The sequence below is a fragment of the Mesorhizobium sp. M0664 genome, assembly GCF_040320565.1.
Taxonomy (GTDB): Bacteria; Pseudomonadota; Alphaproteobacteria; order Rhizobiales; family Rhizobiaceae; genus Mesorhizobium.
The window spans coordinates 1-111,414 of sequence record NZ_JAMYPW010000016.1 but is presented as its reverse complement, the minus strand read 5'-3'; the positions used below and the strand labels follow the sequence as shown (position 1 = coordinate 111,414).

Sequence of the window (111,414 nt, the reverse complement as noted above, 5' to 3'; positions counted from 1 at the left end):
GGCGAGGAGGTCGCGTCGACCTTAATCAAGACGCTTCGGTGCGAGTGGATCCACGGCTTCATCGCCGACTTCTTCAACACTATCGGTCGTTTCCCGCCGTTCCCAGCGGATACCAAAGCGTCAGATACCCACTAAAACGCACTGACATAGAGGCCGCCGTCGACCGGTATGTTCTGACCGGTCAGGTAACCGGCATGGACCGAGCAGAGGAAGGCGCAGATCTGGCCGAATTCCTCCGGTGTACCGAGCCGTTTGGCCGGAACGTTGGCTGCTGCTTGCGCTTTGCGCGCGGCGGCCGCTGCCGGATCTTCGGGCGTGCCGGCCTCCTTCGGATCACGCAGCCGGTCGGTGTCGAGCTTGCCTGGCAGCATGTTGTTGATCGTCACGTTGCGGTCGGCCACCGTGCGCGCGACGCCGGCGAGGAACGAGGTGAGGCCGGCGCGGGCGCCGGACGACAGGTCGAGGCCGGGGATAGGCACATAGACCGACAGCGAGGTGATGTTGACGATGCGGCCGAAGCCGCGCGCCGCCATGCCGTCGATCACGGCCTGAACCAGCTCGACAGGGGTCACCATGTTGTGGGTGACGCCCTCGAGGATCTTTTCGCGGTCGAGCGCGCGGAAATCGCGAAACGGCGGACCGCCATTGTTGTTGACGAGGATGTCGGGATCGGGGCAGGCGGCAAGCAGCGCCTTCTGGACATCGGGCTTGGATACGTCGCCGACGATTTCGGTCACCTTGACGCCGAATTTCTCGCGCAGTTCAGCGGCGGTTTTGGCCAGCACGTCGGCGTTGCGGCCATTGATCACCAGATCGCAACCTGCCTCTGCCAGTGCCATGGCGCAGCCGCGTCCCAAGCCTTTGCTCGAAGCGCAGACGATGGCCTTCTTGCCGCGAATGCCGAGATCCATGGTGATTTTCTCCTCTGATTGCCGCGGCAACCTATCCGGATGGCTGGACCAATCGCAACCGTCATACGGTTGTTGCATGAATCGGGGCATAGGCTCAGGCGAAAGCAACGGTGACAAATGATGTCCGGCGCAGAGCCTCGCACTTTCCGCAGCATGTTCATCTCCGACGTCCATCTCGGATCGAAGGCGGCGAAGGCCGAATTCCTGATCGATTTCCTGCGCCATCACGATGCCGATATCATCTATCTCGTCGGCGACATCGTCGACGGCTGGCGCCTGAGACGAAGCTGGCATTGGCCGCAAAGCCATAACGACGTGATCCAGAAATTGCTGCGCAAGGCGCGCAAGGGCGCCAGCATCACCTACATCGCCGGCAACCATGACGAGTTCGCGCGACAGTTCCAGGGCGTTCATTTCGGCGGCATTGTCGTCGCCGACCGCGCCATCCACGAGACCGCCGACGGCAAACGCCTTCTTGTCATCCATGGCGACCAGTTCGACACCGTCGTCCATAATGCGCGCTGGCTGGCCTATCTCGGCGACTATGCCTACGACGCGGCGATGCTGCTCAACCGCATCATCACACGTCTGCGCCAGGTGCTCGGCCTGCCTTACTGGTCGTTCTCGTCCTGGGCCAAGGTCAAGGTCAAGAAGGCGGTGAATTTCATCGGCTCGTTCCAGACCGTGCTGACCGAGGAGGCGCGCCGCTCGCATGTCGACGGCGTGATCTGCGGGCACATCCACCATGCCGCGATCGAAAGCTATGAGGACGTGCAATACATCAACACGGGCGACTGGGTGGAGAGCTGCACGGCGGTGGTCGAGCATTTTGACGGCAGGATGGAGATCCTGCACTGGGCGCATGTCCTGCCGGAGACTCCGGTCGGCAGCGAGGTGCTCGTGCCGATCGACATCAAGGGCAGGGCAGTCCAGGCGGCTTGACCAAATCCGGCCGCATCTCGCTTCAATCGGTTAGTCCAGCGGTTTCATCGACTTTTTCGCCGTGTTAAGCAGCGGCAGGTGTGGCGGGCCGACCCGGCTGAATGCCGTGCCGACGGATCGCCTGTCAATGTCCTCGCTGCCGCCGCTTTCGCCCGAACAGCTCGTCAAGCCACGCCATTTCGAACTGCGCATGAGCTTGATCTTCTTTACGCTCTTCGTTCCGCTCGGGACGCATGTGCCGTATTTCCCGCTGTGGCTGCAGGCGAAGGGGTTCCATGCCGAACAGATAGCCGTGATCCTCGCCGCGCCGATGTTCCTGCGCGTGGCGACGACGCCTTTTCTTACTGCGCTGGCCGACAAAGCGAGCGACCGCGCCAATGTCTATGTTGCGCTGGTCGCCGCATCGCTGATCCTGTCCGCCGGCTACCTCCTGCCGCCGACCTACGCAACGGTACTTGCCGTGTCGCTGGCCCTGACGGTCGTCTGGACGCCGCATTCGCCGATTGCCGATTCGCTCGCCCTTTCAGGTGTTCGCCGCTTCGGCTCGAATTACGCAAGCATGCGCAAATGGGGCTCGATCTCCTATCTCTGTGCCAATCTCGCCGGCGGTTTCATCCTGTCGGCGAGCGGTGCCCAGGCTGTCCCGGTGATCATCTTCGCGGCGCTGTGTGCCGCGCTAGCCGCCGGACTGATTGCGCCGCGCCTTGGTCGTCCACGCCGCGCCTCGCCGCTTTCGGCCGCCGATATCCAGCAATCGGCACCGAAACTCCTCAACCGGTACTTCCTCTATTTTTCGACAGGCGTCGGCGTCATCACCGCCAGCCACGCATTTCTCTACGGTTTCGTGTCGATCTACTGGAAGTCGATCGGCATCAGCGATTCGGTTGTCGGGCTTCTGTGGGGGTGGGGCGTCGTCGCCGAGATATGCATGTTCGTCGTTTTCACCCGCGCTTTCGCCTCCTTCTCGGTCGTCTCGATCATGCTGATTGCCGGGATCGGCGCGATCGTGCGCTGGTTCGCCTTTCCGCTGATCTGGCCGCTTGGGCTTGGCGTTGGCGGGTTTTTCGCGATCCAGACGCTGCACGCGGTTTCGGTGGCGCTGGTGCTGATCGGCCTGCAAAAGATGATCGGTGAGACGGTCGCGGAAGAACGCACCGGGGCGGCGCAAGGCATCGCCTACTTCTCCAATGGCTTCTTCATGGCGGCGGCGACGCTGATTTCCGGTCCTCTTTACGACCGCTTCGGCGCGAATGGCTTCTTTGCGATGATCCCGATCGCCCTGACGGGCCTGGCTCTGATCGGGCTTGCCGCGCGTTCAGCCCCACAGCGCCCGCTCGGGCGGTGACACCAGCGAACCTTGGTAGACGAGACCGGGAACGCGGTCGCGGGCCAGCAGCAGCGGACCGTCGAGATCGACGAAATCGGCATCCTGCGCCAACAGCACGGCCGGCGCCATCGCAAGCGATGTGCCGACCATACAGCCGACCATGACACCAAGAGCCAGTTCGCGGGCGCGGTCGCGAAGCACGAGTGCAGCGGTCAGGCCACCCGATTTGTCGAGCTTGATGTTGACGGCGTCGTAAAGGCCGACAAGTGCTTCAAGGTCCTTCGCCTCGTGCACGCTTTCGTCGGCACAGATCGGTACCGGATGCGCGATGTGGCGAAGAATACTGTCATGTCCCGCCGGCAGCGGCTGTTCGATCAAGGCGATACCGTGCTCGGCGGCAAAGGCGAGGTTTGCGACGATGTTGTCGTTATTCCAGCCCTCGTTGGCGTCGAGAATGATTCGGCTGTCGGGTGCTGCCGCCGTCACTGCACGGATGCGCGCGATGTCGTTGTCGCCGCCGATCTTGACCTTGAGTAGCGGGCGCTGGGCGTTGGCGCGGGCCTGCGCCGCCATCGCCTCCGGCTCGGCGAGCGACAATGTATACGCAGTCTCGAGCGGTCGTAACGGAACGGTTCGTATCGTATGCGCCACCGGTGTTCCGCTGATCTTCGCTTCCAGGTCCCAGAGCGCGCAATCGATGGCGTTGCGTGCCGCGCCGGCAGGCATGGCATCGAGCAGGGCGATGCGGCTGATGCCGCGCGCGATCTCGCTGCGCATCGCCTCGATCGCGTCGCGCACACCCTCCATGGTTTCGCCATAGCGCTTGTAAGGGACGCATTCGCCGCGTCCTGTACGGCCGTTTTCGGTGATGGCGCAGGAAATCACCTCCGCTTCGGTCTTCGAGCCGCGCGAAATGGTAAAGGTCCCGGCTATCGGAAAGCGCTCGGCCTCGACCGAAATGACACGCGCCATATTTTTCTGCTCCGGCTGTGCAACAAGGAGGATGTCGGCAAATCGACAGGTCGGCCCCGTCAGGCTAAACAGGACGCCATGTTGACCATCCGCAAACGCGACGCAAGCGGCCCTGCCAAGGAGCCCGACCACCAGCCGCGCATCGCGATCGGCGAGGAGGGCGACGTTCTCGGCTGCGCTTTCTCGGGAACCTGGACGACACGTACCGTGGCGCTGGTCGATGCCGAGATGCGCAAGATCGAGAAGCGCGGCGGCTTCAAGACGCTGGCGCTCGACCTTTCACAAATCGAGAAGATGGACACTGCCGGGGCGTGGCTGATCGACCGCCTGGTCAGCAGCTTCGAAAAAAAGGGCGTCGAGATCACGATGCAGGGGCAGAGCGAGATCGCCTCGATCCTGCTTGGCGCCGTCGGGGACGCCGTTCGTCGCGAGCCCGAATCAGGTCCGGCAAAGCCGCCCAACTTCATCATTCGCGGGCTCGAGGCGGTAGGTCGGCGCGTTTATGAGATGCGCGACGATTTCCTGGCCGCAATGAATATCCTCGGCGCCACGATACGCGGCTCGCAGATGAAGCTTGGCCGTGGCCATGCCGTCAACATGGCGGCGATCTTCAACCAGATCGATCGCATGGGTGTCGGCGCCATACCGGTAGTCGTGCTGATGTCGGCCATCGTCGGTGCGATCGTCGCCCAGCAAGGCGCTTATCAGCTCAGCTATTTCGGCGCCGACATCTTCGTCGTCGACCTGGTCGGGGTGCTGATCCTGCGCGAGCTCGGCGTGCTGATGACGGCGATCATGATCGCCGGCCGCTCCGGCAGTGCGATCACCGCCGAGATCGGCTCGATGAAGATGCGCGAGGAGGTCGATGCGCTGAAGGTGATCGGTCTTAACCCAATCGGCGTGCTGGTGTTTCCGCGGCTGGTCGCGCTGGTCATCGCGCTGCCTTGCCTGACGATCGTCGCCAACTTTGCCGCGTTGGGCGGCGGCATTTTGGCTGCATGGCTCTACTCCGATATTGCACCGGCAGCGTTCATCGACCGGCTGCGTGTCGCAATCGACCTCAGCACCATCTTTGCCGGCCTGATCAAGGCGCCGTTCATGGCCATGATCATCGGTATAATTGCCTCGGTCGAGGGCATGAAGGTTGGCGGCAGCGCCGAATCGCTTGGCCAGCATGTGACCGCCTCAGTGGTGAAGTCGATCTTCGTGGTCATTATCCTCGACGGGCTTTTCGCCATGTTCTATGCAGCGATCGAGTTCTGAGATGGCGCTGCCGGGCACAAACACGACCAAGGTGGCGGCGAAAGCCAAAGAAGACGAGATCGTGCTGTCGGCGCACGACGTCACGGTGTCGTTCGCCGATCAGGTCGTTCTCGACAAATTATCGCTCGATATCTGGCGCGGGGAGATTCTCGGCTTCGTCGGTGCCTCCGGTGCCGGCAAATCTGTTCTCTTGCGCACCATCCTTGGCTTGACGCGTAAGCAATCGGGAACAATCAAACTGTTCGGGGTCGACGTCGAGAGGGCAACCGAAAGGGAGCGCCTTCGCATCGACATGCGGCTTGGCGTGCTGTTCCAGCATGGTGCGCTGTTTTCGGCGCTGACCGTCCTCGAAAACGTCCAGGTGCCGATGCGCGAATATCTCGATTTGCCGAAGAAGCTGATGGACGAACTTGCCATGCTCAAGGTCGAGTTGGTGGGATTGCCGCCGGATGCGGCGCAGAAATTCCCCTCCGAGCTCTCCGGCGGCATGATTAAGCGTGCTGCGCTGGCGCGCGCTCTGGCGCTCGATCCGGATATCGTCTTCCTCGACGAACCGACTTCCGGGCTCGATCCGATCAGCGCGGCTGAGTTCGACGAATTGGTCGTCAAACTGCGCGATACGATGGATTTGACCGTGTATATGGTCACGCACGATCTCGACACGCTGTTTACCGCGTGCGACCGCGTGGCGGTGCTCGGCAACAAGAAAGTGCTGGTCGAGGGCACGATCGACGACATGCTCAGGAGCGAGGAACCCTGGGTAAAATCCTATTTCCGCGGAAAACGCGCCCGGCAACTTGATCTTGCGGCGCGCGCATAGCCATAAGTGAGCAATGGAAACCAGGGCCAACTACGTCATTGTCGGCATTTTCACGCTGGCCGCGATCCTCGCGGCTTTCGCTTTCGTCTATTGGACGGCGGCAATCGGCGAAAAGGGTGAGACGACGGTGCTGCGCGTGCGCATTCCAGGCTCCGCTTCGGGGCTCGGCCGTGGCAGTTTCGTGCTGTTCAATGGCGTCAAAGTCGGCGACGTGCGCCGTGTCTATATCGACGTCGACAATCCGACCGCTGCTATCGCCGACACCGAAATAGACCGGAATACGCCTATCACCAAGTCGACACAGGCCGATATCGGGCTTGCCGGCCTCACCGGCCAGGCCAACATCGAGCTCAAGGGCGCCGACCCCAAAGAGCCAAAACTTCTCGACGAGGCGGAAAAGGAAGGCCGTGTCGCCGAGATCGTTGCCAACCCGTCGGCGGTCACCAATCTGCTACAGACAGCGCAGAACATCTTCACCCGCGCCGACAAGGTCCTTTCGGAGCTCGAAGGCTTCACCAAGGATGTTCGCGGGCCGCTGACGCAGACCGTCAACAATGTCCAGACCTTCTCCGATGCACTGGCCAGGAATGCGGACGGCGTCGACAAGTTCCTGGCCAGCGTCAGCTCGCTGGCGGACGAACTGAAGGGTGTTTCGGGCAAACTCGACGGCACCCTGAAGGCGGCGGAAGGGCTACTCAACGCCGTCGACAAGGACCAGATCAAGAGCATCGTCGCCAATGTCGACACGGTCACTTCCAACCTCAAGGAAACCAGCAAGCAGTTCGACACGGTCATCAAGAACGTGGACACCGCGGTCGGCTCGATCAACGACTTCGCCCAGAAGACGCAAGGCACACTGGCCAAGGTCGACGGCGTTCTCGACGGCATCGATCCGGCTGAGGTTCGCACCGCGCTGGCCAATATCCAGAAGGCCAGCGAAAACGCCAACGAGGCTGCCGCCGACATCGCCAAGGTGACCAACAAGTTCGCCAACCGGGCCGACGACATCGACGAAACCATCAAAGACGCGCACCAACTCGCAGGACGCCTCAACGATGCCTCGGTGCGAGTCGACGGTATCCTTGCCAAGGTCGACAAACTGCTCGGCTCCGGTCAGGCCGACGGCGTCATGGCCGATGCCAGGGCGACGCTCAAATCGTTCAAGCAGGTCGCCGACACGCTGAACGCCCGCCTCGGCACCATCACCGACAATCTGGCGCGGTTCTCGGGACAGGGGCTGCAAAACGTCGAATCGCTGGTCCAGGACAGCCGTCGTTCGATCAACCGCATCGAAGAGGCGGTGACCGACCTCAGCCGCAATCCACAGCGGATCCTGTCCGGCGGCGAGGGTGAGGTCCGGCAGTTCGACGGCAGGGTGCGCCGTTGACTTCGGCCTGCGCCCACCGCAAGAACATAGCTTGCGGATGCGCATTGTTTCCACGATCCGGGGGGGATCGCGTTTGAAGTCGATCAGTTCAGGCAGCGTCAGATCGAGTGGGTTCAAGGCCGGAGTGGCACTGCTGGCGCTTTCGCTCGCCGGCTGCGCGGCGCTGGGCGGCAAGCCGGCGCCGCTGGATACATTCGAGCTTTCGGCGCCGTCGCTGGAAGCGCGTGCCCACAGCCGTCGCCAGATCCTCATCGCCCAGCCATCGGCGCTCAAGGCGCTGGACAGCCAGAACATCGTCATTAAGCCATCGCCGCGATCGATCCAGTATCTCAAGGGCGCGCAATGGGCCGACCGGCTGCCGATGATCGTACAGGCGCGGCTGGCAGAGACGTTCCAGCGCTCGGGCAGCTTCACCGGCGTTGGCAAGCCAGGCGAGGGGCTGGCGATCGACTATCAGGTGATCGTTGAGATCCGCTCGTTTGAGGTGCGTGTCGATGGCGGCGAACATGCCGAGGTCGAGCTGTTCGTGCGCCTATTGAATGACCGCAACGGTGAAGTGCGCGCTTCGAAGACGTTTAGCGCCATCGCGCCCGTTTCGGGCAACGGCAACCAGGCCTATGTCGGCGCGCTCGATGCCGCGTTCGGCGATGCGGCCGGGCAAATCGTCCGCTGGACGGACACCGTGATCTGAACCGGGCTAGCTGCTGTGAGGCGGCTGGAGACCGAAGCAGCTCACGGAGCGTATTCGACAAGCGTATGATCTTCGCCCGCGAGTTCATCGTTGATGATTGAGGCTATGGTTTCCCAATCACCTCCAGCCAGCCCTGCGCCAATTTTCGGGTAGCCGATTCTTTTGCCCGCGAATTTACCTTTGACGGCCTGCATGACTTTTCGAATTGCCTGGTAGTCGGCTTTCACGCCTTTGCCCTGCCAATGGAACTGAGTGTAGCCGTTGACAACATGGAAAATGCGGCTGCCTCGCTTGATTTCGGCAACGGATATGCTTCCCAGCTTGGCTGGGTCACCCTTCAATGTCGCGCAATCCGCAGCATATGCTTCGGGAAAACGCTGCTTTATGGAAAGAGCAATTCCTTTGCCCATCTGGCACTGGCAGTTGCATCCATGCACAATGACATCGAACGTTCCGTCGAGCGCAAGCTGAAGCAGATCACCGCGAATTGTCTGCATTGCCACGAGATACCGGCCTCTGCTCTGGGCGCAAACATCCGACCAAATCAGGAGATTTGCGGACTATCTTTTTCAGTATCGGGTCTAAGCAGAAAGGGCAGAGTGCACTTTCTGTTTTCCTGTCCCGCCGCTTAGTGCAGACGGCCGCTGGCATGGGCAAGCATGGTGTAGACCTTGCCGGTGTCCGACGTCAGGTAGGTCTGCGCCATGATGTTGTCGCGGTCGTTGCGCGACACGTCCTTGAGCAGCTTTTCGAAATCGTCGCAGTAACGATCGACAGCAGCGCGGAACTCCGCCTCTGACTGATATTTGCGGCGGATCTCGTCGAACGTCTGCTGGCCCTTCAGCGTGTAAAGTCGGCGCGTGAAGACGTCGCGCTCGCCGCGCCGGTAGCGGTTCCACAACTCGATCGAGGCGTCGTGATCGATGGCGCGTGCGATATCGACCGAGAGCGAGTTCAGCGATTCCACGACATGAAGCGGCGAACGCGCAGCGGGAGCCGGGCGCGGCGCTTCGGCAGGCGCTGCCGGCTTGGCGTCGTCTTCGCGCGATGCACCGGTCAGGAGGTCGCGCACCCAACCGCCCTGCGGCGTGCGGCCGTTGGGGTCGCGTTGGCGCGGCGCTTGGTCTGCGGGACGTTCGAGGTCGAGCGTGCCGCGCAGCGCCGTCTCGCCCGAAGGCGCCTGCGGTGCACGGCGCTGTTCGGGAGCCGGAGCCGGGCGACGTGGCGGTTCGGCGGGGCGTGCGGCAGGCGCTTGCGGCGCCGGACGCAGGTTGCGCTGTTCCGAACTGTCGGCGCTGCGGCCAGATTTCGCAACGATTTCAGAAAGTTCCTTCAGCGCGTTGATCTGCTCTGAAACGGCACGGCGGATAGCCGTGGTTGATTCCTTTGCCTCTTCCGGCATCTCGATGACGCCTTTCTTAAGCTCGGCCCGGGTGAGGTCGAGCTCGCTCTTGATCGAGCCGGCGGTACGCCGCATCTCCTCGGTCGCATCGGCAAAGCGCTTGGTTGCCGAATCGACCACTTCGGAAATCGCGGTACGGATCTTGTCGGCGGATTCCAGCGTCTTGCCCTCGGCGTTCTGCAGCGTCTGGCCGACCAAATTCTCGAACGAGCGCATGACCCTTTCGAGATCTTCCGACTTCTTGACAAGGCCGACGGCGAGGTCCTCCAGCGACGATTGCCTTTCGAGCGTGTGCTCAAGATTGCTCTGGGCCGAGCTCAACAGGTCCGAGGCACTGGAAAGCAACCGGCTGTGCTCGTCGAACTTGGTGGCGATTGAAGCAACCTCGCGTAAGGTCGACGACGACAGCTCGGTGAGCCGCGTCGTGTTCGAATCGACCAGACGCGCCGAACTGGCGAAGGTCTGCGCGGTCTTTTCCGTGGTCGCCGCGAAGCTTTGCGTGCTCCCGGTCAGGCGTTCGTCGACCTGGCCGAGATTGGTCGCCGCCTGCTCGATCAATTGACCGAGCTGCGAGCTGGAGGTGGTCATGCGGCCGATGAGGTCGGCAACGCTGTCGGCAAGCGTCGAGCGCGCGCCTTCGACGGCCGACAGGGTTTCGGCCGTGCGGCTGGCGATGGCGTCGACGAGGGCGGCGTTTTGATTGCGCAGCTTCTCGGTCGCACGTTCGGTGACCTCTTCCATGCTCTTTTGCAGCTCGGAGCCGCCCTGGGCGAAGCGCTCGACCAGAGGCCGCGCCGTCTCGTCCAGGATTTTCGATATTTCTGCCGAACGGGCCGCAAGCATCGTACTGAGCTCGCGAGTATTGGCACCGATGGTCTTTGCAGCGTCATTGGTGCTCTGACCGATATGCTGGCCGACCGCGGTGAAGGTTTCGGCGATGGTGTTGGCACGCGAGACCAGTTGCGCTTCGGCACCCGAGACTTGTTCGTTGAGCTTTTGGCCCATTGTCTCGGCGGAGTAAGCGAGGCGGTTCTCGACGCTGGCGACCTGCTCCTCGACGCGGGCCGCAGTGGCGGCAGCACTCGATGCCAGGCGTTCGTCGGCACCGGCAAGCAGTTGCTCGATTTCACGGGCATGGACTGCGAGTTCCTGGCCAGTCTGCCTGGCGCGTTCGGCAACCCGCTGCTCGGTGCTGGTGAAGGCACCGACAATGGTGTCGGCATGTTCGCCGATTGCGGTGCTGCTGTCAGCGATACGGGACACCAGGCGATGATCGGCCTCCTCGAAGATGCGGCCGATCTCGGACGCACGGGCCGAAAGTGCTTCGGAGCCCTCGGCAATGCGCGAAATAAGTTGCTGGTCGGCGGCATCGAAAATGCGGCCGAGATCCGACGCACGTGCCGCGAGCGCTTCGGCGGATTCGCCGATGCGCACGCCCAGCCGCTCGTCGGCTGTTTCGAAATTGCGCAGGATGTCGCCGGCACGTGCCGCCAGCGACTGGGCCGTTTCGATGGCGCGAGAGACCAGCCTGTGGTCCGCCGCGTCGAAGGTGCCGGCAATCTCACTTGCTCTGGCTGCCAGCTGATCGGCCGTTTCCTGGGCACGCGCGAGCAAGCTGTTCGACGTGTCGTCGACGCGGGCAATCAGTGCGCTCGACGTATCCTCGGCGCGGGCGGCGAGGCGACGATCCGCCTCTTCAAAGGTGCGGGCGATGTCCTCCGCCCTGGCGAGCAGGGCGGCCGAGGTCTGCTCGGCGCGCTCGGCGATCTTGCGGTCGGCATCGCTGAATGCCGCGCCCGCCTGCTCATGCAGCGCGCTGGTAACTTCCATGACCTTCTCGCGCAGCGCGCCGGCGACGAAGACCGCGCTTCTTTCGAGCACACTGCGCACATTGTCGACACCCGTCGACAGCGCCCGCTCCATTGTGCTGGCGCGCTCTTCAATGATGCCTGTCTGCCGGCTGAACGCCTGCTCGATCTTTTCTACGTCCGCAGCGATCGCATCAGAGATGTCGGTGCTCCTGGCGGCGATCTGATCGATATGGCCGGACAGCGAACGGTCGACATCCTTGCGCGTCTCGGCGAGCCTGGAGAGATCGTCCTGCAATGCGCGGGTCAGCATGTCGCGGCCCTCGCTCAGCTTGCCGACATGACCGGCGACAATCTCGTCGACCTCGCTGCGGCTCATTGCAAGCCTCTCCAGGTCGGCTTCCAACGCGCGCCTGAGGATGTCGCGGCCTTCCGCCAGTTTCTCGACCTGGCCGGCGACCAGCCCATCGATGCTCGAGCGGCTTTCGGCCAGCTTGGCGAGATCGTCCTCGAGCGCCTTCGACAGGGTCGAGCGGTCCTGGACGAGCTTCTCTGCGTGGGTTGCGACAAGGCTGTTGACGTTGCCGAGATCGGCTTCCAGCGCACGCGAAAACTGCGCGCGATTATCGGTCAATAGCTGCGACTGATCGGCGATGGCGCCCCTGATCGTGTTGAGATCGGCCTCCAAGGCGCGCTTGAGGATATCGCGGCCTTCGGCCAGTTTCTCGACCTGGCCGGAAACCAGTCCGTCGATGCTCGAGCGGCTTTCGGCCAGCTTGGCAAGATCGTCTTCCAAGGCGCGCTTGAGGATGTCGCGACCCTCAGCCAGCTTCTCGACCTGGCCGGCGACCAGCCCGTCGATGCTCGAACGGCTCTCTGCCAGCCTGGCAAGATCGTCCTCGAGCGCTTTCGACAGGGCCGAACGGTCTTCGGCAAGCTTGTTCATATGTTCGGAGACGACGCCCCGCACGGTCTCGAGATCGGTCTCCAGTGCCCGCGACAGCTGACCACGGTCTTCCGCCAGCTTTTCGGACTGGCTGGCGATGACGCCCTTGACGGTGCTCAGATCGGCTTCGAGCGCACGCTTGAGGATGTCGCGGCCCTCTGCCAGCTTTTCGACCTGGCCGGCAACCATCACATCGATGCTCGAGCGGCTTTCGGCCAACTTAGCGAGATCGTCTTCGAGCGCCTTCGAAAGGGTCGAACGGTCTTCGGCGAGCTTGTTCATGTGATCGGAGACAACGCCCCGCACGGCCTGCAGGTCGCTCTCCAGTGCCCGCGACAACTGGCCACGGTCTTCCGCCAGCTTTTCGGACTGGCCGGCGATGACGCCCTTGATAGCGTTCAGGTCCGATTCCAGCGCGCGCTTGAGGATGTCGCGGCCTTCGGCCAGCTTCTCGACCTGGCCGGCAACCAGCCCGTCGATGCTCGACCGACTTTCGGCCAGCTTGGCAAGATCGTCTTCAAGCGTCTTCGAAAGCAGGCTGCGATCATCGGCGAGCCTGCCCGAATGATCGGCGATCAGGCTCCTGATGTCGGACAGGTCGTTATCGAGTGACTGGGAAAGCCCGCTGCGGTCTTGCGCCAATTTCGCCGAATGGGCCTCGATGAGGCCATTGATGCCGGCAATGTCGGCTTCCAGCGCACTGGCGAGTATGGCGCGGCCCTCGGCGATCTTTTCGACCTGACCGGCGACGAGGCCGTCGACGCTGGCGCGACTCTCTGCCAGTTTGCCGAGGTCGGCCTCGAGCGCGCGCGAAAGGATGCTGCGGCCTTCGGCGAGCTTGCCGACATGCCCGGCAACCATTTCATCAATTATCGTGCGGGCTTGCACGAGTTTTCCAGAGTCTTCGTTCAAGGCCTGGGCAAGCCTGTTGCGACCCTCTTCAAGGCTTTCGAGATGGCTGCCCAGCGAAGCGTCGATCGCTGCGCGCGATTCATTGACCTTGCGCAGATCCTCTTCAAGGGCGCGCGAGATCAGGCCGCGGCCTTCGGCTAGCTTCTGCACCTGGTTAGCCACCGCTGCGTCGATTTCGGCGCGACCTTCGGCGAACTTCGCCAGATCGGCCTGCATTGCCGCCGCCATCCGGTCGCGGCTTTCGGAAAGCTTGCGGCTGTGGTTCTCGACGGCTTCCTCGATGCCGGCGCGAGCATCGGCAAGCCGCTCGATGTCCGTATCGAACGAACGCGATACGACATGGCGCGCCGCTTCCATGCGCCCGGCGAAATCGCCGGCGCGGGCTTCAAGCATGGTCGAGGTCGATGAAATGATATCGGCCATGTCGGCGCCGATCTGGGTCTTGCCCTGATCGATCATCGCCGACAGCGTCTCCTTGCTATCCTGGAAGGTGTGGGCGATTTCGCGCGCGCGCTCGACCAGCGTCTCGTTGATCTGGCGTGCGCGAGCCTCCAGCGCGGCGTTGAGCTTCTGCGTGCCGGTGTCGAGCGCCTCGGCGCGGGTCTGGAACTCGCTGATCAGCGCCTGGCCACGTTCAGCAAGCGTCCGTTCGATGCCGTTGAGACTGGCTTCGAATTCCGAATTGAGTGTGCGAGCGGCACCGCCGAGCAGCGACACCATGCCGCTCGTGCGGTCGTCGAGCAGGTCGGTCAGTGACCGCGTCAGGCCGTCGGTGGTGTCCGTCAGCTTGGCGATCCGGGTGTCGAGCAGGCTGGCGAAGGCCTCGCCCGACGTCGACAGCCGATCGGTGATCGATTCGAGCCGGCCTTCCACCGAATCGAAGATCGACATCGAGCTTCCGTTGATCCTGTCGATCAGCGTGTCGCCGGATTCGTTGATCGTCATCGACAGCTTGGTCGAGGCGTTGAGAATGCTGTCGCGAATGATATCGCTGGCGGCGTTGATCTCGTCTTTCAGTGTCTCGTGGGCGCCGGTGATCGAGGCGCGCACGCGCTCGGCATGGGTGACGACCGCTTCGCGCTCGCTGCCCAGCCCATCGACCAGCGAGCGGATGCGGGACTCGTTCTCTGAATAGGAGCGCTCGATCTGGTTCACCTCGCTGTGGACCAGCGTTTCGAGCTCGACGGCACGCGCAAGCGTGCGTTCGATGCCTTCGCCCATGGCTGCCACCTCGCGGCGAACCGCTTGGCCGATCATCATGACGCGATCCTGGGCAAGATTTTCCGGCTCGGCCAGACGGAAGGCCACCTCGGTCATCGACTGCGCGGCAAGGCGCATCTCCTGAGCGCGGCGAATCATCACTGCGAATGCCCAGAACAGGATGACGGGCACGATTGCCGCGACCGCCAGGCCGATCAGCTCGGGACGGGCGAAAAACTGATCGAAGGTGCGGATGTTCCAGATGCCAGGTCCGAACAACAGGTTCGCAAGGCCGCCAGCGCCGGCGATCCAGGCCAGCGAAACGAGAGCCACGACCCAGTAGATCGTGTTCGAGGCGCGCCGATTGAGGGTGTGCAGGAGCGTCTTATAGTCTTTTTGACGATCGTCGTTGGCCGGCGAGAAAGCTGCCGGCTGGGAGCCATTGCGCGTTGCGACAGGACGCAACTCAGCCGGCTTGGTCTTTGGCGCGGGATTTGCGATCTGGCCTTGATTGGCGGCAGGTGCCGCGTTCTGGGTCTGGTCCGGGGCAGGCGCTTCGTTCTGGCTGCGACCTTCGCGCGCCAGCTCGTCGGCGGCTTGCGATATTTGCGCTTCGAGATCTTCCATGGATGCAGCCATGTCGAAGTCGCCGCCGGCATCGCCGCTCAGATCGATATCAAGTGCCTTTTCAAGTTCCCTGGCTACGTCGCTGTCGAGCGTTCTTGTCGTCGTTGGTTTCTTCGCCATGCCTTCGCTACCCTGTACAAGCTGCCGCGGGACCTATGGTTGTGCTTATTGATTCTGCCTAGCGTGTCCCGCGCAGGAGGCTGAAAATGGACCTGTCGTATCGTAATGACACAGCCGGGTAAAGAAAACATGCATTCCGCCCGATACGTAAAACTTTAAATATAAGGTTAACACAGCCGTGATTCCGGCGCCGTTATCGCGACATTTTTCCGGGCCAATCATTAACCCGTTGTCCACCGGATACGCCTAGTTTTTGCGGCGGTCGAAGAACGGAGTCTCAAAGTGATACGTGGCGAAAACGGCATTGCCTTCTCGATGCCCGGCGGCGACGTGTCGGGGACAGCCGGGGCGCGGCCGATCGACCTGGCGCATCTTGCGCGCCAGACGATGGGCGATCGGAGCCTCGAGCAGGAGGTGCTGGCTCTGTTCGTGCAGCAGGCGCTGTCGGTGCGCGACAAGATCGTCGATGCGGATGTCAGGCAGCGGCTGCTATTGGCACACGGGCTCAAAGGCTCGGCGCGCGGGGTCGGCGCCTTCGCCATTGCCGATTGCGCCAGCGCGATCGAATGCCGGCCCGAAGACGCCAGCACGCTGAAGCGGCTTGGCTCGCTGATCGAAGAAGTGCGCGACTTCGTCGCCGCCATCAGCCGATAGCGCTTATTCCCAAAACGCCACACAGCGGCGCTTTGGCGCCGCAGTTGACTTGTCCGGCAGAGTGATTATGTCGGCTCAGACTCCCTTCAGGTGACAAATGACCAAACTGACCTTCATCGCCCATGACGGCACGCATTTTGACGTGGATGCCGAAAACGGCTCGACCGTCATGGAAAATGCGATCCGCAATGCGGTGCCGGGAATAGAAGCGGAATGCGGCGGCGCCTGCGCCTGCGCGACCTGCCATGTTTATGTCGACGAAGCCTGGACGGCGGAGGTCGGCGAGCCGGAAGCCATGGAAGAGGACATGCTGGATTTCGCCTACGAGGTCCAGCCGAACTCGCGGCTGTCATGCCAGATCAAGGTGCGCGACGCCCTCGACGGGCTGGTCGTGCGCGTGCCGGCCCGCCAGGGGTGAAGCCGATTTTTGCCGCTGCCGCTTGGCAGCGGGCGAATGGTCATGCAGTGTCGCGCGTTTTCCCATAAAGGCGCATGCTTCATGACGGCTATCAACAAGACAGACGTACTCATTGTCGGGGCAGGGCCTGTCGGCCTGTTTGCGGTGTTCGAGCTCGGCCTCTTCGACATGAAGTGCCATCTGATCGACATACTCGACCGGCCCGGCGGGCAGTGTGCCGAACTCTACCCGGAAAAGCCGATCTACGACATTCCGGGCTGGCCCTCGATCTCGGCACAAGGTCTGGTCGACAAGCTGCTTGAGCAGATCGCGCCGTTCAAGCCCGAATTCACCTATAACCGCATGGTTTCGGGCCTGGAAAGGCTGGACGACGGCAGCTTCCGCGTCACCACCGACGAAAACGAGGTGTTCGAAGCCAAAATTGTGGTGATCGCCGCCGGCGGCGGCTCTTTCCAGCCGAAGCGGCCGCCGATCCCAGGCATCGAACCTTATGAAGGCAAGAGCGTGTTCTACTCGGTGCGCCGGATGGAGGACTTTCGCGGCCATGACCTCGTCATCGTCGGCGGCGGCGATTCGGCGCTCGACTGGACGCTGAACCTGCAGCCGGTGGCCAAGAGCGTGACACTGGTGCACCGGCGGCCCGAATTCCGTGCAGCACCCGACAGCGTCAACAAGATGTATGCCATGCAGGAGATGAAGCAACTGGAATTCCAGGTCGGACAGGTGACTGGCCTGGCCGGCGCCGACGGCCGGCTCGCCTCCGCCACCATCAAGGGGCCGGAGGGCGATATCGAAGTGCCGTGTACGCGGATGCTGCCGTTCTTCGGCCTGACGATGAAGCTCGGCCCAGTCGCCGAATGGGGCCTCAACCTCCACGAGAACCTGATCCCGGTCGACACCGAAAAATTCCAGACGTCGGTGCCCGGCATCTTCGCCGTCGGCGACATCAACTGGTACCCCGGCAAGCTGAAGCTGATCCTGTCGGGCTTCCACGAGGTCGCCTTGATGGCGCAAGCGGCCAAGCGCATCGTCAGCCCCGGCGAGCGCATCGTTTTTCAGTATACGACCTCGTCAACCAGTCTGCAGAAGAAGCTCGGCGTGGTCGACTGAACCTCGCCATATTTTTGTCGGGCCGGTCTACTCCGCCAGGGCTGGAGCCACAGCCTCGGCATGGCCGCGAAGCGTTTTCTCCGGCATCAGCCAGAGCGTGATGAGCGACAACAGCAAGATCGCGGCCGCGGCAAGAAAGATCATCACGAACGGCATGGCCGAGGCGATATGGCCGGCCGGCTGCGTGCCTTCGCTGGCCAGCGGCAGCCCGTAACCAAGGGCGACGGCACCGAGCATGGCGACGCCAAGCGCGCTGCCCAGCGAGCGGAGGAAGGTGAGAACGCCGGTCGCCACGCCAAGGTGCATACGATCGACGGCGTTCTGGACCGAGACGGTGGCAACCGGAAAGGTCGTGCCTGTGCCCAGGCCTACGCAGGTCGTCAACACCTCGACGAGCAACAGTGAGGCATGCCCGGCGACCAGGCTGAGCACGCCGAGGCACAGGATCGAGAAAACAGTTCCGATCATGGCAATGCGTTTATAGTGAAAAAAGCGCGGAATCATTCGCGCGCTAAAGGTCGCACCGGCCACCGTGCCGAGCATCAGCCCAAGCAATGCGGTGCCCGATTGACTGACCGACAGGCCGACGACCGACTGCAGGTAGACCGGCAGATAGACCGACAAGCCGACATTGGCGGCCTGCAGCAGGAACATCGACAATGTGCCGGCGAGAACGATCGGATTGCCGAGCACTTCGAGCGAGATCAGCGGTTCGGCCGCGCGCATGAGCCGCAGCGCGAACGCGCTCCAGAACACCGCCGAGCAGGCGAGCAGTCCAAGGATTTCAGGCGACAGCCACGGATACTCGCTGCCGCCCCAGTTCAAGGCAAGCAGCAGCAGCGAGGTGGCCGCGACCAGAAGCAGCGCGCCGAGGCCGTCGATGCGGTGATGTTTTGCGGCGATCGGCAGCTTCTTGAGCGGGTTGTTGATGATCGCCATGGCCAGCAGGCCCAGCGGAATGTTGATCCAGAAGATCAGCGACCAATGCAGATGTTCGGCGAAGGTGCCGCCGAGCAGCGGCCCGGCGATGCTGGCGACGGCCCATGTGCCCGAGATCCAGGCGGCGTATCGGGCCCGCTCGCGCGGCGGCACGAGGTCGCCGATCACGGTCTGCGTCAGGGCGAACAGACCGCCGCCGCCGGCGCCCTGGATCGCCCGGCCGACAACCAGGACCAGCATGTTGGGGGCCGTGGCGCTGACCAGCGAGCCGGCGAGAAAGATCAGGATTGCAGCATAGACGGTCGGCCGGCGACCATAAATATCGGAGATCTTGCCGTAGAGCGGCGCCACGGCGGTCGCGGTCAGAAGATAGCCGGTCACGATCCATGGCAGATATTCGGCATGCCCGAGCAGACGTGCCATCGTCGGCATCGCCGGCGCGACGATGGTCTGGTCGAGCGCCGCCAGCAGCATCGACAAAAGCACGCCGCCGATGATGGCGTTTTTCTCGGTTTCGGTCAGCGGCGCGCTGGTTTCCACCATCGTTTGCTTGTCGACAGTCTGGTCCATATCCGTTCATCCATTATGCCTGCGTGCACGTCCGCGACGGGCTGGGAAGCATCTAGTACGCCGATTGGCGTTGCCGGAGGCTGATCCCTGCGAACCTGGCATATGTCGTTCGCTATAGGCCGATTTCGACAGCGGCTCGAAAGTTTTCCGAAGCTGGCACTATGTTTCGGCAAAATTGGCTTTGTCCGACGACGCGGAGTTCAGCCGGGAGCGAGCCGGCCGTTCTCAATGCGCTCGATGCGATAGTGCAAAAGCCGCAGGATGCGGCTTTGGAAATTGGCGCTTTCGACACGATCGAAGCGCATCTGGTCCTGGTCGTGTTTGGCAAGCATGGCCGCAGTGATTTTTGCGGCCTTGGCCTTTGCCAGTTCGCAGGTCTTTTCCGGGTAGCTCGCCTTCAAGGCGTCTTCTAGTTCGCGGCCGTGGTTCTTGGCAATCTCGACGTGGCGTTCCTCATGGCGCTTGATGTCGGCGGACAACGTATCCCAGAACAGCCTGACGCCGGCATCGGCTTTGCGCGGGCGGCGCCACTCAGGAAGGATGACCTTGACCTTGACGGTGACGACAGCGTCGGCAATCCAGCACGAGCCCGGCTTTTGCGCATAGCTGACGCGGGTGGTGAACGCCATCTGGGTAGCTCCCGGATGCCGCGACCCGGTGCTTTTCACCTGAGGCCCGAGTTTCGACAGCTGGGTCTCGATGTCGTCGAGCGTCCTGCCGCCGATCGGGAAATAACTATATGTCTTGACGAGCGTTGCAGCGCCGGCCGGGAATGCGGTCAGAGCGAGCATCAGGGCGCAGAGGAGGGATCGTTTCATCGTGTTGCCTCTTTCCCCACCTTGCTTTACCGCCGTCCTCGGCGCAACGGAATTGATCCCCCGCCACGCCGCGGGATCGAACATGGTTGATGGGCAATGATGACAGGGCGATGGCAGTTGGCGCACGGACGCCATGTCGACCTTGGCGGCAAGGCCGTGGTCGTCGGCATCCTCAACATCACGCCGGACAGTTTTTCCGACGGCGGCCTGTTCGATGCGCCGGAAAAAGCAGTGGCCCAGGCGCGCCGCATGGTCGAGGAGGGGGCCTCCGTCATCGACATCGGCGGAGAATCGACACGTCCCGGGGCGTCTGCGGTCTCCGCAAAGGAGGAACAAACCCGCATACTGCCCGTCATCGAGGCGCTGGTGAAGGCCGGCGGAACGCTGATCTCGGTCGATACCTATCGCGAGGATACGGCCCGGCTTGCCGTCCAAGCCGGCGCGCATATCGTCAATGACGTCTGGGGCCTGCAGCGCGAACCGGGCATTGCCCGCGTCGCGGCCGAAACCGGCGCTGGCCTTGTCGTCATGCACACGGGACGGGACCGGCAGAAACTGCCCGACGTGATTGCCGATCAGCTCTTCTTCCTCAGGAAGTCGCTGGAAATCGCGCGGCGGAGCGGTGTTGCCGACGATCATATCGTGCTCGATCCGGGCTTCGGCTTTGCCAAGGAGACGGCAGCGGAAAATCTTGACCTGATGGCACGGTTTTCCGAACTTCATGCGCTGGGTTTTCCACTGATGGCCGGCACATCGCGAAAGCGCTTTATCGGCACCGTCACCGGCCGCGACGCAGCCGCAAGAGGCGCCGGGACCGCGGCCACCAGCGTCATCCTGAGGCTCAAAGGCGCGCATCTCTTTCGCGTCCACGATGTCGCAATCAACGTGGATGCGCTGGCCATCGCCGATGCTATGCTGGCACGTGAGATCGGGGAAAGCTGAGCCATGTATGTCATCCGCATGAAGAACTGCGCCTTCTTTGCCCGGCACGGTGTGCTGGACGAAGAAGAGACGCTCGGCCAGCGCTTTTATGTCGATGCGGCACTCATGGTGGATCCCGGGCGGGCGCTGGTCGAGGATTCCATCGAGGACACCGTCAATTACGGCATCGCCTTTGCGGTCATCGAGAAGATCATTACCGGCGAACGGCGCTTTCTGATCGAAGCGCTGGCGCTCGAAGTGGCGAGGGCGCTGACGGCGCGGTTTCCGCAGATCAAGAAGGCCGAGATCACCGTGCGCAAGCCGAACGCCCCGGTGCCGGGTGTGCTCGATCATGTCGAGGTGACCGTTGTCTGGCCAGAATAGTAACAACAACAACACCGTCTATCTCAGCCTTGGCGGCAATCTCGGTGATCCGGCGAAGTCGATGGCTGCGGCACTGGGCATTCTGGATGCCAACGAGAGAACACGCGTCGTTGCCGTTTCGTCGCTCTACCGCACGCCGCCCTGGGGCAAGCTCGATCAGCCGGATTTCCTCAACGCGGCGGCCGGAATCTCGACCGCGCTCGCGCCGCGGGCCTTGCTCGACCTTTGCCTCGACGCCGAGCGAAAACTGAAGCGGGTGCGCGAGGAGCGCTGGGGTCCACGCCTGATCGATATCGACATTCTGGTGTTCGGCGACCGCATCATCCACGAGACCGGACTGGAGGTGCCGCATCCGCGCATGCTGGAGCGCGCCTTCGTGCTGGCGCCGCTGGCAGAAATTGCGCCGGAGCTTGTGGTCGACGGCAAGAGCGTATCGGAGCGGCTGGCCGCCGTCGACACATCGGGCATTGAACGGCTGGCGTCAGGCCGGGATTGGTGGAAAACCTGATGCTGTCGCCATCGGTGCCTGAAATCAGCCGGAGAACCCACCTCCGTCGAGGAACATTTGTTCGTCCGGTGTCGTCTCGCGGCCAAGCATCCTGTTTCGATGCGGAAAGCGGCCGAAGCGCTGGATGATGTCGCGATGCTCGATCGCATATTTCAGATAGATCGGGGCTTTGGCGGCGGTAAGCTCTACCGATTTGAGCTGATCGGCGAGGTCCTCCGAATGCTCATAGGGCAGATAGAGAAAAACGCGGAGCTCTTCGTCGAGTGCCAGGTCATGGCCGGCAGCGATCGCTTTCCCGGCGAAATGCCGCGCCAGCGGGTCCGTGGCGTACATGTGGCCGGTGGCGCGAAAGCAGTTTCGCGGAAACTGGTCGAGCAGGATCATCAGTGCCAGCGACCCTTCGGCGTGTTCGGACCAGCCGTCGCATTCGCGGCGGGCGGCGGCAAAGTGCAGATCGAGAAACCGGGTGCGGAAGTCGGCATCAAAGGCGTCGTTCTTCTCGAACCACGCGTCCTCCCCGGCATCGCGCCAGAATCTGGTGATGGAGACAGCGCGGTCGTCCAGTTCGTTCATCATTCGCGTCTTTCCAACGTTTAATCGGCCGGTTCGGATTTCTGCAGCACGCCGGCGGTCTCCTCGTTGAGCGCCTGGCCCACGCGCCGTGGCGTGCTGAGCGGCGTCGGGATGGGGGTGCCGATATTGCCTTTGAGGAAGCGCCGCCCGGCGCGGATGCCTTCTGCCTGTTGAAGTTCGAAACGGGCAGCATCGCGGCGGCGGACGTCCTCGACTACCTCGGCGACCTCTTCCGGATCGACGCCGAGAGCTTCCAGTGTCGAGCCGCCGAAGACAAGCGCCGATTCGAACGTCTCGCGGAGCTGATAGTCGACGCCGGCACGAATGAGCTGCAATGCCGTGCCGCGGTCGAAAGCCCGCGCCAGCACCGTCAGCAATGGAAACTCCGCCTTGATGAGCTCGGCGATGCGCACGGCGGCATCGGGCTTGTCAACGCAGATCAGCACGGCGCGTGCGCGCCCGGCTCCCGCGGCACGCAGAATGTCCAGCCGCGTGCCGTCGCCGTAATAGACCTTGAAGCCGAAATCGGCCGCCGCCTGGATCATCTCGACCTCATTGTCGATGATCGACACATCAATCCCGCGCAACAAAAGCGGCTGGCTGGCGATCTGGCCGAACCGGCCAAAGCCGATGATCAGCACGCTGCCGGTCAGGCCTTCGGCGACATCGACGCCTTCAAGCGACTGCTCGTCGCGTGGCGTCAGATACCGCAATGCTATGATCGCTAAGGGCGTCAGCACCATGGAAATGATGACGATGGCGGTCAGCATCGCATTGGCCTGGCTATCGATGATACCGACAGCCGCCGCTGCGGAATAGAGGACGAAGGCGAATTCGCCGCCTTGCGCCATGAAGACCGCGCGCTCGAGCGCTTCCCGGTGGCCGGTTTTGAGAATGCGGGCGACGATATAGATGCCGATCGCCTTCATCATCATGTAGGCGACGACATAGATGGCAATGAGCTGCCAGTTGACGACGACCACATGCAGGTCGAGCGACATGCCGACGGCGAGGAAGAACAGTCCGAGCAGAATGCCACGGAACGGTTCGATGTCCGCCTCCAGCTGATGGCGGAAGGTCGATTCCGACAAAAGCACGCCGGCCAGGAAGGCGCCCATCGCCATCGACAGGCCGGAAAGCTGCATGGCGAGCGCCGACCCGAGCACGACCAGAAGGGCGGCTGCGGTCATCACCTCACGGGCGCGCGCATCCGCCAGGATACGGAAGAACGGATTGAGCAGATAGCGTCCTGCAAGCACCAGCCCGACGATCGCGGCAAGGCCGATGCCGACCTCCGTCAACCGATCCGACAGGCTCATGTCGGCGCCGCCCGGCGCGAGGAAGGCGATCAGCGCCAGCAGCGGCACGATGGCCAGGTCTTCCAAAAGCAGGACCGAGACGATGCGCTGGCCCTTGGGCGTGGCCAGGTCGCCGCGTTCTTCCAGCAATTGCATGACGATTGCCGTCGAGGTGAGTACGAAACCGGCGCCGGCGACGAAGGATTGCGCGATCGGGAAACCTCCCGCCAGGCCGACGCCGGTCAGCAGGACCGCGCAGACGCCGACCTGCAGCGCGCCAAGCCCGAAGATCTCGCGGCGCATGCCCCATAGCCGTGACGGCTGCATCTCCAGCCCGATAATGAACAGGAACATGACGACGCCGAGTTCGGCGACATGAAGAATGGCTTCCGATTCGGAAAAAATGCGCAGCCCGAACGGACCGATCACGACGCCGGCCGTCAAATAGCCGAGGATGGAGCCAAGTCCGATACGCCTGAAGATCGGCACCGCAACGACGCCGGCGGCAAGCAGCGCCACCACCTGGATCAGATCGCCGTTTGATGCCTCTGCCGCCATGCCTGCCGTTCCGCTCTCTTGCAACAAGCGGCCAAGATAGGGGCTTCGGGGCGGATCGAACAGTGCGAATCCGGCGCGTTGTGAAGGCGATATTGCAGGCGCACTGAACAGGATAATGGGCTCCCGCGCGTTGCTTGTTCCAGCAATCCGGCGCTAAGGACCCGGCTTCGGCCAGTGAAGGGCGAGCGACGATCAAGTCGCGGCCCTTTCAGGCGGTGACAACCAAGTATCAGGGCGGCACGACAGCAGCCGAGGCCTGCAAGGCCTATGACGAGGTGATTGCCGCGATCAAAGGCTGAGCATTTATTTGCAAATCAAAAGAGGGCGGCGCCGTTTGGCCGCCGCCCTTCTCACGCTGAAAGTCAGTTCGGAGTTATGGAGCCGACCTCGACTGCATCGATCCGCTTCAGCTTCATGCCGATGACCGGGACCAGCTGCTGGTCGACGCGCACGGCAACGGTCACTGTCATCGAATTGTCGTCGGGGACAAGCGCCTGCATCACGCCGCGCAACTGATTGCGATTGATGGTGAAAACCACCTTGTGCGCATCGACGACATTGCCGCCGATAATGTCGAGGCCGGAGCCGGCGGCCCCGCCCATAAAGCTGCCCTTGTAGCCCTGCCGGCCCTTGTGTTCGATCGTTGCCGACATCTGCTGGGTGAACATGCCTACCCGACAGCCGCCGTCGAGCGACATGCCGACCTTGCCGTCAGGCGTCGAGCCGATGAAGCTGCAGGTGAATTTCGTGCCCTTGTATTTGCCGGCAACGATTTCCCCGGGGCCGACCCATTTGCCTTCGACCGACCGAAAGAACTGCTTGTCCGGTTCCGCCGCCGAGGTCTTTCCGGCAATGCCGACGGTTGCGACAAGCGCGAGCGCCACGGGCAGCCCGCTGGACAGAATAACGCTTTTCATCGACGACACCCGGCAACAAAGAGACTGGTTTGGACGCTTCCGACCATGGACAAGATTGGTTAATGCTTTGTCACCCCAAGGCAATAGTCACGTTCCGGAAGCGGATGTTTCTTTTTCTTTCTTTGCTGCAAAGGAGGTCAGCGCGGAGAGGAAATCGCCCAATCCGGGCCGCCTGACCGCGCAAAAGGGCAGGGGCCTTGCGGTTTCCATCGCTGCAATGCCGATGCGCGCAGTCATCATGCCGTTGACGACGCCTTCGCCGAGCTTGGCCGAGAGCCGGGCGGCAAGGCCGTGGCCGACGATCTGCTGGACGAAACTGTCGCCGACGGCGATCGACCCGGTGACCGCGAGATGGGCCAGAACGCTGCGCGCCAGGCGAAAAAAGCCAAGCGTGCCGGGGCGGCCGCCATAAAGCTCCGACAGCCGGCGAATCAACCGGCCGGCTTCGAACACGACATAAGCGACGTCGACCAGCGCGCGGGGGCTGACCGCGGTCACCAGGGAGACGCGCTTCGCCGCTTCGAGGATCATCACCCTGGCGCGGGCATCGAGCGGGCCGAGTATCTCGGTCTCGGCCAGCCGCACCAGATTGCCGCCGTCAATGATCTCGCCGCGCAATTCGGCCAGCGAGCGCCTGCCGGCCGCGGTTTCAGGCTTGGCCGAGACAAAGACCGACAACTCGTCGGCCACGGCGCGGGCGGCCTTCGGATCGTCACGGGCAATCGCATCGAGCGCCCGCTTCTGCAACTTTTCGACCTCGGCAAGGCGGGCAATCGCCATGAATTCGCGCACGAGGATGATCAGAAGCGCCAGGATGGCGATCGCGGCCATAGCGGCAGCCAGCCAGCCCAGCCACTCGGCGCGCTCGAACAGATCGCGAATCAGCTGGTCGGTCCAGAGGCCGACGGCGAGCGAAACCAGAACGCCCAGCGCGCCGAAGAACAGGCTGCCAAGCAGCGAACGTTTTCGCGGCGCAATCGCCGGCGGCGGTTCGGCAACGACGATATCAGGCTCGTCGAAGACGTCGGTCTCCGCCGGTGTGACCACGGCAAGATCCGCCGTCACGGTACGCGGCTTTCGCGCCGGCGCGGTCTCGGACGGAGCATGGTGAGCCGTCGAGTCTTCCTTCTGCTGGGGCTCCGGCTCTATGCGAAAGGCCGCCGGTCTGCGGGGCGCACTCATGCGAGATGATCTCCGATCAGGAACTGCAGCGCGCGGTCGAGCCTGATATGTGGCAGCGACAGCGTCACGCCCTCGGCGGTGCGCTCGAGTTTCGGCGGGCGAAAGCGCACGAAGCGGATCGCGGGGTCGTCATTGTTCTGCCGGCGGGTCGATTCGGAAACGTCGAACACCGCATCAACTTTCTCCGGCAAATCACCGGGAAATATGGCTGTTTCGGTCTTTCCGTCAAAGGTTTCGCCATCGATGTTTTCGCCGCGCAATGGCGTGCCGATAATGACCGGCAAAGTCTCGCGGTCCTGCTTGACCGTGCCTTCCCGGGTCGCGCGCATGGCAGCCAAAGCGACGACGTCGACGTCGGCGCCGGTGAAATTCGCCCGCGCCACGGCTCGGTCGGCTAGCCGCCGCACGATCGCCTGCAGCCGGTCGTGGCTTTCGTGGTGCAGATGGTCGGCCTTGGTCGCGGCCACCAATATACGGTCGATACGCCTCGAAAACAGGTCGGTCAGGAAATTGCCCCGGCCGGGCCGGAAACAGGACAGAATTTCGGTGACCGCGCGCTCCAGATCGGCCATCGCACCGGGGCCGGCATTCAATGCCTGCAATGCGTCGATGAGCACGATCTGGCGGTCGAGACGCGTGATGTGTTCGCGAAAGAACGGTTTGACGACATGCGTCTTGTAAGCCTCGTAGCGCCGCTCCATCATAGCCTGCAGCGATCCCGAGCGGGCGCGCCGGCCGCCCAGATTCGGCAGCGGCGCGAAGGTGAGAGCGGGCGAGCCTTCAAGATCGCCAGGCATCAGGAAGCGGCCGGGCGGCAAGGTCGAAAGCGCCCGCTCGTCGAGTTTGCAGGCCTTGAGATAGGCCGCGAAGCTCTCAGCGAGACGGCGCGCCGTCATCTCGTCGGCCTCGGCGTTGGGGTCGACCGGATCGGAGAGCGCCCGCCATTCCCGCGAAAGGTCGACACGCACCGCCAACACGGCCATCTCGAAGGCCTCACGCGAAAAATCGGCGTAGGACTTGCCGAGCAGCGGCAGGTCGAGCAGCCATTCGCCGGGATAATCGACGATGTCGACCGACAATTTGCCGGCGGAAAACATGCGGCTCCAGCCAGAGGCCGATTCGTATTCGATGGTGAGCCTCAGTTCGGAAATCGCACGCGTCGAATCCGGCCAGACGCGATCGTCGACAAGAGCTGCGATGTGATCCTCGTACTGGAAGCGTGGGACCGCGTCGTCCGGCTGCTCTTCGAGAAAAGCCCTGGCGATGCGCCCCGATTTTTGTGCCTCAAACAGCGGCAAGCGTCCGCCATGGACGAGATTGTGCACAAGGGACGAGATGAACACCGTCTTGCCGGCGCGGGACAGCCCGGTCACGCCAAGACGCAGTGACGGAGCGAAAAGCCCGGCAGCGCGGCCTGACAATGTATCCAAGGCAATCTTCGCCTCGTCGGTAAAAGTCGTCAGCGCTGATGGCAAATCTGTTCTCGCGGGCCGGTCAGGATCCGATATAGGCTTTGATGCGCGGCTTTGAAATGGCCTCAGATATCGGCAGGCGTCAGGAAGGCTTCGAGATAGCCGGTGCCTGGCGCAGCCTCGGCAAGTCTGCCGTTGAACCGGACCACCGCAAGTGCGGAGGTCGGGAAGCCGTGGTTCAGCATGGCCCGCGCGGTCTCGTCGCCGTCGCCCGAGAGCGCCATGGCGAGATCCTCAATCATCGGATTGTGGCCGATGACGAGCAAGGCATCCAGCCCGCCATTCTGCCGGATGGCAGTGAGGTACGCGGCGGCATCGTCGCTGTAGAGGGTGTCACAGAACAGCACCCGGCCCGTGTCGGTGTGGCCAGCCAGGCTTTCCAGCGTCTGGCGGGCGCGCTTGGCGCTTGAGCAAAGGGTGAGGGCCGGTGCGTATTTGCGGGAACGCATCAGGACGCCCATCGCTTCGGCATCGGCGAAGCCGGATGGATCGAGCGGGCGGTCGAAGTCAGCCACGCCAGGCAGCGCCCAGCCGGCCTTCGCATGCCTCAGCAGGTACAGTCTGGTCACCGGATCCCCGTTGTGCCGGGCACCGAACCCGTCAGCACGCCGCAGGATTTGCCATCAGAAGAGCTCCGTGCGCAATGGCAAGCGCCCCTCAAGCATAGCGAATCATGTACGGATTCGGTCGTATTCTTCGCAAAAAGGGCATCGCCGATGCCGTTTTGTCCGAGACTAACAATTGCGTGAAACTGTCGTCGATTGACCTTGTGCAGCTTTCGGTCCGCGAATATATAGGCGCCAAATTTGGGGTTTGTTGGGTGAGTCGAATGAACGACATCGTTACCGCCGATTACGTACCCTCCGAAGACGAGCCGTTCATGAACGAGCGGCAGAAATCCTACTTTCGCATGAAGCTCGTCACCTGGAAGAACGACATCTTGCGCGAAGCGCGCGAAACTCTCGAAATCCTGCAGCAGGAAAACGCCAACCACCCCGACCTCGCCGATCGCGCCTCCTCAGAAACCGACCGCGCCATCGAACTTCGCGCCCGCGATCGCCAGCGAAAACTCATCTCCAAGATCGATTCGGCCCTCCAGCGCCTTGACGAAGGCACTTACGGTTATTGCGAGGAGACGGGCGAGCCGATCGCGCTGAAGCGGCTCGACGCGCGCCCGATCGCCACCTTGTCGATCGAGGCACAGGAGCGCCATGAGCGGCGCGAGAAGGTCTACCGCGACGACTGAGTCGCCGGGAAAACAGCGGCATCGGTAAAGCGTTCACAATGGCCGGTTTTCCGGCCATTTTCATTGGCCGTTCGCTATCGGCCTATCTTTTCTGATTGGACAACTCGCCGAGGAGCTTCGTCATCTCGTCGTCGAGAGAGGGTGATGCCTTCGCCACCGGCTTGCTCGGCGTTTGGCTGAAGCGTGGCTCGTCAAGGGAAACCTCCAGCTCCTTCATCAGCGCATCGTCAATCGACTCGTGCTGTGCCGGCGGCTCGTATCTTGCCGGGGAGTCCTGTCTTGCCGGCGGCTGCGCATGCCGCGAGGCACTGGCGTTGACGGATCCATAACTTGGCAACGGCGTGACGTTCGATGCCGGTTTCGGCGCCGGCGCCGGCATTGTTGCCGGCATCGTCGCCGTCTGGCGGGCTCGGACAGGGGTCGCGGTTACGCTTGCCGGCTGCGGTGGCGCTTGCCTCACCGGCGCGGCTGTGGTCGAAGCAGACCTTGCTGCCGGCTGGTGGCCGTTGTCTCCGGTCAATGCCGGGCGCCGCAACGCCGAGAGCCTGATGTCGCGCTCGACGACGACGTCGGTCGGACCACCGATCAAGAGCAGGTGCTCGATATCGTCACGGCGCACCAGCACCAGCCGCCGGTGACTGTCGACCGCTGTGGCATCCATGACAGCCAGCCGCGTCTTGCGGTTCCTGCCGCCGGCGACGAATGTCCCGAACGTCAGGCTGCGGATCAGCCTGATGATAAGAAGAATGATGAGCAGAAGGACAAGTACTGCAAACGTCCATAGGATTGCTGCGGCATAACCAGGACCCGCCACGCCATCCAGCCATTGCAGCATTGGTTCCCCCAAAATCAGCTTTCGAAGAGAAGCGACACTAGACTGTTGCGGCAGGCCACCGCAAGTTGCCTTTCACGCTTCGTGAACAGCTTGAAACGCCGGGAGCCGAACGGCGTCATTTTTAGCGGACATCTGCAGCCGGGCCTTTTCCCAACCCTGAGAATATGATTCAACCGACACCGGAATTCACGAGCAGGGGGCACATGGCCAAGGAAGCGCGCGGCGATTTCTATCCGGTACCTATCGTCGACCAGAACACGCGACCGGGAGCGGTCACCCGGCTCATCGTCTTCATCGTCGTCCTGACTGGGGCAGCGATCGTCTTCGGCCTTTTCCGCGAGCGCCTTGGCGATCCATTCCTGCTTGGCATGCTTGGCGTGCTGGCGATGATCGGCGTCGGCTTTCTATTCGCCACTGCGATCGGCTTCGTGCACATCACGCCGCGCTCGACAAGCGACGAACTGTCGAAAGCTTTCGTCGATTCGATGTCGCAAGGTCTCCTGGTCACCGACACCAAAGGCCGTATCATCTACGCCAACCGGACCTATGCCGATATGACGGGTGCCGAGTCGGCCGCCGACCTCAAGACCGTCGAAGGTTTGCTTTCAGACGTTCCCGAGGCCTCGGTGACCATATACCGGCTGGCGTCCGGCCTGCGGGACGGCCAGCCGGGCGACGGCGAGTTTCGGCTCGCGCAGTCCATTCGGCCAGGCGCCGAACCGGGCGCGCGCTGGTACCGCGTTCGGGCTCGCGCCTTCAGCGTTCCCGGCCAGCGGCTGCCCATGCTTGCCTGGCAGCTTGCCGATATCTCGCGGGAACGGGCCGAGCAGGAGCGGTTCTTTCTCGACCTCCAAAAGGCGATCGATCACCTCGACCATGCGCCGGCCGGTTTCTTTTCGGCCGACCAGGAAGGCCGCGTCACCTATATCAACGCGACTCTTGCGGAGTGGCTGGGCATCGACCTGGCCAGCTTCACTCCCGGCGCCATCACGCTGCCGGAGATCGTCGCCGGGGACGGCATGGCGCTGGTCCGTTCGGTCAAGGCCGACGCTGGTACCACGCGCAATGCCGTTATCGACCTCGATCTGACGACGATGACCGGCGAGGCGCTGCCGGTGCGCTTCATGCATCGTGTCTCGGCCAGCCGAGAGGGGCTCAACGGCCCGACTCGCACCATCGTGCTCAACCGGACGCAAGGCGAGGACGCTTCGGCCGACCTCCGCGCATCGGAAATACGCTTCACGCGGTTCTTCAACTCGACGCCGATGGCGATAGCCGGCGTCGACCATGCCGGCCGCATCCTGCGCACCAATGCGCCATTCCTGTCGCTGTTTTCCTCGGTCGTCGACCGCGACGCGGTCGATCGGCGTGTGCGGCTGGATACGGTGATCCACGAGCGCGACCGGCCGGCTTTCGCCGCGGCCTTTGAAAAGGCACGCCAGCAACAGGCTGACATCGAGCCGATCGATACGGTGCTGCCCGGCAATGAGGAGCGCCACATACGCTTCTACGTCAACGCGGTCGCAGACGGTACCGGTGGCGAGGGCGCCGAGGAATCGGCCATCGTCTATGCCGTGGAGACTACTGAGCAAAAGGCCCTCGAGGGCCAGATGGCGCAGAGCCAGAAGATGCAGGCGGTCGGCCAACTCGCCGGCGGCATCGCGCATGATTTCAACAATGTGCTGACCGCCATCATCATGGCCTCGGACCTGCTGTTGACCAACCACCGGCCGTCCGATCCGTCATTCCCGGACATCATGAACATCAAGCAGAATGCCAACCGGGCGGCCTCGCTGGTGCGGCAGTTGCTGGCCTTCTCGCGCAAGCAGACGCTGCGGCCGGAGGTGCTCAACCTGACCGACGTGCTCGCCGATCTCAGAATGCTGCTTGCCCGGCTGGTCGGCAACGATATCAAGCTCAAGATCGACCATGGCCGCGACCTGTGGCCGGTCAGGGTCGATATCGGGCAGTTCGAGCAAGTGGTGGTCAATCTGGTGGTCAATGCGCGCGATGCAATGCCGGCCGGCGGCGACCTCACGGTGCGCACCCGCAACGTCAGCGCCGGGGAATGCAAGACCTTTTCCTACCGCGAACTTACTCCGGCCGACTATGTGCTGGTCGAGGTCGAGGACAGCGGCAGTGGTATCGCGCCTGATGTGCTGAAAAAGATCTTCGAGCCCTTCTTCACGACAAAGGAGGTTGGCAAGGGAACTGGCCTCGGCCTGTCCATGGTCTATGGCATCATCAAGCAGACAGGCGGCTTCATCTTCTGCGATTCCGAAGTTGGCAAGGGATCCGTGTTCCGCATCTTCCTGCCGCGGCACATTGCGGAGGCAAGGAAGGCGGGCGAGGCTGGAGAAGTGCCGGCCGCTCCTGCCAAGATCGCCGACTCAGCCAAGGATCTGTCGGGCTCGGCCACGGTGCTGCTGGTCGAGGACGAGGACGCCGTCCGCATGGGCGGCATGCGGGCGCTGAAATCGCGCGGCTACACCGTCCACGAGGCGTCGTCGGGCGTCGAGGCGCTTGAAGTCTACGAAGCGCTCGGCGGCAAGGTCGACGTCGTGGTGTCGGACGTGGTGATGCCGGAAATGGATGGTCCGACGCTGCTTGGCGAATTGCGCAAACGGCAGCCCGACATCAAGTTTATCTTCGTGTCCGGCTATGCCGAAGACGCGTTCGCCAAGAACTTGCCGGCCGACGCGCATTTCGGCTTCTTGCCGAAGCCGTTTTCGCTCAAGCAATTGGCCACGATCGTAAAGGACATGCTGGAATCCTGACCCTTCCAACGCTCCGCTTGCGCAATGTCGTGAGACTGCCATGATTACAGGCGAAACGGGCGACGGGTTTTGGAAAGCATGCCGTGACGCCACACAACGAGGCTAGCAAAGGCGACTACGCAAGCACGGTGCTGCTGCCGGGCGACCCGCAGCGCGCTGAATGGATGGCGGAGACCTTTCTGGAAGCGCCGCGCTGCGTCAACCGCCGCCGCGGCGCGCTCGGCTTTACCGGGTTGTTTCGCGGCAAGCCTGTCAGCATCCAGTCCACCGGCATCGGCGTCCCGTCATTCCTGGTCTACGTGCACGAGCTGCTGGACTTCTACGGTGCGAAAACGTTGATCCGCACCGGCACCTGCGGTGGCCTGACCGCCGAGATGGCGCTGCGCAGCCTGGTGATCGCACAATCGGTGCGCGGCGAAAATGCGGAGAGCGGCCAGGTTTTTGGTCTCTATCGTGCCGATGCCGGCCCCGATCCTGCATTGTTGGCCCAGGCGTTGGCCCGCGCTTCGGAACTCGGCATCGACCATCGGGCCGGACTGACGATCTGCAGCGATATTTTTTATCATCCGCTGGGGCGCGAACGCTTTGCCGAAGCACAGGCACAGGGGGCGCTCGCCGTGGATATGGAAACCAGCGCACTCTACCGCATTGCGGCCGATTTCGGCGCCCGGGCGCTGTCCATCCTGACCGTCGTCGACAATGTGGCAACCGGCGAGCAGACCGACTATTCCGAACGCCAGGGGCTTTTCACCGATATGACCCGGCTGGCGCTCGACATGGCAGCGGAGAGCTAGGCGGCTTCTACTTCGGAGTACGGAACCTCGCCAGGTTCCTTTTCAACGCTTCGTGCAGGTCGAGGCGGTAAAGGCGCCGTCTGGCTGCTTCATGATGATGTCGAAGGACGGGGTGGTTCCGCTTTCCAGCGTCGCTTGCGTAAGCGAGATCGAGTTGCCACCGCTGGTGTAGCCGCCCAGCGGACCCAGCCAGGTAATCACCCCGTCTGCATCCATCTGGTAGTTATAACTCTGCGGCGCGGTGCCGAAGCTAACCGGACCGCTATAGACGTTTCCCTTGATGGTAATGTCGCCGAGGCTGAGGAACATGCCCAGCAGATAGACTTCGCAATGATAGGAGCCGTCCGGCAGCTTGCCGTCGCTGAAGCCGGCGCGCGCTACGGTCGTCGTCGCCAGCAGAAGCATGGTGATGAAAATGCAAGACGTTCGGAAGGCCATGGCGTCGCTCGTTTAAGGGTTCGAACTTGCCCCATTTCGCTGCGGCGCTGCAATCCTCGCCAGCGCTCATATGATGCTGCTCAAAATTCGGGCATTGGCCTGTATATGAGTAAAACTTAGGCTGATACGAGTGATCTTTTCTCATTTCAAACCTGGCAGGCGAGGTTCATCTCCTGCGGCTAATACATTAACCGACTGACAGGGCTGGGAAATCTCAAACCCTCCGATCTTTCGCCGGTGATTGGCACAGCCGTTGCATGGTCTGTTCCGATGCAGTTAACCAGCTTGGGAGTTTAAAAGTATGAGGGGCAGTTTCTCGACAATAACAAAAATGTTTTCGGCCGGCGTGGTCACCGCCGGCCTGCTGATGAGCGTTCCCGCCAAGGCGGCCGACGACACCATCAAGGTCGGCATCCTCCATTCGCTGTCGGGAACCATGGCGATCTCGGAGACGACGCTGAAGGACGCCATGCTGATGCTCATCGAAGAGCAGAATGCCAAGGGTGGCCTGCTCGGCAAGAAGCTCGAGGCGGTGGTCGTCGATCCGGCTTCCAACTGGCCGCTGTTCGCCGAAAAGGCGCGCGAGCTGATCTCCAAGGACAAGGTCGCGGCGGTGTTCGGCTGCTGGACCTCGGTGTCGCGCAAATCGGTGCTGCCGGTGTTCAGCGAACTCGACAACATCCTTTTCTATCCCGTCCAGTATGAGGGCGAGGAGAGCGAACGCAACGTGTTCTACACCGGTGCGGCGCCGAACCAGCAAGCCATTCCCGCGGTCGACTATCTGATGAGCGAGGACGGCGGTTCGGTGAAGCGCTGGGTTCTCGAAGGCACCGACTACGTCTACCCGCGCACCACCAACAAAATCCTCGAGGCCTATCTGAAGGCCAAGGGCGTCGCTGCGGAAGACATCATGGTCAACTACACGCCGTTCGGCTTCTCCGACTGGCAGACCGAAGTTTCGGCGATCAAGAAGTTCGGCTCGGCCGGCAAGAAGACCGCCGTGGTCTCGACCGTCAATGGCGACGCCAACGTGCCGTTCTACAAGGAGCTCGGCAACCAGGGCATCAAGGCCGAGGACATCCCGGTCATGGCCTTCTCGGTCGGCGAGGAAGAGCTTGCCGGTCTGGACACTGCGCCGCTGGTCGGCCATCTCGCCGCCTGGAACTATTTCGAGAGCGTCGACACGCCCGAGAACGCGAAGTTCATCGCCGACTGGCACAAATTCATCAAGAACGACAAGCGCACCACCAACGACCCGATGGAAGCCCATTATATCGGCTTCAACATGTGGGTGAAGGCGGTCGAGAAGGCCGGCACCACCGATCCGGACAAGGTCATCGACGCCATGGTCGGCGTCTCGGTGCCGAACCTGACCGGCGGTTATTCGACGATGATGCCGAACCATCACATCACCAAGCCGGTGCTGATCGGCGAAATCCAGGCCGACGGCCAGTTCGAAACCGTCTCGCAGACGCCCGGCCTGGTGATGGGCGACGAGTGGTCCGACTATCTGCCTGACTCCAAGGACCTGATCTCCGATTGGCGCGCGCCTCTGTCCTGCGGCAACTTCAACGTTGCCACCGGCAAATGCGGCGGCAAGGGAACCAACTGATCCTCCCGGTCTGTCCTCCCAGACCCGCAAGCCTCCGGGCAGGCTCCTCCTCCAGCCTGCCCGGAGGCGACATTCAATCTTCAAGAGCCACCAGAAACCAATGATCCTGATCCGCGCGATTGGCCTGATGCTGCTCCTTCTCCTGGGGATGCTGCTGCCGTCGAACGCCAGCGAAGCAGATCTGCGCGTGGTCATCGCCAAATTCGCTACCGCCGCCAATTTTCCGGCGATAGAAGCCGTGGTGCGGGAGCTTGCGGCTTCCGGCGATCCGGCCGTAGAACGGCCGCTTGCCGCGCTTGCGGAGGGCAGCCTTTACGTGCGCAAGGCCGATTCACTGGTCTTTGTCGGCAAGGAGAGCGGCGACGGCATCGAGCTGCTCGATGCGCTTACCGGCGAAAGATCGGGCGAAGCTGCCAAGGCCGACATCACCAAGATCAAGGTCAACAACACGCTGCGCCGCGTTATCCGCGACGCGCTGGGCACACTGACGCTTGGCTCCAAGGATCCGGCCGTGCGCATTGCCGCCGCCGACACAATGTTCAAGACGCCGGACGCGGCAAACATCGAGCCGCTCGACACCGCGATCGCAAATGAGAGCGTGGCAAGCGTCAAGGCGCTGCTAGAACAGGCCCGCGCCGCGTCGATTCTCGTTTCCGACAGGCCGGAGACCGACAAACTGGGCGCGATCGCGCTCATCGGTGCGCGCGGCGACCGCGATGCGGTGTCGCTGCTCACGTCGGTAGAGGCCAGTTCCGAAGGTGCGGTGAAGGACGCGGCGACGGCTGCGATCGCCAACATCAATTCGACGCTGGCGCTGTGGGATGCCGGCCAGAATATCTGGTATGGCATATCGCTTGGATCGGTGCTGCTGCTGGCGGCGATTGGCCTTGCCATCACTTTCGGCGTCATGGGCGTCATCAACATGGCGCATGGCGAGATGGTCATGCTCGGCGCCTACACGACCTTCGTCGTGCAGGAGGTTATCCGCAATTCCTTTCCCGGCCTGTTCGACTGGTCGCTGGTCATCGCCCTGCCGCTGGCCTTCCTGGTGGCGGCGCTCGTCGGCCTTGTCATCGAGCGCGGGCTGATCCGCTACCTCTACGGTCGGCCGCTGGAAACCCTGCTGGCGACATGGGGTGTGTCGCTGATCCTGCAGCAGGCCGTACGCACCATGTTCGGACCGACCAACCAGGAGGTAGGCAACCCGTCCTGGATGTCCGGCTCGTTCAATATCGGCCAGCTTGCCGTGACCTGGAACCGACTCTGGATCCTGGTATTCGCGCTCGGCGTGTTCGCGGTGCTGCTCTACGTGATGAAACGCACGCCCTGGGGGCTGCAGATGCGTGCCGTCACCGCCAATCGCCGCATGGCTGCCTCGATGGGCATCAGGACGCCGTGGGTGGACGCCCTGACGTTTGCACTCGGCTCCGGCATTGCCGGCATCGCCGGTGTCGCGCTCAGCCAGATCGACAACGTCTCGCCCAATCTCGGCCGCGGCTACATCATCGACAGCTTCATGGTCGTCGTTTTCGGCGGTGTCGGCAATCTTTGGGGCACGCTGGTCGGCGCTTTCTCGCTCGGCATCGTCAACAAGTTCCTCGAACCTTATGCCGGAGCAGTGCTCGGCAAGATCGTCGTCCTGGTGCTGATCATCCTGTTCATCCAGAAACGGCCGCGCGGTCTGTTCGCGCTAAAGGGCCGGTCGGTGGAAGCATGATCACGGGACGCTTCTTTGCCGCCGGCGCCGACCGCCGCGTCGCCATCACCATCTTCATCCTGCTGGCGGTTGCAATCGTCGTGCCGCTGCTCAATCTTGCGGTCTCGCCGACAAGTGCGTTTTACGTGCCGTCCTATATCGTCGCGCTCACCGGCAAATACCTCTGCTACGCACTGCTCGCCTTGGCGCTCGATCTCGTCTGGGGCTATTGCGGCATCCTCTCGCTCGGCCACGGCGCCTTCTTCGCACTCGGCGGCTATGCGATGGGCATGTATCTGATGCGCCAGATCGGCTCGCGCGGCGTCTACGGCAATCCGCTGCTGCCGGATTTCATGGTGTTCCTTAACTACAAGGAATTGCCATGGTTCTGGTATGGTTTCGACCATTTCTGGTTTGCCGCGATCATGGTGCTTGCGGTGCCCGGCCTGCTCGCCTTCGTCTTCGGCTGGTTTGCCTTCCGCAGCCGCGTCACCGGCGTCTACCTGTCGATCATCACCCAGGCGATGACCTATGCGCTGCTGCTTGCGTTTTTCCGCAACGACATGGGTTTCGGCGGCAATAACGGCCTGACTGATTTCAAGGACATTCTAGGGTTCAACGTGCAGGCCGACATGACGCGGTCGGCGCTGTTCGCGGCCAGCGCCGTCATGCTGGCGTTTGCCGTCTTCGTCACCTGGGCAATCGTCGGTTCCAAGTACGGCAAGCTTTTAATGGCGGTGCGCGATGCCGAGAGCCGCACGCGCTTTCTCGGCTGGCGGGCGGAGAACGTCAAACTGTTCGCCTTCACCGTGTCGGCGGTGATGGCCGGCATCGCCGGTGCGCTTTACGTGCCGCAGGTCGGCATCATCAACCCTGGCGAATTCGAGCCGTCCAATTCGATCGAGGTGGTGGTGTGGGCGGCCGTCGGCGGGCGCGGCACCATCGTCGGGCCGATCATCGGCGCGCTTCTGGTCAATGCCGGTAAATCCTGGTTCACCGGCGTGCTGCCGGAATTCTGGCTGTTTGCGCTGGGCGGACTGTTTGTCGCCGTCACGCTGTTCCTGCCCAAGGGCATCATCGGCATGTGGGATTCCTGGCGCGGCAACGCCAAGGCGCTGCGGGCGGCCTCGGTTGCCGAGGAAGTCGGCATCGATCCCGATGCGCCGGTGCCGCCGAAAACCGACCGCTCGGCGGCGAGAAGGCCGGGCGACTGGTCGGCCTCCGGCGCCGAACCGCAGCCGGCGGAGTGATGGCCTGATGTCGAAGAGCAACACCATCCTCTATCTCGACGGCGTGTCGGTTTCCTTCGACGGGTTTCGCGCCATCAACAACCTTTCGCTGGTGCTCGACAAGGGCGAGATGCGGGCGATCATCGGCCCCAACGGCGCCGGAAAGACGACGATGATGGACATCGTCACCGGCAAGACGCGGCCCGACGCGGGTGAAGTTTTCTTCAACGGTGAGGTCGACCTAACCAAACACGACGAGGCCGAAATCGCCATGATGGGCATCGGCCGTAAATTCCAGAAGCCGACCGTCTTCGAAAGCCACACGATCGAGGACAATCTGATGCTGGCGCTGAAAGGCCCGCGCTCGATCTTCCCGGCACTGTTCCATCGTCGCTCGGCCGCGGACGTGCGGCAGATCGACGACATCCTCGGCATCATCCGGCTTGGCGACAAGCGTGACGAACTCGCCGCCAATCTGAGCCACGGCCAAAAGCAATGGCTCGAGATCGGCATGCTTCTGGCGCAGGATCCGAAGCTGCTGCTGGTCGACGAACCGGTTGCCGGCATGACCGACGCCGAGACCGAGGAAACCGCGCGGCTGCTCAGGGATATCGCGCGCGACCATTCGGTCATCGTCGTCGAGCACGACATGCATTTCGTGCGCGAGCTCGGCGTCAAGGTTACCTGCCTGCACGAAGGCTCGGTGCTTTCCGAGGGCAGCCTCGACTTCGTTTCGGCCGACGAGCGCGTCGTCGAAGTCTATCTGGGGAGATGAACATGGTCTGGCGCGTTCCGTTCCATCATTTCGACCTTTCGTTCTTCACGCGTTGGAGAAAGCGCTGACCATGCTCGAAGTCTCCAATGCCACGCTGCACTACGGCGCTGCCCAGGCGCTGCGCGGCGTCTCGCTGAAGGCCGGCGCCGGCAAGATCACCTGCGTGCTCGGCCGCAACGGCGTCGGCAAGACCAGTTTGATGAGATCGATCGTCGGCCATCACCGGCTGACGAGCGGAAGCGTTGCCTTCGAGGGGAAGGCGCTCGACCGGAGCGCGGCGTATGATCGCGCCCGGTCGGGCATCGCATTCGTGCCGCAGGGCAGGGAGATATTTCCGCTGCTTACGGTGCGGGAAAACCTCGAATCGGGTTTTGCGCCGTTGAAGCGCGCCGATCGCAACATTCCCGGTCACGTCTTCGAATTGTTTCCGGTGCTGAAGCAGATGCTCGCGCGCCGCGGCGGCGATCTTTCCGGCGGCCAGCAGCAGCAGCTTGCCATCGGCAGGGCGCTGGTGATGCGGCCGAAGCTGCTGGTGCTCGACGAGCCGACCGAAGGCATCCAGCCGTCGATCATCAAGGACATCGGCCGCGCCATCCGCTATCTGCGCGACCAGGCCGGTATCGCCGTGCTTCTGGTCGAACAATATCTCGACTTCTGCCGGGAATTGGCCGACGAGGTCAACATCATGGACCGCGGTCAGATCGTCCATACCGGCCCCGCCGAGGATCTCGACCGGGCGGACGTCCGCAAATTCCTGACTGTCTGAATTCTTATTGATTCCATTACTTTGCAACTCTGGCGCGCTGCAGATTGCGTGCTAGATTTTGCTTGGCCTTGGTGAGTCGGCCGCTTTCCGTAGCAGTTTCAACTTGGCAGATCAGGGGAAGGCGCGGCTGCGTCCGCACGCTTGCGCGCAAGCCCTTCCAGCGATCTGTTGTCGTCCAACATTTCGGGTGCTTGGGAGCCAGGGCCAGTCAATGGAGCGCTATGTCGAGGACTACCAGAAACGACGGCTCACGGAGCGCGTCGACATCCTGACAGCCATCAACATTCTGAAATCGCAGGGGTATGACCACGACGAACTCATCGCGGAGATCACCAAGGTCTTCTATGTCGATCTCGATGCCTTTAACGAGATCGTCAGGGTTGATCGGCGTCCGGACGAACGCGCCGCATAGCCGGTAGTTTAGGACCAAGCCAGGCGGACCACCGACAGCGGGGCGTCAGCCTGCGACCCGCTTCATCAGCGCGATGGCGCCGAATGGAGCGCGGACCTTGCCCTCGGTGATGAAGTAGACGAACACATCGCGTGGCTTGACCGGCGCGTCGGTTGAAGGATCGGCGCGCGACAGGTCGGCCGGCACCTTGCCTTCCGCCCAGGTTTTTGCGCGCGCCGCCCATTCGTCGAGCGCCTTTGGCGTATAGCAATCGGGATTGTCGTCGCTGCCGGTCTGCAGCCGCGCATAGATGAAATCGCCGGTAACGTCGGCAATCCCCGGATATTTGGCGTGGTCGGCATAGACGATGGCGGCCTTGTGCTTTCGCGCCAAGGCGGCGAACTCCGGCACGATGAAGCTGTCGTTGCGCACCTCGACCGCGTGGCGCAGCGCAACGCCGTCCTGCTTTTCCGGCAACAGCTTGAGGAAGGCCTCGAAATCGTCCGGGTCGAATTTCTTGGTCGGCGCGAACTGCCACAGGATCGGCCCGAGCTTGTCGCCAAGTGCCGCGACGCCCGACCCGAGGAAGCGCATGATCGATTCCCCGGCCTCGCCGAGCACGCGGCGGTTGGTGACGAAGCGGTTGCCCTTCAGCGAATAGACGAAACCATCCGGCGCCTCGTTGGCCCATTTGACGAAGGTCGGCTCCTTGAAGCTCGAATAATAGGTGCCGTTGACCTCGATAGTGAGCACCTGCCGGCTGGCATAATGCAGTTGCTTGGCCTTCGACAATTTGTCCGGGTAGAAGGACGTGTCCCACGGCTCGAAGGTCCAGCCGCCCATGCCGGCGCGGATTGTTCCTGATTGAGTCATGGTCGTCCTCCCGGTTTGCAGAAAAGGATCACGCGATGGCGGTCGTCTCGACGGCTTTCGCCATGTCGACGACCGTCCATCCTGGCCGATATGGATTGGGCCGGCGACCCGTTTCGCGAAAGCCGTAGGCCTTATACAACGAAACGTTCCGTTCCATTCTGGCATTGGTGTAGAGTCGGATTTCCGGCAAGCTCCACAGGCGCGTCTGTTGCTCGGCCCAGTCGAGCAGCCCGATGCCGAAACCCTTGCCCTGAAAGGCGGGCGCAACGGCGACGCTGAAGATCATTGTATGGTCCGCATGTCGTTCGAGAACGATCAAGCCGGCCGGCTGTCCGTCCTGCTCCGAAAGCCAGACCTCGCCGCGTTCTATGCGCGGCGCGTAGTCCTCGGTGACAGGGATCGGCGGTGCGCCGAGCAGGGCAGTGTAGGGCGCGTAGGCGTCGGTGGTGAGCGAGATCACCGTGGGGAGATCATCGGCCCGAGCGGCTCTCATGATCAAAACTGGCCCGCGCCGGCAGCGGCCGCAATCACCTTGTCCATGCCGGCCGCTATCGCGGCGACGGCATTGCGACTGGCGTCGCCCAAGCCGTGGCGCTCAGCGAGCCAGTGCGCGTCATTGTAGGAGAGCCAGACCTTGCCTTGCTTATCCTCCCAAGCCAGTGCCTTGACCGGCAGATCGATGCCGGCAAGCTGCCGGTCCTGCATCAGCGGCGTCCCGCCTTTCGGGTTGCCAAAAATCAGAAGCTGGGTCGGACGCAGGGAAGCTTCGACACTGCGCGCACCGGCGGCGTGGTCAATGCGGGCGAAGACCAGCAATCCTGCACCTTCCACAGTCCCGACCAGGCGATCGATCGTCTCGGCCACGCCGAAGCGGCTTTGGACCGTGATGAGACCGTTCTTTGCCATCACTCCGCCGCTTCGCGCTTGCCTCCGGGGCGCCGCTCCAGCAATTCCCTCAAGAACTGGCCGGTATAGCTGCGTTTTTCGCGGACGATGTCCTCCGGCGTGCCGGACGCTACCAGCTCGCCGCCGCCGTCGCCACCTTCGGGGCCAAGATCGAGCACCCAGTCAGCGGTCTTGATCACCTCTAGATTGTGCTCGATGACGACGACCGTGTTGCCCTGGTCGACCAGCTCGTGCAGCACTTCAAGCAGCTTGGCGACGTCGTGGAAATGCAGGCCGGTGGTTGGCTCATCGAGAATGTAGAGCGTCTTGCCGGTCGCCTTGCGCGACAGTTCCTTGGCAAGCTTGATGCGCTGCGCCTCGCCGCCCGACAAAGTCGTTGCCTGCTGGCCAACATGGATGTAGCCGAGGCCGACCCGTTTCAGCGTCTCCAGCTTGTCGCGCACGCCGGGCACGGCGGCGAAGAAATCGACGCCTTCCTCGACCGTCATGTCGAGAACGTCGGCGATTGATTTGCCCTTGAACAGGACGTCGAGCGTCTCGCGGTTGTAGCGCTTGCCGTGGCAGACGTCGCAGGTGACATAGACGTCGGGCAGGAAATGCATCTCGATCTTGATGACGCCGTCGCCCTGGCAAGCCTCGCAGCGGCCGCCCTTGACGTTGAACGAGAAGCGGCCCGGCTGGTAGCCGCGCGCCTTGGCCTCCGGCAGGCCGGCGAACCAGTCGCGGATCGGCGTGAAGGCGCCGGTATAGGTGGCGGGGTTGGAGCGCGGGGTGCGCCCGATCGGCGACTGGTCGATGTCGATGACCTTGTCGAGGAATTCCAACCCCTCGATGCGGTCGTGCTCGGCCGGATGCTCGCGCGAGCCCATGATGCGGCGCGACGCCGCCTTGAACAGGGTCTCGATCAGGAAGGTCGACTTGCCGCCGCCGGATACGCCGGTGACGGCGGTAAACGTGCCGAGCGGGATTTCGGCGGTGACGTTCTTCAGGTTGTTGCCGCGCGCGCCGACGACCTTCAGCCGGCGGTTCTTCTTGGCCTCACGCCGCGCTGCCGGCGTCGCCACTTCGAGCTCGCCCGACAGGTATTTGCCGGTGATCGAAGCGGGCGTCGCCATGATCTGCTGCGGCGTGCCCTGGGCGATGATGTGGCCGCCATGGATGCCGGCCGCCGGGCCGATATCGACGACGTAGTCGGCATGCAGGATGGCGTCCTCGTCATGCTCGACGACGATGACCGTGTTGCCGATGTCGCGCAGATGCTTCAGCGTGTCGAGCAGGCGGGCGTTGTCGCGCTGGTGCAGACCGATCGACGGCTCGTCCAGCACGTAAAGTACGCCGGTCAGGCCGGAGCCGATCTGCGACGCCAGACGGATGCGCTGGCTCTCACCGCCTGAAAGCGTGCCGGAGTTGCGCGACAGCGTCAAATAGTCGAGACCGACATCGTTGAGGAAGCGCAGCCGCTCCCGGATTTCCTTGAGCACGCGCACCGCAATCTCGTTCTGCTTGTCGTTGAGCGAAGCGGGCAGATCGGTGAACCACTGGTCGGCCTTGCGGATGGACAGCTCGGTGACCTCGCCAATGTGCTTGCCGGCGATCTTGACCGCGAGCGCCTCGGGCTTCAGCCGATAGCCGCGGCAGGCCGGGCAGGGCGTGGCCGACATGAAGCGCTCGATCTCCTCGCGCATCCAGGCGGATTCGGTTTCCTTCCAGCGGCGCTCGAGATTGGGGATGACGCCCTCGAAGGTTTTCGTCGTTTTGTAGGAGCGCAGACCGTCATCATAATGGAAGGTGATTTCGCGCTCGCCGGTGCCGTGCAGGACGGCTTGCCTTGCCTCCTCGCTCAAATCCTTGAACTTGTCGCCGAGCTTGAAGCCATAGGCAATGCCCAGCGCTTCCAGCGTCTGCGCATAATAGGGCGAGGTCGACTTCGCCCACGGGCTGACGGCGCCGGCGCGCAGCGAGACATTCTCGTCGGGCACGACCAGGCTGGCGTCGATGGCGCGTTGGCTGCCGAGCCCGTCGCAGGTCGGGCAGGCGCCGAACGGATTGTTGAAGGAGAACAGCCTGGGCTCGATCTCGGGAATGGTGAAGCCGGACACCGGGCAGGCGAACTTTTCCGAGAACAGCATGCGTTCATGCGTCTCGTTCTTCGATTTGTTGACCGAATCCTCGCCGGTCTGGCTGGCGTCGAGCGGCTTGTCGGCAAATTCCGCCACCGCCAGCCCGTCGGCCAGCTTCAGCGCGGTCTCGATGGAATCGGCGAGCCGCGTCGCCAGATCGCCGCGCACGACGATGCGGTCGACGACGACGTCGATGTCGTGCTTGTACTTCTTGTCCAGCGCCGGCACGTCGGCGATCTCATAGAAGACGCCATCGACCTTGACGCGCTGAAAACCCTTCTTCTGCAGCTCCAGCAGTTCCTTGCGGTACTCGCCTTTGCGGCCGCGCACCATCGGCGCCAGAATGAACAGCCGGGTGCCTTCCTCGACAGCAAGCACCCGGTCGACCATCTGCGAGACCGTCTGGCTCTCGATCGGCAGGCCGGTGGCCGGCGAATAGGGTACACCGACGCGGGCGAACAAAAGCCGCATATAATCGTAGATCTCGGTGACGGTGCCGACCGTCGAACGAGGGTTTTTCGAGGTGGTCTTCTGCTCGATGGAGATGGCCGGCGACAGGCCGTCGATCTGGTCGACGTCCGGCTTCTGCATCATTTCGAGGAATTGCCGTGCATAGGCCGAAAGGCTCTCGACATAGCGGCGCTGGCCCTCGGCGTAGATGGTGTCGAAGGCAAGCGACGACTTGCCCGACCCCGACAGGCCGGTCATGACGATCAGGCTGTCACGCGGCAGGTCGAGATCGACATTCTTCAGATTGTGTTCGCGTGCCCCGCGAATGGAGAGATATTTATGGTCGGCCATCGCCGGTCGCCGCCTCAGAATCTGGAATTCGCGGGATGGGCGGGTTTTCCCGACCACCCCCTATGTAGGTAATTTCGCCGCCTTTTCGAGAGACGCCACAACTCCCGACCAAAGCGTTTAACCGCCTTTCGCGCGAACGGGCAAGCGGAAAGAACAAAGGCCGAACACGCTCCTGACAAAAGCTGCCCGCGCAGCCGGCTTCACAAAGCGTCTCGCGATCACATTTTTCGGCAACCCGGCTATTCAAGGTTGACGTCCCCGCGTCATGGGGGCAGAATCCAATTGTCAACGAAGCCGGCCGTCTTTCGATGGCCTCGCGGCCTGGGGCTAGCCTGCGAGACGCCGCGGGTTATGCGATGAGCGCTTCGACGACAGTCGCAACGAACAGAAGGAGAGCAGAGGCATGACTCCACCGGATTGTTCCTTGAGGCTCCACGTGTCGCTGGAGCCGCGGCAGGTATAAGTAGCCAGGTCAGGCGTTTAGCGCTACCTGCCCACGTTGACCTGCCGATCCCCACAACAATCAGAGACTGCTAGTCGGATCGTCGGCTGAACGCCGCGAAGCATCCGAAATAAAAAGCCGGCAGTACACTCCCGGCAATTTGGATTTCAGATCCAAGAAAGCCCCGTCAGTTGCAAAGCAATGGCGGGGCTGTTCGTTTGAAGCGCAATATTTGTGGTTCACACCAGGCGAACTTAGCGGCTGGAGGGCCTGATCCCGCCGGTAGCGACATCAATGGTGATGCTACCGGAAATCCGAACGTCGGTATCGCCAATCTTGAAGGTGCCGTTGCCGCTGCCTAGAGCCATATCGTCAGGCTCAGGCCGCGGCGCTGGCTCGGCGATGCGATAATCGCTGGTCACACCGGGCAGAGCGCGCTTTTGCGAAGACGTCGAATTATCTTGGGCAAGTGCCATACCCACCAGCATGTTCGTGCCGGCAACGGTAGCGATGGCAAGGCATAACAGGCTGGATGAGCGGCTGGCGGTCATCGCCGGACTATAGTGCCGCGATAGCGGCAAGACCAGACCGATGGCGCTGAAATTGCGGGCGCTCAATCGCCTCAGTTCCGTCCGCCGGCCCGGCTCGTTCATGCGGCCTGCTTGCGAGTGTCGAAAACATGGTCGACGAGGCCCCAATCCTTGGCCTCCTGCGCGGTCATGAAAAAGTCGCGGTCGAGCGTGCGTTCCACTTCTTCGTAGGTGCGGCCGCAATGGCGGGCGTAAAGATCGGTCATGCGCCGCTTGGTGCGAAGGATGCCCTCGGCATGGCGCTGGATATCGGAGGCCTGGCCCTGGAAACCGCCGAGAGGCTGATGCAGCACGATGCTGGTGTTGGGTAGCGCGATGCGCCGCCCCGGTGTGCCGGCCATCAAAAGGAACGAGGCCATCGAGGCGGCGAAGCCCATACAAACCGTGGAGACCGGGCAACTGATATACTGCATCGTATCGTAGATCGCGAAACCGCTGGTCACCACGCCGCCCGGCGAGTTGATGTAGAGCGAGACCTCCTTGTCGGGATTGTCGGATTCCAACGACAGAAGCTGGGCGCAGACCAGCGCTGAGGTGCCGTCATCGATCGGGCCGTTGATGAAGACGATGCGCTCGCGCAGCAGCCGCGAAAATATGTCGAAGGCACGTTCGCCGCGGCTCGACTGCTCGATCACCATCGGCACCAGATTGGCAAGGCCGCTCATCGGTTGTCTCCGTTGACTGTTGTCGTTCAGGCCGCGCGCAGGAAGAGGCGCGGGGTGTTTGCGGCGATCTGCTTGTGCCTGGGAGTGTGCGCGTCAAAGGAAAGCCGGCAACCGGCGCCTGCCATCGCGATCTCCGGCACTGCTGCCCGAGCAAAACCATCATGGACGATGCGCAGATGCGTGCCGCCGGAAACGGTGCGGTCGAGCGTAAAGGTGACGATGCTGTCCACTGGGCTGTCGTTCATTGCGCTGTCCAGGGGATTGCCGGGCGGCACCTGCGTATCGCCGGGCGCCGGCCGCTCCCGCCAGGAATAGCGCAGCAGCCGTCCGGGATCCGCGTCGAGGATTTCGCACTCGATCGGCGCATTCGGCGCTTTAAAGGCAAAGCGGTTGCCGATTTCGGGCTTGATGTCGTTCGGCATCATCCAGGCCGCGAGCAGGTCCGGCACCGTCAGCGCCCGCCACACCTGTTCCGGCGGTTCGGGCAGCTCGCACTCGAACTCGATCTTGTCTGCGGCCATTTCGGCGCGTTCTTTGCCTCGGTTGGTCATTGGTCCATGTCCTTCAAAACCGTCTTGAGCCTTTCGATGCGCTCTGGCCAGAACGCACGGTAGCGTTCGATCCAGCCGAGCAGTGGCGCAAGCCCCTTCGGATCGACGCGGTAATAGGCGTTGCGACCGGCCCGGCGCTCGACCACGAGGCCGGCGCCGCGCAGCACTGCGAGATGTTGCGATACCGCCGGCTGCGATACCGGTATGCCAGTGCGCAGTTCCGACACCGTCATCTCGCCGTCGGCGAGCCGCTCATAGACGGCGCGACGCGTTGGATCCGCTAGTGCCCGAAAAATGTCTGCTTCGATCATGCCGAAAGCATAAGTCAATACTTATCGGTTTGGCAAGCCGTGTTTTTTAAGACAGGCGGTATTTTTTAAGACAGGCGAGGTTTTACAAACTCGCTGGAAGCCAGCGTCTCACCATGTCGGGGGATCCGTTGAACGTCGCCTCGAAAACTGGTGACGCGAGCACAGCATGAATATGAAGCAATTCGGAGCCGACGTTTCGGAAGCCATGTTGCCTGTACGCGGCGACAACAAGCGACTGTCCGGCAGTCAAGACGAGATGCTCTTCGTCGATCCACATCTCGGCCCTGCCAGCGATGACGGTAAGTACTTCCTCGACCGGGTGCCAATGTGTCGGGGCGCCAACGGTGGGTTCGACCCATTGTTCAAACATGCAAAGTTGAGTTGCGCCGTTGCGGGCAGAGACATGCATGCGGGTCTTTACTCCCGTCCGCCACTCTTCTTGCGGCTGATCGTTATGCGCAACCATCTTCATGCGTTCGCCTCGATCCCATGGTCTGTGGAAATTCGACGCCAAGACACTACTTCTTACTGACAACTATTGACAGTGCAGGGCCTCTCCTATAGAACGAAAAGAGAACAAAAACCTTGTGGGAAAAGGCAGCGACGGCAGGCAGGGATTGTCCATAGCCTGTAAGGTGCGGCGACAAAAATTCGGTTTCGGATGAGCGCGGAGAAGTATCATGGCGGGTAGCGTCAACAAGGTCATTCTGGTGGGCAACCTCGGGGCGGACCCTGAAATCCGCCGCCTGAATTCGGGTGACCCGGTCGTCAACATCCGCATCGCGACGTCGGAAAGCTGGCGCGACAAGACGTCCGGAGAGCGCAAGGAAAAGACCGAGTGGCACAATGTCGTGATCTTCAACGACCAGATCGCCAAGGTGGCCGAGCAGTATCTGAAGAAGGGCATGAAGGTCTATGTCGAGGGCCAGCTGCAGACGCGCAAATGGCAGGACCAGACCGGCAATGACCGCTATACGACCGAAATCGTGTTGCAGAAATTCCGCGGCGAGCTGCAGATGCTCGATGCGCGGGGCGAGGGCGGCGGCCAGGTCGGCAACTATGCCGGTGGTGGTGCGAGCCGCGGTTCCGATTTCGGCCAGTCCGGCCCGGGCGAAAGTTTCAATCGCGGTGGCGCCAACAAGGGCGGCGGCGGTGGTTCGTCGCGCGAGCTGGACGACGAAATCCCGTTCTGATTTCTCGGGCGGACTGCCCTTGCGGCGAAAAGCGCCGGCACCTTGGCCACGAAATGGCGTCCCGAAAATCTGTCTTGGATTTTCGGGACGTTGTGCGTTTGAGCGGTGAAAGGACGTATCAGGTGAAGGCAAGGGTCAAATGGGTCGAGGAGCGCACTTTCGTTGGCGAGTCCGCCAATGGGCACAAGCTGGTGCTAGGCACTGCGTTCGGGCCGGAGGGCAAGACGCCGGGGCCGAGCCCAATGGAACTGGTGCTGATCGGCACTGGCGGCTGCTCGGCCTATGACGTGGTCCATATCCTCGAAAAGGGGCGCGAGGCGGTCGAAGATTGCGTGGTCGAACTCGATGCCGACCGTGCAGAAGCCGATCCCAGGGTGTTCACCCGCATTCACATGCATTTTGTCGTCAAGGGCCGGGCGCTATCACACGCCAAGGTGAAGCGGGCGATCGGGCTTTCGATCGAGAAATACTGCTCGGCCTCGGCAATGATGGCCAAGACTGCCGAGATTACCCACGACTTCGAAGTCATTGAAACGACAGCGAAGTAGGGCTGTTCCTACGTCGCCATCAGCGCCTTGATGCCGTCGGCGACGAACTGTACGGCGAGCGCCGCCAGGATGACGCCGAGCAGCCTTGTCAGGATCGAACGGCCGGTTTGGCCGAGGATACGGTCGATGCGCTCTGACAGCACGAACACCAGGTAGGTGATGACGAGGCAGATGGCGATGATGCCGACAAGGGCTGTCTGCGCGCCCAAACCCTGAAACGAGCTTGAGAGCAGGACGGTCGCCGAAATCGCGCCGGGACCGGCAATGAGCGGGATCGCCAGCGGAAAGGCGGCGATGTTGTGGATCATGTCCCTGGTGATGGCGACGTCGCCGATCTTCTCCTTGCGGTCCTGCCGGCGCTCGAACACCATTTCGAAGGCGATGAAGAACAGCAGAAAGCCGCCGGCGACGCGGAACGCCGGCAGAGTGATGCCGAAGACTGACAGGATCGACGCGCCGGCGATTGCGAACAACGCCATTACCAGGAAGGCGATGACCGAGGCGCGCACGGAGACCTGGTTGCGCTCCTCGCGGTTCATGCCGCGGGTCACGGCGAGGAAGAGCGGCGCCAGGCCGGGCGGATCGATCGTCACCAGCATGGTGACGAAGGCGTTGAACAGGCTGTCGAAGCTCGGCATGCTGACCCTCCCCGCCGGCAAAGCCGGATAACGGGATTGGTAGAGCAAAGCGGAGCCAGTGGAAACCGTGCGGATCAGGGGCTGACGGCCCGGCGCGCCAGAAACTCGACTTCAAGACGCCAGGTAGCGCCGTCGTCCTGTGAGCGTTCGCCCAGCCAGCGGAACGAATTTTCGGTGATGCGCGAAAAGCTCCAGCGCACAGCAGATCCGGTGCCGTCTGCGCCTTGCTGGATGATGGTATCGCCCTCCGCACGGCCGAGCTGGCGGCTGTAGTACTGATTGCGCGGATCGCTCCAGAAGATGTGCCAGGCGTCAACGCCGGGATCGTAGACGCGCAACGTCGTGCCATAGAAGGTCCATTTGCCGAGCGAGGGCGAGGGGCCGGCGTCACGGGCAGGCAGGATCCATACGTCCTGGATCGCGCGGCCTTCGAGCACCCAGCCGAAATGCACTTCGCCGCGCCCGGTCAGCACCTGACCGTCCTCGAGATGGCGCGTGGCGTCGAACGTCCAGGCGCCGACGAAGCGGCCATAAAGATTCAGTTTCTCGGCAAGGGCCGGTACGGGCCCATCGCTGTGCAGGGCCTTGGCAAAGGAATTGGACATGGCTTCGCTCTCATCTTGTCAGGAGACCGGCAAGCATAGAGGCCGACAGGGGTTCTGCGCTTGGGAAAAGTTGCTATGTTTCGGCGATGACGACGAGCGCGTACAGGCTGGCGTCGGGCCGAGGCTGGCAGGTGTCGGATGTCATCTGCACCGCCAGCGCCGCCGACAGGCCATTCGAGGAGGAGCATCGGGATTTCTGCGTTGCCGCCGTAACCAACGGCACCTTCCGCTATCGTGCGCGCGAGGGCACGGCGATGCTGGCGCCGGGCGCGCTCCTGCTCGGCAATCCCGGCACATGCTATGAATGCGGTCACGAGCATGGCGCCGGCGACCGCTGCCTCTCCTTCCATTTCGGGCCGGCCTATATGGAGCGGATCGTCGCCGACGTGCCGGGCACGAAGACGCTCGATTTCGGCACGCCGCGCCTGCCGCCCTTGCCGGCGCTGATGTCGCTGCTTGCCGAAGCGGAGGCGGCGCGCGAGACGGCCGACACCGGCGCGTTCGAGGAACTCGCCCTGCGCATTGCCGGTGCCGCGGTAACAGCGGCTTGCAGCGCTACGGATCGGGGACGGACGCCGAGCCGCCGTGACCAGAAGCGTGTCGCCGAAGCGGTGCGGCGCATCGAAGTCGATGCCGACCGGCCGATCTCGCTTGCCGAACTCGCCGACGAGACCGCCACCAGCCCTTACCATTTCCTGCGCACCTTCCGGCACGTTGCCGGTATGACGCCCTACCAATTCCTGCTGAGAGCGCGGCTGCACAGGGCAGCCGTGCGGCTGCGGACGTCGGATCAGACGATTTCGGCGATTGCCTTTTCGGCGGGATTCAACGATCTATCAACCTTCAATCGCCGTTTCCGGCGGCTGATGGGCGAGGCGCCGGGTACTTATCGCGCCCGCCGGCGACGCCCGTGAAAGGGTACACGGCCATATCGTCGCAATTGGTTTATCCTTTTGAATTTGCCGCTAAAAACCACACTGGAAAACTGCCGCGATTGTTGGAGTTTCAGGCTGGCTTCCTATATAAGCACCAAGTGATTCCTGATTAGATTGTGATCCGATTTGACCGACCAAAAGACACCGCGCGGCGCCGACGGCGGCCCCACCGGCATCGAGCCGATATCCATCATCGAGGAGATGCAGCGCTCCTATCTCGACTACGCCATGAGCGTGATCGTCAGCCGCGCATTGCCGGACGTGCGCGATGGCCTCAAGCCGGTGCATCGCCGCATCCTCTACGCCGCCTATGAGAGCGGCTATCACTGGAACCGCAAATATGTGAAATCGGCACGCCCGGTCGCCGACGTGATGGGTAAATACCATCCGCATGGCGACGCCTCTATCTACGACGCTTTGGTGCGCATGGCGCAGGATTGGTCGCTGCGCGTGCCGCTGATCGACGGGCAGGGCAATTTCGGCTCGATCGACGGCGATCCGCCGGCGGCGATGCGCTACACGGAATCGCGGCTGACCAAGGTCGCGCATGAGTTGCTGGAAGACATCGACAAGGACACCGTCGATTTCCAGGACACTTACGACGCGTCGGGCAGCGAACCGAAAGTCCTGCCGGCGCGCTTTCCGAACCTGTTGGTCAACGGCTCCGGCGGTATCGCCGTCGGCATGGCCACCAACATCCCGCCGCACAATCTGGGCGAGGTCTGCAACGGCGCCATTGCCCTCATCGATAATCCGGCGATCGACCTTCCGGCGCTGATGGAGATTATTCCGGGACCGGATTTCCCGACCGGCGGCATCGTGCTTGGCCGCTCCGGCATCTACAGCGCCTATTCGACCGGCCGCGGCTCCATCGTCATGCGCGGCCGCGTCAACGTCGAGGCGCGCGGCAACGATCGTGAATCGATCGTCATCACCGAGGTTCCCTATCAGGTGAACAAGGCGTCGATGATCGAGAAGATGGCCGAGCTGGTGCGCGACAAGCGCATCGAAGGCATTTCCGACATTCGCGACGAGAGCGACCGCCAGGGCTACCGCGTCGTCATCGAACTGAAGCGCGATGCCGTCGCCGATGTCATTCTCAACCAGCTTTACCGCTTCACCCCGCTGCAGACGTCCTTCGGCGCCAACATGGTGGCACTGAACGGCGGCAAGCCGGAATTGCTGACTCTGACCGACATGCTGAAGGCGTTCGTCGCCTTCCGTGAGGAGGTGATCAGCCGGCGCACGAAATTCCTGCTGCGCAAGGCGCGCGACCGCGCCCATGTGCTGGTCGGCCTTGCCATCGCTGTTGCCAACATCGATGAAGTCATCAAGCTGATCCGCAGCGCTCCGGACCCGCAGACGGCGCGCGAGCAGTTGATGGAGCGGCGCTGGCCTTCGGGCGACGTGGAATCGCTGATTCTTCTGATCGACGATCCGCGCCATCGCATCAACGAGGATGGCACCTACAATCTCTCCGAGGAGCAGGCGCGCGCCATCCTCGAACTGCGCCTGCAGCGCCTGACCGCGCTCGGCCGCGACGAGATCGCCGACGAGCTGAACACGATCGGCGACGAGATCAAGGACTACCTGGACATCCTCTCGTCCCGCGCCCGCGTCCAGCAGATCGTCAAGGACGAGCTCATCGCCGTTCGCGACGAGTTCGGCACGCCGCGCCGTACCGAGCTCGCCGAGGGCGGGGCGGACATGGAAGACGAGGACCTGATCCAGCGCGAGGACATGGTCGTCACGGTCAGCCATTCCGGCTACATCAAGCGCGTGCCGCTGTCGCTCTACCGGGCGCAGCGCCGCGGCGGCAAGGGCCGCTCCGGCATGTCGACCAAAGAAGAGGATTTCGTCACCCGGCTGTTCGTCGCCAACACGCACACGCCGGTGCTGTTCTTCTCCTCGCGCGGTATCGTCTACAAGGAAAAGGTCTGGCGCCTGCCGATCGGCAACCCACAATCGCGCGGCAAGGCGCTGATCAATATGCTGCCGCTCGAACAGGGCGAGCGCATCACCACGATCATGCCGCTGCCGGAGGATGAGACGAGTTGGGGCGAGCTCGACGTCATGTTTGCCACCACGCGCGGTACCGTGCGTCGCAACAAGCTGTCGGACTTCGTCCAGGTCAACCGCAACGGCAAGATCGCCATGAAGCTGGACGAGGAAGGCGACGAGATCCTCGGCGTCGAGACCTGCACCGACAATGACGACGTGCTTTTGACGGCAAGTTCCGGCCAGTGCATCCGCTTTCCGGTCAGCGACGTACGCGTCTTCCAGAGCCGCAATTCGGTCGGCGTGCGCGGCATTGCGATGGCCGATGGCGACCGGGTGATCTCGATGGCGGTGATCGAGCATGTCGATGCGCCGCCGGCGGAACGTGCCGCCTACCTCAAGCGGGTGGTGGCCGAACGCCGGCTCGCTGCTGACATCGCGGCCGGCGAGGAGGAAGAAATCCAGCTCACCAATGAAGAGGTCGGCGAAGAGGCGGAGCTTTCCGACGACCGCTATGAGTTCCTCAAGGCGCACGAGCAGTTCGTGTTGACGGTGACGGAATATGGCTACGGCAAGCGTTCATCGTCCTACGATTTCCGCCTGACCGGCCGTGGCGGCAAGGGTATTCGCGCCACCGACGTCTCGAAAACGGCCGAAATCGGCCGCCTGGTGGCGACCTTCCCGGTCGGCAATGACGATCAGATCATGCTGGTTTCGGATGGCGGCACCGTTATCCGCGTTCCGGTCAACGGCATTCGTTTCGCCAGCCGCGCCACCAAGGGCGTTACCATCTTCAATACCGCAGAGGGCGAGAAGGTCGTTTCGGTGGAGCGAATTTCAGAACCGCAAGCGGATGAAGAGATCGAAGAGAATGCTGAAAGCGGCGCTGTTGCCGATGCCGATGGTAGGGAGCCCGATACTTCCGTCGAGTGAGTTTGGCACGACGACGCCAGCCCTGTGGGCCGGCGTGTGAAGACACCCGCAATCTAGAAGCGGCGATAAGGCCTGCGGTTGCCGAAGCCTTCGAACCGCTTGGTGTTGGCCTTGGCGCGGACGCGCTGTGCTTCCTGATGCAACCCGAATACGGTGGCGATCAGCATGGCGACGGTCATTGCGGTGGCGAGCATGTAGATCAGCATGTGCGTGTTCTCCTGCGCCTAACAACGATTAGATGGGTGTTTGGTTTCATCTCCTGCAGCTGCAACTTAGTGAACACTGCGTGAAGCTGTTGTGAGCGGCACATTCATCTGTCGTTCACGTCGGCCAAAAGGTTCACGGCGCGGGCTGGCGATCGGATTTGCCTTTAGGAGAGAGGCTCGCTAGAAGCACCTGCCATGACCGAACGCATCGCCCTTTATGCCGGCTCTTTCGACCCGCTGACCAACGGCCATCTCGACGTGCTGAAGGCGTCGCTGGCCGTGGCGGATACAATCTATGCGGCGATCGGCATCCATCCCGGCAAGAAGCCGTTGTTTTCCTTCGAGGAACGGGTTGGCCTGATCGAAACGGCCGCGAAGGCAGAATTCGGCAGCGACGGTGCGCGTATCAAAGTAGTTGCCTTCGACGGGTTGGTAATCGACGCGGCCAGGAAGCATGGCGCCTCGATCATGATCCGCGGCCTGCGCGACGGCACCGACCTTGACTATGAGATGCAGATGGCCGGCATGAACGAGACCATGGCGCCGGAGCTGCAGACGGTGTTCCTGCCCGCCAGCCCTTCAGTGCGCACCATTACCGCCACACTTGTGCGCCAGATAGCTTCGATGGGAGGCGACATCCGCCCCTTCGTGCCGGCGGCCGTGGCCGGCGCGCTCACCGCCAAATTCGCGAAATAAAATGCATGTCACCCAAAAGTGGAACCCGGCTTTGGGTAACGACATGCATGAACGAAGATATTCGGAGAAAGATCCCATGCAGCTGAAAAAGCTTGCCTTCTTGCTTGCCGTGCTTGCCGGTCTTGTGACCGCATCCGTGTCGGCCTTTGCCGCCGATCCGGAAAACACCATGATCGTAACGCTGAAGGACGGCGACGTGACCATCGCGCTGAGGCCCGACCTTGCGCCGAAGCACGTCGCGCAGATCAAAAAGCTGGTGCGCCAGGGCGCCTACGACAACGTCGCCTTTCACCGCGTCATTGACGGCTTCATGGCGCAGACCGGCGACGTCAAGTTCGGCAACATGAAGAGCGGCTTCAATGCCGACGCTGTCGGCACCGGCGGCTCCGATCTTCCTGACCTGCCGGCCGAATTCTCCAGCACGGAGCACTACCAGCGCGGCGTGGTCGGCATGGCCCGCTCCGACGATCCGAATTCCGCCAATTCGCAATTCTTCATCATGTTCGCGCCGGCACCGCCGCTCGATGGCCAGTACACCATCGTTGGCAATGTCGTCAGCGGCATGGAGTTGGTGGACCACATCAAGAAAGGCGACGAGGCGCAGAACGGGACGGTGACCGACCCCGATCGCATGATCAAGGTGCGCATCGCCGCGGACGGCAAGTAACCCCAATTGTTCAAAAGGATATTTCTGACATGGCCGAAATCAAGGACCGCGAGAACGCGCTTATCATGGACACGACCAAGGGCAAGGTCGTCATCGAATTGTTTCCAGATCTGGCGCCCGGCCATGTCGGCCGTATCAAGGAGCTGGCGCGCGAAGGCGCCTATGACGGCGTGGTCTTCCACCGCGTCATCGACGGCTTCATGGCGCAGACCGGCGACGTGAAGTTCGGCAATTCCAACAAGCCGTCTTTCGCGCCATCGCGCGCCGGCACTGGCGGTTCCGACAAACCCGATCTGAAGGCCGAGTTCTCCAACGCCAACCACGGCCGCGGCACCTGCTCGATGGCGCGCTCGCAGAACCCGAACTCGGCCAATTCGCAGTTCTTCATCTGCTTCGACGATGCCGCCTTCCTCAACCGCCAGTACACGGTATGGGGCCAGGTCATCGAAGGCATGGACAACGTCGACAAGATCAAGCGCGGCGAACCGGTGCAGGATCCTGACAAGATCGTGTCGCTCAAGGTCGCGGCCGACGTGAAATGACCGGCCGGGCTGTCGCGGCAATCGCATTTGTGCTCGTCGCGGCGGCCACTCCGGCGCTGGCAACGGAATCGATCGTCTGCAGCGCCGACGGCGGCGCGGCATCGATCGACGTTTTGATGGGACACACGGCCGTCATTGCGGTCGCGCGTGTGTGGCTGGATGCCGGCGGCAAGACATGGACCACGGATGGACAGCCAGGCTCAACGAAAGTCATCGTTGGACAGGCATTCGAAGACGACGAGCGCATGCTGATCGACCTCACCGACGAAGGCATCAGTTCGATCGTCGCCAAATTGCGGCTGGTCAAGGCCAGCGAGCAGTCCAGCTTCGCGATGGGCGGCACATTGAGCATAGACGGTGTCGGCGCCTGGGCGGTGACCTGCCCGGAACCTTGAGGCGGGGATCTCTTGCGCGTCGACCTTTTCGACTTCGATCTGCCGGAGGAGCGCATCGCGCTTCGCCCAGCCGAGCCGCGCGACAGTGCCAGGATGCTGGTGGTCAGGCCGGGTGAGGGGCTCGAAGACCGGACGGTGCGCGACCTGCCGGCCCTGCTCAAGGCCGGTGATGTGCTGGTCTTCAACGACACCAAGGTCATTCCGGCACAGCTGAAAGGCATCAGGCGGCGCGGCGAGGCGGCGGCGCAGGTCGAAGCCACGCTGCATATGCGGATGGCGCCCGACCGCTGGCTCGCCTTCATGCGTCCGGGCAAGCGCATCGCCGCCGGCGATCGTATCCATTTCGGTCATGACGCCAATTCCTGCCTTCTCGGCCAGCTCGACGCGAACGTGATCGAGAAGGGAGAAGGCGGCGAGGTGCTGCTCGGCTTCGACCTGTCAGGTCCGTTCCTCGACGAGGCGCTGCATGCAGTCGGCCACATCCCGCTGCCGCCCTACATCGCCTCCAAGCGTGACGACGACGAACGCGACCGCAGCGACTATCAGACCATTTATGCGAGGGAGGAGGGCGCGGTCGCCGCGCCGACGGCAGGGCTGCATTTCACGCCGGAGCTGTTTGCGACGCTCGACGCCAAGGGCATAGAGCGCCGTTTCGTCACGCTGCATGTCGGCGCCGGCACGTTCCTGCCGGTGAAGGCGGACGACACCGCCGACCACAAGATGCACGCCGAAACCGGTTCGGTCAGCCCGGAAACCGCCGAGGCGCTGAATGCGGCGAAAGCAAAAGGAGGGCGCATTATCGCCGTCGGCACGACATCGCTGCGCTTATTGGAGAGCGCGGCTGGCGAGGACGGCAGGCTGGCCGCATGGTCAGGCCCGACAGACATCTTCATCACGCCCGGCTATCGTTTCAAGACCGCAGACTTGCTGATGACCAATTTCCATCTGCCGCGTTCGACGCTGTTCATGCTGGTTTCGGCCTTCTGCGGTTTGCAGACGATGCGGGCGGCCTATGCGCATGCCATCGAGAATCGCTACAGGTTTTATTCCTATGGAGACGCAAGTCTTCTGTTCAGGGAGGATACCGATGGACGATGACCTGGAAACCTTCGACCGGGAAGCCTTGATCGCCGAGGTCAGGAAACTGCGCGCCGGCATCCGCCAACACCGCGACGCCACCGGCCATGATCTGTGCTGGCACCATCCCGACCTCTGGTCACTTTTGCCCGAAAAGACCGACCCGGCGATTGCCGTGCCGCCGTGGCCGAAATTCATGCGCGGCTGCATCCGCTACCGGCAATCACTCGACAAGCAGGCCCCGGACGCGCCGGTATTCGACAAGGAGTTCGATGGCTAGGGAATTCAATGACTGACGCATTCACCTTCAAGGTGCTGGCGACCGACGGCAGGGCGCGGCGTGGTGCAATCACCATGCCGCGCGGGGAAATCCGCACGCCTGCCTTCATGCCGGTCGGTACCGGCGGCACGGTGAAGGCCATGTATGTGGATCAGGTGCGCGGCGTCGGCTCGGACATTATCCTCGGCAACACCTACCACCTGATGCTAAGACCCGGCGCCGAGCGCGTGGCGCGGCTCGGCGGCCTGCATGAATTCGCCCGCTGGCCGCATCCAATCCTGACCGACAGCGGCGGCTTCCAGGTGATGTCGCTGTCGAAGCTGCGGAAAGTGACCGAGAACGGCGTTACCTTCCGTTCGCATATCGACGGCGGCGCCTACGAGATGTCGCCGGAGCGTTCGATAGAGATCCAGGGGCTGCTCGATTCCGACATCCAGATGCAGCTCGACGAATGCACGGCTCTGCCGGCCAAGCAGAACGAGATCGAGCGTGCCATGGAGTTGTCGTTGCGCTGGGCCGAGCGTTGCAAGACGGCATTCGGCGAGCAGCCCGGCAAGGCGATGTTCGGCATTGTGCAAGGCGGCGACGTGCCGGATCTGCGGCTGCGCTCGGCGCAGGCGCTGAAGGCAATGGAGCTGAAGGGCTACGCGATCGGCGGGCTGGCTGTCGGCGAGCCGCAAGCGGTGATGCTGGAGATGCTCGACATCACTTGCCCGGAGCTGCCGGCTGACCGGCCGCGCTACCTGATGGGCGTCGGCACCCCGGACGACATTTTGAAGTCGGTGGCGCGCGGCATCGACATGTTCGACTGCGTGATGCCGACGCGGGCAGGGCGCCACGGCCTAGCCTACACACGGCGCGGCAAGGTCAATCTGCGCAACGCCCGCCATGCCGACGATCCGCGTCCGCTCGATGAGGCAAGCGACTGCCCGGCCGCACGCGACTATTCGAGGGCCTATTTGCATCATCTGGTGCGCTCGCAAGAGGCGCTTGGGGCGATGCTCCTGACCTGGAACAATCTGTCCTATTACCAGCAGCTGATGCGCGACATTCGTGAAGCGATCGAGGCTGGCAGGTTCGCCGAAGAAGCCGAGATCATCACGCAGCAATGGGCAAACGGTGACCTCGCCGTCCGGTAGGCATGCTCGCCAGGAATCCGGCTCCAGGGAGGAGTTGTCCCTGCCATGAACTGTTTTGAAACGACTGCCCAATAAGCATTGCCGGACGACATCGGGCGAGGATCAAGAACCTGTTCGTTTCGCGGCACGTTTCAGTTCCTGGCACGACGGTGCGGACGAACGGCATCGCTTCGCCTTCGCCCTCCGTGGCTGTCCAGCGATGGACGGCTGGGTCGTTGCTTGCCGCTCTGATAATCGCCGTGACCGGTCTGGTCTTGCGCTTGCTTGGCGCGCGCGGCGACCTTTGGCTGGACGAGATCTGGAGCTTTGCGCTGATCGAGCCGCTGACGTCGATCGACCAGATATTCTGGCACGTCAATCACGACAACAATCATTTCCTCAACTCGGTCTATCTCTATCTCATTGGCCCCGATGCTTCGCCGCTGATCCAGCGAGGTCTGTCGATAGCATTAGGCGTTGCCACGATCGCTGCGGCGGCAGCGAGCGCCGCATCGCGCGGACGACAGGCGATGATTACCACAAGCGTGTTGTTTGCCGTGAGCTACCCAATGGTCCATTACGGCTCGGAGGCGCGCGGCTATGCCGGCCTTGTGCTGTTCACGCTGCTTTCGGTGGTTTTTCTGGAGCGCCGGCTCGACAATAGACGGTGGTCTGGCGCGGCCTTGGCAGCGGCGATCCTTTTCGGCTTCCTGTGCCATCTCACCATGATCGGAATGGTGGCGGTCCTCGCAATCTGGACCGCCTGGCTCGCCTGGCAGCGTACGGCGAAGGTCGGCCGCGTCGTTGCGGACCTGGCGTCGATCTTCCTGCCGGGCTTGCTTGCCGTGCTGCCGCTGGCTGTCGGCGTGTTTGTCGGCTGCAGGCTGTTCGGCTTCAGTGTCGGTGGTGTTTCGCCATTCTCGATTGCCGCCTTCGCGCAGGGCTATGGCGGGATGATCCGCTCTCTGTTCGGCCTGCCACCCTGGTTTGGCGACGGGCCTTATATCGTTGCCGCCTGCGGTCTTGTCGGCCTCTCCGCCGGTGTCTGGCGCGGTCGTCGAGCCAGCCTTTATGCCATCGGGATTATCGGACTGCCTTTGCTCATGGCGGCGGCGCATCTGCCCAACCTTGAGTTCCCGCGCTATTTCATCATCAGCGGAACATTGCTGCTGCTCTGGGCCGGCGAGATGATTGGCCGCGGCTTGGATGCTCGCGGGACTGCCAGGCTGCTTGCGATGGGAGCGCTGGCGATCGTGGTGAGTGGAAGCATTTCGTCGCTGCTTCAGTTCTATCAATATGGACGCGGCTCCTACGCCGCTATCGTTGATGAAATGACCAGGAACGGCGCAACCACCTATGCCAGCGACGGTAATTTCCGCACCCCCATTGTCGTCAACTATTTTGCGGCGCGAATGGATCGTCGGGCATTGCTGGTTCCAGACGACGGGATGTGCACCGAACGGCCCGCCTGGCTAGTCCTCGAGGGGGACGTGGACAAACAAGCCGAACATATCGAACGGACGGCCGCATGCGCTCTGGCCTATGAACGGGCCGATGCGTCGAGGCATTGGGGGTTTTCAGGCCTGAGCTGGACGCTCTACCGGCGACAGGATTGAAACACCCCTTTAGGTGCTGAGCGACGTGGACGCACGCAGGCTGCAGCCGGTGATCCGAAAGCTGCCGTCAGGCTGTAGTTCGAGCGTGTAGACCGCCTCGTAGTCCTTGCCATCCGGGCCGACGATGAGCACTTGCTGGATGATCGAGGTCGGGCTCGTCTCGCGAACCTTGCCGAAGGAGTAGGTCTGCGGTTGGCGCACCGGCGGATAGCCTTTTGTCACCATGTTCATGAAGGTATCGACAGTCGGAAAGATGCGTTTCACATTCGGTGCGGCAAAGCTGTAGGCCGTCATTCCGTCATTGGCGATGAAGGCCCTCAACTGCCCATCGATGACTGTCTGCGCCGCTTTGACTTCGGCGTCGCCAGCAAAGGCCTGGGATGCGAAAATGAATGGAACGACTGCGAATGCGAAAAACGCGCGGCGCATGGCCTGTCTCCGTTGTCCCTGAGAAATCGCTGCCTGAAGGTACATGATACCATACGCTTTGCAGTGCTTCAGGGTTTCAGCCGAGCGCAAACATTCGGCGTGGCAGTCCGTGTCCGAGCCGAGAAAGCATTGTCGAGGCGAGAACAGCCTGAGCGATTGCCGATGCTTGAAAGCCGGGCGGCAGTCTGCCACAAGGGCCGCTCGATTAGAGCGTGCGATGTGAGCAGGACCAGGCAATGAAGGCATTTTTCGTGCAGATAAAGTGCGATCTGGGCAAGGCCTACGACGTTGCCAGCGCCCTGGCCGATGCCGAGATTGCTTCGGAAATCTACTCGACAGCCGGAAACTACGACCTGCTCGCCAAATTCTATGTCGACGACGAGGAAGACATCGGCCACTTTGTCAACGAGAAAGTGCAGATTCTTCCCGGCATCAAGGACACGTTCACGGTCGTCACCTTTCGCGCGTTTTGATCCGCATCCGGCATCTGCCCGGACACCAGGCAAAGCCTGATCAAGGCCCTATTGGTGCTGCCTTAATTTTAGGCAAGTGCGATATACTGATCGCCGGCGCCCAACAAATCACCGATTGCGCTTGATTTTCTCCAGCCAGGCCAGTGAAATGGCGCCACAGGGGAGTATGCGATTGGCAGCGTTCGATGAAATGCTTCCGGAAGTTTCCGGGCTGAGAAAACCGTATTCGGCTTACGATCGCTGGCTGAAGGAACAGGACCCGGCCAGACTTACCGAGAAGATGCAGGACGCCGAACGCGTCTTTCGCAAGACAGGCATCACTTTCGCCGTCTACGGCGAGCAGGAAGCATCGGAGCGGCTGATACCCTTCGATATCGTTCCGCGCATCATTTCGGGCAATGAATGGCGACGGCTGACGCAAGGCATCGAGCAGCGCGTCCAGGCGCTGAACGCCTTTCTCGACGACATCTACCATCGCCAGGAGATCTTACGCGCCGGCCGGGTGCCGAAGGAGTTGATCGCCAAGAACGAGGCGTTCCTGCCCGAGATGATCGGGGTGCGGCCGCCGGCCGGCGTCTATACCCACATCATCGGCGTCGACATCGTACGCATCAGCGAGAACGAGTTCTACGTGCTGGAGGACAATGCGCGCACGCCGTCCGGCGTCTCCTACATGCTGGAGAACCGCGAGACGATGATGCAGCTCTTTCCCGAGCTGTTCCAGCAGATCAAGGTGCGGCCAGTTGAGAATTACCCGCAGCTCTTGCGCCAGTCGCTGGCGGCAGTGCGGCCGCAAAGCACCAAGGGCGCGCCGACCATTGCCGTGCTGACGCCGGGCAGCTTCAACTCGGCCTATTTCGAACATGCTTTCCTTGCCGACCAGATGGGCGTGCAGCTTGTCGAGGGGCAGGATCTGCGCGTCGTCGATGGCCATGTCGCGATGCGCACCACCGAGGGCTACAAGCAGATCGACGTGCTTTACCGTCGTGTCGACGACTCGTTCCTCGATCCGCTGACCTTCCGCCCCGACTCGGCACTTGGCGTGCCGGGCATTATGGACGTCTACCGCGCCGGCAACATCACGATCGCCAATGCGCCGGGAACCGGCATCGCCGACGACAAGGCGATTTATTCCTACATGCCCGAGATCGTCGAATTCTATACCGGCCGCAAGGCGATCCTCGGCAACATCCCGACCTGGCGCTGCTCGGAGCCGGACAGCCTGAAATACGTGCTCGAGCACATCGATGAATTGGTTATCAAGGAGGTCCACGGTTCCGGCGGTTACGGCATGCTGGTCGGTCCGGCGGCGACCAAGAAGGAATGCGAGGAGTTTTCCAAAAAGCTCGCGGCAAAACCGTCGAACTACATCGCCCAGCCGACGCTGGCGCTGTCGACCTGTCCGATCCTGACGGACAAGGGGCTGGCGCCGCGCCATGTCGATCTGCGCCCCTATGTGCTGGTTTCCGACCGTATCCAGATCGTGCCCGGCGGGCTGACCCGAGTAGCGCTCAAGGAAGGCTCGCTGGTCGTCAATTCCTCGCAAGGCGGGGGCACGAAGGATACGTGGGTGTTGGATGATTAGAGTGAAAGTAGTGAATAGTGAATAGTGAATAGTGAATAGTGAATAGTGAATAGTGAATAGTGAATAGTGAATAGGTAAGGATGTGGGTCGTTGATGTTGGTGAAATGCCCTGAAGTGAAGCGCGCGGAACCGTGCCCTGGAATCCGGATAGTCACCATTCACCATTCACCTTTCACTATTCACCACAGGACCGCCTGACATGCTTCTCGGCCGCACCGCCAACGGGCTCTACTGGATGAACCGCTACATCGAGCGGGCGGAAAACATGGCGCGGCTGGTGGATGCCGGCTTGCGCATGGCGCTGACTCGTACTCAGAACGCTTCGGAGGAGTGGAATTCGGTGCTGCTCAGCGCCGGTTCGGACGCCAGCTTCACGCAGAAATATTCCGACTACACCGCCGCCAATGTCGCCGACTATCTGCTGCGCGACACATCGAACCCGTCGAGCACGATGTCGTCTATCGAAACGGCCCGTAACAATGCCCGCATGGTGCGTACCGCACTGACGCGTGAAACCTGGGAAAGCATCAACGAAGCCTGGATGTCGCTGAAGCGGATGCTGGCCAAGCCGATCGACGAGCGCGACCTGCCCAACGCGCTCGACGCAATCAAGCGCGAGACGGCGCTGATCCGCGGCTCGTTCTACGGCACGATGCTGCGCAACGAGATTTTCGATTTTTCGCAGCTCGGCACGTATGTCGAACGCGCCGACAACACCGCGCGCATCCTGGATGTGAAATACTACGTGCTGTTGCCGTCGATCTCCTGGGTCGGCTCGACGCTCGACAACTACCAGTGGGAATCGATCCTGCGCTCGGTGTCGGCGCACCGTTCCTATCGCTGGGTCTATGATGCCGACTACAAGCCGAGCAACATCGCCGATTATCTGATCCTCAACGTCCGCATGCCGCGCTCGCTGACCTTTTGCTACCGCTTCCTGACGGAGCATCTCAAATTCCTGGGTGACGACTATGGGGAGCGCCACGCCTGTCATGCGACGGCTGCCAAGACCCAGGCCATGCTGACGGCCGGGTCGATCAAGGATATTTTCGACGCCGGCCTGCACGAATTCCTGGCCAATTTCATCCGCGACAACACCAGGCTCGGCGACGAGATCGCGCAGGATTACAGGTTCTATTGAGCATGATCCCAAAAAGCGGAGACCGGTTTTCGGAAAAGCTCATGCTCCAGGGACGAGTGCGATGCGGCTGAAGATCACCCACCGGACCGAATACCGCTACGATGCGCCGGTGCATTATCTGTTGCAGCGTTTGCGGCTGCTCCCGGTGAACGGGCGCACCCAGACGGTGCTGTCCTGGGCGCTGAGGATCGAAGGCGCACGCGAGGAAGTGCGCTTCACCGACCATTTCGGCAATGATACCCGGCTGTTGAGCGTCGAGGGCGAGCGCGACTTCATCACCGTCGAAGCAGCCGGCGAAGTGGTGACGCGCGACACCGCTGGCGTCTGCGGACCGCACCAGGGTTTCGCGCCGCTCTGGCTGTTCGGCCAGGAAACGCCGCTGACGACGATCGGAAGCGGCATTCGCGAGCTTGCTGCCTCGGTCGGCAAGGGTACCGACATCGAAAGGCTGCACCGGTTGATGGCGGTGATCGGCGAGCGCGTCGCTTATACGCCGGACACCACCAACGTGACGACGCCGGCCGAAGAGGCCTTGGCGCTCAAGACCGGCGTTTGCCAGGACCACAGCCACATCTTCGTTGCCGCGGCGCGTGCCATGGATTTTCCGGCCCGCTATATCAGCGGCTACCTGATGATGGATGCGGCCATCGAGCAGGCGGCAAGCCACGCCTGGGCCGAGGCGCATATCTCGGGCCTCGGCTGGGTCGCCTTCGATGTCGCCAACGGCATTTCTCCGGACGAGCGTTATGTGAAGGTGGCGACCGGCCGCGATTATCGCGACGCCACGCCGGTATCTGGAATTCGGCTGGGACAGGCGGAAGAACAGCTTGCGGTCACCGTCACCGTGGAGCAGTAATCCCCGGCAAGATTGTTGCCAAAGAGATTCGATGACCTATTGCGTCGGCCTGAAGATCGATCGCGGGCTCGTGTTCATGTCGGACACGCGCACCAACGCCGGCATGGATTCGATCTCGACCTTCAGGAAGATGCATGTCTGGGAAGAGCCGGGCGAGCGCGTCATCGTTTTGATGTCGGCCGGCAATCTGGCGACGACGCAGGCCGTGGTCAGCCTGCTCGACGAACGCACCAAGGCAGTGGCGGAGCGCCGTGCCACACTGCTCGAAACGCCCTCCATGTACCAGACAGTCCGGTTGGTCGGAGACACCGTCAAGGAGGTCATCGCCAGTTCGTCGCCGGCGGGCGAAAAGGCGGATTCCTACTTCAACGCCTCCTTCATCCTCGGCGGTCAGATCAAGGGCAGCGCGCCGCGCCTGTTCATGATCTATCCGGAAGGCAATTTCATCGAATCCACCGACGACACGCCGTTCTTCCAGATCGGAGAGACCAAATACGGCAAGCCGATCATTATCCGTGCGTATGAAAGGACCATGAGTTTCGCCGAGACGGTGAAGTTGCTGCTGGTGTCGTTCGACTCGACGCTGAAGTCGAACCTGTCGGTCGGCCTGCCGCTCGACCTGCTGTTCTATGAAAAGGACACTTTCAAGGTCGGCCTCAAAAAGCGAATAACCCAGGACGATCAATATTATCGTACGATCTCGGATAGCTGGTCGAACGCGCTGAAGACCGCCTTTGCCAGTCTGCCTGATTTTCCCGAATGAAAACCTTCGTTTTTCGTGCTCTTTGATCGCGGCTCGATGAGGCGCTAGGGAGGCGAAGATGAATAGCAACGAATTCCGCGAATGGTCGCTGCGAGCGGCTGAATGGGGCGTCGACTACAGAAACGGCCTTCGCGAAACACCGGTGCGGCCGCTTGTCGAGCCGGGCGAAATCTTCAAAAGCATCGATGCCGCGCCGCCGGAAGACAGCGAAACGATGCAGGCAATCTTCGCCGATTTCGAACAAAAGATCTTGCCGGGCATGACGCACTGGCAGCATCCGCGTTTCTTCGCCTATTTCCCGGCTAACGCGGCACCGGTCTCCGTGGTGGCCGAGTATCTGGTTTCCGCGATGGCCGCGCAATGCATGCTCTGGCAGACCTCGCCGGCGGCAACCGAGCTCGAGACGCGTGTCGTCGACTGGATGCGGCAGGCGCTTGGTTTGCCGGAGGGATTTTCCGGCGTCATGCAGGATTCGGCTTCATCGGCGACGCTTGCCGCCGTGCTGACAATGCGCGAGCGCGCGCTCGACTGGCAAGGCAACAAGAACGGCTTGCAAGGGCAGCCGGTCGTGCGGATCTACTCTTCCGACCAGGTCCATACTTCTATCGACCGGGCGATCTGGGTGTCGGGCATCGGCGAGGCGAACCTCGTGCGCATTCCGGTCGCCGGACGCTTCCGCGCCATGCAGACGGCGGCTCTGGAAGCCGCGATCGTTACCGACCGCGAAAACGGCATGCTGCCGGCGGGCATCATCGCCAGCGTCGGCGGCACAAGTACCGGCGGCACCGACAATGTGGCGGCTGTTGCCGAGGTGGCGAAGCGGCACGGGCTCTACCTGCATGTCGATGCCGCATGGGCCGGCTCCGCCATGATCTGCCACGAGTTCCGGCATTTCTGGACCGGCGCCGAAAATGCCGATTCCATCGTCTTCAACCCGCATAAATGGTTGGGGGCACAGTTCGATTGCTCGATGCAGTTCATCCGCCAGCCGGAAGACCTGGTCCGCACGCTGGCGATCAAGCCCGAATTCCTGAAAACGCATGGCCGCGACGGGGTCATCAACTACTCCGAATGGTCGGTGCCGCTCGGACGGAGGTTCCGCGCTCTGAAACTTTGGTTCCTGCTGCGTGCGCATGGCTTGGAAAATCTGCGGAACATGATCCGCAACCATGTTGCCTGGAGCGAGAGCCTCGCCGCGCGGCTGGCTCGGGAACCGGATTTCGAGATCGTCACGGAACCGATGCTGTCGCTATTCTCATTCCGCCATCTCGCGGCTGCGGCCATCGACTCTGACGAGCACAATTTGCGGTTGGTCAGCGCGATCAACGATGACGGCCGCATTTACCTGACGCAGACCCGGGTGGACGGGCAGGTGGCGATCCGCTTTCAGGTCGGGCAGTTCGAAACGACTGCGGCGGACGTCGATACTGCGTTCGAGGTCATCACTGAGATCGCGCGTGGGCTGAGTTGATAGCCTCGTCGAGATCGCGCCGGAGCTTTTCTCGCTGCAGTCGTCCGATTTTCATTAGCCGGCCCATACCTGTTCATGGCTTTCGTTTTCAGCTATAGACGAGAAAAACGAAAATGAGAGGGTTGCTAGATGTATCTGTCGCCGCGTCATTCCGAAATCATCCAGATGGCCAAGGACCATGGCCGCGTACTGGTCGAGGAGCTGGCGACGCATTTCAACGTGACGCCGCAGACGATCCGCAAGGATCTCAACGATCTCTGCGACCAGCGGCTTTTGTCCCGCATCCATGGCGGGGCATTGTTCCCCTCCGGCATCGAGAACATGGAATATGAGGCTCGGCGCAAGATCGCCGCCGAGGAGAAGGAGGCGATCGGCCGCGCAGCAGCCCGGCTGATCCCCGACAACGCGTCTCTGTTCATCAATATCGGGACAACGACGGAAGCTGTCAGCAAGTCGCTTCTCGATCACAGCGGCCTGATGGTCATCACCAATAACATCAATGTTGCCAACAGGATGCGCATATATCCTTCGATCGAGGTGGTGATCGCCGGCGGTGTCGTCCGCGGTTCCGACGGCGGTGTGGTCGGCGAGGCCGCGGTCGATTTCATCAGGCAGTTCAAGGTCGATTTTGCGGTGATCGGCGCCTCGGCCATCGACCATGACGGCGCACTGCTCGACTTCGATTTTCGCGAGGTGAAGGTGGCTCAGGCGATCATCGCCAACGCCCGACATGTGATCCTGGTGTCGGACCAGACCAAATTCGAGCGCACCGCGCCCGTCCGCATCGGCCATCTGTCGCAGGTCAACACCTTTATCACCGATCGTTGCGACATCCCGTCGGTGCGTAAGATCTGCCAGGAGGCAGAAGTTCAGCTGATCGAAACGTCGCTCTCCTAGAGATGCCGTAGCGGCATCTTCCGCCCATCATATTTCGTTTGACATTCGTTATCATTTCGAAATAATTCCGCTACGGTTTCGCAAGAACCCAAAAATGCTGCAATGCGAAGTCGAGGGAGGATTCTTTGAGCGCATCACCGATTCATGACATTTTCGTCATCGGTGGCGGCATCAATGGCTGCGGCATCGCCCGCGATGCCGTTGGACGTGGCTTTTCGGTCTTTCTTGCCGAGATGAACGATCTGGCCAGCGGGACCTCTTCCGGCTCGACCAAACTGATCCATGGCGGCTTGCGCTATCTCGAATTCTACGAATTCCGCCTGGTACGCGAAGCGCTGATGGAACGCGAGGTCCTGTGGAGGAACGCGCCGCACATCATCTGGCCGATGCGCTTCGTGCTGCCATACGCCAAGGGGCTGCGTCCGGCCTGGCTGATCCGGCTCGGGCTTTTCCTCTACGACCATATTGGCGGGCGCAAATTGCTGCCGCCGACGAAAACGCTGGACATGGCTAAGGATCCGGCCGGCAAGCCGCTGAAGCCGCTGTTTCGAAAGGCGTTCGAATATTCGGACGGTTGGGTCAACGATGCCCGGCTGGTTGTGTTGAACGCCCGCGACGCTGCCGAACGCGGTGCAACCATTCGAACCCGAACAAAGGTCGTCAGCGCACGCCGCGAAGGCAATCTCTGGACGGTCAGGCTTGAAAATGTGCGGACCGGCGATACCGAGGAGGTCAAGGCGCGGCTGCTGGTCAATGCCGCCGGCCCGTGGGTCGATCAGGTGCTGTCGGCCACCGTCGGCCTGAACGACGTGCACAATGTCCGCCTCGTACAAGGCAGCCATATCGTCGTGGGCAAGAAATTCGACGACCCACGCGCCTATTTCTTTCAGAACAAGGACGGGCGCATCATTTTCGCCATCCCTTACGAGGACGAATTCACGCTCATCGGCACCACCGACCGTGACTATCCCGGCGATCCGCACGACGTCAGGATCAGTGACGCCGAGATCGGCTATCTCTGCGCTGCGGCAAGCGAATATTTCGCGCAGCCGGTCAAGCCGTCGGATATCGTCTGGACCTATTCCGCGGTGCGACCGCTCTACGACGATGGCGCCTCAAAGGCGCAGGAAGCCACCCGAGACTATGTGCTGAAGGCCGATGGAGGCGAGGGTGCCGCCCCGATCGTCAACGCCTTTGGCGGCAAGATCACGACCTACCGCCGATTGTCGGAATCGATGCTCGAGAAGATCGAGGGTTTTCTCGGCAAGCGCGGCAAACCATGGACGGCAAACGCGCCGCTGCCCGGCGGTGACTTTCCCGTCACCGGCTTCGATGCCGAGGTGGCGAAATTGAAAACGGCGTACCCGTTCCTCGACGCCCGGCTGGCCCGCCGGTTGACCCGGCTCTACGGCACCCGCGCAAGGAAGCTGCTGGGCCTCGCCAAGTCGAACGTCGATCTTGGCCGCAACTTCGGCGCCGATCTCTACGAAGCCGAGGTGCGCTACCTCGTCGAAAACGAATGGGCGATGACTGCCGAGGATGTATTGTGGCGCCGGACCAAGCGCGGCCTGCGTCTCAGCCGTGAGCAGGCGGCAGTGCTCGACGAGTTCATGCGCGGAATAAGCCGGCAGCACGTAGCGGCTGCCGAATAGGAACGGCCGACTGATGCAGAAAGCCTGGGAGGAGGCATCATGCTTGAACTGAGAAACGTGACGAAGACGGTGGGTGCGGCGGAACATATCCGCGACGTCTCGCTGACGCTTCAGCACGGCTCGCTCAACGTCCTGCTCGGGCCGACGCTCTCCGGCAAGACCAGCCTGATGCGGCTGATGGCGGGCCTCGACGTGCCGACCTCGGGCTCGGTCTGGTTTGATGGCAAGGATGTCACCGGCATGCCGGTGCAAAAGCGCAACGTCGCCATGGTCTACCAGCAATTCATCAATTATCCGGCGATGACGGTCTACGAAAACATCGCCTCACCGCTGCGGGTGGCCGGCACGGATCAGGCAACGATCGACAGGGAGGTGCGCAATGCCGCCGCCCTTCTCAAACTAACGCCCTATCTCGACCGGACGCCTCTCAGTCTGTCGGGCGGCCAGCAGCAGCGCACCGCGCTGGCCCGCGCGATCGTCAAGAATGCCAGCCTCGTGCTGCTCGACGAGCCGCTCGCCAATCTCGACTACAAGCTGCGCGAAGAATTACGCGCGGAACTGCCGAAAGTCTTCGCGGCCGCCGGTACAATCTTTGTTTATGCCACGACCGAGCCGCACGAAGCCTTGCTGCTCGGCGGCAACACGGCGACGCTTTCCGAAGGCAGCATCACCCAGTTCGGGCCGACCATCGAAGTGTTCCGCAAACCGGTTGATCTGGTGACGGCGAGAACCTTCGCCGATCCGCCGCTCAACACCATCGTGCTTGCCAAGAAGGGTCTGGATTTCCTGCTCGAGGGCGGCGTGAAATTGCCGGTGCCGGCGGAACTCTTCGGCATTGCTGATGCGATCTATACGATCGGCTTCCAGCCGCATCATTTGTCCCTCGATCGGCCCAACGCCGCCGCAGTGCCGGTGCGCGCAAAGGTGACGATCACCGAGATCACCGGATCGGAAAGCTTCGTCCATCTCGATTTTGCCGATGCGCGCTGGGTCATGCTGACCCATGGCATTCGCGACTTCGAGCCGGACGAGGAGGTCGAGGTGTTCATCGACCCGCGCCACATCATGGTCTTCGACGAGCACGGCCGTGCCGTGGCCGCGCCGAAGCTGGCGGCCTAGGAGGAAGCGATGGCGCGCATCGATGTCAATCATATCCGCCACTCCTATCTGCAGAACCCGCGCACGGATGCCGATTTCGCGCTGAAGGAAGTGCACCACACCTTCGAGGATGGCGGCGCTTATGCGCTGCTCGGCCCATCCGGCTGCGGCAAGACCACGCTGCTCAACATCATTTCGGGATTGCTGCATCCCTCGCATGGCCAGCTGCTGTTCAACGGCAGGGACGTGACCAATCTGTCGACCCAAGAGCGCAACATCGCCCAGGTCTTCCAGTTCCCGGTGATCTACGACACGATGACCGTCTACGACAATCTGGCGTTCCCGCTGCGCAATCGCGGCGTGCCGGAGCCCGACGTCGACCGCAAGGTGCGCGAGACGCTGGAGATGACCGGGCTGGCCGATATGGCCAAACGAAAGGCGCGCGGACTGACCGCCGACCAGAAGCAGAAGATCTCGCTCGGGCGCGGGCTGGTGCGCTCCGACGTCAACGCCATCCTGTTCGACGAGCCTTTGACAGTCATCGACCCGCATATGAAATGGGTGCTGCGCTCGCAGTTGAAGCAGCTTCACCGCCGCTTCGGTTATACCATGGTCTATGTCACGCATGACCAGACCGAGGCGTTGACCTTCGCCGACAGGGTGGTCGTCATGTATGACGGCGAAATCGTGCAGATCGGCACACCGGCGGAGCTGTTCGAGCGCCCGCGCCACACCTTTGTCGGCTATTTCATCGGCTCGCCCGGCATGAATGTCATGCCGGTGGCGATCGACGGCAAGACAGCGAAGCTGGGCTCGCAGCAGATCGAACTGCCGGGCGTGCCCAAGGCGGGCGGCGGCGCCATCGAACTCGGCATCCGTCCCGAATATGTGCGCCTGGGCAGTAAGGGCATGGCCGTCCGGATCAGCAAGGTCGAGGACGTCGGCCGCCACAAGGTGGTCCGTGCCAATCTTGAAGGGCGCGAGATCGCCGCCGTCATCGGCGAGGACGAGACAGTTCCGGCTGATCCGAAGGTGCGGTTCGACCCGGCCGGCATCAACATCTATGCCAATTCCTGGCGCGTCGAGATGGGAGCCTGAAGTGGAAAAGACCTGGAACAACAGAGCCTGGTTCCTGGTGCTGCCGGTGCTGCTGCTGGTGGCGTTCTCGGCGGTCATACCGCTGATGACGGTCGTCAATTATTCGGTGCAGGACACTTTCGGCAATAACGTCTTCTTCTGGGCCGGCACGGAATGGTTCGAGGAACTGCTTTCCTCCAGCCGCTTTTGGCAGGCGATGATCCGCAACCTTGTCTTCTCCTTCATCATCCTGGCGATCGAAGTGCCGCTCGGCATCTTCATTGCGCTCAATATGCCGAAGAAGGGTTGGGGCGTGCCTGTTTGCCTTGTTTTGATGGCGTTGCCGCTGCTGATCCCGTGGAACGTCGTCGGCACCATCTGGCAGGTGTTCGGGCGCAACGACATTGGCCTGCTCGGTTATTACGTCAACGCGCTCGGCATCGACTATAATTATGTGCAAGACCCATACGACGCCTGGGTCACGGTCATCATCATGGACGTCTGGCATTGGACCAGCCTCGTCGTTCTGCTCTGCTACGCCGGCCTGGTCTCGATCCCGGATGCCTTTTATCAGGCGGCCAAGATCGACGGTGCCTCGCGCTGGGCGGTGTTCCGCTACATCCAGCTGCCGAAGATGAACCGCGTGCTGCTGATCGCCGTGCTGCTGCGCTTCATGGATAGCTTCATGATCTACACCGAACCGTTCGTGGTGACCGGCGGCGGACCCGGCAACTCGACGACCTTTCTTTCGATCGATCTCGTCAAGACCGCGCTCGGCCAGTTCGACCTCGGCCCGGCGGCGGCGATGTCGCTGGTCTACTTCCTTATCGTCCTGTTGTTGTCATGGGTGTTCTACACCGTGATGACCAATTACGACGCGGAGCGTTGAGATGAGCCGCACCGAAGAGAGAGCCGATAGGGTGAGCGAGACGACAGCTTCGGAAGGGCTCGCCAGCACGCTACGGCAGGACGAGATCGCACGGCTGATGCGCCGTCGCGGCGAGGAGTCGCGTTGGTGGTGGATCGTGCCGACGCTCTACATCATCGTTCTGCTTTTGCCGATCTACTGGCTCATCAATATGAGCTTCAAGACCAATGGCGAGATCGTCTCGTCGCTGACGCTCTACCCGCACGCACCGACATTGGCGAATTACCGCACCATCTTCACCGACGCGTCCTGGTATTCGGGCTACATCAACTCGATCACCTATGTGGTTATGAACATGGTGATTTCGGTGGCTGCGGCACTGCCTGCTGCCTATGCCTTTTCGCGCTATCGCTTCCTCGGCGACAAGCATCTGTTCTTCTGGCTGCTGACCAACCGCATGGCGCCGCCGGCGGTGTTCGCGCTGCCATTCTTCCAGCTTTATTCGGCCTTCGGCCTTATCGACACCCACATCGCCGTGGCTCTGGCGCATTGCCTGTTCAACGTGCCGCTGGCGGTGTGGATCCTCGAAGGCTTCATGTCGGGCGTACCCAAGGAGATCGACGAGACCGCCTATATCGACGGCTATTCGTTCCCGCGCTTCTTCATCAAGATCTTCATGCCGCTGATTGCGAGCGGCATCGGCGTGGCGTGCTTCTTCTGCTTCATGTTCTCGTGGGTCGAGCTGCTGATCGCCCGTACGCTGACGACAACCGATGCCAAGCCGATCGCCGCGACCATGACCCGCACCGTTTCGGCCGCCGGCATGGATTGGGGGCTGCTCGCCGCAGCCGGCGTGCTGACGCTGATTCCCGGCGCGCTCGTCATCTGGTTTGTGCGCAACTACATCGCCAAGGGCTTTGCCCTGGGGAGGGTATGATGGAGCAGGTCGACAGAAGCCCATGGTGGTGGGCCGTGCTGCTTCTCGCCCTGGTCGTCGTGGCCTGGGTGGCACTTCAAATCGATTTCGTGGCAATAACGGTAGGCTTCAGCGATCCGGCTAATATCCGCCTGTGGGGCTTTAACCTCTCGTCCAACCTCGATTTTTCGTGGATGGCCTGGACGTGGCCGACCGCGGCCTTCTTTGGAACCATCTTTCTGCTGCTTTGCGGCATGGCCTTGTGGGAATACGTCTCGCCGGGCGGCAATCCGCGCGTCGGCGTGCTGCGGTTCGAAACGACGCGCGGCGACCGCCTGTTCCTGTCGCTGCTTGGCAGCGCCTTTATCCATCTCGCTTGGCTGGGTCTAGTCGGACCCAATCTGTGGTGGGCTCTCGCTCTCTCCGTGGTCTACGCCGTCGGCGTGTTCCGCTACGTATAGAGGGGGAAACTGTTGGAACGGCGGCGTGCCGGCCGCCGATCCAGATCGCACTTTGAACTTTAACAGTGGAGGAAATACATGCGACGGCAATTCTTGACATCAACAACTGCGCTTGTCCTGTTGCTCGGGGCAAGCAATGCCTATGCCGGAATGGACGAGGCCAAGGCCTTCCTCGATAAGGAAATCGGGCCCCTTTCGACGCTTTCGCGCGCGGACCAGGAAGCCGAGATGCAATGGTTCATCGATGCCGCGAAACCTTTCGCCGGCATGGATATCAAGGTGGTTTCCGAAACCATCGCCACGCATCAGTATGAATCGCAGGTGCTGGCGCCGGCCTTTACGGCCATCACCGGCATCAAGGTTACGCATGACGTCATCCAGGAAGGCGACGTCGTCGAGAAGATCCAGACCCAGATGCAGACCGGCCAGAACCTCTATGACGGCTGGGTCAACGATTCCGATCTGATCGGCACGCACTGGCGCTACCAGCAGGTGCGCAACCTGACCGACTGGATGGCAGGCGACGGCAAGGATGTCACCAATCCGAATCTCGACCTGAAGGATTTCATTGGCACCTCGTTCACCACCGCGCCCGACAAGAAGCTCTACCAGCTTCCCGACCAGCAGTTCGCGAACCTCTACTGGTTCCGTTACGACTGGTTCAACGACGAGAAGAACAAGGCGGACTTCAAGGCCAAATACGGCTACGACCTCGGCGTGCCGGTCAATTGGTCGGCCTATGAGGACATCGCCGAGTTCTTCACCGGGCGTGAGATCGACGGCAAGAAGGTCTACGGCCATATGGACTATGGCAAGAAGGACCCGTCGCTCGGCTGGCGGTTCACCGACGCCTGGCTGTCGATGGCCGGCAATGGCGACAAGGGCATTCCGAACGGTCTGCCCGTCGACGAATGGGGCATCAAGGTCGACGAGAATTCGCGTCCGGTCGGTTCCTGCACGGCGCGCGGCGGCGACACCAATGGTCCGGCTTCCGTCTATGCCATCCAGAAGTACCTCGATTGGCTGAAGGCCTATGCACCGGCGGAAGCCCAAGGCATGACCTTCTCCGAATCGGGGCCAGTTCCGGCGCAGGGCGCGGTTGCCCAGCAGATCTTCTGGTACACCGCCTTCACCGCCAGCATGGTCGACGCCAGCGCCAAGGCGGTGCTGAACGACGACGGCACGCCGAAGTGGCGCATGGCGCCGTCGCCGCATGGCGTCTACTGGAAGGACGGCATGAAGCTCGGCTATCAGGACGTCGGTTCCTGGACGCTGATGAAGTCGACGCCGACCGACCGCGCCAAGGCCGCCTGGCTCTACGCGCAGTTCGTCACCTCGAAGACGGTCGACGTGAAGAAGAGCCATGTCGGCCTGACCTTCATCCGCGAGAGCACGATCCACGACAAGAGCTTCACCGAACGTGCGCCAAAGCTCGGCGGCCTGATCGAGTTCTACCGCTCGCCAGCGCGCGTCCAGTGGTCGCCGACCGGCACCAACGTGCCGGACTATCCGAAGCTGGCACAGCTCTGGTGGCAGGCGATCGGCGATGCTTCGTCGGGTGCCAAGAGCGCGCAGGAAGCGATGGACTCGCTCTGCGCCGAGCAGGAAAAGGTGATGAGCCGCATCGAGAAGTCGGGCGTTCAGGGCGATATTGGCCCGAAGATGGCCGAAGAGCATGACCTCGCCTACTGGAATGCGGACGCGGTCAAGAAGGGCAATCTCGCTCCTCAGCTCAAGATCGAGAACGAGAAGGAAAAGCCGGTCACCATCAACTACGACGAGCTGGTGAAGAGCTGGCAGCAATAGGACCGTTTGATGCGGGCGTCCGCGCCCGCATCGCCATGCTCAGGGGAGGCGGCATGTTGCCGTCTCCCCTGTTTGCGTGAACGGCTCCGCGCCATCTGGCGTCGAGACATCGCAGCACCTTGAATTCGCTTCGACGGGAGAGAGAATGACCGGATATATCCTTGCAATCGACCAGGGGACGACATCGAGCCGGGCGATCCTGTTCGACGACAAGATGATGGTCGTCGGCAGCGGGCAAAAGGAATTCACCCAATATTATCCGGCCTCCGGCTGGGTCGAGCACGATCCCGAGGAGATATGGGCAAGCGTCGTGGAAACGGTGAAGGCCGCGCTGAAGACAGCCGGCCGCAACGCAGCGGAAGTCGCCGCGATCGGCATCACCAACCAGCGCGAAACGGTCGTCATCTGGGACAAACAGACCGGCAAGCCGATCCACAACGCGATTGTCTGGCAAGATCGTCGCACCGCGCCGCTATGCCAGAAACTGAAGAAGCTGGGGCTGGAGAAGAAATTCACGAAAAAGACCGGCCTGCTGCTCGATCCCTATTTCTCCGGCACCAAGATCGCCTGGATGCTGGACAAGGTGAAGGGCGCCAGAAAATGCGCCGAGAAGGGCGAACTGCTGGCCGGCACCATCGACAGTTTTTTGATCTGGCGGCTGACCGGCGGCAAGATCCACGCCACTGACGCCACCAACGCCTCGCGCACGCTGGTCTACAACATCGAACAAAACGCCTGGGACGACGAGCTGCTGGCCATTCTTGGCATACCTGCAAGAATGCTGCCACAGGTGAAAGATTGTGCCGACGATTTTGGAATCACGGACAAGAGCCTGTTTGGTGCGGAGCTCAGAATCCTCGGTGTGGCCGGCGACCAGCATGCGGCGGCAATCGGCCAGGCCTGTTTCGAGCCAGGCATGATGAAGTCGACCTACGGCACCGGCTGCTTTGCGCTGCTCAACACCGGAAGCGATCTGGTGCGTTCTAAGAACCGGCTTTTGACCACCATCGCCTACAGGCTGAACGGCAAGACCACCTATGCGCTGGAGGGCTCGATCTTTATCGCCGGCGCCGCCGTGCAATGGCTGCGGGACGGCATCAAAGTGATCGGCAAGGCCGAGCAGAGCGGCAAATTGGCTGCGGAAGCCGATCCAACGCAGAACGTCTATCTGGTGCCGGCTTTCGTCGGGCTCGGCGCACCGCACTGGGATGCCGAGGCGCGCGGCGCCATCTTCGGGCTGACCCGCAATTCGGGGCCGGCGGAATTTGCCCGCGCGGCACTGGAATCCGTTGCGTTCCAAACGCGCGATCTGCTTGACGCCATGCGCCGGGACTGGAAAGGCGCCTCGGTCAAGACCGTGCTCAGGGTCGATGGCGGCATGGTGGCGTCGGACTGGACGATGCAGCGGCTGGCCGACATTCTCGATGCGCCGGTCGACCGGCCGACAATTCTCGAGACGACAGCACTCGGTGCGGCTTGGCTGGCCGGCTCGAAGGCGGGTGTCTGGCCGAAGGCCGCGGAATTCGCCAGGAGCTGGGCGCTCGAGCGCCGGTTCAAGCCGGACATGAATGCTTCGACACGTGCCGCCAAGCTGGCAGGTTGGCGCCACGCTGTGCGCAGGACGCTAAGTGCGCAATAGGCAGGGATGCCACCGGATTCGCACTAATGAAAAACCCGCGCCGTTGCGGGCGCGGGCTTGCAGCCTCTAATCTGGGACTCAGTAAGGCGACCGGCACTGCCGGCGCGGACCGTAGTTGGGCTGGTAAGTGTTGTCAGAAGCGCGATAGCTCCGATAACGGTCATAGCACCACTGCACGTGGGCATCGCCACGATAGACACGATTCTGGTTGACGATCGCGCCGGTAATCAGCGCTCCAGTAGCAAACGCAGCCAGCGGGAACCAGAAATCGCCGTGACGGCGATAGCCGCGACGATATTCGCGATAGCCGCGATGGCCACGCCAGTACATGCCTTCGTCACGCGAAAAATTGCGACGGAAATCGCGACGCGAGAAATCGCGATTGAAATTCCGGTGCCTCCGCCACGGCTCGTACTGGACGGTCTGGACATTCGAGGTGAGCCCCTGGGCCGGGGGCGCATAGCTGGGCTGAGCGTTGACTGGCACGATCTCCGCGGCAGCGAATGAGATCGAAAGAGTGGTCGCCAGCAGGCCCGACATGATCCTATTCATGGTCTTCTCCTTGAAACGCTAGTCCCTTATCGCGGAAAAACGGACAGGCTGCGCAAATTGTTCCGCCAAAAATCCCAAGTTGCTGATCCGCAAAGGTTCTTCCGATTTGCTGCTTGCCTTTGTCGGCATAGGGCGAGCTTCGGTCTTGCGCGAGAACGAGGCCGTTCCGTCGACGCCGAAGCGCTCCGCAAGGCATGATGACACTGCAGGACAGTCCGGTTTGCGAGCCGTCTTTTTCCGGTTGACCGGCAGAGGCACTCTCCCTATGTTCCGCGCAATTTCGAGGGCGGCCTTTCTGAGCCCGCGGGAGCGCGTAGCTCAGCCGGTAGAGCAACTGACTTTTAATCAGTAGGTCATGGGTTCGAATCCCATCGCGCTCACCAAAATCAAGATTGTCCAACCCGGAGACATAGGTAACAGATTGTACCTAAGACATGGGTGACAACCTCGTGCCGAACGCATGCAGTGGCCTTAGCCGCCCGCCCCATCGTCCATCATCGTGCCGGTGAGCGCCTCATACGCTCTGCTGCACAGCTGTGAATGCGGACAATCCTTCAAGATAAGCACTGGCACCACGGTGAGAACCGCTGCGGCAAGGATTTGCAGGCAAAGACCGACGGCGCTTACCTTCCTGCCGAACACACCGGCCAGGAAAAAGTAGAGACCCTGGGCCATGCAGGCTGCCGTCAGAATGCCCAGAAGCGTGCTGGTCGCTCTTGCGAAGGGCGTTATGTAGCCGTCGGGAAAACCCGACATGCCGAGATCCGTCGACCATTGCAGCGCCAGCATGACACTCAGCGCTGACCAGACGAGGGCCGTCATACGAGTGAACAGCATCTGCTTTGGTTTGTTGCTCGGATCGGCCATCGGAATCACGTCGGGATTGCTTGCGGTGACATGCGCAAGCTCTCGGTCAGATCAGCGAGACGTTGCCGCCGGGATGGCGTTCGAGCCGTCCGGCGAGGTCGAGCTCCAGCAGCACCATGAACACTTGAGCGGGATGCAGGCCGGTGTGACGGATGATCTCGTCGACTGCTACCGGCGTCGGGCCGAGCGCCTCGACAACGCGGTCGCGGTCGTCCTCGCGCGGCGGCGGTGTTGCTGAAAAGTCGGGCGGCTCTTCAAGCGGCGATGTCCTTGGCGACCAGCCGCCGACCAGCGGCGCTATCGCACTGGTGATATCGGCGGCCTCGGTGACAAGGATGGCGCCGTCCTTGAGCAGGCCATTGGTGCCGGCGGCGCGCGGATCGAGCGGCGAACCGGGAACGGCGAAAACCAGCCGGCCCATCTCGCCGGCAAGCCGGGCGCTGATCAGTGAGCCGGAGCGCTGTGCGGCCTCGACCACCACCAATCCCAATGCAGCACCGGCGACGAGCCGGTTGCGGCGCGGAAAATCCTGTGCGCGTGGCTGCCAGCCAAACGGCATTTCGGAAATGATGGCGCCGCCGCGCTCGGCGATCTCGTCGCACAGGCCGGCATTTTCGGGCGGGTAGGGCAAATCGAGGCCGCCGGCGAGCACGCCGATTGTGCCAGTCGCAAGGCTGCCATGGTGCGCGGCCGTATCGATGCCGCGCGCCAGGCCGGAGACGATGCCATAGCCGTCGCGGCCGAGATCCGCCGCCAGCATCCGCGCCATCTTGATGCCGGCCAGCGATGCGTTGCGAGCGCCGACGATGGCGACCGCTGGCAAGCGGAACACCGCGCTATTGCCCCTGACCGCGAGCAGCGGCGGCGGATGATCCATGCTTTTCATCAGCGGCGGATAATCCGCTTCGCCGATGCCGACGAAGCGGGCGCCAGCCCGCCGGGCGGTCTCCAGCTCCGCCTCGGTCTCGGCAATGGACGGGATGCGGACGATTTTTTTGGCGCCACCCGAAATCATCAGCTCGGGCAGCATCGATAGCGCTGCTTCGGCCGAACCGAACCGGTTGATCAGGTCGCGAAAGGAAGCCGGGCCGACATTCGGCGTGCGGATCAGACGAAGCCAGCTCAGCCGCTGCCGGTCGCTGAGGCGCGGCCCGGCGTCGGGCTCGCTCACTCCTTGGCCCCGATCTTACCCTCGGTGCCGGCAAGCAGCCGCGCAATGTTGGCGCGGTGCTTTACGATGACGATTAGGCTCATCGCCGCGAAAAGCCCGGCAATCTGCGGCGTGCTCAGGAAATACAGCGCCATGGGCACCACGACTGCTGCCGTCAGTGCCGCAAGCGAGGAGAAGCGGAACAGGAAGGCCACCGCCAGCCAGACGACGGCGAAGATCAGCGCCGCCTGCCAGGCAAGGCCGATCAGCACGCCAAGGTAAGTGGCGACACCCTTGCCCCCCTTGAAGCCGAGCCAGACCGGAAAGAGATGACCTAAAAACGCGCCGAAGCCGGCCCAAAGTCCGAACTCGGGCGCAAAGCGGCCTGCGATCAGCACCGCCGCGGTGCCTTTAAGGGCGTCGAGCAGAAGCGTGGCCGCGGCCAAGCTCTTGTTGCCGGTGCGCAGCACATTGGTGGCGCCGATGTTGCCGGAGCCGATGTTGCGCACGTCGCCGAGGCCGGCGGCACGGGAGATCAGCAGGCCAAACGGGATCGAGCCGAGAAGATAGCCGAACACCAATGCCAAGACGGGACTGTAAGCCATTGTTCCCCCGAACTTTCCTTGGCTGAGCGGATTTTAAGCCGTGACACCTGTTTTCGTCCTAGGCCGAAAACACTGTGCGGCCCGCCACCATCGTTTGCAAGACCTTGCCTTGCAGTCGTGCGCCTTCGAAACAGGTGTTTTTCGAGCGTGAGCGGATGCCGCTCTCGCTGACGACCCATGGCTCGTCCAGATCGACGAGCGAAAGGTCGGCCAATGCCCCCGGTTTCAGCGTGCCGCCGGGCAGGCCGAACAATCTTGCCGGCGCGGTCGAGAGTGTCTCGACCAGCCGGAGCAGCGTCACGTCGCCATTGTGATAGAGCCGCAGCGCTGCGCCTAGCAGCGTTTCCAGGCCGATGGCGCCGGCCGCGGCATCGGCAAAGGGAAGGCGCTTGGTGTCGACGTCCTGCGGGTCGTGCGAGGAGACGATGAGATCGATGGTGCCGTCCTTGATCGCTTCGATCATCGCCAGCCGGTCTTCCTCGGCGCGCAGCGGCGGCGTCAGCCGGAAGAAGGTGCGGTACTCGCCGACATCATTCTCGTTGAGCGACAGATTGTGGATCGACACGCCTGATGTGACATTGGCGCCATCGGCTTTCGCGCGTGCTACCGCGCTTGCCGCCATAGCCGTCGAAATCTTGGCAGCGTGATAGGCGCCGCCGGTCAGGCGAGCCAACGCGAGATCGCGCTCCAAGGGGATCGATTCGGCTTCGCGCGGAATGCCGGCAAGGCCAAGCCAGCTTGCGTAAAGGCCTTCGTTCATCACGCCGGCCGAAGCGAGGTCGGCGTCTTGGGTTTCATGCGCGATGACGCCACCGAAATCGCGCGCATAGGTCAGCGCGCGGCGCATCACCAGCGCGCTGGCAATAGAATGCCGGCCATCGGTGAAGGCGACCGCGCCGGCCTCGCGCAGCAGGCCGAATTCGGTCATCTCGCGGCCTTCCAGCCCCTTGGTGATCGCTGCTGCCGGCAAGATGTTGACGATTGCGGTGTCCTTGGCGGTGCGCAGCACGAACTCGACCAGTGCGACATTGTCGATCACCGGGTCGGTATCGGGCATCATGACGATTGAGGTGACGCCGCCGGCCGCCGCAGCGATGCTCGCCGAAGCAATGGTCTCCCGGTGTTCGCCGCCGGGTTCGCCGATGAAGACGCGCGCGTCGATCAATCCGGGGATGATAGTCTTGCCGGCGCAGTCGATGATGGTGGCGCCGTCGGGCGCGCCCTGGTTCAAGGCCGCCTTGCCGGCGGCAACGATTTTGCGGCCTTCAACGATGACGGTGCCGACCTCATCGATGCCGCGCGACGGGTCGACGATGTGGGCCCGGCGGAAGACCGTAATGCTCATCAGGCGCGGCCCTCGTGATTTCGACGGGGGTCGAGCAGCGCTTCCATAACCGCCATGCGCACGGCGACGCCCATCTCAACCTGTTCCTGGATAACGCTTTGCGGGCCGTCGGCGATCTCGGAGGCGATCTCGACGCCGCGGTTCATCGGGCCGGGATGCATGACCAGCGCACCGTCCTTGGCCGCCTTCAGCTTCTCCGCGTCGAGGCCGAAATAGCGGAAATATTCGCGCACCGACGGTACGAAAGCGCCTTCCATGCGTTCGCGCTGCAGGCGCAGCATCATTACCACGTCGGCGTCCTTCAGACCCTCGGCCATGGAACGTGTGACGATGACGCCCATCTTCTCGATGCCGGCGGGCAAAAGCGTCGAAGGGGCGACGACCCTGACCTGGGCACCAAGCGCGTTGAGCAGGATGATGTTGGAGCGGGCCACGCGCGAATGCAGGATGTCGCCGCAGATCGCCACGATCAGCTTCGACAACGGACCCTTGACGCGGCGGATGGTCAGTGCGTCGAGCAGCGCCTGGGTAGGGTGCTCATGGGCGCCGTCGCCGGCATTGACCACCGAACAGCCGACTTTTTGGGCAAGAAGTGCTGCCGCGCCGGCCGATTGATGGCGGATGATCAATATGTCGGGACGCATGGCATTCAGCGTCATCGCCGTATCGATCAGCGTCTCGCCCTTTTTCACCGACGAACTCGCTACGGACATGTTCATGACGTCGGCGCCGAGCCGTTTGCCGGCCAGCTCGAATGACGATTGCGTACGGGTCGAGGCTTCGTAGAAGAGATTGATCTGGGTGCGGCCGCGCAGCGTCGATGTCTTCTTGTCCGACTGCCGCGAGATGGCAACGGCCCTGTCCGCCCGGTCGAGCAGAAGCTCGATGTCGGCAGGGGAAAGATCGCGGATGCCCAGAAGATGGCGGTGGGGATAAAGCGGCAGGGACGATGCGTCGGTCATCTCAAGTCGCTGCTATAGGGGGGAGGCTCCGCGGCTGCAAGCACCGGCTTGGGATTGGATTGGTTCTCCCCGGTATTTTCGTCGCGCGCCGCTGGCCATAGGCTATAAACCGCCTTGGCTTTGGATTCGCAGCCTTCAGGTGATAAGGACGAAGCGTGACTGACGACGTGACCAACCAGCCGCCGCCGCTGGCCGGCGGCAACGCCTGGCGGGGCGATCCGTTGCTGATCCAGCTTGCCGAGCGCTTTTCCGATCCGGTGCGCAAGGACCTCGACGGGCTTGGCCGGTTCGTTCTGACCCATGAGGCGCAGGAACTGGCCCGTCTTGCCAATGTCGAGATGCCGAAGCTCAGGACCCATGACCGCCAGGGCCGGCGCATCGACCAGGTCGAGTTCCATCCCGCCTATCACGCGCTCATGCGCCGCTCTGTTGCCAACGGGCTGCATTCGTCGGTCTGGGAGAATGGCGACGCCGAGATCGGCCGGCGCCACCAGGTGCGCGCTGCACGCTTTTACCTCACGGCTGAGCTCGAGACCGGACATCTCTGCCCGATCACCATGACCAGCGCTTCGCTGGCAGCGCTGATGGCCAGCCCGAAGCTGTTTCGCGAATGGGCGCCTCGGGTGACGACGCGCAAATACGATCAAAGCCAGAAGCCTCCGGTCGAAAAAGCCGGGCTGACGCTCGGCATGGGCATGACCGAGAAGCAAGGCGGCACCGATGTCCGTGCCAACGTCACCAGGGCCGAGCGCGCCGGCAGCGGGTTTTATCGCCTGACCGGCCACAAATGGTTCATGTCGGCGCCGATGTCGGATGCCTTCCTGGTGCTCGGACAGGTGCCGGAGGGACTGTCGTGCTTTCTCGTTCCCCGCCTGCTCGGCGACGGATCCGGCAACGGCTTCCGTTTTCAACGGCTGAAGGACAAACTCGGCAACCGATCCAATGCCTCGTCGGAGGTGGAATTCGTCAATGCCATCGGCGAGATGGTCGGCGAGCCCGGCGCGGGCGTGAAGACGATCATGGACATGGTGACCCTGACGCGGCTCGACTGTGCCGTCGCCTCATCGGCGATCATGCGGGCCGGACTGGCCGAGGCCGTCCACCACACGCGCCACCGCAAGGTGTTCGGAACCAATCTGGTCGAGCAGCCGCTGATGCAGCGGGTGCTGGCCGATATGGCGCTCGACGTTGCCGCCGCTACTGCGCTGTCGTTCCGGCTGGCGCGCTCCTTCGACGAGGCGGCCGGCGACCGCGGCGAGGCGGCCTTCGCGCGCGCCATGACGCCGGTCGTCAAATACTGGGTCTGCAAGATTGCGCCGCCGCTGCTCTATGAAGCGATGGAGTGCCTCGGCGGCAATGGCTATGTCGAGGAGGGGCCGCTCGCCCGCTACTATCGCGAAGCTCCGGTCAACGCGATATGGGAGGGATCCGGCAACGTCATGGCGCTCGACGTGCTACGTGTGCTGGGGCGTGCACCCGGCCTGTTCGATGACGTGCTGGCCGGCATCGACCGCGATCTCGGCGCCGGCGGACGCGGCACCGTCGGCGTGCTCAAAGCGGCAATGCAGGTCGCTGCAACCGACGAGGGCTCGGCGCGGCTCTTGACCGAGCAATTGGCATTGTCGGCGGCGGCGGCAGAGCTTCGCAGGTTGGGGGCAGGGCGGATCGCCGACGCCTTCGTCGAAACGCGCCTCGCCGGCCAGTGGCGCAATACCTATGGCATGATCGATTCCCGCCATGATGCGCGCATGATCATCGATACGCTCTACCCGCCGATCAACTAAGGGCCGTCGCCCAATTCGCTGCCGCTCTCGCGAGCCTGTGGATGGCCGTTAACCTTAACGAATGGTTTCCATTGCGGCGGCCGGTGGCAAAGCCCAGTGTTATGGTTAAGGCAAGGATTGTTCAGCTTGAGCGGCTTTGCCCTGCGAAGCAGGAGCGTCATGCGGCATATTCTGAGCTCTTTTCTGGCATTGCATTGGGCGGCCGTTTTCGCCCTGCTGGCGTTCATTTGCATCGACGGGAATCGAGGCGTGGCGACGGCCCTTGGCGTACTGGGCGTTCCCGTCCAGAACACTCGATTTGCCGATCTCGAAAACGCCGTCGTCGTGGCGCCGCTCGCCGTGGCACTGCTTGTCGTCGCGGTGCTGTTCTGCTGGGCCTTTGTTGAAGCACTGACCAGCGACACGACCAACCCGGATCCCGCCGACAGCGTCATGCGAATCGCCTTCATTTCCGCCTTAGGCGTGCTGTCGCTGATCGTCATCGGCGGCGCCGCGCAAGGTATCAATGGGCTGTTCATGATTGTCGCGGTGCAATTGGCGGCACTTCTGGCGTCCTATGTCGCGGTGCTCGCGGAGCGGCGGTCGACCGTTGCCGCGGCAGCTCCAGGGACCGGCGAAATCCGAGCGGCCGCGCATGTCATGGCCAAGGCAGCGGCGCATAATTCCTCGCTTGCCCGCATTTCCGGCCGGCTGGATTCGAGGGATGACCGCTGATGCGCACCTTGTTCGCGCTGTGGGCGGCTCCGCTCCTCTTGTTTTGGGGCTGGTTCTTTCTGTCGCTCAACGACATCAATTTCGGCTATGTCATGCTGAGCCGCCAATTACACGATCTCGTCTTCCAGCTCTATGGACAGATGCTCGGCGTCGATCCGGCGCTCATTCCGGGCATGGTGGCGAAAGCTTGCGTATTCGACGGCGTGCTGCTGGTGGCGTTCTGGGCATTTCGCCGCCGCAAGACGATTGGTGGCTGGATCACGGCGATGCGCAACCGCTATTTCGACCAGGCATCGACGCCGAGCGCCTGAAGCCGGTCGAGAACGCCCTGGAGGATGAAAGCGGCCGCCGCTGAATCGATCTTGCCGGCGCGTTTCTTGCGGGAAAAATCCATCTCGATCAGTGTTCGCTCGGCCGCCACCGTCGACAGCCTTTCGTCCCAAAAGACGAACGGCAGATCGGTCAATCCAGCCATGTTGCGGACGAAAGCGCGGGATTTTTGGGCGCGCGGGCCTTCCGAGCCGTCCATGTTGATGGGGAGGCCGATTGCCACGGCGCCGGCATTCTCCTTCTGCAACAGGGCGAGCAGCACTGCGGCATCGAGCGAGAATTTCTTGCGCATGATGACGGGGCGCGGGTGCGCGAACGACAAGCCGCGGTCCGAAACCGCCACGCCGATCGTTTTGTCGCCAAGGTCGAGACCGGCCAGGGTCTTGCCGCCGCCCAGCCGGGCCGGCAACTCCTCGATGGTGATGATGCCCAACGGCTTTTCCTTTGACCGCGACGCCGCACGTCCTATACGCGCAAAGCGTGCGCGGCACTTTAATTTCGCCGTCGGCGTTCTATCCTCTACCGAAGCAAAAATCGAGGAAAGCATTGATGAAACTGACCTGGTACGGACATTCGGCATTCAGAATCGAAATCGAAGGCGCGAAAATCCTCATCGACCCCTATCTGGTCGGCAATCCGTCATGGGCGGGCGGCTGGGAAGGGCCGGCCGAAGGGATCACGCACGTGTTGCTCACCCATGGCCACAGTGACCACATCAGCGGCGCCGTCGAAGTGCTCAAGAAGAGCGGCGCGATGCTGGTCGCCAATTTCGAGATTTGCATGTACCTGGTCGGCAAGGGTGTCGGTGACAAGCAGATCAATCCCGGCAATATCGGCGGCACCGTCGATTGCGGCGGCTTCACCACCACCTTCGTTCAGGCTCTGCATTCATCGTCCTTTCCGGGCGAGGGTGGCCAGAATACCTATCTCGGCAATCCGGGCGGGCTCGTCCTGCACTTTCCCGAGGACAAGACGCTTTATCATATGGGCGACACCGACATTTTTTCCGACATGGCGCTGATCAACGAGTTGCACGAACCGAAGATCGGCATCGTGCCGATCGGCGACCGCTTCACCATGGGTGGCGCGGTAGCAGCCCTTGCCTGCCAGCGTTTCTTCAAGTTCGAGACGGTCGTTCCCGCTCACTTCGGCACATTTCCGATGATCGATCAGACCGCCGACAAATTCGTGGCCGGGCTGGATGGATCGGGTGTGAAAGTTGCGTTGCCGAAGATCGGCGAGACGATTACGCTGTAAAGAAAGCCGGTCCGGAACGATACGATGCGCTTGAGAAATTCTCTTTGCATTTCAATGCTGGTTGCCGCGTCGCCGACGCTGGCCGCGGAAAATTTCATCGAGGGCGTCTATCTGCAATCGGAGGACCTCTGCGCGCAGGCCAAAAAGGATACGCTGCAGACGGTGATCGAGGGCGGCAATATCGTGCTGTCGGCAAATGGCCTGGAAAGCATCGAATATAATTGTGAATTCCTGCAGATCACCAAAGCGACACGCTCACCGAGCTGGGCGGTGACCGCTATATGCCAGGAGCCGGGCTACGTCTTTCCCGATGTTCTCTCACTGACACAGATGAGCCCGAAGCAGATCGACCTGGTATCGGTTCGGCCTGCCGCCGACGAAGGCGAGCAGAGCGGCAACGGCGGCAGTTATTTCCTCTGCGACGGCGTGGCGATGCCATAGGGCAGTTGAAGGCACGATGCATGTTGCGTGGCACGCGCCGCGCCGCTATAGCGCTGGTTTTCCCCGAGGCACAAACATGTCCGTTGATATAAAAACTGTGAAGCGCGTCGCGCATCTTGCCCGTATTGCGGTGAGCGAGGAGGATGCAGAGCGCATGACCGGCGAATTGAACGCCATTTTGGGCTTTGTCGAGCAGTTGAACGAGGTCGATGTTTCCGGCGTCGAGCCGATGACCTCGGTCACGCCGATGGCAATGAAAAAGCGCCAGGACGTCGTCACCGACGGCGGCAAGGCAGCCGACATCGTCGCCAATGCACCGGCGACCGAAGAAAATTTCTTCCTTGTGCCGAAGGTCGTGGAGTAGCAGGCCGATGGCAATCGACATCGCGGCTGAGACGCCGCTGCAGGACGATGTGCGTGGGCTGATCGAGGAGCTCAACGCCACATTGCTGGAGCTGACGCCGCCAGAGCATTGCTACCACTTGACGGTCGAGCAGATGGCGGACCGCAACACGACCGTCTTCATCGCCCGCGACAACGGCCTTGCCATCGGGTGCGGCGCACTGAAGCGCCACGATGCTGTCGTAGGCGAGGTCAAGCGCATGTATACGCGACCGTCGCATCGCGGCCACAAGATCGGCGCGAAGATTGTCGAGCGTATCGAGGCGCTGGCGCGCCAAGAAGGGCTTAAGCGTCTGGTGCTGGAGACGGGCGACCGTCATCCCGCCGCCTGGACCGTCTACGAACGCGCCGGTTTTTCGCGCTGCGGCCCGGTACTGGATTATCCCGATTCCGAGTGGTCGGTGTTTTACGAAAAGAGCCTTGCCTGATGAGCGACCTTACCCAGCTGACGATTTCGCAGGCCCGCGCCAAATTGCGCTCCAGGGAGATCACCGCCACCGAAATCACCGAGGCTTATCTATCGGCGGTCGAGCGAGCCAATCCGGCGCTCAATGCCTACGTCGTGGTCACCGACGACAAGGCGCGCGACATGGCCAAGACCTCCGACGCGAAACTGGCCAAGGGCGAGGGCGGGTCGCTTGAGGGTATCCCGCTCGGCATCAAGGATCTGTTCGGCACCGAAGGCGTCCACACCCAGGCCTGCAGCCATGTGCTGGACGGCTTCAAGCCGTGCTACGAATCGACGGTCACCGCCAATCTGTGGGCGGATGGTGCCGTCATGCTCGGCAAGCTCAACATGGACGAGTTCGCCATGGGCTCGTCCAACGAGACCTCGCATTACGGGCCGGTCATCAACCCGTGGCGGCGTTCGCGCCTCGACACGGTGGTGATGCCGACGACACATCAGGGCGAGGGCGGCTTCGTTTCGGCGGGCGGCACCAGGACCGCGCGCACGTTGGACAATGCCCAACTGGTGCCGGGCGGTTCGTCCGGAGGCTCGGCGTCAGCCGTCTCGGCCTTCCTGTGCGCCGGCGCTACCGCGACCGACACCGGCGGCTCGATCCGCCAGCCCGCCGCCTTCACCGGCACGGTCGGCATCAAGCCGACCTACGGCCGCTGCTCGCGCTGGGGGATCGTTGCTTTCGCCTCTTCGCTCGACCAGGCCGGGCCGATCGCGCGCGACGTCCGCGATGCCGCGATCCTGTTGAAGTCGATGGCTTCGGTCGACCCGAAGGACACGACGTCCGTCGACCTGCCGGTGCCGGACTACGAGGCGGCGATCGGCCGCCCGATCAAAGGCATGAAGGTCGGCATCCCAAAGGAATATCGTGTCGACGACATGCCCGCGGAGATCGAGGCGCTGTGGCAGAAAGGCATTGCCTGGCTGCGGGATGCCGGCGCCGAGATCGTCGATATCTCGCTGCCGCACACAAAATATGCGCTGCCGGCCTATTACATCGTGGCGCCGGCCGAAGCCTCGTCCAACCTCGCCCGTTACGATGGCGTCCGCTATGGCTTGCGCGTGCCCGGCAAGGACATTGTCGACATGTATGAAAAGACCCGCGCCGCCGGCTTCGGGCGGGAGGTCAAGCGCCGCATCATGATCGGCACCTATGTGCTTTCCGCCGGCTACTACGATGCCTACTATCTGCAGGCGCAGAAGGTTCGAACCCTGATCAAGCGTGACTTCGAAAATGTGTTTGCAGCAGGCGTCGACGTCATCCTGACGCCGGCAACGCCTTCCGCTGCCTTCGGCATCGCCGACGAGGACATGGCCGCCGACCCGGTCAAGATGTATCTCAATGACATTTTTACGGTGACGGTGAACATGGCCGGCTTGCCCGGCATAGCGGTTCCAGCCGGGCTCGACGCCAAGGGGCTGCCGCTCGGCCTGCAGCTGATCGGCCGGCCTTTCGACGAGGAGACGCTGTTCCAGACCGCCCACGTCATCGAACAGGCGGCCGGCACATTTCAGCCGGAAAAATGGTGGTAGGATCGTTTCTCATCTGAGGGGTGAGGGATGTTCTTCTATGTCTCCAAGGTTCTGTGGCTCTTCGTCCAGCCGCTTAATCTCGCGATCATCCTGCTGCTGGCTGGATTGCTTGCGGCATTGGTCGGGCGCAAGAGGCTGTTTGCCACCGGCAGCGTGCTGGCATTCCTTGTCCTTGGACTCTCGGCGTGGACCTCGCTCGGCGCAGTGATGCTTAATCCGCTCGAGGAGCGTTTCCCTAGGCCAGCCCTGCCGGAACGAGTTGACGGAATCATTGTGCTCGGCGGCGGTATGGAGAGCGCCATCAACTTCGTCCGCAGCGGCTATGAACTCAACGCCAGTGGCGATCGAATGGTCGAGGCAGCGGTGCTGGCACTGCGTTTTCCGACAGCTAAGGTCGTCATTTCAGGTGGCCCCATTGCAATGGTCCGCGAAGACGAGGGCGATGCGGCGACAGCTCCACGCCTGTTCACTGCGCTCGGCGTGACGGCCGATCGGCTGATCCTTGAGGGCAAATCACGCAACACCTACGAGAATGCGGTCTTCACCAAACAACTGATCACGCCAAAGCCGGGCGAGACCTGGCTGCTGGTGACCTCGGCCTTCCACATGCCACGCGCCAAGGCGCTGTTCGACAAAGCCGGTTTTGCGACGGTTCCGTGGCCGGTCGACTACCGCACCTCCGGCAGGGAAGGCATCGGCCTGTTCCGCACGGATGCCAACGAAGCACTGCAGACCACAACCATCGCGACCCGTGAATGGATCGGGCTGATTGCCTACTGGCTGTCGGGCCGGATAGACCGGCCTTTTCCGGCGCCGGATGTTGGGCCGGGCGGCTGACCGAGCACCGCCTGCCGCGCCGCCGAGAAAAACTGGCGGCGCACCAGCACCGCCAGGAGCAGCAGCGTCGACAGGACGAACACCGCGGGATCGACGAACCAGCCAAGATAGCCAATCGAGAAGAACACGCCGCGCAGGCCCGAATTGAAATGCTTTCCGGCCAACATGTTCATGCGCGCGGCACGCCACACCGCCGTTTCGGTGACCGGATTGCGCGACGCCTCGCCGTGCGGAATCGGCACGGCGCCGATCAGGATCGAGCAATAGTTGAACAGCCGGTAAGCCCAGCCGAATTTGAAGAAGGAAAAGGCCAGGATCAGCACCAGCCCGAGCACCTTCGTCTGGAAGGCTGCGCGTGAGGACGTGGCGCCAAACGGCAGGTCGCTCAGCACGGTCAGAACCTGATCGGAGGCGCCGAGCAGGGCAAAACAGCCGCCGATCGCAATCAGCGAACTGGAGGCAAAGAAGGCGGTCCCCTGTTGCAGCCCGCTCATGATAGCGGTGTCGACGATGCGGATCTCGCGTTCGGCCATGGTCTGCATCCAGGCCTCGCGCTGCGTGTTCATAGCCCTCGTCAGCGACATGCGGCTGACCAGCATTCCATCGGCGGCGAGCGTATGCAGCACCCACGCGGTAAGGAAGAACCCCAGCGCCGCAAGGTCGGCCGTCGATAGGTGAAAGGAATCGCTCATGCGTTGCTTTTACCACAGGCGGCAGTAATGCTTCGATGGCCGAAGTTGGAATGTCGCTGCCGGAGCAAACAAGGTCGGCAGGCGCAGCGCCGCAATCTTCAAAACAGCGGAAAACATCATGGGAATTCCTATATGTAGACCTCAACAGGGTCCCAGGAGAAAACACCCACGTGTTCCTTTCGGTTTTCGACTTGTTCAAGATCGGCATCGGCCCATCGAGTTCGCACACGATGGGGCCGATGACGGCTGCGCGGCGGTTTCTCGACGAGATTGCGGGAGACGACTGGCCGCGCCCGGCCGGCGCCAAGATCGACCGGATCGCTGCCAGCCTGCATGGCTCGCTCGCCTACACCGGCATCGGCCATGGCTCCGACCGAGCCGTGGTGCTCGGCCTCGCGGGCCAGACGCCGCAGACGGTGGATCCCGACCTAGCAGACGGCATCGTCGCTGGCATCGCCGCCGAGAAACGGATTTCGCCGCCCGGCCATCCGTCCTACCGTTTCGACCCGGCAACGGATCTGGTGCTGGATCGCAAGACGCCGCTGCCGGGTCACGCCAACGGCATGGCGTTCTCTGCCCATGATGCCGGCGACCGGTTGCTGCTGAGGCGCGTCTACTATTCGATTGGCGGCGGCTTCGTAGTGTCCGAGGAAGAACTGCAGCGGATGAAAGCGAGGGGCTCGGCGACAACCGAAGGCAAGAAGGTTCCGTATCCGTTCAGGAACGCCGTCGAAATGCTGTCCATGGCAGCGAAAAGCGGGCTTTCCATTGCCGAGATGAAGCGCGTCAACGAGGAGACACAGATGTCGCGCGGGGAGCTCGACGCCGGCCTCGACGGCATCTGGAGCGCCATGAAGGGCTGCATCGAGCGCGGCCTGTCGCAAGACGGCATCATGCCGGGCGGACTCAAGGTGCGCCGCCGTGCCCGGATGCTGCACGACAAGCTGCAGGAGCAATGGCAGCAGAACCGGCCTAACCCGCTGCTCGCCAACGACTGGCTGTCGATCTATGCGATGGCGGTCAATGAGGAGAACGCTGCCGGCGGCCGTGTCGTCACCGCGCCAACCAATGGGGCGGCCGGCACTCTGCCCGCAGTGCTGCGCTACTGGTTGCATTTCCATCCCGAAGCCGACCAGCCCAGCATCCGCGATTTCCTGCTGACGGCGGCGGCCGTCGGCGGCATCATCAAAACCAATGCTTCGATCTCGGGGGCGGAAGTCGGCTGCCAGGGCGAGGTCGGTTCGGCTTCGGCAATGGCTGCGGCGGGATTGTGCGCCGTCATGGGCGGCACGCCCGAGCAGGTCGAGAATGCTGCCGAGATCGCGCTGGAACATCATCTCGGCATGACCTGCGATCCGGTCGGCGGCCTGGTGCAGGTGCCGTGTATCGAGCGCAACGCGCTTGGTGCCGTCAAGGCGGTGACCGCCGCTTCGCTGGCCATCAAGGGCGACGGCGTTCATTTCGTGCCGCTCGATGCCGCGATCGAGACGATGCGCCAGACCGGCCTCGACATGAACGAAAAGTACAAAGAAACCAGCCTTGGCGGATTGGCCGTCAATGTCGTGGAGTGCTGAGCGCCAATCTGGCGGCATGGACCACCACTGTGGAGAAGTCGATCAGACCGTTGACGCGTTCGCGTGCTGGACTAAACCTTAAACGATGTCTCTCAATCTCATAAAGCTTTGCGTCGGCTGTGACAGCGTCGAGGATCTGGAAGAGTGGATTGCCTTCCGTCTCGACGAGCGGCGCCGCGCCGGCGAACCGGCCGAGCACTACCACACCACCCGCATGGTGCCGACGCGTGGCGCCGAGATTACCGACGGCGGCTCGCTCTACTGGGTGATCAAGGGCAATGTCCAATGCCGCCAGCTGATCACCGAAATCCGGCCCTTCACCGATGACGAGGGCATCGGCCGTTGCCATCTGATCCTCGATCCCGAGGTCGTGCGCACTGACTGGCAACCGCGCCGTGCATTCCAGGGGTGGCGCTACCTGAAGCCGGCGGACGCGCCGGCCGATCTCGGCAAGGGCAAAGCCGGGCTGATCGAGATGCCGCCGAAGCTCAGGCGTGAGCTTGCCGATCTCGGCCTGCTCTGACGCCGAGAAGCGCAACGCCAAGACCACCAGCCGAAGCGCTGTCCGCAGGTGCCATCATCACAGGTCCTCCAGGTCGCCTCATCTGGGCTTGCAAGCCGGGGGACAACGCCACATCTTGAATGTCATGAGCGACAAGAAGCAGCCCGTGCCTGCAAGGGCCAATCCTGCGCCGGTCGAGTCTCAATCGAGCACCGGCGAGATCGACGCGTTTCTCCGTCAGGCAAGGACGCTCGCTGCATCCGCCACCTGTTCAGGCAGGCTGATCCTGTCCCTCGACGCGACAATGAGCCGCCAGCCGACCTGGGATCTCGCCTGTGCGCTGCAGGCCGAGATGTTCGACGCCGTCGGCAAGGCCGGGGCGCTCAAGGTTCAACTTGTCTATTTTCGCGGCCTTGGCGAGTGCCGCTCATCCGCATTCGTCACCGATACCGCAGCTCTGAAACAGCTGATGACGCGCATCAACTGCCGCAGCGGCCGTACCCAGATCGGCAAGGTGCTCGCCCACGCGCTGAAACAGACGGCGGCGGCCAAGGTCAACGCGCTGGTCTATATCGGCGACGCGATGGAAGAAAACATAGATGATCTGGCCGAAAAGGCCGGCAGCCTCGGTCTGCACGGCGTTCCTGTCTTCGTCTTTCAGGAGGGCCATGATGCCGCTGCGGAAAAGGCGTTCAAGGAAATTGCGCGGCTGTCGAAAGGGGCCTGGTTCAGGTTCGATCGGCGGGCTGCCGCGACGTTGGCCGGCCTGCTTTCGTCCGTCGCCGTGTTTGCCACCGGCGGGCTGAAGGCACTGGAGGCCCGGGGCAGGCCGGAAGACCGACTGATGATCGAGCATATGCGGGGCGGCGGAAACTGATGGGCGCGATTATCGCTTTCGTAGCATTGCTTCTGGTGTTTCTCGGCATGCTCACCATCTTCCTGCGCGCCGATCCGGCGAAGCTTGCAGGCGGCATGAGGACGCTTGGACCTGTGCTGCTCGGGCTGGTCGGCGTCGCCGTGCTGCTGGTCGGGCGCGAGGGCATCGGGGGCTTGATCCTGTCGGCTGCGCTCGCCTGGTACGGCTCCATGCGCATGAATCGGCCGGCAGCCAAACTGGCGGCGGGCAAGCGTTCGACAGTTCGTACGGCGGCGCTTGAGATGGAACTCGATCACGATACCGGCGGCCTCGAAGGCCTTGTGCTGGCCGGGCGCCATGAAGGCAAGATGCTTGGCTCGATGGGGCTTGCCGAATTGCAGCAACTCTATCGCGAACTCTCCGGCGATCCGGAGAGCCGCCAATTGCTAGAGACGTATCTTGACGGCCGATTTCCCATCTGGCGCAAAGACGCTGATGCGAATGGTGGCGAAGGGCTGGGTGTTGCGCCAAGTTCTGGCGCCATGACTAAGGAGGAGGCCTACAAGATCCTTGGTCTTGAAGCGGGGGCTGCCGCGGCGGATGTCCGCAAGGCGCACCGCCGCCTGATGCAGCGCCTGCACCCCGATATCGGTGGCACGTCCTTCCTGGCGGCGCGGATCAATGAAGCCAAGGACGTCTTGCTCTCCAATCACAACTAGTCTCCTTCGACGCAAAAACTTCGGGACAGATATCGTTTCGCGCGCCGCTTACTGCTGGACGGCGTAGCACTCGATCTTCTTCTTTTTCAAAGCGTTGCAGGCTTTCCAGGCAGCCGTCTTCGAACCGAAACCACCGAACCGGGCGCGGTAGTAGGTGACACCGTCCTTGTCGAAGGCGACGGTGAAACCGGAGGCATCGGTCAGAACGGAGGGCGCCTGCTTCGTCGCTTTGTCGAGGAAAGCCTTCGCTTCGGCCTGTTTTGGCGAAGAGGCGACCTGTATTGCCCAGCCGGATGGCACCGACGCCGTGCTGACCGGATCGACCTCTGCCGCCGGTTCGGCATAGGCTGCGGCGACCCGGGCTGTCGCCACGTCGTCCACCGTCGACACAGCCGTCGTCTTGACCCTCTTGGCCTGAACGACCGGAGCGGTCTCTTCAACGACGGGCGCATTTTCCTCGACAAGAGAGGCAACGGCATCGTCGTCCGGCTTACTGTCCGGTGTCGGCGCGTCATGCTTCGGTAGAAGCACCTTGGCCAAGGCTGAAATCGGATTGCCGCCGCCGGCCTTGGCAATCAGCACGCCGCCGCCGCGCGACGACGCCTGCGGCATGTAGGCATTGATCAACCCGGCCATCTGGCTGTCGCGGCTGCCGCCGGACCTGCCGCCCATGACCACCGCTACGATGCGCCGATCGCCATCCGAGACCGAGGAGACCAGATTGTAACCGGAGGCGCGGGTGTAACCGGTCTTGATGCCGTCGACGCCCTTGATGCGTCCGAGCAGACGATTGTGGCCGTTGATGCGCTGCCGCCCGTAAAGAAAGGAGCGCTGCGAGAAATAGCCGTAATATTGCGGGAAATGCTCTCTCAGGGCGATGCCGAGCATCGCCATGTCGCGCGCGGTCGTGAACTGGCCGGGATCAGGCAAGCCGTTGGCGTTGCGGAAAACGGTTCCCCTCATGCCCAGCGCCCGCGCCTTGGCGGTCATCATGCGGGCGAAATTGGCTTCGTTGCCGCCGAGCGTCTCGCCAAGCGCCGTTGCGGAATCGTTTGCCGATTTGGTCACCATCGACAGGATCGCGGTCTCGACCGTGACCGAGCCGCCCCGCTTGACGCCGAGCTTCGTCGGCGGTTCGGCAGCGGCATTGGCCGAGAACACGACCGGGGAATTCTTGCTGATCCTGCCCTTCGCCAACGCCTCGAACGTCAGATAGAGCGTCATCATCTTGGTAAGCGAAGCCGGATAGCGCCGGCCATCGGCATCCGACGAATAAAGCACCTTGCCGGTCTTGGCATCGATGACGATGGCCGCCGACTTGGCCGCCATGGATGAAGCCGCGTCCGCGACGACGAAGCTCATCGCCATGGCGAGGATCATGATCGTTTTGAAGGGGGACACGGATTTGGAAACGAAGCCCGACAACGCCTTACGCACTGATAGTTCCTTTGAATTTCCGTTGCCTTGGAGGCGGCAAAGGGTCCTGCCTCACCTCCGGCCACGCTAACGCAGGCAGCGTTACCAATCCGTTTATGGTAACCGCCGCGTTCACCATTTTCTGTGGGATTGAGCTTCTCTTTATTCGAATCTTAGCGAATGCCGGCAGCTCACGATCCGCATTGCCGCGGGAATCTTGACTTTTGTGCACTGCACAATATATTTACACGCATTGCACAACGCGGCCCGGACAAGCCGCGTCTATCATCCAAGGCAACCGTTCAAGGGAATGCGTGAAATGACCCAGACCTATGAAGATTTCAGCAAATACGGCAAGGAATTTGCGGACACCGGATTGAAGAGCTTCGCCTCGCTGTCCAAGGGGGCGCAGGCTATCGCCGCCGAGGCGGGTGAGTACACCAAGAAAAGCTTCGAAGCCGGTAGCGCCGCTGTCGAGAAGCTCTTTTCCGCCAAGTCGCTGGACAAGGCGATCGATATCCAGTCCGACTATGCCAAGCAGTCCTATGAGAGCTTCGTCACCGAGGCCACCAAGCTTGGCGATCTCTATGCCGAACTCGCCAAGGAAGCTTACAAGCCGTTCGAATCGATCGTCGCCAAGGCGAAGTAAATTCGACGAACATTCCGAGCCGGCCCTTGGGCTTGCAAAGACAGACCCGGTCGCGAACGCGCGGCCGGGTTTTTTCATGCCGGCCCGAAATCGGGGGCCTGCGGTCTTCACGATTTGAAAAATCGGTCAAGTTTGGCCACCTAGCCATATTGTCAGCTAAACAGAAGGGCTTAAAATCGTCCATCGAACACCTACATGTCGAGCATGCATGAGGATTCGAAAGAGGCAGGACTACGTGACTATAGGTTTGACTGCCACGAGCTACGTGGTGCGAATGCAGAACGGCAGCAACGGCAATGAGGCCGGTCGCGGCACGGCCGTCATCACGCGCACAAAAACCAAGACCAAGAAGCCCAGTCTGTATCGGGTCCTCATTCTTAACGACGACTACACACCCATGGAATTCGTGGTCCACGTGCTGGAGCGCTTTTTCCAGAAGGACCGCGAAGCCGCCACACGCATAATGCTTCATGTTCACAATCATGGGGTGGGCGAGTGCGGGGTCTATACATTCGAAGTGGCCGAGACCAAAGTGTCTCAGGTCATGGATTTCGCCCGACAGAATCAGCATCCGCTGCAATGCGTGATGGAGAAGAAGTGAGGTAACATGCCGGCTTTCTCCCAAGGCCTGGAAAAGGCGCTTCACCAAGCGCTGACGCTCGCCAATGAGCGGCACCATGAATATGCAACCCTTGAACATTTGCTGCTCGCCCTGATCGACGACACCGAGGCGGCCGCTGTCATGCGTGCCTGCAACGTCGATCTCGACGAGTTGAAGCATACGGTCCTCACCTATATCGACACCGAGCTCGACAACCTCGTCACCGGCTACGATGAAGATTCCAAGCCGACTGCCGGTTTCCAGCGCGTCATCCAGCGCGCGGTGATCCATGTGCAGTCGTCAGGCCGCGAGGAAGTGTCCGGCGCCAACGTGCTCGTCGCCATCTTCGCCGAGCGCGAGAGCCACGCCGCTTACTTCCTGCAGGAACAGCAGATGACCCGCTACGACGCGGTCAACTACATCTCGCATGGCATCGCCAAGCGCCCCGGCGCTTCCGAGACGCGGACGCCGCGCGGCGCCGACGACGAGCAAGGCAGCCAGAGCGGAGCCGAGCCGCAAGAGGAAGGCGGCAAGAAGAAGCAGCAGCAGGACGCGCTGACTGCCTATTGCGTCAACCTGAACAACAAGGCCAAGGCCGGCAAGATCGATCCATTGATCGGTCGCGAGAGCGAGATCAACCGGACCATCCAGGTGCTGTGCCGCCGCTCCAAGAACAACCCGCTCTATGTCGGTGATCCTGGCGTCGGCAAGACGGCAATCGCCGAAGGCCTCGCCAAGCGCATCGTCGAGGGCGACGTTCCCGAAGTGCTGCACAATGCCACCATCTTCGCGCTCGACATGGGCACGTTGCTGGCCGGCACCCGCTATCGCGGCGATTTCGAGGAGCGGCTGAAGCAGGTCGTCAAGGAGCTCGAGGATTATCCCGGCGCCGTGCTGTTCATCGACGAAATCCACACGGTGATCGGGGCGGGGGCCACCTCCGGCGGGGCCATGGATGCGTCGAACCTGTTGAAGCCGGCGCTGTCTTCGGGCGCGATCCGCTGCATCGGCTCGACCACCTACAAGGAGTTCCGCCAGTTCTTCGAGAAGGACCGCGCGCTGGTGCGGCGCTTCCAGAAGATCGACGTCAACGAGCCGACTGTCGAGGACGCCATCGAGATCATGAAGGGCCTCAAGCCCTATTTCGAGGAGTTCCACAAGGTCCGCTACACGAGCGAGGCGATCAAGGCTTCGGTCGAGCTCTCGGCGCGTTACATCAACGACCGCAAGCTGCCGGACAAGGCGATCGACGTGATCGACGAGACCGGCGCCTCGCAGATGCTCGTGCCGGAAGCCAAGCGCAAGAAGACCATCGGTATCAAGGAGATCGAAGCGACGATCGCCACGATGGCGCGTATCCCGCCGAAGACGGTTTCCGCCGACGACGAGAAGGTGCTGCAAGGCCTCGACATCGAGTTGAAGCGCGTCGTCTACGGCCAGGACACCGCGATCACCGCGCTGACTTCGGCCATCAAGCTGGCGCGGGCCGGCCTGCGGGAACCGGAAAAGCCGATCGGCTCGTACCTGTTCTCGGGTCCGACCGGTGTCGGCAAGACGGAAGTGGCCAAGCAACTCGCCGCGTCGCTCGGCGTGGAGCTGATCCGCTTCGACATGTCGGAGTATATGGAACGCCACACCGTTTCGCGGCTGATCGGTGCCCCTCCCGGCTATGTCGGGTTCGACCAGGGCGGCCTTCTGACCGACGGCGTCGACCAGCATCCGCATTGCGTGCTGTTGCTGGACGAAGTCGAGAAGGCGCATCCGGACCTGTTCAACATCCTGTTGCAGGTCATGGACCACGGCAAGCTGACCGACCATAACGGCAAGCAGATCGACTTCCGCAATGTCATCCTGATCATGACCACCAATGCGGGCGCGTCCGATGCGCAGCGCGCGGCCATCGGTTTCGGTTCGACCAAGCGCGAAGGCGACGATGTCGAAGCGATCAACCGGCTGTTCACGCCGGAGTTCCGCAACCGTCTCGATGCGATCATTCCGTTCGGCTCGCTGCCGGTGCCGGTCATCCATCAGGTGGTGCAGAAGTTCGTCATGCAGCTGGAAGCGCAGCTTTCCGAGCGCGGCGTGACATTCGACCTGTCGCAGGATGCAATCGCATGGCTGGCCGACAAGGGCTATGACGAGCGCATGGGCGCCCGGCCGCTTGGCCGTGTCATCCAGGAGCACATCAAGAAGCCGCTGGCCGACGAGGTGCTGTTCGGCAAGCTCAAGAAGGGCGGCACGGTGCGTGTCACCGTCGAGAAGAAGGAAACCGGCGAGACCGGCCTGAAGCTCGAATCGCTCGCCGACGAGGCGCCGGTGAAGCCGAAGAAGGAAGAGCCGGACGACGCGCCGAAGGCCAAGAAGGCGGTGGCGAAAAAGCCCGCCGCGAAAAAGGCGGTGGCGCAGAAGCCGGAGCCCAAAGGTAAGGACGGCGGCAAGCGCAGCCTTGTGCCGCAACTGCCGCGTAAGAACTGACGAACCAGCCAGTAAAAAAGCCCCGGAAACGGGGCTTTTTTTGTGACACCTTCCGGTTAACCGCCCGGCGCCCGCCAGAGCGGTTGCACCGGTTCAGCTTGCCAGCGCCATCCGTATCTTGCCGGCGTTTTCGGCCAGGACTTCAGGCTTTTCCATCTGTCCGCTGTGCGGTTTCAGGGGAATGCCCTCGAAGCGCGGAATGACATGGACGTGAAGGTGAAAGATAGTCTGCCCCGAAGCTGGTTCGTTGAACTGCATAACCGTGACGCCATCGGCATCGAAGGCCTTCTTTACGGCCCGCGCAACTTTCTGGACGTGAGCGAAGAGCGGGCCAAGCACCGCCGGATCCGCGTCAAGCAAGTTGCGCGACGGCGCTTTCGGCACCACCAGCGTGTGACCCTGTCCTTGCGGCATCACATCCATGAAGACAATGACCGCGTCATCCTCGTAGACGCGGTGCGAAGGGATTTCTCCGCGCAGGATTTTGGCGAAGATGTTGCTGCTGTCATAGGTTGCTTCGGCCATGGCGCGCGCTCCGGTTCTTGGCTCGCTGTCTGGTGTAGCGAAGCTGTTCCGGGCGGGCAAGACGATCGGTCGACATCGGCCGTGCCGGCCCGCTCGGCTGAGCGATTGGGGCTCGCTACTCTACTGCGCCATGTCCTTGCGGAACGGGGTGTGCTCTTCCAGATATTCGCTCATCCGCTCGACTTCGCGCCGCTCGCGCTGGAGATAGTCGGCCACTGCATTGCGCAGACCTGGATGGGCGATGTAGTGCGCCGAATGCATCGTCACGGGCCGGTAGCCGCGCGCCAGCTTGTGCTCGCCCTGCGCACCGGCTTCAACCACCTTCAGCTTGCGCGAGATGGCGAAATCGATCGCCTGATGGTAGCAGACCTCGAAATGCAGGAACGGGTGGTCCTCGATGCAGCCCCAATTGCGGCCGTAGAGCGCGTCTGAACCGATGAAGTTGATGGCACCTGCAATGTAGCGCCCGCTGCGTTTGGCCATGACCAGCAGGATGTCGTCGGCCATGCGTTCGCCGATAAGTGAGAAGAAATCGCGGTTGAGGTAGGGCCGGCCCCATTTCCTGCTGCCGGTATCCATGTAGAACGCGAAAAAGTCGTCCCAGGCCTTTTCGGTCAGATCCTTGCCGGTCAGCCAGTCGATCGAGATGCCGTCGGCGAGGGCCTCGCGCCGCTCTTTCTTCATTGCCTTGCGCTTGCGCGAGGCTAACGTTGTGAGAAAATCGTCGTAGCTCGAAAAGCCTTCGTTGAAGAAGTGAAACTGCTGGTCGGTGCGATGCAGGAAGCCGGCCGCCGCCAATACCTGGACGTCGTCCTCCGGCGCGAAAGTAACATGCGCGGAAGACACGCCGAGCTTATCCGTCACCGCCTTCAGGCCGGTCGCAAGACCGGCCTTGACGGTGGGGATGTCCTCGCCCCTGCCGACCAGCAGGCGAGGGCCGGTGACGGGTGTGAACGGCACCGCGCATTGCAGCTTCGGATAGTAGCGCCCGCCGGCGCGTTCGAACGCGTCCGACCAGCCATGGTCGAAGACATATTCGCCCTGGCTGTGCGACTTCAGATAGCAGGGGACCGCTCCGAGCAACATGCCTCGCGCGGTTTCCAGCCTGAGGTGATGGCCTTGCCAGCCTGTGCGCCGAACAGCGCAGCCGGAATCTTCCAGCGCGCTCAAAAAAGCGAATGAGACAAGCGGGTTGTAGCCGTATTCTGCATCGCCGCGTGTAGTGCCGCCGAGGCTGTCCCATTCAGCGCTGGTAAAGGCGCCGATGCCCGCGGCGATGCGGATCGACAGCTCCGCATTCGCCGTTTGTCTTTCACAGTCGTCCCCTTGATCCATGAGGCTTACTTAAGCTCGCTGCGGACCCATACAAGCCCGCTCAGGCAAGCCGTACCAGATCGGGCTCGAATCCTTCGAACGTCATCTGGTCGGCATATTTGAAGGTCAGGTCGACGGCAGGCTGGTCGTGCACGGTCCAGGTGATCACCGGCATACCGAGTCTCTCTCGCACGAAGGAGACGAACCGGTTCGGCAGGTCGCCGGCAGCGTAGGAGGTGAAGGCGATGTCATGCGCCAGCATGGCGAAATGCGCCTCGATCAGGTGGTTGTCGTTGCCGTAGGCGGTCAACCCGCCGGGTATGCCGGGTGCATATTTCGGGAACTCGCGGATCAGCCAATGGTCGAACGACATGATCGCGGTCTTGCTCTTGTAATGCTTGAGCATCTTGCCGACGCTTTCGACCAGGCCTTCGTCATGCCCGGCAGCACCTTTCAGCTCGACAACCATCGGCACACGGCCGTCGACCAGATCAAGCGCCTGCTGCAGCGTCGGCAAATGGTCGGCGGTGCCGCCGACCTTCAGCGCCGTGATCTCTGCAGCCGTACGCTGCCAGACGAAGCCGTCCTCGCCGGTCAGCCGCCGCAGATCGCCATCGTGGATGATGACGGGGACGCCGTCGGACGACAGGTGCACATCGCATTCGATCGCGTAGCCGCGCTCGGCCGCCGCAGCGAAGGCGGAAAGGGTGTTCTCCCAGCGCGTCTTGTTCATGTCGTGGAGGCCGCGATGGGCGACGGGCCGGGCGGTCAGCCAGGAAAGATCGGTCATGGTTGCAGTCCCGGTCATTCGACTTCGAAGATCGCTTCGATTTCCACTGCGGCATTAAGCGGCAGGGAGGCGGTGCCGACGGCGGAGCGAGCGTGCTTGCCACGATCGCCGAGCACGGCGGCGAGAAAATCCGAGGCGCCGTTGGCAACCAGATGCTGTTCGACAAAATCCGGTGCCGAGGCGACGAAGACGGTGATCTTCACCAAGCGACGGATTTTCTCGAGATCGCCAAGTGCCGCCTGAGCCTGGGCCAATATGTTGATCGCACAGTATTTTGCGGCTTCCTTGCCGGTCGCGGTGTCGACATCGCGGCCAAGCAGTCCGCTCGCCTGGAGCTTGCCCTCCTTGAGCGGCAACTGCCCGGCGGTGAACAGCAGATTGCCGGTCCGGCAATAGGGCACGTAATTGGCGGCGGGCGCGGCGGCGGCCGGCAGCGTCACGCCGAGATCGCTTAGCCGCTTTTCGATTGTTTCGCTCATGCTATTTCCCTATTGCTTGAAGGTGCCGCGCAGGCCGGGCCGAAATTGCTATTTTTGCCTCGCTTCCGCCACGACTTTTTTTAAGCTGGACCATCTTTCCATGCGGCTTGCCACTAGCCGCGATGATCGGAGCACCCCATGCGCGCAACGCGCCTCGCATTCAACGCCGTTCTCTTGACAGCGGCTTCCTGGGCGGCTCCCGCTTTTGCGGTGCCTGCGCTGCAGGCGCATCGTGCTGTTTACGACATTTCACTCGACAAGGCTTCAGACCGTTCCGGCATTACCGGCATCACCGGCCGCATGGTCTACGAGTTCAACGGCTCGCCTTGCGAGGGCTATACGGTAAAGTTCCGTTTGGTGACCCAGATCGTAACCAGCGACAACACAAGGCTGACCGACCAGCAGATGACCACCTTCGAGGATGGCGAGGGCAAGACCTTCTCCTTCGTGAACAAATCCTTTGTCGACCAGAACCTCGACAAGGAGGTCAAGGGTACCGCAACGAAGGAAGCCAACGGTCTCAAGGTCGATATCGACAAGCCCGAGAAGAACAGCCTGGAACTCGCGCCGACCCAGTTCCCGACCCAGCAAATGGTCGAAATGATCGGCAAGGCGGAAAAGGGCGAGCGTTTCTACGAAACCAACCTGTTCGACGGCTCTGAGGACGCCAACAAGGTGGTGACCACCACCGTCGTCGTCGGCAAGCAAGCCGATGCCGACAATGCCGATCCGGAAGCGCCGGCGCTGGCCAAGCTCGCCACCGACAAATACTGGCCGGTCGACATCGCCTATTTCGATGATGCCGACAAAGGCGGCGAGGAGGTGCCGGAATACCGGATCAGCTTCAAGCTGCACAAGAACGGCATCACGCGCGATCTCGTCATGGACTATGGCGAGTTCTCGATGACCGGCAAATTGGTCAATCTGTCACTGTTCGATCAGCCTAAGACCTGCCCGTCTAAATAAGCTCGAGTGAACGGCAAGCCGCCGGCCGCTATCCGGGATAGTAGCGCTTAATCTTGCGGGGCAAGTCGCATCGACTTGAGCATGCCGCAATTGCCTATCAACGTCTTATGACGGTATGCGCCGCGGGGGAGCAGGTTGAGCAGGATCGACGTTTTTGTGGCGCCGCGGCCCAATGCGACGCTGATCAACGCTATGACATTGGTCAACCGGATTGTCATGCTGCACGGCATTCCAGGCTTTCGCGACCTGTTGCCATTCAACCGTCTGGCCGGTTTGCGCGGCGTCGCCAATGTCCGCCACATCGATTTTCCAGAGGATGACCGGCAAAGGCTGAAGGCTTGTTGCGGCGCGGGCAAGGCGACGTTCATCACGCCCAACCATCCCGAATTCTTTACCGACTGGATGATCGACAAGGAGGTCGTCTCGCGGGTGAGCCCGCTGGCGGCATCCTGGGCCACGCACGGCGTCGTCAACGGGCTTGGCCGGCTGATGCAGAAATTCTGGTTGGCCAACAATCTGATCGCGCAAATCCCGGGCAACAGCGCGGCCGCCAAGGAACATTCGGTGGCCTGGGCGCTGAAGGGGCACGGCGTGCTCCTGCATCCCGAAGGCGGTGTCGGCTGGCATGCCAACATCATTGCCCCGCTGCTGCCGGGCGCGGTCGAAATGGGGTTCGAGGCGTTGAAGCGCGGCCGCCTGACGGATCCGGATTTCAAGGTTTGGATCGCGCCCGTGATCTGGAAGCTTGCTTTCACGGGGAATGTCGAGGCAGCGCTGGCAAAGGAATGCGCCTATGTCGAGCACAGCCTGAAAATCGAACGCCGTGCCGCCGATTCGCTGCCGGAGCGCATCCATCATATCTATGCGACGTTGCTGTCTCGCGATGAGGCTGCATATGGCCTGCGGTCCGATGAGCGGGCTTCGTATGACGCACGTCAAAAGGACCTGCTGACCGAACTCGGCCGTCGCCTTGCCGAACTTGTCTCGGTCGACGCCGGCACGCTCGACAATGCCGACCTTTTGCGCCGTTCGCGGCGCTGGCTGCGGGAAAGCACGGATGGCAGCGGAAGCCAGAAGCAGGTCCGAACGCTGGCAGATGCGATCCAGCGCCTGCAGCGTGTCGGGCCGTGGGCCTCAGCCAACCCGCGCATCACGCAGGAGGAGATCGCCGAACATTTGAAGCGGATCCGCAACGATTATTGCAAGGGTACGCTGCGCGATGCGATCAACCGTTTCGTGCCGCAGCCGGCAGGCCCACGTCGCGCCTATGTCCGGGTACCGGAGCCGCTAGGCTTGCACGCCTATCAAGGCTCCGTCGAGGAGGCACTCGCCGAACTGCACGACCGGATGCAGGAGACCGTCACCAGGACGATGACGCAACTCGAGGCTGGCGGCGGCTTCATTTTCTATGCCAATCCCTTCTATCATCGTTAGCGGTGTGTTGGTCGGCGCAAGATGAAGGAGTGCGGCAAGCCTGTGGCGGTCTATGTCGATGCGGCGATCTGGAAATGGGTCGGCCACCGCTGGTGTCATCTGCTGGCAGACGACACCGACGAGCTGCATCGCTTTGCCGGGCAGCTCGGCATCAAGCGCGCGTCCTACCAAGGACCGCCAAAGACATCCGCGCCGCACTATGACATAACCGGGTTCGAGCGCGACCGCGCAGTGCGGTTAGGCGCCATCGAGTGCAGCCGCGAGGAGATCGTCGCCGTTTTCCGGCGTGTGCGGGTGCCGAAGGGGAAGATGCGGCAATGACACCGGTGCGCTGATCGCCGCACGCTGAGCCGCAAGACGCCACAGCGCTTGCGTTTGTCGCGCTTCCCCTCTATATGCGCGCTCATTCCACACACGGACTTTGGTGTCTGCCCGGGAGAAATCCGGCTGAAACCTCCGGTGGCGTTCGAGGACAAAGTCCAAAAATGCCTGTGTCCGTGGAGGCTAACCGGAAAGGAAATAAGAATGGCTCTGCCTGATTTCAGCATGCGCCAGCTATTGGAAGCTGGCATTCACTTCGGCCACCAGACCCACCGCTGGAACCCGAAAATGGCGCCCTATATCTACGGCGCCCGCAACAACATCCACATCATCGACCTCTCGCAGACAGTGCCTTTGCTGCACCAGGCGTTGAAGCAGGTTTCCGACACTGTTGCCAAGGGCGGCCGGGTGCTGTTCGTCGGCACCAAGCGCCAGGCCTCCGACATCGTCGCCGATGCCGCGCAGCGCTCGGCCCAGTACTATGTCAACTCGCGTTGGCTCGGCGGCATGCTGACCAACTGGAAGACGATCTCGAATTCCATCCAGCGCCTGCGCAAGCTCGACGAAATGCTGGCCGGCGAGGCTCAGGGCCTGACCAAGAAAGAGCGCCTCAACCTCGACCGCGAGCGTGAGAAGCTCGACAAGGCGCTGGGCGGCATCAAGGATATGGGTTCGACGCCCGATTTGATGTTCGTGATCGACACTAACAAGGAAGCGATCGCCATTCTCGAGGCCAAGCGTCTCGGCATCCCGGTCGTTGCCATCATCGATTCCAACTGCGACCCGGACAAGATCGACTTCCCGATCCCCGGCAATGACGACGCGGCCCGCGCCATCCAGCTGTATTGCGATCTGATCGCGAAGGCAGCTATCGACGGCATCGCCCGTCAGCAGGGCGCGCTCGGTGTCGATATCGGCGCATCGGTCGAGGCTCCGGTCGAGCCGGCGCTCGATCAGACCCCGGCCGCCGAGAGCCCGGCAGCCCAGACCCCGGAAGCATAGTAGCGAAGGCCGGCTGCGGCCTTCATCTTTCCAATATGTTGGCGCGGTAAGCGCTACCAGCACCAGGCGCATCATCGAAAATCGATGGTGCGTCAGTGCATTTAGACAAAGAGGCGACAATGAGCATTTCGGCTGCACAGGTCAAAGAACTCCGCGACTTGACCGGCGCGGGCATGATGGACTGCAAGGCGGCGTTGAACGAGACCAACGGCAATATGGAAGAAGCCATCGACTGGCTGCGCAAGAAGGGCATTTCAAAGGCCGACAAGAAGGCTGGCCGTACCGCTGCCGAAGGCCTGATCGGCGTAGATTCCGGCGTCCGCGAGGCAGCGATCGTCGAGGTCAATTCCGAGACGGACTTCGTTGCCCGCAATGCTGCGTTCCAGGAGATCGTCGCCAATGTCGCGAAGGTCGCGCTTGCCTATGGCGGCAAGACCGAGGCCGTTGCCGCCGCTCCCTATCCGGGATCGGGCAAATCGGTCGCCGAGACCATCAAGGACGCTGTCGGCACCATCGGTGAGAATCTGGGCTTCCGCCGCTCGGCCAAGCTCACGGTCGAGCACGGCGCTGTCGCAACCTACGTTCACAATGCGGTCGCCGACGGCCTTGGCAAGCTCGGCGTGCTGGTGGCCATCGAGACGACGGGCAACGCGCATGCCGCCAACGCCTTCGCCCGTCAGGTTGCCATGCATGTCGCTGCCACCAATCCGATGGCCCTGACCACCGAAGAGCTCGATCCGGCCGCAGTGGAACGCGAGAAGGCGATCTTCGCCGACCAGGCGCGCCAGTCCGGCAAGCCGGAAGCGATCATCGAGAAGATGGTCGAAGGCCGTTTGCGCAAGTTCTATGAAGAGGTCGTGCTGCTCAAGCAGGCTTTCGTGCTCAATCCCGACATTACCGTCGAGAAGGCGCTGAAGGATGCCGAGAGCGAAATAGGCGCGCCAGCCAAAATCGCTGCCTATCTGCGCTTCGCGCTCGGTGAGGGTATCGAGAAGGAAGAGACCGATTTCGCGGCGGAAGTCGCGGCAGCGGTCAAGAAGTAACTATTCGTTTGAGAGGCTTTTTTCGGCCGGGTATCCGCGAGGATGCCCGGCCGATTTCTTGCGCGGTGTCGATGAAGGCGCGGAGCTTCGGGGCCATCGCGGCGCGGCGCGGGAAATAGAGGAACAGTCCCGGTTCCTCGATCGATGCCTCGCCAAGGACTTCGACCAGCCGGCCTGCCTCGATGTCAGGCTTGACAAGCGGCTCGAACAGATAGGCGAGGCCGATGCCGGCAAGCGCCATTTCCCTTGCCGACAGCGGATCGCTGACGACCACGCTGCCGCGTGTCTCGACGCTGATATCCTTGCCCTGATCGGATAGATCCCAGTGATAGAGCGCACGTGATCGCAACAGCCGATAGCCGATGCAGTTGTGCACGGCGAGATCGGCCAACGCCCATGGCCGCCCGCGCCGGGCGACATAGGCCGGCGAGGCAACGATGATGCTGCGGAAAGGCCCTGTCAGTCGCACCGTCACCATATCCTCGGCGATCATCTCGCCCAGCCGGATGCCGGCGTCAAAACCCTCGCCGACGATATCGCTCAGACGTTCGTCGGTGACGATCTCCACCGTCACGTCAGGGGTAACGTTCCGCCATCGCCGTCAGGATGGGCATCAGCGCCAGAGGCAGCGCCAAACGCGGCGCGTCGATCCTGAGCAGTCCGCTTGCCCGGCCTTTGACAGAGCGGATACGTTCGATCCGGTCGGCAATGTCTTCCAGCGCCGGCTCCGCCGCAGCGACAAGCGCGGTGCCAGCCTCGGTCAGCGAGACGCTGCGCGTGGTGCGGGCAAACAACGGCTGGCCGATTCGCTCCTCTACCAGCCGAACCGCATGGCTGACCGCTGACGGGCTCATGCCGAGCTCGGCGGCTGCCGGCGCGAAGCCGCCACGCCGCGCGACGGCAACGATTATAGGTAGGTGGCTAAGCAGATCGCGGTCCATTCATGCATGATATCGCATAGTCCATTCGGATAATGCAATCTTATCGGTGGGGAAAGGAGGGCGCATCTTTGGCTACATCACACGGCAATCGCCGAGCAGCCAAGGAGACGTCTAATGACCGACCTCGATTCCGAACGAACCCGTAATCTCGAGACCGTGCGTAAATTCTTTGATCTGATGCACCGCAACGACATTGAGGCATGGGGCGACCTTTGGGCTGAAGATGGCCGTATACTTGTCTTCTACCCACCGGCAGGATTTGGAAACAGCATCGATGGTAAGGCCGCGATCCTGGCGGCCTTCCGAGGCCTCTTCGGTAATTTCGAATCCTTCGATTCGCAGCTGACAGCCATCTATCCGGCAGCGGATTCGGACGCGATCGTCGTTGAGTACAAGAACCGCGCGGTGCTGATCGGCGGCACTGAATACACCAACAGCAATATCGCGATTTTCCACTTCAAGAGCGGTCTGATCAGCGCCTACCACGACTATTTCGATCCGCGCCGCTTCCAGGTGGTGGTCGATGCTCTGGCCAAGGCCTGACTGCGTATCCCAGGCAAGACCTCAATCCCGCTTTTCAAACTGCAGGAGAAATCCATGACCATGTCCTACTACACGCTCGGCAACAGCGGGCTGCGTGTCACCCGCCTGGCGCTCGGCACCATGACGTTCGGCACGGAATGGGGCTGGGGCGCGGAGAAGGAAACCGCGCGCGCCTTGGTTGATGCCTATATCGAAGCCGGTGGCAATTTCTTCGATACCGCCGATCTCTATACCGGTGGCACGGCCGAAACCTGGCTCGGCGAATTCATCGCCGAGCGCGGGCTGCGCGACAAGGCGGTGATCAGTACCAAATTCACCTACAACGCCGAACCGGGCAACCCGAACGCCGGGGGCAACGGCCGCAAGAACATCCTGCGGGCGATAGACGGTTCGCTGAAGCGGCTCGGCACCGACTACATCGACCTCTACATCCTCCATACCTGGGACAGGCTGACGCCGCCGGAGGAGGTGATGCGGACGCTGGACGATCTGGTGCGCGCCGGAAAGATCCGGCATGTCGGCCTGTCCGACGTGCCGGCCTGGTACGCAAGCCGGGCGCAGGCCGTCGCCGAGCATCGCGGCTATGAACCGGTTTCGGCGCTTCAGCTCGAATATTCGCTGGCCGAGCGCAACATCGAGCACGAGTTCGTGCCGTTCGGCACGCGCTATGGCGCCGGAATCATGGTCTGGAGTCCATTGGCCAGCGGCCTGCTCAGCGGAAAATACCGTTTCGATACAATCGTCGAGGATGGTGGCCGGCTGGAGACAATGCGTGGTTCGACCAATCCCGGTTTCCAGAAATTCACCGATCGCAACTGGCAAATCGTCGCCGAACTGGAGAGGGTTGCCGGCCAGCTCGGCCGCAGCATGGCCCAGGTCGCCCTGAACTGGACGGCAAACAGGCCAGGCATTGCGTCCGTCATCGTCGGCGCCACCAGGCTTGACCAGCTCAAGGACAATCTCGGCGCGCTTGATTTCGACATTCCCGAAGATCTTCGGGCACGGCTCGATGCGGTGAGCCGGCCGGTCACGCCCTTTCCGTATTCGTTCTTCGGCCCTGAAATACAAGGCGGCCTGACCGGTGGGCAGGCGGTTGGCGGTAAGCCGGCAAGCTATCTGCCGGATCTGCTCATGCGAGGCACTTTTGCCGGCGTGAGCTGACGGCTATCCAGGTCCACGATCTCAACTTCCGGCTCGGGGCCCCCCCGGGCAAGACGCCCCCACTCGGTTAACGCAAGCCCCAGGGTTATGGGGGCGCCCCAAAGCGGCGCCCACAACAAAAACAC

Annotated in this window: 112 protein-coding genes, 1 tRNA gene and 1 pseudogene; 73 read left to right on the top strand and 41 right to left on the bottom strand. The window is 62.2% G+C overall.

Going from position 1 to position 111,414, the window contains the following annotated elements; translation table 11 throughout:
* Window positions 1–131: 131 nt before the first annotated feature.
* Window positions 132–911, bottom strand: a complete 780-nt coding sequence (locus NKI39_RS16990; protein WP_352816684.1) for an SDR family oxidoreductase — start codon at window positions 909–911, stop codon at window positions 132–134.
* 120 nt (window positions 912–1,031) lie between these two features.
* Between NKI39_RS16990 and NKI39_RS16985 the strand changes: the two genes are divergently transcribed.
* Both NKI39_RS16985 and NKI39_RS16980 read left to right on the top strand, forming a co-directional pair.
* Window positions 1,032–1,853: a UDP-2,3-diacylglucosamine diphosphatase gene (locus NKI39_RS16985; protein WP_352471734.1), complete on the top strand. Its 822-nt coding sequence runs from the start codon at window positions 1,032–1,034 to the stop codon at window positions 1,851–1,853.
* Between the two features lie 127 nt (window positions 1,854–1,980).
* Window positions 1,981–3,198 carry an MFS transporter gene (locus NKI39_RS16980; RefSeq protein WP_352540619.1) on the top strand — a complete coding sequence of 406 codons (1,218 nt, stop codon included), beginning with the start codon at window positions 1,981–1,983 and terminating at the stop codon, window positions 3,196–3,198.
* Here NKI39_RS16980 and dgcA read toward each other — a convergent pair.
* On the bottom strand, window positions 3,169–4,152 hold the full coding sequence (gene dgcA, locus NKI39_RS16975) for an N-acetyl-D-Glu racemase DgcA (protein ID WP_352833128.1): 984 nt from the start codon (window positions 4,150–4,152) through the stop codon (window positions 3,169–3,171). The two genes, NKI39_RS16980 and dgcA, sit on opposite strands and share 30 nt — an antisense overlap.
* Before the next feature lie 78 nt (window positions 4,153–4,230).
* On the opposite strand from dgcA, the gene NKI39_RS16970 reads away from it, so the two are divergent.
* Genes NKI39_RS16970 through NKI39_RS16955 form a run of 4 tightly spaced genes read left to right on the top strand, consistent with a single transcriptional unit; the run spans window position 4,231 to window position 8,313 of the window.
* Window positions 4,231–5,415, top strand: a complete 1,185-nt coding sequence (locus NKI39_RS16970) for an ABC transporter permease (RefSeq protein WP_352833125.1) — start codon at window positions 4,231–4,233, stop codon at window positions 5,413–5,415.
* 1 nt (window position 5,416) lies between these two features.
* A complete protein-coding gene (locus tag NKI39_RS16965; RefSeq protein ID WP_352593549.1) occupies window positions 5,417–6,235 on the top strand; it encodes an ABC transporter ATP-binding protein in 819 nt (272 codons plus the stop codon).
* A 13-nt stretch (window positions 6,236–6,248) separates the two neighbouring features.
* Window positions 6,249–7,622 carry an MlaD family protein gene (locus tag NKI39_RS16960; protein WP_352540616.1) on the top strand — a complete coding sequence of 458 codons (1,374 nt, stop codon included), beginning with the start codon at window positions 6,249–6,251 and terminating at the stop codon, window positions 7,620–7,622.
* 37 nt (window positions 7,623–7,659) lie between these two features.
* Window positions 7,660–8,313, top strand: a complete 654-nt coding sequence (locus tag NKI39_RS16955) for an ABC-type transport auxiliary lipoprotein family protein (protein ID WP_352742602.1) — start codon at window positions 7,660–7,662, stop codon at window positions 8,311–8,313.
* A gap of 41 nt (window positions 8,314–8,354) precedes the next feature.
* Here the strand turns inward: NKI39_RS16955 and NKI39_RS16950 are convergent, their stop codons facing one another.
* The gene (locus NKI39_RS16950; RefSeq protein WP_352448960.1) at window positions 8,355–8,810 is read right to left on the bottom strand and encodes a macro domain-containing protein; all 456 of its coding nucleotides are present in this window, start codon (window positions 8,808–8,810) and stop codon (window positions 8,355–8,357) included.
* A gap of 131 nt (window positions 8,811–8,941) precedes the next feature.
* Complete coding sequence (locus NKI39_RS16945; protein ID WP_352833122.1) at window positions 8,942–15,328, bottom strand: apolipoprotein A-IV repeat region-like domain-containing protein; 6,387 nt, start codon at window positions 15,326–15,328, stop codon at window positions 8,942–8,944.
* A gap of 285 nt (window positions 15,329–15,613) precedes the next feature.
* On the opposite strand from NKI39_RS16945, the gene NKI39_RS16940 reads away from it, so the two are divergent.
* The 3 genes from NKI39_RS16940 (at window position 15,614) to NKI39_RS16930 (ending at window position 17,510) form a co-directional block, all read left to right on the top strand.
* The gene (locus NKI39_RS16940; RefSeq protein ID WP_292660938.1) at window positions 15,614–15,982 is read left to right on the top strand and encodes an Hpt domain-containing protein; all 369 of its coding nucleotides are present in this window, start codon (window positions 15,614–15,616) and stop codon (window positions 15,980–15,982) included.
* Between the two features lie 97 nt (window positions 15,983–16,079).
* Window positions 16,080–16,400, top strand: a complete 321-nt coding sequence (locus NKI39_RS16935) for a 2Fe-2S iron-sulfur cluster-binding protein (protein WP_023674833.1) — start codon at window positions 16,080–16,082, stop codon at window positions 16,398–16,400.
* An 81-nt stretch (window positions 16,401–16,481) separates the two neighbouring features.
* Complete coding sequence (locus NKI39_RS16930; protein ID WP_352766685.1) at window positions 16,482–17,510, top strand: NAD(P)/FAD-dependent oxidoreductase; 1,029 nt, start codon at window positions 16,482–16,484, stop codon at window positions 17,508–17,510.
* A gap of 27 nt (window positions 17,511–17,537) precedes the next feature.
* Here NKI39_RS16930 and NKI39_RS16925 read toward each other — a convergent pair whose 3' ends face one another.
* Together NKI39_RS16925 and NKI39_RS16920 are read right to left on the bottom strand one after the other, a co-directional pair.
* Window positions 17,538–19,019, bottom strand: a complete 1,482-nt coding sequence (locus NKI39_RS16925; protein WP_352833119.1) for an MDR family MFS transporter — start codon at window positions 19,017–19,019, stop codon at window positions 17,538–17,540.
* Window positions 19,020–19,219: 200 nt separating this feature from the next.
* A complete protein-coding gene (locus NKI39_RS16920; protein WP_023674836.1) occupies window positions 19,220–19,837 on the bottom strand; it encodes a DUF922 domain-containing Zn-dependent protease in 618 nt (205 codons plus the stop codon).
* 96 nt (window positions 19,838–19,933) lie between these two features.
* Between NKI39_RS16920 and folP the strand changes: the two genes are divergently transcribed.
* Genes folP through folK form a run of 3 tightly spaced genes read left to right on the top strand, consistent with a single transcriptional unit; the run spans window position 19,934 to window position 21,650 of the window.
* The gene (folP, locus tag NKI39_RS16915; RefSeq protein ID WP_352502492.1) at window positions 19,934–20,779 is read left to right on the top strand and encodes a dihydropteroate synthase; all 846 of its coding nucleotides are present in this window, start codon (window positions 19,934–19,936) and stop codon (window positions 20,777–20,779) included.
* Window positions 20,780–20,782: 3 nt separating this feature from the next.
* Window positions 20,783–21,142 carry a dihydroneopterin aldolase gene (folB, locus tag NKI39_RS16910; protein WP_352471721.1) on the top strand — a complete coding sequence of 120 codons (360 nt, stop codon included), beginning with the start codon at window positions 20,783–20,785 and terminating at the stop codon, window positions 21,140–21,142.
* Window positions 21,126–21,650 carry a 2-amino-4-hydroxy-6-hydroxymethyldihydropteridine diphosphokinase gene (folK, locus tag NKI39_RS16905; RefSeq protein WP_352833116.1) on the top strand — a complete coding sequence of 175 codons (525 nt, stop codon included), beginning with the start codon at window positions 21,126–21,128 and terminating at the stop codon, window positions 21,648–21,650. The genes folB and folK overlap by 17 nt, the downstream gene beginning before the upstream one ends.
* Window positions 21,651–21,674: 24 nt before the next feature.
* Here the strand turns inward: folK and NKI39_RS16900 are convergent, their stop codons facing one another.
* Together NKI39_RS16900 and NKI39_RS16895 are read right to left on the bottom strand one after the other, a co-directional pair.
* Window positions 21,675–22,223: a DUF924 family protein gene (locus tag NKI39_RS16900; protein WP_352471797.1), complete on the bottom strand. Its 549-nt coding sequence runs from the start codon at window positions 22,221–22,223 to the stop codon at window positions 21,675–21,677.
* A gap of 20 nt (window positions 22,224–22,243) precedes the next feature.
* On the bottom strand, window positions 22,244–24,079 hold the full coding sequence (locus NKI39_RS16895) for a monovalent cation:proton antiporter-2 (CPA2) family protein (protein ID WP_352682898.1): 1,836 nt from the start codon (window positions 24,077–24,079) through the stop codon (window positions 22,244–22,246).
* A gap of 134 nt (window positions 24,080–24,213) precedes the next feature.
* On the opposite strand from NKI39_RS16895, the gene NKI39_RS16890 reads away from it, so the two are divergent.
* On the top strand, window positions 24,214–24,378 hold the full coding sequence (locus tag NKI39_RS16890; RefSeq protein ID WP_352540610.1) for a hypothetical protein: 165 nt from the start codon (window positions 24,214–24,216) through the stop codon (window positions 24,376–24,378).
* A gap of 63 nt (window positions 24,379–24,441) precedes the next feature.
* Here the strand turns inward: NKI39_RS16890 and NKI39_RS16885 are convergent, their stop codons facing one another.
* The 4 genes from NKI39_RS16885 to NKI39_RS16870 all read right to left on the bottom strand — a co-directional run bounded on the left by NKI39_RS16885 (window position 24,442) and on the right by NKI39_RS16870 (window position 28,219).
* Complete coding sequence (locus NKI39_RS16885) at window positions 24,442–24,996, bottom strand: hypothetical protein (RefSeq protein ID WP_023674843.1); 555 nt, start codon at window positions 24,994–24,996, stop codon at window positions 24,442–24,444.
* 87 nt (window positions 24,997–25,083) lie between these two features.
* Window positions 25,084–26,178, bottom strand: a complete 1,095-nt coding sequence (locus NKI39_RS16880; protein ID WP_352833113.1) for a YcjF family protein — start codon at window positions 26,176–26,178, stop codon at window positions 25,084–25,086.
* On the bottom strand, window positions 26,175–27,653 hold the full coding sequence (locus tag NKI39_RS16875; protein ID WP_352833110.1) for a YcjX family GTP-binding protein: 1,479 nt from the start codon (window positions 27,651–27,653) through the stop codon (window positions 26,175–26,177). The genes NKI39_RS16880 and NKI39_RS16875 overlap by 4 nt, the downstream gene beginning before the upstream one ends.
* 62 nt (window positions 27,654–27,715) lie before the next feature.
* Complete coding sequence (locus NKI39_RS16870; protein ID WP_352471715.1) at window positions 27,716–28,219, bottom strand: SixA phosphatase family protein; 504 nt, start codon at window positions 28,217–28,219, stop codon at window positions 27,716–27,718.
* Window positions 28,220–28,479: 260 nt separating this feature from the next.
* Between NKI39_RS16870 and dksA the strand changes: the two genes are divergently transcribed.
* Window positions 28,480–28,896, top strand: coding sequence for an RNA polymerase-binding protein DksA (gene dksA, locus NKI39_RS16865; RefSeq protein WP_023674847.1), 417 nt, complete (start codon window positions 28,480–28,482; stop codon window positions 28,894–28,896).
* An 82-nt stretch (window positions 28,897–28,978) separates the two neighbouring features.
* On the opposite strand, the gene NKI39_RS16860 is transcribed toward dksA, so the two are convergent.
* Window positions 28,979–29,731, bottom strand: a complete 753-nt coding sequence (locus tag NKI39_RS16860) for a hypothetical protein (protein ID WP_352502494.1) — start codon at window positions 29,729–29,731, stop codon at window positions 28,979–28,981.
* A gap of 203 nt (window positions 29,732–29,934) precedes the next feature.
* Here NKI39_RS16860 and cckA point away from each other — a divergent pair, with 203 nt between their 5' ends.
* Both cckA and NKI39_RS16850 read left to right on the top strand, forming a co-directional pair.
* On the top strand, window positions 29,935–32,508 hold the full coding sequence (gene cckA, locus NKI39_RS16855; RefSeq protein ID WP_352742617.1) for a cell cycle histidine kinase CckA: 2,574 nt from the start codon (window positions 29,935–29,937) through the stop codon (window positions 32,506–32,508).
* A gap of 83 nt (window positions 32,509–32,591) precedes the next feature.
* Window positions 32,592–33,302, top strand: a complete 711-nt coding sequence (locus NKI39_RS16850; protein WP_352502496.1) for a purine-nucleoside phosphorylase — start codon at window positions 32,592–32,594, stop codon at window positions 33,300–33,302.
* A gap of 42 nt (window positions 33,303–33,344) precedes the next feature.
* Here NKI39_RS16850 and NKI39_RS16845 read toward each other — a convergent pair whose 3' ends face one another.
* On the bottom strand, window positions 33,345–33,740 hold the full coding sequence (locus NKI39_RS16845) for a hypothetical protein (protein WP_352502497.1): 396 nt from the start codon (window positions 33,738–33,740) through the stop codon (window positions 33,345–33,347).
* 301 nt (window positions 33,741–34,041) lie between these two features.
* Between NKI39_RS16845 and urtA the strand changes: the two genes are divergently transcribed.
* From urtA to NKI39_RS16815, 6 genes are all read left to right on the top strand, one after another.
* Window positions 34,042–35,352, top strand: a complete 1,311-nt coding sequence (gene urtA, locus NKI39_RS16840) for an urea ABC transporter substrate-binding protein (RefSeq protein WP_352455694.1) — start codon at window positions 34,042–34,044, stop codon at window positions 35,350–35,352.
* 100 nt (window positions 35,353–35,452) lie between these two features.
* Window positions 35,453–37,069 (top strand): urea ABC transporter permease subunit UrtB, encoded by a 1,617-nt coding sequence (gene urtB / locus NKI39_RS16835; RefSeq protein ID WP_352816657.1) that lies wholly within the window; start codon window positions 35,453–35,455, stop codon window positions 37,067–37,069.
* Entirely contained in the window at window positions 37,066–38,298 is a 1,233-nt protein-coding gene (urtC, locus tag NKI39_RS16830; RefSeq protein ID WP_352455696.1) for an urea ABC transporter permease subunit UrtC, read from the top strand. The genes urtB and urtC overlap by 4 nt, the downstream gene beginning before the upstream one ends.
* A 7-nt stretch (window positions 38,299–38,305) precedes the next feature.
* Window positions 38,306–39,052 carry an urea ABC transporter ATP-binding protein UrtD gene (urtD, locus tag NKI39_RS16825; RefSeq protein ID WP_023674855.1) on the top strand — a complete coding sequence of 249 codons (747 nt, stop codon included), beginning with the start codon at window positions 38,306–38,308 and terminating at the stop codon, window positions 39,050–39,052.
* 70 nt (window positions 39,053–39,122) lie between these two features.
* Window positions 39,123–39,818, top strand: coding sequence for an urea ABC transporter ATP-binding subunit UrtE (gene urtE, locus NKI39_RS16820; RefSeq protein WP_126041867.1), 696 nt, complete (start codon window positions 39,123–39,125; stop codon window positions 39,816–39,818).
* A 211-nt stretch (window positions 39,819–40,029) separates the two neighbouring features.
* A complete protein-coding gene (locus tag NKI39_RS16815; RefSeq protein WP_023674857.1) occupies window positions 40,030–40,230 on the top strand; it encodes a hypothetical protein in 201 nt (66 codons plus the stop codon).
* A 45-nt stretch (window positions 40,231–40,275) separates the two neighbouring features.
* Here the strand turns inward: NKI39_RS16815 and NKI39_RS16810 are convergent, their stop codons facing one another.
* The 9 genes from NKI39_RS16810 to NKI39_RS16770 form a co-directional block, all read right to left on the bottom strand.
* Window positions 40,276–41,082: a DUF72 domain-containing protein gene (locus NKI39_RS16810; RefSeq protein ID WP_023674858.1), complete on the bottom strand. Its 807-nt coding sequence runs from the start codon at window positions 41,080–41,082 to the stop codon at window positions 40,276–40,278.
* Between the two features lie 28 nt (window positions 41,083–41,110).
* On the bottom strand, window positions 41,111–41,581 hold the full coding sequence (locus tag NKI39_RS16805; protein WP_352833104.1) for a GNAT family N-acetyltransferase: 471 nt from the start codon (window positions 41,579–41,581) through the stop codon (window positions 41,111–41,113).
* A complete protein-coding gene (locus NKI39_RS16800; RefSeq protein ID WP_352448755.1) occupies window positions 41,578–41,988 on the bottom strand; it encodes a DUF302 domain-containing protein in 411 nt (136 codons plus the stop codon). Before NKI39_RS16800 ends, NKI39_RS16805 begins: the two co-directional genes overlap by 4 nt.
* On the bottom strand, window positions 41,988–44,909 hold the full coding sequence (uvrA, locus tag NKI39_RS16795; RefSeq protein ID WP_352833101.1) for an excinuclease ABC subunit UvrA: 2,922 nt from the start codon (window positions 44,907–44,909) through the stop codon (window positions 41,988–41,990). The genes NKI39_RS16800 and uvrA overlap by 1 nt, the downstream gene beginning before the upstream one ends.
* Before the next feature lie 696 nt (window positions 44,910–45,605).
* Window positions 45,606–46,004 (bottom strand): hypothetical protein, encoded by a 399-nt coding sequence (locus tag NKI39_RS16790; protein ID WP_352682877.1) that lies wholly within the window; start codon window positions 46,002–46,004, stop codon window positions 45,606–45,608.
* The gene (locus tag NKI39_RS16785; protein WP_352455702.1) at window positions 46,001–46,606 is read right to left on the bottom strand and encodes an ATP-dependent Clp protease proteolytic subunit; all 606 of its coding nucleotides are present in this window, start codon (window positions 46,604–46,606) and stop codon (window positions 46,001–46,003) included. Before NKI39_RS16785 ends, NKI39_RS16790 begins: the two co-directional genes overlap by 4 nt.
* A gap of 26 nt (window positions 46,607–46,632) precedes the next feature.
* Entirely contained in the window at window positions 46,633–47,157 is a 525-nt protein-coding gene (locus NKI39_RS16780) for an SRPBCC family protein (RefSeq protein WP_352682875.1), read from the bottom strand.
* A complete protein-coding gene (locus NKI39_RS16775; RefSeq protein ID WP_352448759.1) occupies window positions 47,154–47,468 on the bottom strand; it encodes an ArsR/SmtB family transcription factor in 315 nt (104 codons plus the stop codon). Before NKI39_RS16775 ends, NKI39_RS16780 begins: the two co-directional genes overlap by 4 nt.
* 82 nt (window positions 47,469–47,550) lie before the next feature.
* On the bottom strand, window positions 47,551–47,940 hold the full coding sequence (locus tag NKI39_RS16770; RefSeq protein ID WP_352471700.1) for a cupin domain-containing protein: 390 nt from the start codon (window positions 47,938–47,940) through the stop codon (window positions 47,551–47,553).
* A 208-nt stretch (window positions 47,941–48,148) separates the two neighbouring features.
* Between NKI39_RS16770 and NKI39_RS16765 the strand changes: the two genes are divergently transcribed.
* A complete protein-coding gene (locus NKI39_RS16765; RefSeq protein WP_352448761.1) occupies window positions 48,149–48,661 on the top strand; it encodes a single-stranded DNA-binding protein in 513 nt (170 codons plus the stop codon).
* A gap of 122 nt (window positions 48,662–48,783) precedes the next feature.
* Window positions 48,784–49,209 (top strand): OsmC family protein, encoded by a 426-nt coding sequence (locus tag NKI39_RS16760; protein ID WP_352770376.1) that lies wholly within the window; start codon window positions 48,784–48,786, stop codon window positions 49,207–49,209.
* A gap of 8 nt (window positions 49,210–49,217) precedes the next feature.
* On the opposite strand, the gene NKI39_RS16755 is transcribed toward NKI39_RS16760, so the two are convergent.
* Together NKI39_RS16755 and NKI39_RS16750 are read right to left on the bottom strand one after the other, a co-directional pair.
* Window positions 49,218–49,847, bottom strand: coding sequence for a MarC family protein (locus NKI39_RS16755; RefSeq protein ID WP_352833098.1), 630 nt, complete (start codon window positions 49,845–49,847; stop codon window positions 49,218–49,220).
* A 74-nt stretch (window positions 49,848–49,921) separates the two neighbouring features.
* Window positions 49,922–50,452 carry a hypothetical protein gene (locus NKI39_RS16750; RefSeq protein WP_352455708.1) on the bottom strand — a complete coding sequence of 177 codons (531 nt, stop codon included), beginning with the start codon at window positions 50,450–50,452 and terminating at the stop codon, window positions 49,922–49,924.
* Between the two features lie 86 nt (window positions 50,453–50,538).
* Between NKI39_RS16750 and NKI39_RS16745 the strand changes: the two genes are divergently transcribed.
* Window positions 50,539–51,366: a helix-turn-helix transcriptional regulator gene (locus tag NKI39_RS16745; protein ID WP_352833095.1), complete on the top strand. Its 828-nt coding sequence runs from the start codon at window positions 50,539–50,541 to the stop codon at window positions 51,364–51,366.
* Between the two features lie 147 nt (window positions 51,367–51,513).
* Window positions 51,514–54,318 carry a DNA gyrase subunit A gene (gene gyrA, locus NKI39_RS16740; RefSeq protein WP_352471697.1) on the top strand — a complete coding sequence of 935 codons (2,805 nt, stop codon included), beginning with the start codon at window positions 51,514–51,516 and terminating at the stop codon, window positions 54,316–54,318.
* Window positions 54,319–54,371: 53 nt separating this feature from the next.
* On the opposite strand, the gene NKI39_RS16735 is transcribed toward gyrA, so the two are convergent.
* Window positions 54,372–54,524: a hypothetical protein gene (locus NKI39_RS16735; RefSeq protein ID WP_352540595.1), complete on the bottom strand. Its 153-nt coding sequence runs from the start codon at window positions 54,522–54,524 to the stop codon at window positions 54,372–54,374.
* Between the two features lie 195 nt (window positions 54,525–54,719).
* Between NKI39_RS16735 and coaD the strand changes: the two genes are divergently transcribed.
* The 8 genes from coaD (at window position 54,720) to NKI39_RS16695 (ending at window position 60,915) form a co-directional block, all read left to right on the top strand.
* Complete coding sequence (gene coaD / locus NKI39_RS16730; protein WP_352448768.1) at window positions 54,720–55,220, top strand: pantetheine-phosphate adenylyltransferase; 501 nt, start codon at window positions 54,720–54,722, stop codon at window positions 55,218–55,220.
* 76 nt (window positions 55,221–55,296) lie between these two features.
* On the top strand, window positions 55,297–55,887 hold the full coding sequence (locus NKI39_RS16725; RefSeq protein WP_352471695.1) for a peptidylprolyl isomerase: 591 nt from the start codon (window positions 55,297–55,299) through the stop codon (window positions 55,885–55,887).
* 29 nt (window positions 55,888–55,916) lie between these two features.
* Complete coding sequence (locus tag NKI39_RS16720) at window positions 55,917–56,429, top strand: peptidylprolyl isomerase (protein ID WP_254817363.1); 513 nt, start codon at window positions 55,917–55,919, stop codon at window positions 56,427–56,429.
* A complete protein-coding gene (locus NKI39_RS16715) occupies window positions 56,426–56,824 on the top strand; it encodes a hypothetical protein (RefSeq protein WP_352682863.1) in 399 nt (132 codons plus the stop codon). The genes NKI39_RS16720 and NKI39_RS16715 overlap by 4 nt, the downstream gene beginning before the upstream one ends.
* 12 nt (window positions 56,825–56,836) lie before the next feature.
* The gene (gene queA / locus NKI39_RS16710) at window positions 56,837–57,922 is read left to right on the top strand and encodes a tRNA preQ1(34) S-adenosylmethionine ribosyltransferase-isomerase QueA (protein ID WP_352682861.1); all 1,086 of its coding nucleotides are present in this window, start codon (window positions 56,837–56,839) and stop codon (window positions 57,920–57,922) included.
* On the top strand, window positions 57,912–58,181 hold the full coding sequence (locus NKI39_RS16705; RefSeq protein WP_352471691.1) for a hypothetical protein: 270 nt from the start codon (window positions 57,912–57,914) through the stop codon (window positions 58,179–58,181). Before queA ends, NKI39_RS16705 begins: the two co-directional genes overlap by 11 nt.
* 8 nt (window positions 58,182–58,189) lie before the next feature.
* Window positions 58,190–59,320 carry a tRNA guanosine(34) transglycosylase Tgt gene (tgt, locus tag NKI39_RS16700; RefSeq protein ID WP_352833092.1) on the top strand — a complete coding sequence of 377 codons (1,131 nt, stop codon included), beginning with the start codon at window positions 58,190–58,192 and terminating at the stop codon, window positions 59,318–59,320.
* Window positions 59,321–59,559: 239 nt separating this feature from the next.
* Complete coding sequence (locus tag NKI39_RS16695) at window positions 59,560–60,915, top strand: glycosyltransferase family protein (protein ID WP_352833089.1); 1,356 nt, start codon at window positions 59,560–59,562, stop codon at window positions 60,913–60,915.
* A 9-nt stretch (window positions 60,916–60,924) separates the two neighbouring features.
* Here NKI39_RS16695 and NKI39_RS16690 read toward each other — a convergent pair whose 3' ends face one another.
* Window positions 60,925–61,344 carry a DUF4864 domain-containing protein gene (locus tag NKI39_RS16690; protein ID WP_352455762.1) on the bottom strand — a complete coding sequence of 140 codons (420 nt, stop codon included), beginning with the start codon at window positions 61,342–61,344 and terminating at the stop codon, window positions 60,925–60,927.
* 236 nt (window positions 61,345–61,580) lie between these two features.
* Here NKI39_RS16690 and NKI39_RS16685 point away from each other — a divergent pair, with 236 nt between their 5' ends.
* From NKI39_RS16685 to glpK, 15 genes are all read left to right on the top strand, one after another.
* Entirely contained in the window at window positions 61,581–61,817 is a 237-nt protein-coding gene (locus tag NKI39_RS16685; RefSeq protein ID WP_023674883.1) for an Lrp/AsnC ligand binding domain-containing protein, read from the top strand.
* Between the two features lie 172 nt (window positions 61,818–61,989).
* The gene (locus NKI39_RS16680) at window positions 61,990–63,402 is read left to right on the top strand and encodes a circularly permuted type 2 ATP-grasp protein (RefSeq protein WP_352613762.1); all 1,413 of its coding nucleotides are present in this window, start codon (window positions 61,990–61,992) and stop codon (window positions 63,400–63,402) included.
* 199 nt (window positions 63,403–63,601) lie between these two features.
* Window positions 63,602–64,543 carry an alpha-E domain-containing protein gene (locus NKI39_RS16675; protein ID WP_023674885.1) on the top strand — a complete coding sequence of 314 codons (942 nt, stop codon included), beginning with the start codon at window positions 63,602–63,604 and terminating at the stop codon, window positions 64,541–64,543.
* Window positions 64,544–64,604: 61 nt separating this feature from the next.
* Window positions 64,605–65,399: a transglutaminase family protein gene (locus NKI39_RS16670; RefSeq protein ID WP_352682855.1), complete on the top strand. Its 795-nt coding sequence runs from the start codon at window positions 64,605–64,607 to the stop codon at window positions 65,397–65,399.
* Window positions 65,400–65,430: 31 nt separating this feature from the next.
* Entirely contained in the window at window positions 65,431–66,162 is a 732-nt protein-coding gene (locus NKI39_RS16665; protein ID WP_254817354.1) for a proteasome-type protease, read from the top strand.
* 58 nt (window positions 66,163–66,220) lie between these two features.
* Window positions 66,221–67,633, top strand: coding sequence for a pyridoxal phosphate-dependent decarboxylase family protein (locus NKI39_RS16660; protein WP_352502507.1), 1,413 nt, complete (start codon window positions 66,221–66,223; stop codon window positions 67,631–67,633).
* 129 nt (window positions 67,634–67,762) lie between these two features.
* Window positions 67,763–68,530, top strand: a complete 768-nt coding sequence (locus tag NKI39_RS16655) for a DeoR/GlpR family DNA-binding transcription regulator (protein WP_023674889.1) — start codon at window positions 67,763–67,765, stop codon at window positions 68,528–68,530.
* A gap of 125 nt (window positions 68,531–68,655) precedes the next feature.
* Window positions 68,656–70,182 (top strand): glycerol-3-phosphate dehydrogenase, encoded by a 1,527-nt coding sequence (glpD, locus tag NKI39_RS16650; protein ID WP_352833086.1) that lies wholly within the window; start codon window positions 68,656–68,658, stop codon window positions 70,180–70,182.
* 39 nt (window positions 70,183–70,221) lie between these two features.
* Window positions 70,222–71,301 carry an ABC transporter ATP-binding protein gene (locus NKI39_RS16645; protein ID WP_352540586.1) on the top strand — a complete coding sequence of 360 codons (1,080 nt, stop codon included), beginning with the start codon at window positions 70,222–70,224 and terminating at the stop codon, window positions 71,299–71,301.
* Between the two features lie 9 nt (window positions 71,302–71,310).
* On the top strand, window positions 71,311–72,378 hold the full coding sequence (locus NKI39_RS16640) for an ABC transporter ATP-binding protein (protein WP_352471682.1): 1,068 nt from the start codon (window positions 71,311–71,313) through the stop codon (window positions 72,376–72,378).
* A 1-nt stretch (window position 72,379) separates the two neighbouring features.
* Window positions 72,380–73,246, top strand: coding sequence for a carbohydrate ABC transporter permease (locus NKI39_RS16635; protein WP_023674893.1), 867 nt, complete (start codon window positions 72,380–72,382; stop codon window positions 73,244–73,246).
* A gap of 1 nt (window position 73,247) precedes the next feature.
* Window positions 73,248–74,162, top strand: a complete 915-nt coding sequence (locus tag NKI39_RS16630) for a carbohydrate ABC transporter permease (RefSeq protein WP_352448784.1) — start codon at window positions 73,248–73,250, stop codon at window positions 74,160–74,162.
* A 173-nt stretch (window positions 74,163–74,335) separates the two neighbouring features.
* Entirely contained in the window at window positions 74,336–74,602 is a 267-nt protein-coding gene (locus tag NKI39_RS16625; RefSeq protein WP_352471796.1) for a DUF2160 domain-containing protein, read from the top strand.
* Between the two features lie 78 nt (window positions 74,603–74,680).
* On the top strand, window positions 74,681–76,408 hold the full coding sequence (locus tag NKI39_RS16620; RefSeq protein WP_352471681.1) for an ABC transporter substrate-binding protein: 1,728 nt from the start codon (window positions 74,681–74,683) through the stop codon (window positions 76,406–76,408).
* A gap of 145 nt (window positions 76,409–76,553) precedes the next feature.
* On the top strand, window positions 76,554–78,047 hold the full coding sequence (gene glpK / locus NKI39_RS16615) for a glycerol kinase GlpK (protein ID WP_352833084.1): 1,494 nt from the start codon (window positions 76,554–76,556) through the stop codon (window positions 78,045–78,047).
* A 78-nt stretch (window positions 78,048–78,125) separates the two neighbouring features.
* Here the strand turns inward: glpK and NKI39_RS16610 are convergent, their stop codons facing one another.
* Window positions 78,126–78,599 carry a BA14K family protein gene (locus tag NKI39_RS16610; RefSeq protein WP_352833081.1) on the bottom strand — a complete coding sequence of 158 codons (474 nt, stop codon included), beginning with the start codon at window positions 78,597–78,599 and terminating at the stop codon, window positions 78,126–78,128.
* A 307-nt stretch (window positions 78,600–78,906) separates the two neighbouring features.
* Here NKI39_RS16610 and NKI39_RS16605 point away from each other — a divergent pair.
* Window positions 78,907–78,982 (top strand) — tRNA-Lys (locus NKI39_RS16605).
* 88 nt (window positions 78,983–79,070) lie between these two features.
* Here the strand turns inward: NKI39_RS16605 and NKI39_RS16600 are convergent.
* From NKI39_RS16600 to NKI39_RS16580, 5 genes are read right to left on the bottom strand one after another with little or no spacing between them, the layout of a single operon-like run.
* Window positions 79,071–79,466 (bottom strand): hypothetical protein, encoded by a 396-nt coding sequence (locus NKI39_RS16600; RefSeq protein ID WP_352833078.1) that lies wholly within the window; start codon window positions 79,464–79,466, stop codon window positions 79,071–79,073.
* Window positions 79,467–79,512: 46 nt separating this feature from the next.
* The gene (gene dprA / locus NKI39_RS16595) at window positions 79,513–80,637 is read right to left on the bottom strand and encodes a DNA-processing protein DprA (protein WP_352833075.1); all 1,125 of its coding nucleotides are present in this window, start codon (window positions 80,635–80,637) and stop codon (window positions 79,513–79,515) included.
* Complete coding sequence (plsY, locus tag NKI39_RS16590; protein ID WP_352833072.1) at window positions 80,634–81,221, bottom strand: glycerol-3-phosphate 1-O-acyltransferase PlsY; 588 nt, start codon at window positions 81,219–81,221, stop codon at window positions 80,634–80,636. The genes dprA and plsY overlap by 4 nt, the downstream gene beginning before the upstream one ends.
* Window positions 81,222–81,279: 58 nt before the next feature.
* Window positions 81,280–82,566, bottom strand: a complete 1,287-nt coding sequence (locus NKI39_RS16585; protein WP_352540579.1) for a dihydroorotase — start codon at window positions 82,564–82,566, stop codon at window positions 81,280–81,282.
* Entirely contained in the window at window positions 82,566–83,528 is a 963-nt protein-coding gene (locus tag NKI39_RS16580) for an aspartate carbamoyltransferase catalytic subunit (protein ID WP_352448791.1), read from the bottom strand. The genes NKI39_RS16585 and NKI39_RS16580 overlap by 1 nt, the downstream gene beginning before the upstream one ends.
* 155 nt (window positions 83,529–83,683) lie before the next feature.
* Here NKI39_RS16580 and NKI39_RS16575 point away from each other — a divergent pair, with 155 nt between their 5' ends.
* The 3 genes from NKI39_RS16575 (at window position 83,684) to NKI39_RS16565 (ending at window position 86,337) form a co-directional block, all read left to right on the top strand.
* Window positions 83,684–85,312 carry a DNA alkylation response protein gene (locus NKI39_RS16575; RefSeq protein ID WP_352471675.1) on the top strand — a complete coding sequence of 543 codons (1,629 nt, stop codon included), beginning with the start codon at window positions 83,684–83,686 and terminating at the stop codon, window positions 85,310–85,312.
* A gap of 159 nt (window positions 85,313–85,471) precedes the next feature.
* Window positions 85,472–86,026, top strand: coding sequence for a hypothetical protein (locus tag NKI39_RS16570; RefSeq protein WP_352471674.1), 555 nt, complete (start codon window positions 85,472–85,474; stop codon window positions 86,024–86,026).
* The gene (locus tag NKI39_RS16565; protein ID WP_352471672.1) at window positions 86,026–86,337 is read left to right on the top strand and encodes a DUF6105 family protein; all 312 of its coding nucleotides are present in this window, start codon (window positions 86,026–86,028) and stop codon (window positions 86,335–86,337) included. Before NKI39_RS16570 ends, NKI39_RS16565 begins: the two co-directional genes overlap by 1 nt.
* On the opposite strand, the gene ruvX is transcribed toward NKI39_RS16565, so the two are convergent.
* Window positions 86,304–86,789, bottom strand: coding sequence for a Holliday junction resolvase RuvX (gene ruvX, locus NKI39_RS16560; RefSeq protein WP_352833069.1), 486 nt, complete (start codon window positions 86,787–86,789; stop codon window positions 86,304–86,306). The two genes, NKI39_RS16565 and ruvX, sit on opposite strands and share 34 nt — an antisense overlap.
* 116 nt (window positions 86,790–86,905) lie before the next feature.
* Here ruvX and NKI39_RS16555 point away from each other — a divergent pair, with 116 nt between their 5' ends.
* The 6 genes from NKI39_RS16555 (at window position 86,906) to NKI39_RS16530 (ending at window position 91,286) form a co-directional block, all read left to right on the top strand.
* A complete protein-coding gene (locus NKI39_RS16555; RefSeq protein ID WP_352471670.1) occupies window positions 86,906–87,613 on the top strand; it encodes a metal-dependent hydrolase in 708 nt (235 codons plus the stop codon).
* Window positions 87,614–87,637: 24 nt separating this feature from the next.
* Window positions 87,638–88,054, top strand: a complete 417-nt coding sequence (locus NKI39_RS16550; protein WP_352471669.1) for a hypothetical protein — start codon at window positions 87,638–87,640, stop codon at window positions 88,052–88,054.
* Between the two features lie 76 nt (window positions 88,055–88,130).
* A complete protein-coding gene (gene gatC / locus NKI39_RS16545; RefSeq protein WP_023674910.1) occupies window positions 88,131–88,418 on the top strand; it encodes an Asp-tRNA(Asn)/Glu-tRNA(Gln) amidotransferase subunit GatC in 288 nt (95 codons plus the stop codon).
* A 7-nt stretch (window positions 88,419–88,425) separates the two neighbouring features.
* On the top strand, window positions 88,426–88,884 hold the full coding sequence (locus tag NKI39_RS16540; protein ID WP_352502374.1) for a GNAT family N-acetyltransferase: 459 nt from the start codon (window positions 88,426–88,428) through the stop codon (window positions 88,882–88,884).
* Entirely contained in the window at window positions 88,884–90,449 is a 1,566-nt protein-coding gene (locus NKI39_RS16535) for an amidase (protein WP_352682830.1), read from the top strand. Before NKI39_RS16540 ends, NKI39_RS16535 begins: the two co-directional genes overlap by 1 nt.
* A gap of 27 nt (window positions 90,450–90,476) precedes the next feature.
* Window positions 90,477–91,286, top strand: coding sequence for a YdcF family protein (locus NKI39_RS16530; protein ID WP_352682828.1), 810 nt, complete (start codon window positions 90,477–90,479; stop codon window positions 91,284–91,286).
* On the opposite strand, the gene NKI39_RS16525 is transcribed toward NKI39_RS16530, so the two are convergent.
* Window positions 91,223–91,978 carry a DUF599 domain-containing protein gene (locus NKI39_RS16525; protein WP_352682826.1) on the bottom strand — a complete coding sequence of 252 codons (756 nt, stop codon included), beginning with the start codon at window positions 91,976–91,978 and terminating at the stop codon, window positions 91,223–91,225. The two genes, NKI39_RS16530 and NKI39_RS16525, sit on opposite strands and share 64 nt — an antisense overlap.
* Window positions 91,979–92,148: 170 nt before the next feature.
* Between NKI39_RS16525 and NKI39_RS16520 the strand changes: the two genes are divergently transcribed.
* From NKI39_RS16520 to NKI39_RS16505, 4 genes are all read left to right on the top strand, one after another.
* Entirely contained in the window at window positions 92,149–93,552 is a 1,404-nt protein-coding gene (locus tag NKI39_RS16520) for an L-serine ammonia-lyase (protein WP_352833067.1), read from the top strand.
* Between the two features lie 85 nt (window positions 93,553–93,637).
* On the top strand, window positions 93,638–94,075 hold the full coding sequence (locus NKI39_RS16515; RefSeq protein ID WP_352466463.1) for a DUF1489 family protein: 438 nt from the start codon (window positions 93,638–93,640) through the stop codon (window positions 94,073–94,075).
* A gap of 124 nt (window positions 94,076–94,199) precedes the next feature.
* Window positions 94,200–94,931, top strand: a complete 732-nt coding sequence (locus NKI39_RS16510; protein WP_352833064.1) for a vWA domain-containing protein — start codon at window positions 94,200–94,202, stop codon at window positions 94,929–94,931.
* Window positions 94,931–95,629, top strand: a complete 699-nt coding sequence (locus NKI39_RS16505) for a DnaJ domain-containing protein (protein ID WP_352833061.1) — start codon at window positions 94,931–94,933, stop codon at window positions 95,627–95,629. Before NKI39_RS16510 ends, NKI39_RS16505 begins: the two co-directional genes overlap by 1 nt.
* 48 nt (window positions 95,630–95,677) lie before the next feature.
* Here NKI39_RS16505 and NKI39_RS16500 read toward each other — a convergent pair whose 3' ends face one another.
* On the bottom strand, window positions 95,678–97,066 hold the full coding sequence (locus NKI39_RS16500; RefSeq protein WP_352540574.1) for an SPOR domain-containing protein: 1,389 nt from the start codon (window positions 97,064–97,066) through the stop codon (window positions 95,678–95,680).
* A gap of 298 nt (window positions 97,067–97,364) precedes the next feature.
* On the opposite strand from NKI39_RS16500, the gene NKI39_RS16495 reads away from it, so the two are divergent.
* The 3 genes from NKI39_RS16495 to clpA all read left to right on the top strand — a co-directional run bounded on the left by NKI39_RS16495 (window position 97,365) and on the right by clpA (window position 100,770).
* On the top strand, window positions 97,365–97,694 hold the full coding sequence (locus tag NKI39_RS16495; protein WP_352471661.1) for a phasin family protein: 330 nt from the start codon (window positions 97,365–97,367) through the stop codon (window positions 97,692–97,694).
* A 274-nt stretch (window positions 97,695–97,968) separates the two neighbouring features.
* Window positions 97,969–98,295 carry an ATP-dependent Clp protease adapter ClpS gene (clpS, locus tag NKI39_RS16490; protein ID WP_023717744.1) on the top strand — a complete coding sequence of 109 codons (327 nt, stop codon included), beginning with the start codon at window positions 97,969–97,971 and terminating at the stop codon, window positions 98,293–98,295.
* Window positions 98,296–98,301: 6 nt separating this feature from the next.
* A complete protein-coding gene (clpA, locus tag NKI39_RS16485; protein WP_352448808.1) occupies window positions 98,302–100,770 on the top strand; it encodes an ATP-dependent Clp protease ATP-binding subunit ClpA in 2,469 nt (822 codons plus the stop codon).
* 93 nt (window positions 100,771–100,863) lie between these two features.
* On the opposite strand, the gene NKI39_RS16480 is transcribed toward clpA, so the two are convergent.
* The 4 genes from NKI39_RS16480 to NKI39_RS16465 all read right to left on the bottom strand — a co-directional run bounded on the left by NKI39_RS16480 (window position 100,864) and on the right by NKI39_RS16465 (window position 103,878).
* On the bottom strand, window positions 100,864–101,295 hold the full coding sequence (locus tag NKI39_RS16480) for an HIT family protein (protein ID WP_352502384.1): 432 nt from the start codon (window positions 101,293–101,295) through the stop codon (window positions 100,864–100,866).
* Window positions 101,296–101,415: 120 nt separating this feature from the next.
* Window positions 101,416–102,630, bottom strand: a complete 1,215-nt coding sequence (locus NKI39_RS16475) for a GNAT family N-acetyltransferase (RefSeq protein ID WP_352833059.1) — start codon at window positions 102,628–102,630, stop codon at window positions 101,416–101,418.
* A 40-nt stretch (window positions 102,631–102,670) separates the two neighbouring features.
* The gene (locus NKI39_RS16470) at window positions 102,671–103,399 is read right to left on the bottom strand and encodes a glycerophosphodiester phosphodiesterase (protein WP_352833057.1); all 729 of its coding nucleotides are present in this window, start codon (window positions 103,397–103,399) and stop codon (window positions 102,671–102,673) included.
* Window positions 103,400–103,413: 14 nt separating this feature from the next.
* A complete protein-coding gene (locus NKI39_RS16465) occupies window positions 103,414–103,878 on the bottom strand; it encodes a RidA family protein (RefSeq protein ID WP_352448812.1) in 465 nt (154 codons plus the stop codon).
* 138 nt (window positions 103,879–104,016) lie between these two features.
* On the opposite strand from NKI39_RS16465, the gene NKI39_RS16460 reads away from it, so the two are divergent.
* The 5 genes from NKI39_RS16460 (at window position 104,017) to tsf (ending at window position 108,644) form a co-directional block, all read left to right on the top strand.
* Window positions 104,017–104,844: a cell envelope integrity EipB family protein gene (locus NKI39_RS16460; protein WP_352833054.1), complete on the top strand. Its 828-nt coding sequence runs from the start codon at window positions 104,017–104,019 to the stop codon at window positions 104,842–104,844.
* 135 nt (window positions 104,845–104,979) lie between these two features.
* The gene (locus NKI39_RS16455; protein WP_352833053.1) at window positions 104,980–106,278 is read left to right on the top strand and encodes a lysophospholipid acyltransferase family protein; all 1,299 of its coding nucleotides are present in this window, start codon (window positions 104,980–104,982) and stop codon (window positions 106,276–106,278) included.
* A gap of 42 nt (window positions 106,279–106,320) precedes the next feature.
* Entirely contained in the window at window positions 106,321–106,599 is a 279-nt protein-coding gene (locus NKI39_RS16450) for a DUF4031 domain-containing protein (protein ID WP_352540673.1), read from the top strand.
* Window positions 106,600–106,803: 204 nt separating this feature from the next.
* Window positions 106,804–107,601 (top strand): 30S ribosomal protein S2, encoded by a 798-nt coding sequence (rpsB, locus tag NKI39_RS16445; RefSeq protein WP_031211288.1) that lies wholly within the window; start codon window positions 106,804–106,806, stop codon window positions 107,599–107,601.
* A 119-nt stretch (window positions 107,602–107,720) separates the two neighbouring features.
* Window positions 107,721–108,644 (top strand): translation elongation factor Ts, encoded by a 924-nt coding sequence (gene tsf / locus NKI39_RS16440; RefSeq protein WP_352471655.1) that lies wholly within the window; start codon window positions 107,721–107,723, stop codon window positions 108,642–108,644.
* Here the strand turns inward: tsf and NKI39_RS16435 are convergent.
* Window positions 108,634–109,585 (bottom strand): annotated as a pseudogene (locus NKI39_RS16435) (LysR family transcriptional regulator). The gene tsf and the pseudogene NKI39_RS16435 overlap by 11 nt on opposite strands.
* A 114-nt stretch (window positions 109,586–109,699) precedes the next feature.
* Here NKI39_RS16435 and NKI39_RS16430 point away from each other — a divergent pair.
* Both NKI39_RS16430 and NKI39_RS16425 read left to right on the top strand, forming a co-directional pair.
* Complete coding sequence (locus tag NKI39_RS16430; RefSeq protein WP_352833051.1) at window positions 109,700–110,128, top strand: nuclear transport factor 2 family protein; 429 nt, start codon at window positions 109,700–109,702, stop codon at window positions 110,126–110,128.
* A 54-nt stretch (window positions 110,129–110,182) separates the two neighbouring features.
* Window positions 110,183–111,289, top strand: a complete 1,107-nt coding sequence (locus NKI39_RS16425; protein ID WP_352833048.1) for an aldo/keto reductase — start codon at window positions 110,183–110,185, stop codon at window positions 111,287–111,289.
* The last annotated feature ends 125 nt before the right edge of the window (window positions 111,290–111,414 follow it).

Bases quoted from the DNA above. Each gene is read 5' to 3' on its own strand.
- NKI39_RS16990 (WP_352816684.1), bottom strand. From the start codon at position 911: ATGGATCTCGGCATTCGCGGCAAGAAGGCCATCGTCTGCGCTTCGAGC.
- NKI39_RS16985 (WP_352471734.1), top strand. From the start codon at position 1,032: ATGTCCGGCGCAGAGCCTCGCACTTTCCGCAGCATGTTCATCTCCGAC.
- NKI39_RS16980 (WP_352540619.1), top strand. From the start codon at position 1,981: ATGTCCTCGCTGCCGCCGCTTTCGCCCGAACAGCTCGTCAAGCCACGC.
- dgcA (WP_352833128.1), bottom strand. From the start codon at position 4,152: ATGGCGCGTGTCATTTCGGTCGAGGCCGAGCGCTTTCCGATAGCCGGG.
- NKI39_RS16970 (WP_352833125.1), top strand. From the start codon at position 4,231: ATGTTGACCATCCGCAAACGCGACGCAAGCGGCCCTGCCAAGGAGCCC.
- NKI39_RS16965 (WP_352593549.1), top strand. From the start codon at position 5,417: ATGGCGCTGCCGGGCACAAACACGACCAAGGTGGCGGCGAAAGCCAAA.
- NKI39_RS16960 (WP_352540616.1), top strand. From the start codon at position 6,249: ATGGAAACCAGGGCCAACTACGTCATTGTCGGCATTTTCACGCTGGCC.
- NKI39_RS16955 (WP_352742602.1), top strand. From the start codon at position 7,660: ATGCGCATTGTTTCCACGATCCGGGGGGGATCGCGTTTGAAGTCGATC.
- NKI39_RS16950 (WP_352448960.1), bottom strand. From the start codon at position 8,810: ATGCAGACAATTCGCGGTGATCTGCTTCAGCTTGCGCTCGACGGAACG.
- NKI39_RS16945 (WP_352833122.1), bottom strand. From the start codon at position 15,328: ATGGCGAAGAAACCAACGACGACAAGAACGCTCGACAGCGACGTAGCC.
- NKI39_RS16935 (WP_023674833.1), top strand. From the start codon at position 16,080: ATGACCAAACTGACCTTCATCGCCCATGACGGCACGCATTTTGACGTG.
- NKI39_RS16930 (WP_352766685.1), top strand. From the start codon at position 16,482: ATGACGGCTATCAACAAGACAGACGTACTCATTGTCGGGGCAGGGCCT.
- NKI39_RS16925 (WP_352833119.1), bottom strand. From the start codon at position 19,019: ATGGACCAGACTGTCGACAAGCAAACGATGGTGGAAACCAGCGCGCCG.
- NKI39_RS16920 (WP_023674836.1), bottom strand. From the start codon at position 19,837: ATGAAACGATCCCTCCTCTGCGCCCTGATGCTCGCTCTGACCGCATTC.
- folP (WP_352502492.1), top strand. From the start codon at position 19,934: ATGATGACAGGGCGATGGCAGTTGGCGCACGGACGCCATGTCGACCTT.
- folB (WP_352471721.1), top strand. From the start codon at position 20,783: ATGTATGTCATCCGCATGAAGAACTGCGCCTTCTTTGCCCGGCACGGT.
- NKI39_RS16900 (WP_352471797.1), bottom strand. From the start codon at position 22,223: ATGAACGAACTGGACGACCGCGCTGTCTCCATCACCAGATTCTGGCGC.
- NKI39_RS16895 (WP_352682898.1), bottom strand. From the start codon at position 24,079: ATGGCGGCAGAGGCATCAAACGGCGATCTGATCCAGGTGGTGGCGCTG.
- NKI39_RS16885 (WP_023674843.1), bottom strand. From the start codon at position 24,996: ATGAAAAGCGTTATTCTGTCCAGCGGGCTGCCCGTGGCGCTCGCGCTT.
- NKI39_RS16880 (WP_352833113.1), bottom strand. From the start codon at position 26,178: ATGAGTGCGCCCCGCAGACCGGCGGCCTTTCGCATAGAGCCGGAGCCC.
- dksA (WP_023674847.1), top strand. From the start codon at position 28,480: ATGAACGACATCGTTACCGCCGATTACGTACCCTCCGAAGACGAGCCG.
- NKI39_RS16860 (WP_352502494.1), bottom strand. From the start codon at position 29,731: ATGCTGCAATGGCTGGATGGCGTGGCGGGTCCTGGTTATGCCGCAGCA.
- cckA (WP_352742617.1), top strand. From the start codon at position 29,935: ATGGCCAAGGAAGCGCGCGGCGATTTCTATCCGGTACCTATCGTCGAC.
- NKI39_RS16845 (WP_352502497.1), bottom strand. From the start codon at position 33,740: ATGGCCTTCCGAACGTCTTGCATTTTCATCACCATGCTTCTGCTGGCG.
- urtA (WP_352455694.1), top strand. From the start codon at position 34,042: ATGAGGGGCAGTTTCTCGACAATAACAAAAATGTTTTCGGCCGGCGTG.
- urtB (WP_352816657.1), top strand. From the start codon at position 35,453: ATGATCCTGATCCGCGCGATTGGCCTGATGCTGCTCCTTCTCCTGGGG.
- urtC (WP_352455696.1), top strand. From the start codon at position 37,066: ATGATCACGGGACGCTTCTTTGCCGCCGGCGCCGACCGCCGCGTCGCC.
- urtD (WP_023674855.1), top strand. From the start codon at position 38,306: ATGTCGAAGAGCAACACCATCCTCTATCTCGACGGCGTGTCGGTTTCC.
- urtE (WP_126041867.1), top strand. From the start codon at position 39,123: ATGCTCGAAGTCTCCAATGCCACGCTGCACTACGGCGCTGCCCAGGCG.
- NKI39_RS16815 (WP_023674857.1), top strand. From the start codon at position 40,030: ATGGAGCGCTATGTCGAGGACTACCAGAAACGACGGCTCACGGAGCGC.
- NKI39_RS16810 (WP_023674858.1), bottom strand. From the start codon at position 41,082: ATGACTCAATCAGGAACAATCCGCGCCGGCATGGGCGGCTGGACCTTC.
- NKI39_RS16800 (WP_352448755.1), bottom strand. From the start codon at position 41,988: ATGGCAAAGAACGGTCTCATCACGGTCCAAAGCCGCTTCGGCGTGGCC.
- uvrA (WP_352833101.1), bottom strand. From the start codon at position 44,909: ATGGCCGACCATAAATATCTCTCCATTCGCGGGGCACGCGAACACAAT.
- NKI39_RS16790 (WP_352682877.1), bottom strand. From the start codon at position 46,004: ATGAACGAGCCGGGCCGGCGGACGGAACTGAGGCGATTGAGCGCCCGC.
- NKI39_RS16785 (WP_352455702.1), bottom strand. From the start codon at position 46,606: ATGAGCGGCCTTGCCAATCTGGTGCCGATGGTGATCGAGCAGTCGAGC.
- NKI39_RS16780 (WP_352682875.1), bottom strand. From the start codon at position 47,157: ATGACCAACCGAGGCAAAGAACGCGCCGAAATGGCCGCAGACAAGATC.
- NKI39_RS16775 (WP_352448759.1), bottom strand. From the start codon at position 47,468: ATGATCGAAGCAGACATTTTTCGGGCACTAGCGGATCCAACGCGTCGC.
- NKI39_RS16770 (WP_352471700.1), bottom strand. From the start codon at position 47,940: ATGAAGATGGTTGCGCATAACGATCAGCCGCAAGAAGAGTGGCGGACG.
- NKI39_RS16765 (WP_352448761.1), top strand. From the start codon at position 48,149: ATGGCGGGTAGCGTCAACAAGGTCATTCTGGTGGGCAACCTCGGGGCG.
- NKI39_RS16755 (WP_352833098.1), bottom strand. From the start codon at position 49,847: ATGCCGAGCTTCGACAGCCTGTTCAACGCCTTCGTCACCATGCTGGTG.
- NKI39_RS16750 (WP_352455708.1), bottom strand. From the start codon at position 50,452: ATGTCCAATTCCTTTGCCAAGGCCCTGCACAGCGATGGGCCCGTACCG.
- NKI39_RS16745 (WP_352833095.1), top strand. From the start codon at position 50,539: ATGACGACGAGCGCGTACAGGCTGGCGTCGGGCCGAGGCTGGCAGGTG.
- NKI39_RS16735 (WP_352540595.1), bottom strand. From the start codon at position 54,524: ATGCTGATCTACATGCTCGCCACCGCAATGACCGTCGCCATGCTGATC.
- coaD (WP_352448768.1), top strand. From the start codon at position 54,720: ATGACCGAACGCATCGCCCTTTATGCCGGCTCTTTCGACCCGCTGACC.
- NKI39_RS16725 (WP_352471695.1), top strand. From the start codon at position 55,297: ATGCAGCTGAAAAAGCTTGCCTTCTTGCTTGCCGTGCTTGCCGGTCTT.
- NKI39_RS16720 (WP_254817363.1), top strand. From the start codon at position 55,917: ATGGCCGAAATCAAGGACCGCGAGAACGCGCTTATCATGGACACGACC.
- NKI39_RS16715 (WP_352682863.1), top strand. From the start codon at position 56,426: ATGACCGGCCGGGCTGTCGCGGCAATCGCATTTGTGCTCGTCGCGGCG.
- NKI39_RS16705 (WP_352471691.1), top strand. From the start codon at position 57,912: ATGGACGATGACCTGGAAACCTTCGACCGGGAAGCCTTGATCGCCGAG.
- tgt (WP_352833092.1), top strand. From the start codon at position 58,190: ATGACTGACGCATTCACCTTCAAGGTGCTGGCGACCGACGGCAGGGCG.
- NKI39_RS16690 (WP_352455762.1), bottom strand. From the start codon at position 61,344: ATGCGCCGCGCGTTTTTCGCATTCGCAGTCGTTCCATTCATTTTCGCA.
- NKI39_RS16685 (WP_023674883.1), top strand. From the start codon at position 61,581: ATGAAGGCATTTTTCGTGCAGATAAAGTGCGATCTGGGCAAGGCCTAC.
- NKI39_RS16675 (WP_023674885.1), top strand. From the start codon at position 63,602: ATGCTTCTCGGCCGCACCGCCAACGGGCTCTACTGGATGAACCGCTAC.
- NKI39_RS16670 (WP_352682855.1), top strand. From the start codon at position 64,605: ATGCGGCTGAAGATCACCCACCGGACCGAATACCGCTACGATGCGCCG.
- NKI39_RS16665 (WP_254817354.1), top strand. From the start codon at position 65,431: ATGACCTATTGCGTCGGCCTGAAGATCGATCGCGGGCTCGTGTTCATG.
- NKI39_RS16660 (WP_352502507.1), top strand. From the start codon at position 66,221: ATGAATAGCAACGAATTCCGCGAATGGTCGCTGCGAGCGGCTGAATGG.
- NKI39_RS16655 (WP_023674889.1), top strand. From the start codon at position 67,763: ATGTATCTGTCGCCGCGTCATTCCGAAATCATCCAGATGGCCAAGGAC.
- NKI39_RS16645 (WP_352540586.1), top strand. From the start codon at position 70,222: ATGCTTGAACTGAGAAACGTGACGAAGACGGTGGGTGCGGCGGAACAT.
- NKI39_RS16640 (WP_352471682.1), top strand. From the start codon at position 71,311: ATGGCGCGCATCGATGTCAATCATATCCGCCACTCCTATCTGCAGAAC.
- NKI39_RS16630 (WP_352448784.1), top strand. From the start codon at position 73,248: ATGAGCCGCACCGAAGAGAGAGCCGATAGGGTGAGCGAGACGACAGCT.
- NKI39_RS16625 (WP_352471796.1), top strand. From the start codon at position 74,336: ATGGCCTGGACGTGGCCGACCGCGGCCTTCTTTGGAACCATCTTTCTG.
- NKI39_RS16620 (WP_352471681.1), top strand. From the start codon at position 74,681: ATGCGACGGCAATTCTTGACATCAACAACTGCGCTTGTCCTGTTGCTC.
- glpK (WP_352833084.1), top strand. From the start codon at position 76,554: ATGACCGGATATATCCTTGCAATCGACCAGGGGACGACATCGAGCCGG.
- NKI39_RS16610 (WP_352833081.1), bottom strand. From the start codon at position 78,599: ATGAATAGGATCATGTCGGGCCTGCTGGCGACCACTCTTTCGATCTCA.
- NKI39_RS16600 (WP_352833078.1), bottom strand. From the start codon at position 79,466: ATGGCCGATCCGAGCAACAAACCAAAGCAGATGCTGTTCACTCGTATG.
- plsY (WP_352833072.1), bottom strand. From the start codon at position 81,221: ATGGCTTACAGTCCCGTCTTGGCATTGGTGTTCGGCTATCTTCTCGGC.
- NKI39_RS16585 (WP_352540579.1), bottom strand. From the start codon at position 82,566: ATGAGCATTACGGTCTTCCGCCGGGCCCACATCGTCGACCCGTCGCGC.
- NKI39_RS16580 (WP_352448791.1), bottom strand. From the start codon at position 83,528: ATGACCGACGCATCGTCCCTGCCGCTTTATCCCCACCGCCATCTTCTG.
- NKI39_RS16570 (WP_352471674.1), top strand. From the start codon at position 85,472: ATGCGGCATATTCTGAGCTCTTTTCTGGCATTGCATTGGGCGGCCGTT.
- NKI39_RS16565 (WP_352471672.1), top strand. From the start codon at position 86,026: ATGCGCACCTTGTTCGCGCTGTGGGCGGCTCCGCTCCTCTTGTTTTGG.
- NKI39_RS16555 (WP_352471670.1), top strand. From the start codon at position 86,906: ATGAAACTGACCTGGTACGGACATTCGGCATTCAGAATCGAAATCGAA.
- NKI39_RS16550 (WP_352471669.1), top strand. From the start codon at position 87,638: ATGCGCTTGAGAAATTCTCTTTGCATTTCAATGCTGGTTGCCGCGTCG.
- gatC (WP_023674910.1), top strand. From the start codon at position 88,131: ATGTCCGTTGATATAAAAACTGTGAAGCGCGTCGCGCATCTTGCCCGT.
- NKI39_RS16540 (WP_352502374.1), top strand. From the start codon at position 88,426: ATGGCAATCGACATCGCGGCTGAGACGCCGCTGCAGGACGATGTGCGT.
- NKI39_RS16535 (WP_352682830.1), top strand. From the start codon at position 88,884: ATGAGCGACCTTACCCAGCTGACGATTTCGCAGGCCCGCGCCAAATTG.
- NKI39_RS16530 (WP_352682828.1), top strand. From the start codon at position 90,477: ATGTTCTTCTATGTCTCCAAGGTTCTGTGGCTCTTCGTCCAGCCGCTT.
- NKI39_RS16525 (WP_352682826.1), bottom strand. From the start codon at position 91,978: ATGAGCGATTCCTTTCACCTATCGACGGCCGACCTTGCGGCGCTGGGG.
- NKI39_RS16515 (WP_352466463.1), top strand. From the start codon at position 93,638: ATGTCTCTCAATCTCATAAAGCTTTGCGTCGGCTGTGACAGCGTCGAG.
- NKI39_RS16510 (WP_352833064.1), top strand. From the start codon at position 94,200: ATGAGCGACAAGAAGCAGCCCGTGCCTGCAAGGGCCAATCCTGCGCCG.
- NKI39_RS16505 (WP_352833061.1), top strand. From the start codon at position 94,931: ATGGGCGCGATTATCGCTTTCGTAGCATTGCTTCTGGTGTTTCTCGGC.
- NKI39_RS16495 (WP_352471661.1), top strand. From the start codon at position 97,365: ATGACCCAGACCTATGAAGATTTCAGCAAATACGGCAAGGAATTTGCG.
- clpS (WP_023717744.1), top strand. From the start codon at position 97,969: ATGCAGAACGGCAGCAACGGCAATGAGGCCGGTCGCGGCACGGCCGTC.
- clpA (WP_352448808.1), top strand. From the start codon at position 98,302: ATGCCGGCTTTCTCCCAAGGCCTGGAAAAGGCGCTTCACCAAGCGCTG.
- NKI39_RS16480 (WP_352502384.1), bottom strand. From the start codon at position 101,295: ATGGCCGAAGCAACCTATGACAGCAGCAACATCTTCGCCAAAATCCTG.
- NKI39_RS16475 (WP_352833059.1), bottom strand. From the start codon at position 102,630: ATGGATCAAGGGGACGACTGTGAAAGACAAACGGCGAATGCGGAGCTG.
- NKI39_RS16470 (WP_352833057.1), bottom strand. From the start codon at position 103,399: ATGACCGATCTTTCCTGGCTGACCGCCCGGCCCGTCGCCCATCGCGGC.
- NKI39_RS16465 (WP_352448812.1), bottom strand. From the start codon at position 103,878: ATGAGCGAAACAATCGAAAAGCGGCTAAGCGATCTCGGCGTGACGCTG.
- NKI39_RS16460 (WP_352833054.1), top strand. From the start codon at position 104,017: ATGCGCGCAACGCGCCTCGCATTCAACGCCGTTCTCTTGACAGCGGCT.
- rpsB (WP_031211288.1), top strand. From the start codon at position 106,804: ATGGCTCTGCCTGATTTCAGCATGCGCCAGCTATTGGAAGCTGGCATT.
- tsf (WP_352471655.1), top strand. From the start codon at position 107,721: ATGAGCATTTCGGCTGCACAGGTCAAAGAACTCCGCGACTTGACCGGC.
- NKI39_RS16430 (WP_352833051.1), top strand. From the start codon at position 109,700: ATGACCGACCTCGATTCCGAACGAACCCGTAATCTCGAGACCGTGCGT.
- NKI39_RS16425 (WP_352833048.1), top strand. From the start codon at position 110,183: ATGACCATGTCCTACTACACGCTCGGCAACAGCGGGCTGCGTGTCACC.